This window comes from Aeromonas popoffii, from assembly GCF_037818705.1.
In the GTDB taxonomy this organism is placed as follows: domain Bacteria; phylum Pseudomonadota; class Gammaproteobacteria; order Enterobacterales; family Aeromonadaceae; genus Aeromonas; species Aeromonas popoffii.
In genome coordinates, this window is the sequence record NZ_CP149129.1 from 1,269,583 (window position 1) to 1,384,925 (window position 115,343).

94 protein-coding genes, 2 tRNA genes and 5 pseudogenes are annotated in these 115,343 nt (G+C 58.3%); 39 read left to right on the top strand and 62 right to left on the bottom strand.

Annotated elements, in window-relative coordinates; translation table 11 throughout:
- Window positions 1–120: 120 nt before the first annotated feature.
- Window positions 121–849, bottom strand: coding sequence for an RluA family pseudouridine synthase (locus WJM78_RS06105; RefSeq protein ID WP_339014447.1), 729 nt, complete (start codon window positions 847–849; stop codon window positions 121–123).
- Window positions 850–1,075: 226 nt separating this feature from the next.
- Between WJM78_RS06105 and rihA the strand changes: the two genes are divergently transcribed.
- Together rihA and WJM78_RS06115 are read left to right on the top strand one after the other, a co-directional pair.
- Window positions 1,076–2,011: a pyrimidine-specific ribonucleoside hydrolase RihA gene (gene rihA, locus WJM78_RS06110; RefSeq protein WP_287147517.1), complete on the top strand. Its 936-nt coding sequence runs from the start codon at window positions 1,076–1,078 to the stop codon at window positions 2,009–2,011.
- A gap of 33 nt (window positions 2,012–2,044) precedes the next feature.
- Window positions 2,045–2,515 carry a hypothetical protein gene (locus WJM78_RS06115; RefSeq protein WP_275931189.1) on the top strand — a complete coding sequence of 157 codons (471 nt, stop codon included), beginning with the start codon at window positions 2,045–2,047 and terminating at the stop codon, window positions 2,513–2,515.
- Window positions 2,516–2,692: 177 nt separating this feature from the next.
- Here WJM78_RS06115 and WJM78_RS06120 read toward each other — a convergent pair whose 3' ends face one another.
- Together WJM78_RS06120 and WJM78_RS06125 are read right to left on the bottom strand one after the other, a co-directional pair.
- Entirely contained in the window at window positions 2,693–2,989 is a 297-nt protein-coding gene (locus WJM78_RS06120) for a winged helix-turn-helix domain-containing protein (RefSeq protein WP_042036953.1), read from the bottom strand.
- On the bottom strand, window positions 2,986–3,516 hold the full coding sequence (locus tag WJM78_RS06125) for a DUF1523 family protein (protein ID WP_042036952.1): 531 nt from the start codon (window positions 3,514–3,516) through the stop codon (window positions 2,986–2,988). The genes WJM78_RS06120 and WJM78_RS06125 overlap by 4 nt, the downstream gene beginning before the upstream one ends.
- Before the next feature lie 484 nt (window positions 3,517–4,000).
- On the opposite strand from WJM78_RS06125, the gene WJM78_RS06130 reads away from it, so the two are divergent.
- Together WJM78_RS06130 and WJM78_RS06135 are read left to right on the top strand one after the other, a co-directional pair.
- On the top strand, window positions 4,001–4,633 hold the full coding sequence (locus WJM78_RS06130) for a LysE family translocator (RefSeq protein ID WP_108535530.1): 633 nt from the start codon (window positions 4,001–4,003) through the stop codon (window positions 4,631–4,633).
- Window positions 4,634–4,916: 283 nt separating this feature from the next.
- Window positions 4,917–5,708 (top strand): DUF1460 domain-containing protein, encoded by a 792-nt coding sequence (locus WJM78_RS06135; protein WP_339014451.1) that lies wholly within the window; start codon window positions 4,917–4,919, stop codon window positions 5,706–5,708.
- A 130-nt stretch (window positions 5,709–5,838) separates the two neighbouring features.
- On the opposite strand, the gene WJM78_RS06140 is transcribed toward WJM78_RS06135, so the two are convergent.
- The 10 genes from WJM78_RS06140 to asnS all read right to left on the bottom strand — a co-directional run bounded on the left by WJM78_RS06140 (window position 5,839) and on the right by asnS (window position 16,665).
- A complete protein-coding gene (locus tag WJM78_RS06140) occupies window positions 5,839–6,942 on the bottom strand; it encodes a beta-N-acetylglucosaminidase domain-containing protein (protein WP_339014453.1) in 1,104 nt (367 codons plus the stop codon).
- A 42-nt stretch (window positions 6,943–6,984) separates the two neighbouring features.
- The gene (locus tag WJM78_RS06145) at window positions 6,985–8,712 is read right to left on the bottom strand and encodes a potassium/proton antiporter (RefSeq protein WP_339014455.1); all 1,728 of its coding nucleotides are present in this window, start codon (window positions 8,710–8,712) and stop codon (window positions 6,985–6,987) included.
- Window positions 8,713–8,991: 279 nt separating this feature from the next.
- Window positions 8,992–9,138 (bottom strand): hypothetical protein, encoded by a 147-nt coding sequence (locus tag WJM78_RS06150; RefSeq protein WP_157013375.1) that lies wholly within the window; start codon window positions 9,136–9,138, stop codon window positions 8,992–8,994.
- Window positions 9,135–9,824: a M15 family metallopeptidase gene (locus tag WJM78_RS06155; RefSeq protein ID WP_339014458.1), complete on the bottom strand. Its 690-nt coding sequence runs from the start codon at window positions 9,822–9,824 to the stop codon at window positions 9,135–9,137. Before WJM78_RS06155 ends, WJM78_RS06150 begins: the two co-directional genes overlap by 4 nt.
- Before the next feature lie 61 nt (window positions 9,825–9,885).
- A complete protein-coding gene (gene dapE, locus WJM78_RS06160; protein WP_108535526.1) occupies window positions 9,886–11,013 on the bottom strand; it encodes a succinyl-diaminopimelate desuccinylase in 1,128 nt (375 codons plus the stop codon).
- Window positions 11,014–11,035: 22 nt separating this feature from the next.
- A complete protein-coding gene (locus tag WJM78_RS06165) occupies window positions 11,036–11,386 on the bottom strand; it encodes an ArsC family reductase (RefSeq protein WP_108535525.1) in 351 nt (116 codons plus the stop codon).
- A gap of 200 nt (window positions 11,387–11,586) precedes the next feature.
- Entirely contained in the window at window positions 11,587–12,498 is a 912-nt protein-coding gene (locus WJM78_RS06170; RefSeq protein WP_275930994.1) for a LysR family transcriptional regulator, read from the bottom strand.
- 315 nt (window positions 12,499–12,813) lie between these two features.
- Window positions 12,814–13,128 carry a hypothetical protein gene (locus WJM78_RS06175; RefSeq protein WP_042036944.1) on the bottom strand — a complete coding sequence of 105 codons (315 nt, stop codon included), beginning with the start codon at window positions 13,126–13,128 and terminating at the stop codon, window positions 12,814–12,816.
- A 414-nt stretch (window positions 13,129–13,542) separates the two neighbouring features.
- Window positions 13,543–14,886, bottom strand: coding sequence for an anaerobic C4-dicarboxylate transporter (locus WJM78_RS06180; protein ID WP_042036941.1), 1,344 nt, complete (start codon window positions 14,884–14,886; stop codon window positions 13,543–13,545).
- Between the two features lie 378 nt (window positions 14,887–15,264).
- Complete coding sequence (gene asnS / locus WJM78_RS06185; RefSeq protein WP_339014462.1) at window positions 15,265–16,665, bottom strand: asparagine--tRNA ligase; 1,401 nt, start codon at window positions 16,663–16,665, stop codon at window positions 15,265–15,267.
- A gap of 194 nt (window positions 16,666–16,859) precedes the next feature.
- On the opposite strand from asnS, the gene WJM78_RS06190 reads away from it, so the two are divergent.
- Window positions 16,860–17,210, top strand: a complete 351-nt coding sequence (locus WJM78_RS06190) for a hypothetical protein (RefSeq protein WP_339015770.1) — start codon at window positions 16,860–16,862, stop codon at window positions 17,208–17,210.
- Here the strand turns inward: WJM78_RS06190 and WJM78_RS06195 are convergent.
- Together WJM78_RS06195 and bioA are read right to left on the bottom strand one after the other, a co-directional pair.
- A complete protein-coding gene (locus tag WJM78_RS06195) occupies window positions 17,207–18,019 on the bottom strand; it encodes a HAMP domain-containing protein (protein WP_339014463.1) in 813 nt (270 codons plus the stop codon). The genes WJM78_RS06190 and WJM78_RS06195 overlap by 4 nt on opposite strands.
- A gap of 135 nt (window positions 18,020–18,154) precedes the next feature.
- Entirely contained in the window at window positions 18,155–19,429 is a 1,275-nt protein-coding gene (gene bioA, locus WJM78_RS06200; protein WP_339014466.1) for an adenosylmethionine--8-amino-7-oxononanoate transaminase, read from the bottom strand.
- Window positions 19,430–19,617: 188 nt separating this feature from the next.
- Between bioA and bioB the strand changes: the two genes are divergently transcribed.
- The 5 genes from bioB to htpX all read left to right on the top strand — a co-directional run bounded on the left by bioB (window position 19,618) and on the right by htpX (window position 24,533).
- Window positions 19,618–20,706, top strand: coding sequence for a biotin synthase BioB (bioB, locus tag WJM78_RS06205; protein ID WP_212514688.1), 1,089 nt, complete (start codon window positions 19,618–19,620; stop codon window positions 20,704–20,706).
- Window positions 20,703–21,920 (top strand): 8-amino-7-oxononanoate synthase, encoded by a 1,218-nt coding sequence (gene bioF / locus WJM78_RS06210; protein WP_339014472.1) that lies wholly within the window; start codon window positions 20,703–20,705, stop codon window positions 21,918–21,920. The genes bioB and bioF overlap by 4 nt, the downstream gene beginning before the upstream one ends.
- Window positions 21,913–22,752: a malonyl-ACP O-methyltransferase BioC gene (gene bioC, locus WJM78_RS06215; protein WP_339015772.1), complete on the top strand. Its 840-nt coding sequence runs from the start codon at window positions 21,913–21,915 to the stop codon at window positions 22,750–22,752. Before bioF ends, bioC begins: the two co-directional genes overlap by 8 nt.
- A gap of 113 nt (window positions 22,753–22,865) precedes the next feature.
- Complete coding sequence (gene bioD / locus WJM78_RS06220; protein WP_042036838.1) at window positions 22,866–23,546, top strand: dethiobiotin synthase; 681 nt, start codon at window positions 22,866–22,868, stop codon at window positions 23,544–23,546.
- A 114-nt stretch (window positions 23,547–23,660) separates the two neighbouring features.
- The gene (htpX, locus tag WJM78_RS06225) at window positions 23,661–24,533 is read left to right on the top strand and encodes a protease HtpX (protein WP_042036839.1); all 873 of its coding nucleotides are present in this window, start codon (window positions 23,661–23,663) and stop codon (window positions 24,531–24,533) included.
- Between the two features lie 62 nt (window positions 24,534–24,595).
- Here htpX and WJM78_RS06230 read toward each other — a convergent pair whose 3' ends face one another.
- On the bottom strand, window positions 24,596–26,404 hold the full coding sequence (locus tag WJM78_RS06230; RefSeq protein ID WP_339014475.1) for an MOSC N-terminal beta barrel domain-containing protein: 1,809 nt from the start codon (window positions 26,402–26,404) through the stop codon (window positions 24,596–24,598).
- Between the two features lie 403 nt (window positions 26,405–26,807).
- Here WJM78_RS06230 and WJM78_RS06235 point away from each other — a divergent pair, with 403 nt between their 5' ends.
- Both WJM78_RS06235 and nifJ read left to right on the top strand, forming a co-directional pair.
- Window positions 26,808–28,454, top strand: a complete 1,647-nt coding sequence (locus WJM78_RS06235) for an NAD(P)-binding protein (protein ID WP_339014478.1) — start codon at window positions 26,808–26,810, stop codon at window positions 28,452–28,454.
- Entirely contained in the window at window positions 28,451–32,026 is a 3,576-nt protein-coding gene (gene nifJ, locus WJM78_RS06240) for a pyruvate:ferredoxin (flavodoxin) oxidoreductase (protein ID WP_339014481.1), read from the top strand. Before WJM78_RS06235 ends, nifJ begins: the two co-directional genes overlap by 4 nt.
- A 194-nt stretch (window positions 32,027–32,220) precedes the next feature.
- On the opposite strand, the gene WJM78_RS06245 is transcribed toward nifJ, so the two are convergent.
- The 6 genes from WJM78_RS06245 to WJM78_RS06270 all read right to left on the bottom strand — a co-directional run bounded on the left by WJM78_RS06245 (window position 32,221) and on the right by WJM78_RS06270 (window position 37,567).
- Entirely contained in the window at window positions 32,221–32,436 is a 216-nt protein-coding gene (locus WJM78_RS06245; RefSeq protein WP_108536732.1) for a YdcH family protein, read from the bottom strand.
- A gap of 286 nt (window positions 32,437–32,722) precedes the next feature.
- Complete coding sequence (locus WJM78_RS06250) at window positions 32,723–33,313, bottom strand: hypothetical protein (RefSeq protein ID WP_042036849.1); 591 nt, start codon at window positions 33,311–33,313, stop codon at window positions 32,723–32,725.
- Window positions 33,310–34,671 (bottom strand): MATE family efflux transporter, encoded by a 1,362-nt coding sequence (locus WJM78_RS06255; protein ID WP_042036853.1) that lies wholly within the window; start codon window positions 34,669–34,671, stop codon window positions 33,310–33,312. The genes WJM78_RS06250 and WJM78_RS06255 overlap by 4 nt, the downstream gene beginning before the upstream one ends.
- 134 nt (window positions 34,672–34,805) lie before the next feature.
- Window positions 34,806–36,629 carry a SulP family inorganic anion transporter gene (locus WJM78_RS06260; protein WP_339014488.1) on the bottom strand — a complete coding sequence of 608 codons (1,824 nt, stop codon included), beginning with the start codon at window positions 36,627–36,629 and terminating at the stop codon, window positions 34,806–34,808.
- A gap of 70 nt (window positions 36,630–36,699) precedes the next feature.
- Window positions 36,700–37,320, bottom strand: a complete 621-nt coding sequence (locus WJM78_RS06265) for a nucleotidyltransferase family protein (protein WP_422388435.1) — start codon at window positions 37,318–37,320, stop codon at window positions 36,700–36,702.
- A complete protein-coding gene (locus WJM78_RS06270; RefSeq protein ID WP_042036857.1) occupies window positions 37,310–37,567 on the bottom strand; it encodes a GNAT family N-acetyltransferase in 258 nt (85 codons plus the stop codon). Before WJM78_RS06270 ends, WJM78_RS06265 begins: the two co-directional genes overlap by 11 nt.
- A gap of 134 nt (window positions 37,568–37,701) precedes the next feature.
- On the opposite strand from WJM78_RS06270, the gene cysM reads away from it, so the two are divergent.
- Window positions 37,702–38,616 carry a cysteine synthase CysM gene (gene cysM, locus WJM78_RS06275; protein ID WP_212512461.1) on the top strand — a complete coding sequence of 305 codons (915 nt, stop codon included), beginning with the start codon at window positions 37,702–37,704 and terminating at the stop codon, window positions 38,614–38,616.
- Window positions 38,617–38,714: 98 nt separating this feature from the next.
- Window positions 38,715–38,864 (top strand): hypothetical protein, encoded by a 150-nt coding sequence (locus tag WJM78_RS22800; RefSeq protein ID WP_422388456.1) that lies wholly within the window; start codon window positions 38,715–38,717, stop codon window positions 38,862–38,864.
- A gap of 36 nt (window positions 38,865–38,900) precedes the next feature.
- Here WJM78_RS22800 and WJM78_RS06285 read toward each other — a convergent pair whose 3' ends face one another.
- The 4 genes from WJM78_RS06285 to WJM78_RS06300 are packed head-to-tail and all read right to left on the bottom strand — an operon-like array spanning window position 38,901 to window position 42,657.
- On the bottom strand, window positions 38,901–40,085 hold the full coding sequence (locus WJM78_RS06285; protein ID WP_339014492.1) for an iron-containing alcohol dehydrogenase: 1,185 nt from the start codon (window positions 40,083–40,085) through the stop codon (window positions 38,901–38,903).
- A gap of 18 nt (window positions 40,086–40,103) precedes the next feature.
- Window positions 40,104–40,622, bottom strand: a complete 519-nt coding sequence (locus WJM78_RS06290; protein ID WP_339014495.1) for a hypothetical protein — start codon at window positions 40,620–40,622, stop codon at window positions 40,104–40,106.
- A complete protein-coding gene (locus WJM78_RS06295) occupies window positions 40,603–41,205 on the bottom strand; it encodes a TetR/AcrR family transcriptional regulator (protein WP_042036864.1) in 603 nt (200 codons plus the stop codon). Before WJM78_RS06295 ends, WJM78_RS06290 begins: the two co-directional genes overlap by 20 nt.
- An 18-nt stretch (window positions 41,206–41,223) precedes the next feature.
- Window positions 41,224–42,657 carry a coniferyl aldehyde dehydrogenase gene (locus tag WJM78_RS06300; RefSeq protein WP_339014498.1) on the bottom strand — a complete coding sequence of 478 codons (1,434 nt, stop codon included), beginning with the start codon at window positions 42,655–42,657 and terminating at the stop codon, window positions 41,224–41,226.
- A 213-nt stretch (window positions 42,658–42,870) separates the two neighbouring features.
- On the opposite strand from WJM78_RS06300, the gene WJM78_RS06305 reads away from it, so the two are divergent.
- Entirely contained in the window at window positions 42,871–43,164 is a 294-nt protein-coding gene (locus WJM78_RS06305) for a hypothetical protein (protein WP_108536134.1), read from the top strand.
- A gap of 64 nt (window positions 43,165–43,228) precedes the next feature.
- Here the strand turns inward: WJM78_RS06305 and WJM78_RS06310 are convergent, their stop codons facing one another.
- The gene (locus tag WJM78_RS06310) at window positions 43,229–43,675 is read right to left on the bottom strand and encodes a C40 family peptidase (protein ID WP_264305689.1); all 447 of its coding nucleotides are present in this window, start codon (window positions 43,673–43,675) and stop codon (window positions 43,229–43,231) included.
- An 819-nt stretch (window positions 43,676–44,494) separates the two neighbouring features.
- On the opposite strand from WJM78_RS06310, the gene WJM78_RS06315 reads away from it, so the two are divergent.
- Entirely contained in the window at window positions 44,495–46,351 is a 1,857-nt protein-coding gene (locus tag WJM78_RS06315) for a leukocidin family pore-forming toxin (RefSeq protein WP_339014507.1), read from the top strand.
- On the opposite strand, the gene WJM78_RS06320 is transcribed toward WJM78_RS06315, so the two are convergent.
- Window positions 46,315–46,539, bottom strand: coding sequence for a hypothetical protein (locus WJM78_RS06320; RefSeq protein ID WP_339014510.1), 225 nt, complete (start codon window positions 46,537–46,539; stop codon window positions 46,315–46,317). The two genes, WJM78_RS06315 and WJM78_RS06320, sit on opposite strands and share 37 nt — an antisense overlap.
- Before the next feature lie 837 nt (window positions 46,540–47,376).
- Here WJM78_RS06320 and WJM78_RS06325 point away from each other — a divergent pair.
- Entirely contained in the window at window positions 47,377–49,224 is a 1,848-nt protein-coding gene (locus WJM78_RS06325; protein WP_339014513.1) for a leukocidin family pore-forming toxin, read from the top strand.
- An 83-nt stretch (window positions 49,225–49,307) separates the two neighbouring features.
- On the opposite strand, the gene WJM78_RS06330 is transcribed toward WJM78_RS06325, so the two are convergent.
- Window positions 49,308–50,216: a hydrogen peroxide-inducible genes activator gene (locus WJM78_RS06330; RefSeq protein WP_108535784.1), complete on the bottom strand. Its 909-nt coding sequence runs from the start codon at window positions 50,214–50,216 to the stop codon at window positions 49,308–49,310.
- Between the two features lie 146 nt (window positions 50,217–50,362).
- On the opposite strand from WJM78_RS06330, the gene WJM78_RS06335 reads away from it, so the two are divergent.
- Window positions 50,363–50,965 (top strand): peroxiredoxin C, encoded by a 603-nt coding sequence (locus WJM78_RS06335; protein WP_042036877.1) that lies wholly within the window; start codon window positions 50,363–50,365, stop codon window positions 50,963–50,965.
- Window positions 50,966–51,101: 136 nt separating this feature from the next.
- On the opposite strand, the gene WJM78_RS06340 is transcribed toward WJM78_RS06335, so the two are convergent.
- From WJM78_RS06340 to WJM78_RS06365, 6 genes are all read right to left on the bottom strand, one after another.
- Window positions 51,102–52,067 (bottom strand): alpha-L-glutamate ligase-like protein, encoded by a 966-nt coding sequence (locus WJM78_RS06340; RefSeq protein ID WP_042036878.1) that lies wholly within the window; start codon window positions 52,065–52,067, stop codon window positions 51,102–51,104.
- Window positions 52,068–52,070: 3 nt separating this feature from the next.
- Window positions 52,071–53,609 carry an inactive transglutaminase family protein gene (locus tag WJM78_RS06345; RefSeq protein WP_339014518.1) on the bottom strand — a complete coding sequence of 513 codons (1,539 nt, stop codon included), beginning with the start codon at window positions 53,607–53,609 and terminating at the stop codon, window positions 52,071–52,073.
- A gap of 3 nt (window positions 53,610–53,612) precedes the next feature.
- Window positions 53,613–54,371 (bottom strand): ATP-dependent zinc protease, encoded by a 759-nt coding sequence (locus WJM78_RS06350; RefSeq protein ID WP_181364625.1) that lies wholly within the window; start codon window positions 54,369–54,371, stop codon window positions 53,613–53,615.
- Between the two features lie 82 nt (window positions 54,372–54,453).
- Window positions 54,454–55,431: a tRNA 5-methoxyuridine(34)/uridine 5-oxyacetic acid(34) synthase CmoB gene (cmoB, locus tag WJM78_RS06355; protein ID WP_108535783.1), complete on the bottom strand. Its 978-nt coding sequence runs from the start codon at window positions 55,429–55,431 to the stop codon at window positions 54,454–54,456.
- A 3-nt stretch (window positions 55,432–55,434) separates the two neighbouring features.
- Window positions 55,435–56,178, bottom strand: a complete 744-nt coding sequence (gene cmoA / locus WJM78_RS06360) for a carboxy-S-adenosyl-L-methionine synthase CmoA (RefSeq protein ID WP_042036883.1) — start codon at window positions 56,176–56,178, stop codon at window positions 55,435–55,437.
- Between the two features lie 389 nt (window positions 56,179–56,567).
- Complete coding sequence (locus WJM78_RS06365; protein WP_339014522.1) at window positions 56,568–57,416, bottom strand: DUF72 domain-containing protein; 849 nt, start codon at window positions 57,414–57,416, stop codon at window positions 56,568–56,570.
- A 431-nt stretch (window positions 57,417–57,847) separates the two neighbouring features.
- Here WJM78_RS06365 and aspS point away from each other — a divergent pair, with 431 nt between their 5' ends.
- From aspS to WJM78_RS06380, 3 genes are all read left to right on the top strand, one after another.
- Complete coding sequence (gene aspS, locus WJM78_RS06370) at window positions 57,848–59,614, top strand: aspartate--tRNA ligase (RefSeq protein ID WP_042036886.1); 1,767 nt, start codon at window positions 57,848–57,850, stop codon at window positions 59,612–59,614.
- A gap of 92 nt (window positions 59,615–59,706) precedes the next feature.
- Window positions 59,707–60,447: a YebC/PmpR family DNA-binding transcriptional regulator gene (locus tag WJM78_RS06375; RefSeq protein WP_005313105.1), complete on the top strand. Its 741-nt coding sequence runs from the start codon at window positions 59,707–59,709 to the stop codon at window positions 60,445–60,447.
- A gap of 281 nt (window positions 60,448–60,728) precedes the next feature.
- Window positions 60,729–62,345 (top strand): phosphoethanolamine--lipid A transferase, encoded by a 1,617-nt coding sequence (locus WJM78_RS06380; protein ID WP_339014526.1) that lies wholly within the window; start codon window positions 60,729–60,731, stop codon window positions 62,343–62,345.
- A 96-nt stretch (window positions 62,346–62,441) separates the two neighbouring features.
- On the opposite strand, the pseudogene WJM78_RS06385 reads toward WJM78_RS06380, so the two are convergent.
- The 3 genes and pseudogenes from WJM78_RS06385 to WJM78_RS06395 all read right to left on the bottom strand — a co-directional run bounded on the left by WJM78_RS06385 (window position 62,442) and on the right by WJM78_RS06395 (window position 67,995).
- Window positions 62,442–63,395 (bottom strand): annotated as a pseudogene (locus WJM78_RS06385) (IS630 family transposase).
- A 261-nt stretch (window positions 63,396–63,656) separates the two neighbouring features.
- Complete coding sequence (locus WJM78_RS06390) at window positions 63,657–66,254, bottom strand: family 20 glycosylhydrolase (protein ID WP_339014527.1); 2,598 nt, start codon at window positions 66,252–66,254, stop codon at window positions 63,657–63,659.
- An 823-nt stretch (window positions 66,255–67,077) separates the two neighbouring features.
- Entirely contained in the window at window positions 67,078–67,995 is a 918-nt protein-coding gene (locus tag WJM78_RS06395; RefSeq protein WP_339014528.1) for an IS5 family transposase, read from the bottom strand.
- Between the two features lie 90 nt (window positions 67,996–68,085).
- Here WJM78_RS06395 and WJM78_RS06400 point away from each other — a divergent pair.
- The 6 genes and pseudogenes from WJM78_RS06400 to WJM78_RS06425 all read left to right on the top strand — a co-directional run.
- Window positions 68,086–68,607, top strand: a pseudogene (locus WJM78_RS06400) (acyltransferase domain-containing protein); the annotation flags it as partial.
- A 141-nt stretch (window positions 68,608–68,748) separates the two neighbouring features.
- The gene (locus WJM78_RS06405; protein ID WP_339015775.1) at window positions 68,749–69,366 is read left to right on the top strand and encodes an acyl carrier protein; all 618 of its coding nucleotides are present in this window, start codon (window positions 68,749–68,751) and stop codon (window positions 69,364–69,366) included.
- Window positions 69,363–71,783 carry an AMP-binding protein gene (locus WJM78_RS06410; RefSeq protein WP_339014530.1) on the top strand — a complete coding sequence of 807 codons (2,421 nt, stop codon included), beginning with the start codon at window positions 69,363–69,365 and terminating at the stop codon, window positions 71,781–71,783. The genes WJM78_RS06405 and WJM78_RS06410 overlap by 4 nt, the downstream gene beginning before the upstream one ends.
- Window positions 71,731–75,207 carry a condensation domain-containing protein gene (locus WJM78_RS06415; RefSeq protein ID WP_339014531.1) on the top strand — a complete coding sequence of 1,159 codons (3,477 nt, stop codon included), beginning with the start codon at window positions 71,731–71,733 and terminating at the stop codon, window positions 75,205–75,207. Before WJM78_RS06410 ends, WJM78_RS06415 begins: the two co-directional genes overlap by 53 nt.
- A gap of 5 nt (window positions 75,208–75,212) precedes the next feature.
- Complete coding sequence (locus WJM78_RS06420) at window positions 75,213–76,349, top strand: glycosyltransferase family 4 protein (RefSeq protein ID WP_339014533.1); 1,137 nt, start codon at window positions 75,213–75,215, stop codon at window positions 76,347–76,349.
- 162 nt (window positions 76,350–76,511) lie between these two features.
- A complete protein-coding gene (locus WJM78_RS06425; protein WP_339014535.1) occupies window positions 76,512–77,603 on the top strand; it encodes an SGNH/GDSL hydrolase family protein in 1,092 nt (363 codons plus the stop codon).
- On the opposite strand, the gene WJM78_RS06430 is transcribed toward WJM78_RS06425, so the two are convergent.
- Together WJM78_RS06430 and WJM78_RS06435 are read right to left on the bottom strand one after the other, a co-directional pair.
- Window positions 77,592–78,410: a 4'-phosphopantetheinyl transferase family protein gene (locus tag WJM78_RS06430; protein ID WP_339014537.1), complete on the bottom strand. Its 819-nt coding sequence runs from the start codon at window positions 78,408–78,410 to the stop codon at window positions 77,592–77,594. The two genes, WJM78_RS06425 and WJM78_RS06430, sit on opposite strands and share 12 nt — an antisense overlap.
- Window positions 78,411–78,614: 204 nt before the next feature.
- Window positions 78,615–78,734: pseudogene (locus tag WJM78_RS06435) on the bottom strand (IS5/IS1182 family transposase); the annotation flags it as partial.
- A 183-nt stretch (window positions 78,735–78,917) separates the two neighbouring features.
- Here WJM78_RS06435 and WJM78_RS06440 point away from each other — a divergent pair.
- Window positions 78,918–79,022, top strand: a pseudogene (locus WJM78_RS06440) (IS110 family transposase); the annotation flags it as partial.
- A 39-nt stretch (window positions 79,023–79,061) separates the two neighbouring features.
- On the opposite strand, the pseudogene WJM78_RS06445 reads toward WJM78_RS06440, so the two are convergent.
- The 4 genes and pseudogenes from WJM78_RS06445 to nagB all read right to left on the bottom strand — a co-directional run bounded on the left by WJM78_RS06445 (window position 79,062) and on the right by nagB (window position 84,118).
- Window positions 79,062–80,156, bottom strand: a pseudogene (locus WJM78_RS06445) (IS3 family transposase).
- A 787-nt stretch (window positions 80,157–80,943) separates the two neighbouring features.
- Window positions 80,944–82,158: a DNA-binding transcriptional regulator NagC gene (gene nagC, locus WJM78_RS06450; protein WP_339014540.1), complete on the bottom strand. Its 1,215-nt coding sequence runs from the start codon at window positions 82,156–82,158 to the stop codon at window positions 80,944–80,946.
- A 4-nt stretch (window positions 82,159–82,162) separates the two neighbouring features.
- On the bottom strand, window positions 82,163–83,308 hold the full coding sequence (gene nagA / locus WJM78_RS06455; protein ID WP_339014542.1) for an N-acetylglucosamine-6-phosphate deacetylase: 1,146 nt from the start codon (window positions 83,306–83,308) through the stop codon (window positions 82,163–82,165).
- 9 nt (window positions 83,309–83,317) lie between these two features.
- Complete coding sequence (nagB, locus tag WJM78_RS06460) at window positions 83,318–84,118, bottom strand: glucosamine-6-phosphate deaminase (RefSeq protein WP_042036895.1); 801 nt, start codon at window positions 84,116–84,118, stop codon at window positions 83,318–83,320.
- A gap of 272 nt (window positions 84,119–84,390) precedes the next feature.
- On the opposite strand from nagB, the gene nagE reads away from it, so the two are divergent.
- The 3 genes from nagE (at window position 84,391) to glnS (ending at window position 90,661) form a co-directional block, all read left to right on the top strand.
- The gene (gene nagE, locus WJM78_RS06465) at window positions 84,391–85,866 is read left to right on the top strand and encodes an N-acetylglucosamine-specific PTS transporter subunit IIBC (protein ID WP_339014544.1); all 1,476 of its coding nucleotides are present in this window, start codon (window positions 84,391–84,393) and stop codon (window positions 85,864–85,866) included.
- A 121-nt stretch (window positions 85,867–85,987) separates the two neighbouring features.
- A complete protein-coding gene (locus WJM78_RS06470) occupies window positions 85,988–88,654 on the top strand; it encodes a beta-N-acetylhexosaminidase (protein WP_339014545.1) in 2,667 nt (888 codons plus the stop codon).
- Between the two features lie 345 nt (window positions 88,655–88,999).
- Window positions 89,000–90,661 carry a glutamine--tRNA ligase gene (glnS, locus tag WJM78_RS06475; RefSeq protein WP_339014548.1) on the top strand — a complete coding sequence of 554 codons (1,662 nt, stop codon included), beginning with the start codon at window positions 89,000–89,002 and terminating at the stop codon, window positions 90,659–90,661.
- A 116-nt stretch (window positions 90,662–90,777) separates the two neighbouring features.
- Here the strand turns inward: glnS and fur are convergent, their stop codons facing one another.
- Window positions 90,778–91,206 (bottom strand): ferric iron uptake transcriptional regulator, encoded by a 429-nt coding sequence (gene fur / locus WJM78_RS06480; RefSeq protein WP_042036904.1) that lies wholly within the window; start codon window positions 91,204–91,206, stop codon window positions 90,778–90,780.
- Between the two features lie 244 nt (window positions 91,207–91,450).
- Between fur and WJM78_RS06485 the strand changes: the two genes are divergently transcribed.
- Window positions 91,451–91,924 carry a DUF4442 domain-containing protein gene (locus tag WJM78_RS06485; protein ID WP_042036905.1) on the top strand — a complete coding sequence of 158 codons (474 nt, stop codon included), beginning with the start codon at window positions 91,451–91,453 and terminating at the stop codon, window positions 91,922–91,924.
- Between the two features lie 71 nt (window positions 91,925–91,995).
- Here WJM78_RS06485 and fldA read toward each other — a convergent pair whose 3' ends face one another.
- The 4 genes from fldA to WJM78_RS06505 are packed head-to-tail and all read right to left on the bottom strand — an operon-like array spanning window position 91,996 to window position 93,918.
- Entirely contained in the window at window positions 91,996–92,520 is a 525-nt protein-coding gene (gene fldA / locus WJM78_RS06490) for a flavodoxin FldA (RefSeq protein ID WP_017412672.1), read from the bottom strand.
- 39 nt (window positions 92,521–92,559) lie between these two features.
- Window positions 92,560–92,856 carry a LexA regulated protein gene (gene ybfE, locus WJM78_RS06495; protein ID WP_042036906.1) on the bottom strand — a complete coding sequence of 99 codons (297 nt, stop codon included), beginning with the start codon at window positions 92,854–92,856 and terminating at the stop codon, window positions 92,560–92,562.
- Window positions 92,857–92,876: 20 nt separating this feature from the next.
- Window positions 92,877–93,098, bottom strand: coding sequence for a DUF2788 domain-containing protein (locus WJM78_RS06500; protein ID WP_042036907.1), 222 nt, complete (start codon window positions 93,096–93,098; stop codon window positions 92,877–92,879).
- A gap of 55 nt (window positions 93,099–93,153) precedes the next feature.
- Window positions 93,154–93,918, bottom strand: a complete 765-nt coding sequence (locus tag WJM78_RS06505) for an alpha/beta fold hydrolase (RefSeq protein ID WP_108535775.1) — start codon at window positions 93,916–93,918, stop codon at window positions 93,154–93,156.
- Between the two features lie 288 nt (window positions 93,919–94,206).
- Here WJM78_RS06505 and seqA point away from each other — a divergent pair, with 288 nt between their 5' ends.
- Together seqA and pgm are read left to right on the top strand one after the other, a co-directional pair.
- Window positions 94,207–94,716: a replication initiation negative regulator SeqA gene (gene seqA / locus WJM78_RS06510; protein WP_042036910.1), complete on the top strand. Its 510-nt coding sequence runs from the start codon at window positions 94,207–94,209 to the stop codon at window positions 94,714–94,716.
- 58 nt (window positions 94,717–94,774) lie between these two features.
- Window positions 94,775–96,439 carry a phosphoglucomutase (alpha-D-glucose-1,6-bisphosphate-dependent) gene (gene pgm, locus WJM78_RS06515; protein ID WP_108535774.1) on the top strand — a complete coding sequence of 555 codons (1,665 nt, stop codon included), beginning with the start codon at window positions 94,775–94,777 and terminating at the stop codon, window positions 96,437–96,439.
- A gap of 105 nt (window positions 96,440–96,544) precedes the next feature.
- On the opposite strand, the gene WJM78_RS06520 is transcribed toward pgm, so the two are convergent.
- Entirely contained in the window at window positions 96,545–97,426 is an 882-nt protein-coding gene (locus WJM78_RS06520; RefSeq protein ID WP_108535773.1) for a DMT family transporter, read from the bottom strand.
- A 95-nt stretch (window positions 97,427–97,521) separates the two neighbouring features.
- Between WJM78_RS06520 and WJM78_RS06525 the strand changes: the two genes are divergently transcribed.
- On the top strand, window positions 97,522–98,004 hold the full coding sequence (locus WJM78_RS06525) for a MarR family winged helix-turn-helix transcriptional regulator (protein ID WP_042036914.1): 483 nt from the start codon (window positions 97,522–97,524) through the stop codon (window positions 98,002–98,004).
- A 47-nt stretch (window positions 98,005–98,051) separates the two neighbouring features.
- Here the strand turns inward: WJM78_RS06525 and mltB are convergent, their stop codons facing one another.
- The 8 genes from mltB to WJM78_RS06565 form a co-directional block, all read right to left on the bottom strand.
- Window positions 98,052–99,131: a lytic murein transglycosylase B gene (mltB, locus tag WJM78_RS06530; RefSeq protein WP_275929817.1), complete on the bottom strand. Its 1,080-nt coding sequence runs from the start codon at window positions 99,129–99,131 to the stop codon at window positions 98,052–98,054.
- A gap of 128 nt (window positions 99,132–99,259) precedes the next feature.
- Window positions 99,260–99,862, bottom strand: a complete 603-nt coding sequence (locus WJM78_RS06535) for a CDP-alcohol phosphatidyltransferase family protein (protein ID WP_339014558.1) — start codon at window positions 99,860–99,862, stop codon at window positions 99,260–99,262.
- Window positions 99,855–100,520, bottom strand: a complete 666-nt coding sequence (locus WJM78_RS06540) for an ATP-binding cassette domain-containing protein (RefSeq protein ID WP_339014560.1) — start codon at window positions 100,518–100,520, stop codon at window positions 99,855–99,857. The genes WJM78_RS06535 and WJM78_RS06540 overlap by 8 nt, the downstream gene beginning before the upstream one ends.
- A gap of 16 nt (window positions 100,521–100,536) precedes the next feature.
- Entirely contained in the window at window positions 100,537–102,222 is a 1,686-nt protein-coding gene (locus WJM78_RS06545) for an ABC transporter permease (RefSeq protein ID WP_339014563.1), read from the bottom strand.
- Window positions 102,222–103,394, bottom strand: coding sequence for an ABC transporter substrate-binding protein (locus tag WJM78_RS06550; protein WP_339014566.1), 1,173 nt, complete (start codon window positions 103,392–103,394; stop codon window positions 102,222–102,224). Before WJM78_RS06550 ends, WJM78_RS06545 begins: the two co-directional genes overlap by 1 nt.
- Window positions 103,395–103,416: 22 nt before the next feature.
- Entirely contained in the window at window positions 103,417–105,579 is a 2,163-nt protein-coding gene (locus WJM78_RS06555; RefSeq protein ID WP_339014568.1) for an FAD-dependent oxidoreductase, read from the bottom strand.
- Window positions 105,579–106,160: a carboxymuconolactone decarboxylase family protein gene (locus WJM78_RS06560; RefSeq protein WP_212512437.1), complete on the bottom strand. Its 582-nt coding sequence runs from the start codon at window positions 106,158–106,160 to the stop codon at window positions 105,579–105,581. The genes WJM78_RS06555 and WJM78_RS06560 overlap by 1 nt, the downstream gene beginning before the upstream one ends.
- Window position 106,161: 1 nt before the next feature.
- A complete protein-coding gene (locus WJM78_RS06565; RefSeq protein ID WP_212512436.1) occupies window positions 106,162–106,848 on the bottom strand; it encodes a DUF1499 domain-containing protein in 687 nt (228 codons plus the stop codon).
- A 51-nt stretch (window positions 106,849–106,899) separates the two neighbouring features.
- Between WJM78_RS06565 and WJM78_RS06570 the strand changes: the two genes are divergently transcribed.
- A complete protein-coding gene (locus WJM78_RS06570; protein ID WP_339014571.1) occupies window positions 106,900–107,457 on the top strand; it encodes a peptide-methionine (S)-S-oxide reductase in 558 nt (185 codons plus the stop codon).
- A gap of 4 nt (window positions 107,458–107,461) precedes the next feature.
- On the opposite strand, the gene WJM78_RS06575 is transcribed toward WJM78_RS06570, so the two are convergent.
- Window positions 107,462–107,740 (bottom strand): peptidylprolyl isomerase, encoded by a 279-nt coding sequence (locus WJM78_RS06575; RefSeq protein ID WP_005309750.1) that lies wholly within the window; start codon window positions 107,738–107,740, stop codon window positions 107,462–107,464.
- A 79-nt stretch (window positions 107,741–107,819) separates the two neighbouring features.
- The gene (locus WJM78_RS06580) at window positions 107,820–108,194 is read right to left on the bottom strand and encodes a hypothetical protein (RefSeq protein WP_339014574.1); all 375 of its coding nucleotides are present in this window, start codon (window positions 108,192–108,194) and stop codon (window positions 107,820–107,822) included.
- 592 nt (window positions 108,195–108,786) lie between these two features.
- Between WJM78_RS06580 and WJM78_RS06585 the strand changes: the two genes are divergently transcribed.
- Both WJM78_RS06585 and WJM78_RS06590 read left to right on the top strand, forming a co-directional pair.
- On the top strand, window positions 108,787–110,562 hold the full coding sequence (locus WJM78_RS06585) for an autotransporter assembly complex family protein (RefSeq protein WP_339014576.1): 1,776 nt from the start codon (window positions 108,787–108,789) through the stop codon (window positions 110,560–110,562).
- Window positions 110,563–110,641: 79 nt separating this feature from the next.
- Window positions 110,642–114,364 carry a translocation/assembly module TamB domain-containing protein gene (locus tag WJM78_RS06590; RefSeq protein ID WP_339014579.1) on the top strand — a complete coding sequence of 1,241 codons (3,723 nt, stop codon included), beginning with the start codon at window positions 110,642–110,644 and terminating at the stop codon, window positions 114,362–114,364.
- A 120-nt stretch (window positions 114,365–114,484) separates the two neighbouring features.
- On the opposite strand, the gene WJM78_RS06595 is transcribed toward WJM78_RS06590, so the two are convergent.
- Window positions 114,485–114,569 (bottom strand) — tRNA-Tyr (locus WJM78_RS06595).
- Window positions 114,570–114,618: 49 nt separating this feature from the next.
- Window positions 114,619–114,703 (bottom strand) — tRNA-Tyr (locus WJM78_RS06600).
- Window positions 114,704–114,828: 125 nt separating this feature from the next.
- Between WJM78_RS06600 and WJM78_RS06605 the strand changes: the two genes are divergently transcribed.
- The gene (locus WJM78_RS06605) at window positions 114,829–115,338 is read left to right on the top strand and encodes a VC2046/SO_2500 family protein (protein WP_287146419.1); all 510 of its coding nucleotides are present in this window, start codon (window positions 114,829–114,831) and stop codon (window positions 115,336–115,338) included.
- Window positions 115,339–115,343: the final 5 nt, after the last annotated feature.

The window sequence follows — 115,343 nt, forward strand, 5'->3', positions numbered from 1 at the left end:
GTGGGGGCCGTTGCGAAAGCGCGGCCCCTATCTTTATCTGCCGTTTACCCCTTTTCCTCTCCCGTCACCCCTTTCACTATTCCCGCCACACTCGCGTTTATTGCCATCTACTGATTGCCCCTAAAAAGGCGCAGCGCAGCGGATCTGCATCGGCTCGCCGCTCACCGGATGAGTAAAATCCAGTTCGCTGGCGTGCAGCATCAGCCGCGGTGCCTGTTCGCAGCCAGGCAAGAGCAGGCCGCCATAGAGATCGCAGCCGAGGATGGGATGCCCCAGCAGCTGGCTGTGGATGCGTAGTTGATGGGTACGGCCGGTCTCCGGCACTAACCGCACCCGGGTCAATGGCACGGTTTGACCCTGCATCAGCGGCGCCAGCCGCCCAATCACCTGATAGCGGGAGCGGGCGGGTTTGCCGCTGGCGGCGCAGATCTTCATCAGCGGGAAAATTGCCGGATCCTTGGCGATAGGCGCGTCGATCACCCCTTCATCGTCAGCCAAATGGCCGCACAGCAGGGCGTTGTAGGCCTTGCTCACCGCCCGCAGGCTGAACTGCTGGCAGAGCAGGGCATTGATGGCCTTGTTTTTGGCCACCACCATGATGCCTGAGGTGCCAAAGTCGAGGCGATGCACCAGGGTGCAGCCGGGGTAATCCTGCACCAGTCGATAATGAACCGAGTCGAAGTTCAGCGGGTTCTTGCCCGAGAGGCTCAGCAGGCCGCTTGGCTTGTTGATCAGCAGCAGCTGCTCATCCTCAAACAGCGTCTCAATGGCGGCAGTGCAGGGCGGGGCGATAAAGGTGTCGACGATAACAGACATAGGGCGCACGGGCTGGAAACGGGGGGCGATCATACCCGAACTGGCGCAGCCCGGCGAATTGGCCGTGTGGATTGCCTGATGGGGTGAGCGAGATAGCCCTGTTCAACCATTTGATAATGAACTGGTTAAATAACACCACGGTTGGCAATGCATGGCTGTTTTGAAACGAACAAGGCCCCGTTTTGTGACCCCTTCCCGAGTTCATCCGAAGCTTGCTTGTTAAGGTATGGCTCCCTGTTATGTTGTAAGGACCCTTTCCATGGCTCTGCCCGTTATTCTCGATTGTGATCCCGGCCATGACGACGCTATCGCCCTCATTCTGGCGCTGGCCAGCCCTGAACTTAAGGTGCTGGCGGTCACCACCAGCGCGGGCAACCAGACGCCGGACAAGACCCTCAACAATGCCCTGCGTATCCTGACCCTGCTGGGTCGGGACGATATTCCGGTGGCGGCGGGGGCGCCCAAACCGCTGGCCCGCGCGCTTATCATCGCCGACAACGTCCACGGCGAGTCGGGTCTTGATGGCCCCACACTGCCGGATCCCGCTTTTGCGCCGCAGGCCATGACGGGGCTCGAATTGATGGCCAAGTGCTTGCGCGAGAGCCCGGCGCCCGTGACCCTGGTGCCGACTGGCCCGCTCACCAATATCGCCCTGCTGCTGGCGGCCCACCCGGAGCTCAAACCAAACATTGCCCGCATCGTATTGATGGGGGGCGCCGCGGGGGCAGGTAACTGGACTCCGGCGGCGGAATTCAATATTTATGTCGACCCACAAGCGGCCGATATGGTGTTCAAGTCAGGCATCCCCATCACCATGTGTGGCCTCGATGTGACCCACGAGGCACAGGTGATGGATGAGGATATCGAGCGGGTGCGCGCCATCAGCAATCCGGTGGCCCAGTGCGTGGCGGGTCTGCTCGACTTTTTCATGATCTACCACCGGGATCCCAAGTGGGGATTTACCGGGGCGCCGCTGCACGATCCCTGTACCATAGCCTGGTTACTGGCCCCCGAGCTGTTCCATGGGGTCGAATGCCGGGTCGATATCGAAACCTGTGGCACACACACTACCGGTATGACGGTGGTGGATCGCTATGGCCTGACCGGCAAACCGGCTAATGCCCTGGTGTTGCTGGGACTGGATCGTTCGGGCTTTATCGACCTGCTGGTCGAGCGACTGCGGGCGTTTGGCTGACCGCCATTGCATGATTGAGAGAAGGGACGGGAAATGTACAAAGCGTCGCTGGCATTGCTGGCCGGGTTGCAATTGATGGCCTGTTCCACGCCGTTTGAATCTATGTGGCAGGGGCTGGCGACCTGCGAGCTCGATGATCTCTATCTTGATAGCGAAACCGGCGAGCCGGCCCACCCTCAGCTCAAAAATTTCACTCCCTACAAGGTGACGGACGGGTTTGCCTGGTACAAGACCCGCCAGGAGCTGCATGGCCTGCCCATCAGCGGCTTTCTCATCCCCTCGTCCACCTTCGAGGTGCATGCCCTGTTCGTGGACACCCCCATCGCCAATGCGAGAAGGCTGACTCATAACGCCTATGGCAGCGAGTTTTCCGACGAGCAGAAGCACAGCGAAGGGCTGGCTCCCCTGCTGCTGCGCGACCCCAACAACCCCAAGCGATCCATCATAGACTGCACCCAGGGTGAGGCGTTGGAGCCGCAGCCGGAAGAGCCCTTCCCGGAATAAGCTTTCCGCTATCTCCAGCGCCTTGTCCGTCCTCTCGACATAAAAAAACAGGGGCCAGCCTCATTGGCTGGCCCCTGTTTGTCGTCCCCTCGCCAGGATCAGGAATAACCCGGCGTCTGCGTGATCGCGGTCAGTTGCGCCGTGATCCTAGATCCTCCGGTTGTCGCGCGATAGCGCTTATGGATAACCCAGCGTCTGCTTGATCACGGGCAGTTGCGTTTTGATCCAGGCAGGGTTAATGGGCCCCCAGTCGCCTATGCGATAGTGCCCCTGCAGGTGACGCGCCCCCTCGGTCTGCTCGAAGGCGCAGCTGATGTCCAGCTCCGCCAAGGCACTTAGCGTGTCCTGGGCTGTGCGTCTGGGCATGCCGGTGGCGGCCATGATGGCCGGGATGGTGTCTGTGCCCTGACTGATCAGCCAGGCCACGTAAAGCCGTCGATAGAAGCTGGATCGTGTCTTGCTCGGCTCTGTCATATCTTGTCCTCGAGCCGGTCGAAGTAGCGCCAGGTCGCGAGGATGGCCTTGCCCATCACCAGTGCCCAGATGCCGAACCAGAACCAGCGGAAGAAGCTCCAGGTGGAGGCGTCAGGCTCTGTGCTCTCAATCTTGGTGACGTTGGGGAACATGGAAAACATGTTCACGCGCCAGCCGTAGGAGGTGATGCGCGCCAGACGCTTCTCGAACTCCATGGACTTGGCCTTGGCCTGTACATCGGCGGCATTGAACTTGAAGTAGAAGGGCCAGCCCCACTGGGTATCTTCGTTGCGAAACACGCGGATATTCTCGCCGGGCCGTTCGGTATAGATGTAATAGACGTCAGTCGTGGGGCCGTCAGCCGGGTTTTTCTGGCTGATGGGGCCATCCTTGTCGGTGCGTTTCACCTCGACCCCTGTGATGGTGGCGATGGTGTGCTCCGGCAGATAGAAGTCGAGCCAGATGGCGGAGACGAGGGCGATGAGGCCCAGGCCGATGAAGGCCGGTTTCTTGAATTTCAGCATCATGATGATCTCATGTGAGGGGGAGTGACGTGCCTCTACCATACTCACATTTGATGGGGCGGCCCAGTCCCTAATGAAGCCACGCCATAAAAAATAGCGTTTAAAACAATGACAAGTCGACAGTGCCATTAAAATGGATGCCCCGTGAGCGGAGCCTGAGTCCGGCGTGATCGCGCAACAATGACAACTGGAACTGGGTCCGTTGTTTGTGCTGCGGCTCGGCGAGTTGTGACAGTTCGTGACTGGCGGCGACGCAGGAGAGGCCTCGGCGGCGGTGGCCTCCTTGTTGCGGGTCATGCTGGCTGTGGTTTCGTTCATATCCGAAATGGCACCGCCTATCTCCTGCTTGCTGATCCCGGCCATGAGGATCATCAGCAGGTTGGCCAGCAGAAGCGGTATGAGAACTTGAAAACGGATAGGCAGGTTTTTCTTGTGTTAAAAGAGTGTGATAGGCAAGGTTGCGGGCTTGTTACCATGGAGGTGTAGTGTGTCCGACTGGATTGATCCCGCTATTCTGGCGCTGTTTATTCCCACGTTTTTCTTTGTCTCCGTTACCCCCGGTATGTGCATGACCCTGGCGATGACTCTTGGTATGAGCCAGGGGGTGCGCCGTACCCTGCCCATGATGTGGGGAGAGCTCATCGGGGTGGGGCTGGTCTCGGTACTGTCGGTGATCGGGGTGGCGGCCGTCATGCTTAACTACCCGTCACTCTTCTCGACCTTCAAATACGTGGGCGGCGCCTATCTTATCTGGCTCGGCATCCAGATGTGGCAGGCCAAGGGCAAGATGGCCATACCGGCGGATCTCTCGGCCGGACAGGAGACGCGTCCCCTTGCTCTGGCCATGCAGGGCTTTGTCACCGCCATCGCCAACCCCAAGGGCTGGGCTTTCATGGTTTCCCTGCTGCCCCCTTTCATCAACGCGGCCAAGCCGATGCCCCCCCAGATCAGCGCCCTGGTGGCCCTGATCCTGGTCATAGAGTTCTCGTGCCTGCTGCTCTACGCCAGCGGTGGCCGCACCCTGCGTCACTTCCTCGCCAAGAGCGGCAACGTCACCCTGATGAACCGGATCGCTGGCTCCCTGATGTTTGGCGTAGGGGTCTGGCTGGCATTGGGCTGACAGTGCAGCCAGCCCATGGGATGGGCATGAGGTCGGCGTCGTAGAGGCCGCGTCGCGGCCATGACTTGAGACGGAAATAAAACAGCCCCGGCAGTGCCGGGGCTGCTTTATTTGGTGAGAAATGGCCCAGTCAGGCCGGGCGTGGGCACATTTGCTTACATTTTTTTGTTTTCAATCGGCGACCATTTCATCAGTCTTCCATGGCATTAGATGAATATGTTTTACATGTGATGATGAGCCGAGCAATCCACGCTTTATATTTTTTGGTCAAGGACGGTAATGGATGATGAAGTTAATAGGCGTCGCGTTACTCACTTTTGCTGGTGTGGCAGTGGCCGGCAATGGAAAAAACCTGGATTTTTACAATATAGAGGAACAGCAACTCGCTGACATGTTTGCGCAGCATCAGGGTGGCACGCCAGGCCAGTCAATAAAGGATTTCTCACGTCTGTTTCTGGATAATCCCTATGTTGCCAATCGTCTGGTGGGAGCGAGTGATACCCAGGAAAAACTGGTGGTGGATTTTGGTGAGCTGGATTGCTTCACCTATCTGGATTACGTTGAGTCACTGCGGCATTCAACGAGTGTGCATAATTTCATCGAGAACGTCATGCACACTCGTTACGTAAATGGTGAAGTCAACTATCTGACTCGAAAACATTTTTTCTCTGACTGGGTACATAGTGGCAATAAAGTCAGTGATGTGACCCATCTGGTGGGAAATTATGTCGTGACTGTCCCAAAAATACTGAATCAGAAGGAGGATGGTGGCCACTACATTCCGGGGCTGGGAGTGAAGGACCGCGACATCAGCTATATTCCGGGTGATCGCGTGGATGAAGATACCTTGAGTCTGCTGGAAGATGGCGATTATATCGGCATCTATACCAATATTACCGGTCTGGATGTGACCCATACCGGCATTTTCATTCGTGGCGAGAATGGCCCCGTTCTGCGCAATGCCTCGTCAGTTTCGACGAATATGAAGGTGGTGGATTCGCCCTTTCTTGACTATGTGAAGAACAAGCCGGGGATCCTCGTTTACCGGGCCACGGATGATAATAGCCCGTCATGATCGGGCCGGGTATGAGTGAGGCGTTTAACCTGTTGGCAATGACGGGTGTAAAACGCGTGCTCCGTGAGCCGGATGCCGTTCCCCTGTGACAATGCCAGTCTGGATGGGAATGGGCCCCCGTGGGGGCGCATTAATCAGTCAGGCAATCTGGATCAAACACATATTCACCGGCCAGCCAGCGCACGATTTCGTCGACGCATGCTTGATCCCGAAACGGCAGGTAGCGCGCCTTGAGGGCGGCACTCTGCTCGGGGGTGAGCTGCGCTAGCCCCAGATCCTGAAACAGCGGCAGGTCGGCCTCGATCATCGCCGAGATCTGCGGGCCGCAGGTGGCGTTGAGGGCGGCGTGCAGCGCCTTGTCGGGGTCATACTGCTTGCCGAGCCGGTAGCTCATCGGCAGGGTGGCCAGCGGTAACACGGAGAGTGCCGCCTGCTTCATGGGGTTGACTGCGTGGCCTGCCACCAGTTCTGCCAGCTCGGCGGGGCGGTTCTCGAAGGCGCGCAGGTGCAGGAAGCTGCTGGCCTTGCTGCCATCGTTGACCGGGTAGTTGTCCCACAGGAAAGGCTTGCGGTGCAGCCAGTCGGCCACTTGCTTGAGGTGTGGGGCCGGGTATTCGCTGGAGCAGACTTTGGGGCCGGTCCAGAAGATGTCGATGCGGCGATCCAGCCCCTGGCCCAGATCGGTCAGATAGTGGGGCGGCATGGCGCCGAACACCTTCTCCAGCACGGGATCCGTCGAGTAGTAGCTGGGACAGAACAGCAACCGGCTGGCGCTGGAGTGGGCCGCAATATCGTGGGCCATGGTGAGCTGCCAGTGGGCGAGATCCGGGGTATCCCCCTTCATGTCGTCAAACAGCACCGCCAGTATATCGGGCTTGAGCGCCTCGTCGATGAGCCGCACCTTCTCCAGCAGGGCCGGGCGCTTGCGGGCATAGTCGTGATGGGCGCCCATGGGGCTCAGGCCTATGCCAAAGGCGAGGCCGTTTTCACGGCACTGACGGGCCAGCTGACGCAGGGCCTCGAGCTGGGCAGCAGGCCAGGGCTGGGTCCAGTGCTTGCGCAGATAGCCGTCTTCTTTCGGGGCATAGATGTAGAAGCCATAGCCGTGGCGGGGCAGCCACTGGGCGTAGCGGGCGCGGGCTTCCCAGCTCCAGCCCTTGCCAAAGAATCCCTCTATCAATCCCAGCTGGGGTGAAGGGGGTTGCAGGCCAGACAACAGAGTTTGGTAAGGCATAGATAACTCCCTTCTCGCTGGGAACGGGTCGGACGAGCGGCGTCAGACCGGGTCTTCTTCCTGAAAGCGCACCCCTATCTTGCGGGGCTCACCCTCTTCCATTTCGGCCACGGTCCAGATCAGTCCCTGCCATTCAAAGTGGTCGCCGACAACCAGATTATCGCCCAACTGGTCGGCAATAAAATGGCCCAGTGTCTGATCCGCCACCTCGCTCACATCCAGCCCGTAGAGGGGGGCCAGATCCACCAGATTGGCAGCGGCTTCCAGCAGGAAGTCGCCGAAGAAACGCGGCCCCAGATCCTGCTCGGGCGCCTGGCTGAACAACTGGCCGAGGGCGGGCAGATCCCGTTCGTGGCCGATGACGCAGAGGATGTCATCAGATTGCAGGCAGGTACTGCCCGAGGGGTGGAGCAGCTCCTGATCCCGGAACAGGGAGCAGATGCGGGTCCCCTTGGGCATGCGCAGATCCCGCAGGGGCGAGCCGATGCACCACTTCTCGGCGCTCAGGCGGTAGACGAAGGTCTCCCATTGGCTGTCCAGATCTATCTCGAGCCCTGAGCGGTTGATGGGTGACGGCGGTGCCGGTACTTCCACCCGAGCCAGCCTGGATGCCAGCGGCAGCGAGCTGCCCTGCAATATGAGGGAGACCAGCACCACGAAGAAGGCCACGTTGAAGTAGAGCTGGGCGTTGGGCAGCCCCGCCATCATGGGGAAGACCGCCAGTATGATGGGCACGGCGCCGCGCAATCCGACCCAGGAGATAAACCAGCGCTCGCGGGGGGCGAAGTTCTTGAATGGCAGCAAGCCAATCCAGACCGAGATTGGGCGAGCGAACAGTATCATCCACATGGCCAGCGCCAGCGCCGGCAGGGCGATGGGCAGCAGTTTGTGGGGCGAGGCGAGCAGCCCCAACACCAGAAACATGCCGATCTGGCTGAGCCAGGTCAGGCCATCCAGTACGGACAGCGTGGTGCTGCGGCTGCGCAGTGAGAGGTTGCCGAGCAAGAGGCCGGTGAGATAGATGGCGAGGATGCCGCTGCCCCCCACCGCCGTGGTGAGGGCGAAGATCAGCAGACCGCCGCTGACAGTGAGCAGCGGATAGAGGCCGGGGGCCAGCCTGGCGCTGTTGATGAGGCGCCACAGCAGCCAGCCGCCACCAAGACCTATGCCTGCGCCCAGCCCAAATTGCTTGCCGAGCTGCAACAGCAGGAAGCTCCAGTCCAGTCCTTGCTGCTGGGTGGCGAGGATCTCAATCAGGGTGACGGTGAGAAACACCGCCATGGGGTCGTTGCTGCCCGATTCTATCTCAAGGGTGGCGCTGACCCGCTCGTTCAGGCTGCGTCCACCGAGCAGTGAGAAGACGGCCGCCGCGTCGGTGGAGCCAACGATGGCGCCGATCAGCAGACCTTGCATCAGGCTGAGATCGAACAACCAGGCGGCGATGAAACCGGTCAGGCCCGTGGTGATGGCCACCCCTGCGGTCGCCAGCGAGAGTGCCGGCCAGAGCGCCACCCGAAACGAGGAGACCCGGGTGCGCATGCCGCCATCGAGCAAGATGATGGCGAGCGCCAGGTTGCCGACCAGATAGGCGACCGAGTAGTCAGCGAAATGAATGCCGCCCGGGCCATCTTCCCCAGCCAGCATGCCGACCGCGAGAAATATCACCAGAATGGGGATGCCGAGACGAGAGGAGAGCGTGCTTAACAGGACACTGGCTCCCACCAACAAGGCCGCGATTAAAAAGAAACTGTTGATGGTGACGGCATCCAATGGCGAACTCCTTCTGTCAAAATGCAAATCAGGCACATTATATGCAGTTTGTTGGGCGCCGTGTGGCTTAATTGTGCATTAATTTGCAGTTTTTTACATTTTCGGTGCGCGTGTGACGGGGCAATTTGCACCGAAAAAGGCTGGATGCGAAGGGGGGAAAGGGGGACTTAATGTGAAACGGTTCACAAAATCGACCCGGCTTGGGGGCGGCCTGCCAGCCAGGTTTCCCACAAGTAGCAGGGGCGCCGTAGTGGCGCCCCTGGCGGGCCGAGAGGACGGTCAGTCATCCTCGTCGTCTTTGACTTCCCTGATCTTGTCCTTGTAGTCGGGCAGCTGTTTCTCAAGCCGCTTCATGTCCTTGATGGCATTGAGAAACATGCCGAGCAGGAACAACAGCGGCAGGCCTATCCATAACCACAGATTCATGATCTTTTCCTTTCATCGGGACAGAGGGTGACATAACGGGCCAAAATCTCGTCAAGATGGGCCAGTATGGTCGACTTGCCTTCAATATCCGCCTGTTGCAGACAAAGCACCAGCGCATCCGGATCCAGCCGTTGCTCGGTGGACTCCAGCGCGAAGCTGATATGCCAGGGTTCGTAGGCGACGCCACTGCCGACTCCCGCCGGTTTGGCGTAAGGCAGGAAGAAGCCGAAGTCGTTCATGTGATCGCTCAGCCAGTCGCCCAGATCGGCAAACCAGCCGCCCTCCTCATACTCCCAGGGCTCCAGCGCCAGTCGGGTGTCGGCGGGCAGACAGTCTGGGTCGTAGATGTCCAGATCCGTCCCCCAGTGGTGACGGCTGGTACCGGGCAGGGCACTCCAGCGCAGGATGGCGTGCAGCCGTTCTGTGTCGCTCAGTTGCAGGGTATCCAGCGGCTGGTTGTTGGCATCCAGCAGGGGCCGCTCGCCACGCCACTTGCCATTCCAGATGGCGAGCTGACGGTCGAACCCACGCCAGCTGGAGGCCGCCTGCAGGTTGTGCCCCTCATGGGAGGCGGCCACCTGCATGTCGTTGAAGGCCGCCGCTGTGGCCGCCGTCAGACGATGGGGCCCGCGCCCCACCAGGATAAGGTGGTGCTCGTCTCGCCCCAGCAGTTGATCCTGTGTCATGCCCATCCCCGATCTGGTGTGCTGTTGAGCGGGATACCCGCAAGCCCGCGTTGAAGAGGTGTCATGCCAGCAACCGATCCAGTATGCCCTGGTACATGTCGGCCAGCAGATCCAGATCCCCGGCCTTCACGCACTCGTTCACCTTGTGGATGGTGGCATTGACAGGGCCGAGCTCGATCACTTCGGCGCCAGTGGGGGCGATGAAGCGCCCATCCGAGGTGCCGCCCGTGGTGAGCAGGGCCGGTTGCTGGCCGTTCACCTGTTCGATGGCCGCGACGGCGGCATCGAGCAGATCGCCGGTATCGGTCAGGAAGGGCTGGCCGGAGAGGGTCCAGTCAAGCTGGTAATCCAGCCCGTGCCTGTCCAGCAGTGCCTCGACCCGTTCGCGAATATCCATGTCGGTCAGTTGTGTGCTGAAACGGAAGTTGAACTGGACTTGCAGCTCGCCGGGAATGACGTTGGAAGCGCCTGTGCCCCCCTGAATGTTGGCGATCTGGAAGCTGGTGGGCGGGAAGTAGGCGTTGCCTTCATCCCACACGGTAGCGGCGAGTTCCGCCAGCGCCGGCGCCGCCTTGTGAATGGGGTTGTCCGCCAGATGGGGATAGGCCACGTGGCCTTGCACCCCGCGCACCAGCAGATCGCCGGTGATGGAGCCGCGTCGGCCATTTTTCACCACATCGCCTACCACGGCAGTGGAGGAGGGCTCGCCGACGATGCACCAGCGGATCTTCTCGTGGCGCGCCTCCAGGGTATCTATCACCCGGGTGGTGCCGTTGATGAAGGGCCCCTCTTCATCCGAGGTGATGAGAAACGCGATCGACCCTTTGTGATCCGGATTGGCTGCGACGAAACGCTCTGTGGCCACCACCATGGCGGCGAGCGACCCTTTCATGTCAGCTGCGCCACGCCCGTAGAGCACGCCATCCTGAATGGTCGGCTCGAACGGCGGTGTGTGCCATTTGTCCAGCGGTCCGGCGGGCACCACGTCGGTGTGCCCCGCGAAGCAGAACAGGGGGCCTTCGCTGCCACGGCGAGCCCAGAGGTTGGTGGTGTCTTCAAACACCATGGGCTCAATGACAAAGCCGAGGCGTGCGAGGCGCTCAGCCATCAGGGTCTGGCACCCTTCATCCAGCGGGGTAACTGAGGGGCGGCGGATCAGATCCTTGGCCAGTGCGATGACATCCGACATCGGTGTTCCTTAACAGAAAAGTTTAACGAGAGAGCAGAGATTGGTAGTGGTCAGCCTTGAAACCCAGGGTCAGTTCGCCGTCCCTGTCGAGCAAGGGGCGTTTGATCATGGCCGGGTGTTCCAGCAGCAGGGCGCGGGCCTTGGCGGTGTCTAGCCCCTGTTTGGCCTCATCTGGCAGGGCGCGGAAGGTGGTACCTCGGCTGTTGAGCAGCGCTTCCCAGCCAAGCGTTGCCAGCCAGCTGTCCAGCGCGGCAGGATCCAGCCCATCGGCGCGATGGTCGTGAAAGCGGTAGTCGATGCCAGCCTCATCCAGCCACTTGCGGGCCTTCTTGATGGTGTCGCAGTTTTTGATGCCATAGAGGGTGGTGGCCATGGGGAGTCCTTATCTGCGGGCGCGGGCCCTTGGAGCTGAAACGTGAAGTCGGCAACTTGAGATCTGAATGTGACATCAAGCAAAGGCCTGATTCTGGCATTGTGGCTATCCCATGGCAACGGCGGAGCCGCACCTTGGGTGATTTTCCGCGGGCGAGCGGGCAGTGGAAACAGAGCCCGGCGCCCTGGGCGCCGACGAGATCAATGCTCGCGCTGGGATTGGCACCAGAGGTGCAGCTCGGACTCGAACCAGTTGAGCATGGCGTGGTTGTCGTCGCGGCGATGGCGGATCAGGCTGACTTCAAAGGTCGGCAGGGCGAAGCGGGTCTCGAACTCCACCAAACCCAGCAGCGGCATCAGCGGTCGCAGTACCCTGGCGGGAGAGGTCAACAGCAGGGACGCGTAGGGCAGGATGAAGGGCGCCGCCAGAAAACTCTGCACTATCAAAGGGGTATGACGGGTCATGCCGTGGGCGGCCAGCAAGTCATCGACTATGCCCCCTTCGCTGCCGCGGGGGGCAACCAGCAGGTGCTGGGCCTTGGCGAAGGATTCGATGCAAAGCACCTGGCCCTGGAACGGGTGGCTGTGGTGCGCGGTACAGATCAGCTTGTCTTCAAACAGCGGGATGCGACGAAAACGGCCGGGCACCTCATCCTGTTTGTTAATCACAATGCTGATGACCCCCTCATCGAGCTGACGCTCGTAATCCGCATTGAGGGGCACCATGTGGAGGCGCAGGTTGGGCGCTTGCTGCTGCAGGTGGGCCAACAGGCTTGGCATCATCACGTACTCCACGTAGGTGTGGGCACCGATGCGCAGGACGCCCTCGAACTGGCCCGGATCGAGCTGCTCCGGCTGGCTGAACGTCTGCTCTATGTCGTGCAGTATCTCCCGCAGCGGCAACAGCAGCGCCTGTGCCCTGGCGGTGGGTTCCATGCCCTGGGGGGTGCGGATCAGCAAGGGATCGTCATAGAGCAGCCGCAGGCGAGCCAAGGCACGACTGACGGCTGGCTGACTCATGGCGAGTCGCTCGGCAGCCTTGGTGGTGTTACGTTCCTCCAGCAGCGCCTTGAGCACCACCAGCAGGTTGAGGTCGACGCCTCTTAAATTCATTCTGTGCATAATGGAATGCTAATAAATCATTTCCTTAAGCAGGGCCTTCACTTTAGTCTCATTCCCCGTCGATGGTCAGCATGAAGCATGAATAAATCAGCGATTTATACACACCCATGTTGTCCTGTTACCTCTTTCGCGTGGTGCCGGGGGTGGCAAGATTCGACAGCCTGAACTCTTTACTCTGGTCATCCAGAGCGTTGCTTGCTTAGTACCCGCCTTCGAGGCGGGTTTTTTTTGCCTGCGGTTCAGGTGAGCGGGCCCGAAGAAGTACAAAACGCGCCACCGGGCGCGTTGTTGTGATGATGCTATGACTCAGGACGTAACCGGCCACTGGTAGTCGAACACCTTGGCACGTTCCCAGGGGGCGTCCGGCAGACTGGAGGAGAGGCCGGTATATTTGCCCACATCATCCACCACTATGGTGGAGAGGATCGGCAGCTGGTGCTCGGTGCAGTACATACGGATGCGTTGCAGCAGGGTGCGCAGCTCATCCTGGCTATGCTCCAGCCCGGCCTGCCTGGCCAGTTTGGAGTAACGAATGGTGGTGCGTTCCTTTGCAGACTCGACGAGGATGTCCCATAGCTTGTAGTCGCTGGTGGTCATACCCGCGGTGGCTTGGCTTGTCATAATTCTCTCCGGTGCGAAATGGTCGCTGTGTCGATGCGCATCTTGGCCAGTTCACTGGCCCCTGACGTTGATCCAAAGCAAAAAAGTCCGATGTTATCCATCAGAACGGGTGGCAAAGGGATTCTAAAGGGTTGCCTTTAGTTTGAACGACCATTTTTTTGTTAAGTTGGTAGCATTTTATGTCATAGCAACGTGGCAAAACCACATTTATTGACAGGGATCAAGGGGAAAGCGAGGCCTGACCATTAGGGGGGATCGTCATAAGATTGAGGCTCATAAATGCTACCCAGGCAGGTAAAGGCATAGTGTCTGCAAATGGCGGCAGGAAATTGCTGGGTAATAGAGAGGGGGAGAAAAGAGCAGGCCCCCGCAGTGGGGGCCTGTCTGGCAAGAGCGCGATAAACGCCGTTGCGATTACAGCAAAATGGTGGTCAGCAGATAACCCAGGGCGCAGGAGCTGCTCACCCCGATCAGCCCCGGAATGATGAAGCTGTGGTTGATGATGAACTTGCCGATGCGGGTGGTGCCGGAGCGGTCGAAACCGATACAGGCCAGATCGCTCGGGTAGGTCGGCAGCACGAAGTAGCCGTAGCTGGCCGGCAGGAAGGCGATCAGCAGCTTGGGTTCGACACCCAGCGCCAGCCCCATGGGGGCGATGGCGGTCAGGGCAGCGGCCTGGCTGTTCACCAGCTTGGAGATGAGGAACAGCACCAGGGCGTAGGTCCAGGGCTGGGCCTGTACCACGTGGGCCAGGGTCTCTTTGAGCAGCGGCATGTGCGCCTGGAAGAAGGTCTCACTCATCCATGCCACCCCGAACACGGAGAAGATGGCGACCATACCGGCCTTGAACACAGGGCCGTTAGAGATCTCACCCGGCTTGACCTTGCAGCGCATCAGGATGATGGCACCGGCGATCAGCATCATCATCTGGATCACCAGGTTCATGGAGAGCGGGCCAGTTTTGTCCTTGATGGTGAACACCGGACGCAGACCTTCGTTGGCACCGAGCAAGACCACGGCAGCGATGGCGGCGAAGAAGATCCAGGTAGACCAGTAGGCCTCTTTCGGGAACTTGGTGTTGAGCAGGGTTTCACCACCGCCATAGATGAAGGTGCGCTGCTCCGGATCCTTGATCTTGGCCTGGAACTCTTCGTCCTGATCCAGATCCTTGCCGCGACGCAGACTCCACAGGGCCGCCATGACCACACCGGTCAGGGAGGAGGGGATGGCGATCATCAGGATGTCGAGCAGGCCGTACGCCTGACCGATACCGTGACCGGCCGCCAGAATGGAGACCATGGAGACCACGGCCACTGAGACCGGGGAGGCACAGATCGCCATCTGGGAGGCAACGGATGCCACGGCCATCGGACGCTCGGGACGGATGTTCTTCTGCAGCGCGATGTCAGCGATGATGGGGAACATGGTGTAGACCACGTGGCCGGTACCGCACAGGAAGGTGAGGGTCCAGGTGGTGAGAGGCGCCAGGATAGTGATGTATTGCGGGTGACGGCGCAGCAGACGCTCGGCCACCTGCATCATCAGGTTGAGGCCACCGGCGGTCTGCAAGGTGGCGGCACAGCCGATAACCGCGAGTATGGTCAGCATGACCTGAACTGGCGGTTCGCCCGGCACCAGGCCGAAGACGAAGGTAAGCAGGAAGAGACCGATACCACTGATGAGACCCAGTCCCATGCCCCCAAAGCGGGTACCCAGCAGCAAACAGCCGAGTACCACCAAAAATTCCATCAAGATCATTCCATTACCTCGTGTGTTTTAAGCCATGTCAGTGTTGTGTTGGGCTCATGGACCGGGATTGTCTGTTTTTATTTAGCCCTAAAGGGTTAGAGGGTATTGTGCCTGCCTAACAGAGGTAAAAATTTGAGGTACTTCAATAACTCATCGTTTTTTGATTTAACTGCATAAAAACCACGTATTAACATCATTGTTATTTGTAGTGCCAATAAACGGTACCGTACGGGGCTCTATGTGCCTCAGAGGGGCAAGGGGAATGGCGAGGGACCTATGGGGGGAGCGGGCGGCGTGCTTCATTGTGGCGGTCAGCGGGGCGAAATGCCGCTGCCTGGATAACAAAAAGCCGACCCTGGGGTCGGCTTTGTCGGCAAGTGGCCGTAATCAGAACTCGGCGGTACGCGGGGTACGTGGAAAGGGGATCACGTCGCGGACGTTGCCCATGCCGGTCACGTAGACCACCAGACGCTCGAAGCCCAGACCGAAACCGGCGTGGGGTACGGTACCGAAACGACGCAGGTCACGGTACCACCAGTAATCTTCCTTGTTCAGCCCCATCTCGGCCATGCGGGCATCCAGCACCTCAAGGCGCTCCTCACGCTGGGCACCACCGATGATCTCGCCGATCCCGGGTGCCAGTACGTCCATGGCGGCCACGGTTTTGCCGTCGTCGTTGAGGCGCATGTAGAAGGCCTTGATGTCTTTCGGGTAGTTCTTCACCACCACAGGCGACTTGAAGTGCTCTTCGGCCAGATAGCGCTCGTGCTCGGAGGAGAGATCAATGCCCCAGGAGACGGGGAACTCGAAAGTCTTGCCACAGTTCTTCAGTACTTCGATGGCATCGGTGTAGTCGATTTGGGCGAAGTCGGAGGAGACGAAGCGTTCCAGTCGGCCGATGGCATCCTTGTCGACGTGCTGGGCAAAGAACTCCAGATCGTCGCGGCGCTCACTCAGCACGGCGTTGAAGACGTATTTGAGCATGGCTTCGGCCAGGGCAGCGTTATCGTCCAGGTTGGCGAAGGCAATTTCCGGCTCAACCATCCAGAACTCGGCCAGATGGCGGCTGGTGTTGGAATTTTCGGCGCGGAAGGTGGGCCCGAAGGTGTAGACCTTGGAGAGGGCACAGGCGTAGGTTTCGACGTTCAGCTGACCGGAAACGGTCAGGAAGGTCTCCTTGCCGAAGAAGTCCTTGTCGTAGTCGACCTTGCCGGCGTCGGTGCGCGGCAGGTTTTCCAGATCCAGGGTGGAGACGCGGAACATCTCGCCGGCACCTTCGGTGTCCGAGGCGGTGATGAGCGGGGCCGCAATCCACAGATAACCCTCTTCGTGGAAGAAGCGGTGGATGGCTTGTGCCAGGCAGTTGCGTACCCGGGTCACTGCGCCGACTATGTTGGTGCGCGGACGCAGATGAGCCTGTTCACGCAGGTACTCTATGCTGTGACGCTTGGCGGCCATGGGGTAGGTGTCCGGATCTTCGACCCAGCCCACGACGTTGACCTCGGTGGCTTGCAGTTCGAAAGCCTGGCCATTGCCCTGGGAGGCGGCAATCACACCGGTCACTTCCACGGAGCAAGCAGTGGTCAGACGCAGCACTTCATTCTCATAATTGGCCAGGGTATTGGGGACAACCGCCTGTACCGGATGGAAACAGGAGCCATCGGAGACGGCCAAAAATGAGATCCCCGCCTTGGAATCACGGCGAGTCCGGATCCACCCTTTGACTGTCTGGGTGGTGCCAACCGCATATTTACCGGTCAGCACATCTACTACGGATGCGTGCGTCATCGAAATATTGTCTCCAGCTTGTTCTTGCAGCGCTATTTGCAACACTAGGGGTCTGGCCCGGGCATTGATTGGCCCATCATGGCAGACTAAGCCGTCAATCTTACCCGCGCGGGTTTGATAAACAAGCAAAAATGTCGGACTCTGGAGGGGTTTTGTGCCCGGATCACCTCATGACCGGGCCGCTTGGGTGGGGGATGGGTGTGAAAGAGCGGCGACATGGACCTGACCGGTTGGCCCGGGTGTTGCAGGGATTGGTGATCCTCTGCTGGGGCGGCTTCATCGCCTTGCTCTCCCTCTATCACTTCGCGCGGCCGCAGATCGCCTACGGTTTTCTGATCTATGGCGGGGTCAAGGTGCGCCAGAGCTGGGATCCCGTGCTGACCCCCTGGCTGGAGCACGGGCTCTGGGGTTGCTCTGTGCTGACGCTGGTGGTCTTGCTGTTTGAACGGCAACGTTGCCGCCGCCAGGAGGATGTCGGCCGGGTGCATCTGGCTATCTTGTTGCTGATCCTCATCGCCAGTTTGCTGTTCTACTACGCGGGTTAATCCTGCGGCTTGTCCTGCTTCCCCTGAGCGGTGGGGCTCTTGCCCAGCTGGCGCTCCACGCTGTCGAGCATCTGGTTGTAGGCCAGTGCCACCCGACCTATCTCATCCCCGTCATCCCCCTCCAGCCGGTGGCCGAAGTCGTGCTGATCGGTGGCCTCTTCCATTGAGCGGGTCAGCTGGTTGAGGGGGCGGACTATCCAGGTGCGGATGACCCAGAGGGTCAGCAGCAGCCCCATCCCGAAGATGCTGGTGAGAATGAGTGCCGAGGTGAGAATGTTCTGCTCAACCCGGGTAAAGAGGGAGTCGAGGGAGTAGTCAAAGCGCACCGCACCCAGCACAGTGTTCTCCGGCACCAGATGACAGCTGGTGCAGTCGGTGCCGCGAAAATCTTTTTTTGCCAGCAGCGGTCGGGTCACGACCAGCCGGCTGTGCATGTCATCGTGCACCACCTCCAGGCTGCCCTTGCCCGCCAGCGCCAACTCATCGAACTCATCTTTGCTCTGTTCGGTTGCGCGCCCTGGCCCGAACTGTTTGCTCACCGCCTCGCCACGGACGATGCGGGCATCCTCCACATGGGCGTGCTCGAGGAATTTGTTTCGCAGGGTATCTCGGGCGTCCATCTTGCCGGTCAGCATCAGCATGTTGAGGCCGTCGAAGTAGGCTTCGCTCTGCTCGCGGCTCTGCTCCTTGATCAGGGTCAGGATGAGATCCCGCTCGCGCACGGCCTGATAGGCTGCGGAGAAGACCAGCACCATGGAGAAGATGAACAGCAGGAAGAAGTTGATTTTGGCAGCAATGGAAAGGCGCATGGGAACGGTACATCTGTTGGGTAAAACCCGCGCAGTCTACTCGCACCGGTCGTTCGGGTCTGGTGCCTTGCTCACATTCTAATGAAAAAGAGTCAATAGGCCCTGCATTCTCATGCAGGGCCTATTCATTCAGGCTCAGAATTCGCCGCTGGCGATGGCCTCATTGATGGCGCCGGTCAATACCCTCAGCTCCTCGGGGGTGATGACGAAGGGGGGCATCAGGTAGATGAGTTTGCCAAATGGTCGGATCCAGGCTCCCAGCTCGACGAACTTGCGCTGGATGCGGGCCACGTCCACCCGCTCTTTCATCTCCACCACGCCGATGGCGCCGAGTACCCGCACATCGGCCACGGCCGGGTTGAGGGTCAGCGCGACCAGTTCGGTCTTGAGCTGATGCTCGATGGCCTGCACCCGCTCGGCCCAGGGGGAGGCGAGCAGCAGATCGATGGAGGCGTTGGCCACGGCGCAGGCCAGCGGGTTGCCCATAAAGGTGGGGCCGTGCATAAAGACCCCCGCCGTGCCGTCACAGATAGTGCGGGCAACATGTTCGGTGGTCAGGGTCGCCGAGAGGGTGAGATAGCCGCCGGTGAGCGCCTTGCCCAGACACATGATGTCGGGGCTGATCCCCGCCCAGTCGCAGGCAAACAGCTGGCCGGTGCGACCAAAGCCGGTGGCGATCTCATCGGCAATCAAGAGCACGTCGAACTCGTCGCACAGGGCGCGTACCCACTGCAGGTAGCGGGGATGGTAGAAGCGCATGCCGCCTGCACCCTGCACTATGGGTTCGAGGATGATGGCCGCGATCTCTTCGTGATGATCGGCCATGAGCGTGGCCAGCTCCACCACGCTCTGCTCGTCCCACTCGGCGTGGAAGCGGCAGCTCGGTGCCGGCGCGAAATGGTGCTCCGGCAGGAAGCCTTTATAAAGATCATGCATGCCGCCATCCGGATCACAGACGCTCATGGCGCCAAAGGTGTCGCCGTGATAGCCGCCGCGCAGGGTGAGGAACTTGGCTCTGGGCGTGCCTCTGGCGTGCCAGTACTGCTGGGCCATCTTCAGCGCCACTTCCACCGCCACCGAGCCGGAATCTGCCAGAAATACCCGATCCAGCTTAGCTGGCGTGATCTCCACCAGCTTGCGGCACAGCTCGACCGCCGGGGCATGGGTCAGACCGCCAAACATCACGTGGGACATCTTGCCGAGCTGGGTGGTGGCGGCCGCGTCCAGTTCAGGCACTTGATAACCGTGCACGCAGGCCCACCAGGAACTCATGCCATCCACCAGTTCGCGGCCGTCGCTGAGGGTGATGGTTACCCCTTTGGCGCTGGCAACTTCATAGCAGGGCAGGGGATGGGTCAGGGAGGTATAGGGGTGCCAGATGTGGTGCAGGTCGAATTCTTGGTTGGTCATTATATGTTCTGTTGTCAATTGGTTTGATCTGGTCGGTGTTGACAGTCTACGCGCGCTCTCTACACTAGCCAACAATTTCAGCCACTTGGCTTTGCCCATTCAGAGGGGCAGGCACAGCGGCGGGTTTTGTGTTCGCTCATCCGGGATGGCCGGCGCAGGATCCCACTTATCATAACCGGAAGCCATGTATGAATGCTCTCACCCCGGGCGACCACGCCCTTCGCCACGACTGGACCCTGTCCGAGGTTCAGGCCCTGTTTGCCCTGCCCTTCAACGATCTGCTGTTCCAGGCCCAGACCGTACATCGCGCCCATTTCGACCCGAACGAGGTGCAGGTGAGCACCTTGCTCTCCATCAAGACCGGCGCCTGCCCGGAGGATTGCAAATATTGCCCCCAGAGCGCCCGTTATCATACCGGGCTCGAGACCGAGCGGCTGATGGAGGTGGAGAAGGTGCTGGAGCGGGCCCGCGAGGCCAGGGCCAACGGCTCGTCCCGTTTCTGCATGGGAGCCGCCTGGCGCAACCCCAAAGAGAGGGACATGCCCTATATCCTGCGGATGATTGAGGAGGTGCGCGGGCTGGGGATGGAGACCTGCATGACCTTGGGTATGCTGACCGCCGATCAGGCGGCGCGTCTTGGCGCTGCGGGGCTCGATTACTACAACCACAACCTCGACACCTCGCCGGAGTTCTACGGCGAGATCATCTCCACCCGCACCTATCAGGACAGGCTCGATACTCTGGAGCATGTGCGCGGCGCCGGCATGAAGGTCTGCTCCGGCGGCATCGTCGGCATGGGCGAGCAGGCCAAGGATCGGGCGGGTCTGCTGATGGCGCTGGCTAACCTGCCACGCCACCCGGAGAGCGTGCCCATCAACATGCTGGTCAAGGTGAAGGGGACGCCGCTGGAGAACGAAGAGAACCTCGACCCGTTCGAATTTATCCGCACTATCGCCGTGGCGCGGATCATGATGCCCGCCTCCCACGTGCGCCTCTCCGCCGGGCGAGAAAAGATGAACGAGCAGATGCAGGCCATGTGCTTTATGGCGGGGGCCAACTCCATCTTCTACGGCTGCAAACTGCTGACCACCCCCAACCCCGATGAAAACAGCGACATGCAGCTGTTCAAGCGACTCGGCATTCGCCCCGCTCAGCGGGCCCAGAAGCCGGATCAGGTACAAGAAGAAGAGCTGCTGGCCGAGGTGAGCCGCCAGAACGCGCCGGATGAGATATTTTACGATGCTACCCGTCCCCGTGCAGGTGTCGTGCGTCCATGAAGAGCCCTGTGGTAACGGGCCCCTTTGCGTTGGGCGCGGCGCTGGCCGGGCGCGAGCAGGCTGATTTGCTGCGTCGCCGTATCGCGACGCATGGCAGTGTGGCAGGGCGGTTGCAGGTCGCCGAGCGCGACTACCTCAATTTTTCCGCCAACGACTATCTGGGGCTGGCGGATCACAGCGCCATCAAGGCCGCCTTCAAAGCGGGGATTGACTGCTATGGCACGGGATCTGGCGCCTCGCCGCTGGTCACCGGCTACAGTCGGGCTCACCAGCAGCTGGAAGAGACGCTGGCCGAGTGGCTCGGGGTGGAGGCTGTGCTGCTGTTCAACTGCGGTTTTTCCGCCAATCAGGCGGTGCTCAAAGCGCTGCTCGGCAAGGCGCATCGGCTGTGGCAGGACAAACTCAATCATGCCTCCCTACAAGAGATGGGCAGCCAGCTGCCCTGCAAGATGACGCGCTTCGGCCATAACGATATGACCGCGCTGGCAAGTCAGCTTGAGCCCGGTCGGGGGCTGATCGTCTCGGAAGGGGTGTTCAGCATGGATGGGGATCAGGCTCCCTGGCGCGAGCTCGCAACACTCGCCGCCCAGAGCGGCAACTGGCTGATGATCGACGATGCCCACGGTCTCGGCGTGCTGGGGTCACAAGGGCGCGGCACCCTGGCGGCGCAGAGGGTTCCACCTGCCAGCGTACACATCCAGATGGGCACCTTTGGCAAGGCGCTCGGGGTGGCCGGTGCCTTTGTCGGCGGCAGTCGCGAGTTGGTGGACTATCTGGTCAACTTTGCCCGCCACTACGTCTACAGCACCCATATGCCGGCCGCGCAGGCTTGCGCCGTCAGCAAGAGCATCGAACTGGTGCGCGCAGCCGACGAGTCCCGTGCTCATCTTGCCCAGCTGATCGCCCGCTTTCGGCAGGGCGCTGCTGCCCTTGGCTGGCAGCTTGGCGCGAGCGACACCCCGATCCAGCCGCTGCTGGTGGGAGAGAGCAGTGCCGCGCTTCAACTGGCCGAACGACTGCGCGCATTAGGGCTCTGGGTCACCGCGATTCGCCCACCGACAGTGCCGGTGGGCACGGCGCGGCTGCGCATCACTTTGAGCGCGGCCCACCGCGAACAGGATATAGACCGCCTGCTTGAGGCCCTTGGCCCTTGCACCCTGTCGGCCACGGGTAATGAGGATGCCGCAGACCCGAGAGGTGCTCGCCATGCATGAGCGTTTCCAGTCGGTCGACAAGGCCCAGCTCGCCCGTCGCTTCGGTGCGGCCGCCCGTCACTACGACGCCCACGCCTGCTTTCAGCAGGAGGTGGGGCTGGCGCTGCTCAAGCGGATGACAAACGCCTTGCCTGCGTCGGAGCCGGATCATGGGGGGCAAGGGGATACTTTGGCAGATACCTTGCCGGGATCAGGACTGGATCTGGGGTGTGGCACCGGGTTCTTCCTGCCGCAGCTCGCCCGCCGTTGTCACCGGCTACATGGACTGGATCTCGCTCCCGGCATGTTACAGCAGGCGGCCCTGCGCGGCAGTGGTGCTCATCTCGTGTGCGGCGATGCGGAGCAGTTGCCCTTTGCCGATCAGAGTCTGGATTGGGTCTTCTCCAGTCTGGCCTTGCAGTGGTGCGAGCGTCCGGCGCAGGCCTTTGCCGAGCTGCATCGTGTGCTCAAACCCGGTGGTCAGCTGTGGTTCTCGACCCTGCTCTCTGATTCGCTTTGGCAATTGCGTGAGGCCTGGCGCACGGTTGACGACAGTGCCCATGTCAATCGCTTCCTCAGCCTGCCACAATTGCACGATGCTATCGCCGCAGGGGGCTTCACCGCCCCTCGCCTCGAGAGCCTGACCTGGTCGCTCGCCTATCCCGAGCTGACCGGTCTGCTGCGCGATCTCAAAGGGATAGGGGCCAGCCAGATCAATGACGAGCGCCAGCCTGGTCTCAGCAGCCGGCAGCGTTTGCAGCGCCTTAGCCTGGCTTATGAAGCCTACCGCCAGCCGGACGGCAGGCTGACCGCCAGCTATCAGGTCTGTCTGGGGCAAGTGGGTCGCCGATAAGCCGGTCCGGGTTTGAGCTGGCGGTGGTTCTGCTACGCTGCCTGAAAGAGTTGATACGCAGGTGAGCTTGCTCCCACCAGGGGGAGCCACCTGATTTGTGTTGAGGAGTTATCATGGTTAAATCCTTCTTTATCACGGGCACGGACACTGATGTGGGCAAGACGGTAGTCGCCCGTACCCTGTTGCTGGAATTTGCCGCCCACGGCATCCAGTGCGCCGGTTACAAGCCGGTCTCCGCCGGTTGTGCCCGTACCCCGGATGGACTGCGCAACCTGGACGCAGTGCTGTTGCAGGAGGCCGCGAGCCTGCCTTTGCCCTACGATCTGGTCAATCCGTTCGCCTTTGAACCGCCCATCGCGCCCCATATCGCCGCCAGCGAGGCCTGTGAGGCCATCACGCTGAAAGGCTTGTCCGATGGTTTGCGCCAGATAGAGCAGGCCGGTGCCGAGCTCATCGTCGTGGAGGGGGCCGGGGGGTGGTTTTTACCGCTGGATCGCAGGTACCTGCTGTCGGACTGGGTCAAGCAGGAGAACATGCCGGTGATCATGGTGGTGGGGGCCAAGCTGGGTTGCCTCAACCATGCGCTGCTCACCTTTGCCGCCATTCGCAACGACCACCTGCCGGTGGCTGGCTGGGTCATCAATCGGTTGCACGGCTCCATGAGCCACTACCAGGAGAATCTGGACACGCTCAGGGGCTTGCTGCCTGCCCCATTTTTGGGTGAGATACCCTTTGTGAACAATCCACTCGATGCCGATCTGAGCGGGCGTCTCGACATTTCGCCCCTGCTCTGATGACGACATTCAGCGAACATTCATCGAATCTATATATTATGTTGAGCAGGTGTGGTCCCGGCAGGTAATGAAGCTGTACGGGGCCACGCATCCATATCTCACAAGGAGTCAATAATGAAGCGAATTACGCTGTTCCTGGTGACCAACCTGGCCGTCATGCTGGTGCTGGGGGTGGTACTCAATATCCTGTTCTCGGTTCTGGGGATCAACAAGTCCAGCATTTCCGGTTTGTTGATGTTTTGTGCCGTGTTCGGTTTTGGGGGTTCCTTTATCTCCTTGCTCATGTCCAAGTGGATGGCCAAGCGTAGCTATCGCGTCCAGGTCATCGAGCAACCCCGCAACGAGACCGAGCACTGGCTGGTCAGTACCGTGGCCCGTCAGGCCCGTGAAGCGGGCATCAAGATGCCGGAAGTGGGGATCTATGACTCCCCCGAGATGAATGCGTTCGCCACCGGTGCCCGCCGCGACGACTCGCTGGTCGCTGTCTCCTCCGGCCTGCTCTACAGCATGAGCCGGGACGAGGCGGAAGCTGTGCTGGCTCACGAGGTGAGCCACGTGGCCAACGGCGATATGGTGACCCTGACCCTGATCCAGGGGGTGGTGAACACCTTCGTGATGTTCTTCGCCCGTATTGTGGCCGGTCTCATCAGCAACTTCTTCAGCTCCAACAACAGCGAAGAGAGCAGCAACTCGGGTGGCTTTGCCTACATGATCACAGTGTTCGTGCTGGAGATGCTGTTCGGCGTGCTGGCCTCCATCATCGTCATGTGGTTCAGCCGTCAGCGTGAGTTCCGCGCCGATGCCGGAGCTGCCAAGCTGGCTGGCCGCGACAAGATGATTGCCGCGTTGCAGCGCCTCTCCCGCGGGGCCGAGCCGCAGATGGAAGGTGCCATGATGGCCTTTGGCATCAATGGCAAGCGCTCCGTGAGCGAACTGTTCATGAGCCACCCGCCCATCGAGCAGCGCATCGCCGCCTTGCGCGGTTGATCTCGCCAGTTCCTACCAAACAAAAACGGCTGCCTCGGCAGCCGTTTTTTATTGTCCGCGCTTTAGCGCTGCCCGATCACCAGATCGGTCAGCGGCACGGCGCAGCAGGTGAGGATCTTGCCCTCGGCCCGCTCAGCAGCTGTGATGGCGGGGGCATCCGGGTGGTCAACATCACCGGAAACCAGCGTCTGCTTGCAACTGCCACAGATGCCGGCGCGGCAACTCCAGGGCAGCTCAACACCTTGCTTGTTGGCCTGATCCAGCACGGTACCCTGATTGTTGCCGGTGAAGGCCTGGGTGCCGATACGCAGTTGCACCGCCTGATGAGGGCGTGCCACCGAGAGAATGGCGCCGCCAAAGCTCTCCTGGCGGATCCGTGCGGCCGGTACGCCGAGGGCCGCGATTCTGGCTGCGGCATCGGCCATAAAGCCGTGGGGACCGCAGATAAAGACCTCTCTCCCGGCCAGCCCTTTGACCCGTCGCAGATGCTCATCATTGAGTCGCCCTTGCAGCCCCTGCCAGTGGCTATCTGGCTGGCTCAGGATCAGGGTGAGCGTCATGCCCTGCTGCGCCATGGCGTGCAGTTCGCTGGCGGCGGGAATGTCCGCTTCGCTGCGGCACAGATGCATAAAGTGAACATGTTCCAGCTCCCCGCGCAGGGCCAGGGTGCGGGCAATCGCCAGCATGGGGGTGACGCCGGAGCCTGCCGAGAGCAACAGGAGATTGCGCTCGCCGCCCAAGTGAAACTCGCCTGCGGGATTAGCGGCCAGCAGCCGGTCACCCACCTGCATCTGCTGGTGCAGCCAGTGGGAGATGCGACCCCCCTCTACCTTCTTGACGCTGATGCTGTAACGCTCCGGTTGAGCCGGTGTGGAGCTCAGGGTATAGCGCCGTTGAATTCGCTCGTTTTTGATATCGAGGCTGATGGGCAGATGCTGGCCCGGCAGGTAGTCGGGCAGGGGCTCGCCATCGGCCGCCTCGAACCAGAAGGTCTCTAGATCCCGCGCCAGCGGCTCGCGGGCCACGCAGACCAGCTCCCGCTTCTTCGGTGCGGCGGCGGGGTAGACCACCGGACGGGTGCGCTCCAGCACCTCGATCTCACTGCCCGCTTCGATCCACCCCTCGTTCAGCGCCACCAGATTCTGGCCGAAATAGACATCCCCATCCTCGCCACGGCGGTAGCGGGTGAGGGTCGCCAGCGGCTCTTTCAGGGCATTGAAGCGATCGGTGCCCGCTTCCACCGTGGTCATGATGCAGCGGCTGCAGGGTTTGTCGACCCGAAACTCTACCTCGCCGATGCGAATATGCACCCAGCTGTCCTCTTCGAAGGGCTGGGTTCCGCTCGCCACCAGATTGGTGCGAAACTGGCTCATCTGGTGCAGGGCATCGGAGCGCAGGTTGAGATCCTCAAGGGAGGCTTGGCTTATCAGCAGCAGCGGATAACCATCGGCAAAGCTGACCCGGGTGCCGGTTTTTTCGCGAAAACGGTCAGAGGTTTCACCTAGCCACAGCAGCTGCACCGGTTCCCCTGCCACCTTGCTCAACCACGCATCGGCTTTTGGGTCGGTATGCAGTGCGGTGAAGCGATCGCCCCAGACCCCGGTGGCTTGCGGGGTGCGACTGAAGTCGGCCTCTTGCAGGGTCAGCGGTTTAAAGCCCGGATAGCGCAGTTGCAAGCCGCCTTCGATGGGGGTGGCGACGACTTGTTGTAGCTGGGGATGGGTACGGGCGGTGATAAAGGTGCCGTCCGGCTTGACTACCATGTAGCGGCGATCCCCTGCCAGTCCCTCTTCGGTCACCTGCGCACGGGTCAGTGGCATGCCTGCCGTCGATTTGATGGGGTAGAGATGAATGCTGTCGAGTGTTGGCATGTTCGAGTCCTTGTGCAGTGGCCTGTGCAGATGAAGAGGGGGCAAGATAACGGTTCCCGCCCCGTGCAGCAATCCCTGCATGGTCGCCGCACGGCGCAGCTCTCATATGGCAATCCGGCGCCGACGGCATACTGTCTGCCCTCGGTCGGCGAACCGGTCAGCGCCATCCTGTATTCAATTGGGCAAGATGTTACAGGGGTCACGTTTCGGGCTCCAGACCCCATAAAGTGCAACATTTTTTGATCCTGATTCGCTAGTCAGTACAAAAAAGCCGCCATTATCGACTCAGTTCCCAGTTTCTAACGCTTTCGCTTCTTCCCTCATCCGGCCACCGTCCGCTTCGGCTACACGGTATCAAGTGCCATCGGATAGGGCCTGTCACACAAAAAGAAGAAAGCAATGTATGAGCAAACAACTGGATATGACCCCACAGCCGGATCTCTCCCAGAAAACGGGAACAGGCCCGGTGCGTACCCGATTACCCGTCTGGCGGCCGGCCCTGCCACCTTGCAACCACGCCTGCCCGGCCGGTGAGAACATCCAGGCCTGGCTTGCCCTGGCCGAAGCGGGCCGCTTTGAAGCGGCCTGGCAGACCCTGATCGAAGAAAATCCCCTGCCTGCCGTCCATGGCCGGGTCTGCTATCACCCCTGCGAGAGCGCCTGCAATCGCGCCCAGGTGGATGATGCCGTCTCCATTCACGCCATCGAACGCTTCCTCGGGGACGAGGCGCTGGCCCGTGGCTGGCTGCCCGCGCCGCCTGCCCCTGCCAGCGGCAAGAAGGTGCTGGTGATCGGCGCCGGTCCCTCTGGCCTCTCTTGCGCCTGGCACCTCAACCGGCTCGGTCATCAGGTGGAGATCCGTGAAGCGGGCCCACTTGCGGGTGGCATGCTGCGCTTTGGCATCCCCGCTTACCGTTTGCCCCGCGATGTGCTGGATCGAGAGGTGGCCCGCATCCTGGCCGCTGGCGTCACCCTCACCCTCAATCACAAGGTGGAAGATGTGCTGCGCGAGCGCGACGAGGGGGGCTTTGATGCCGTTTTTATGGCCATCGGCGCCCATCTGGCCAAGCGGGTCGATATTCCGGCCCGGGAGGCGGGCAAGATCCTCGACGCGGTGAGTTTCCTCGAACAGGCGAGTCTGGCCGAAGAGCAGGGCTTGCCGCCCCCCAAACTGGGACGGCGGGTGGCCATCTACGGCGGCGGCAATACCGCCATGGATGCGGCCCGTACCGCCCGTCGTCTTGGCGTTGAAGAGGCGATGATCATCTATCGGCGCGACCGGGACCATATGCCTGCCCACGCCTTCGAGGCCCTTGAAGCCGAGGAGGAGGGGATCAAGATCAACTGGCTGCGCACCATTCGCCAGCTCGACAACACCAGCATCGAAGTGGAGGTGATGGCGCTGGATGAGCATGGCAAGCCGGTGCCCACCGGCCAGTTTGAAACCCTGGAAGCGGACTCCCTCATTCTGGCGTTGGGTCAGGAGGTTGACTTGAGCGTGCTGGAGAGCATTCCCGGCGTGCGGGTCAACAAGGAGGGGGTTGTGCAGGTGGCCGACAATCTCATGACCGATGTCCCCGGCCTCTTTGCCGGCGGCGACATGGTGCCCTCCGAGCGTACCGTCACCATCGCCACCGGCCACGGCAAGAAGGCGGCGCGCCATATGGATGCCTGGCTGCGCGGTCGCCACTATCAGAAGATGGTCTCCTACCCGCTGGTGGGGCCACAGCAGTTACAGCTCTGGTTCCAGACCCACGCGCCTGCCAGCAGTCAGCCGGTCAAACCGGCGTGGGCGCGGGACGACTTTGGCGAGATCATCGGCGGACTGGACGAGACGGCCGCCCGCTACGAGGCGGCGCGCTGCTACTCCTGCGGTAACTGCTTCGAGTGCGATAGCTGCTACGGCAGCTGCCCCGAGCAGGCCATCGAAAAGCGGGGGCCTGGCCACGGCTATCGGGTGGATGTGGATCGCTGCACCGGTTGCGGCGCCTGCCACGATCAATGCCCCTGCCACGCCATCGAGCTGCGCCAACCCGAGGAGTCCCAATGAAACATGAACTGATCATGGTCGACGGTAACGAAGCCGCGGCCCGGGTGGCGTACCAGCTGAGTGAAGTGTGTGCCATCTATCCCATTACCCCGAGCTCGACCATGGCCGAACTGGCCGACGCCTGGGCAGACGAGGGGCAGGCCAACCTGTGGGGCAACATCCCCACCGTGGTGGAGATGCAGAGCGAAGGGGGGGCGGCCGGTACGGTACACGGCGCCCTGCAGGCGGGGGCGCTCGCCACCACCTTCACCGCCAGTCAGGGGCTGATGCTGATGCTGCCCAACATGTACAAGATCGCCGGGGAGTTGACCGCGGCTGTGTTCCATGTAGCGGCCCGCTCACTGGCGGCGCAGGGGCTGTCGATTTTTGGCGACCATCAGGATGTGATGGCGGCGCGCAGTACCGGCTTTGCCATGCTCGCTTCCGGCTCGGTGCAGGAGGCGCAGGATCTGGCTCTGGTTGCCCACAGTGTCACCCTGCAGTGCCGGGTGCCCTTTATCCACTTCTTCGACGGCTTTCGCACCTCCCACGAGGTGAACAAGATCACGGCCCTGCATCGGGATGAAATCCGGGCGCTGATCGACAACGACTGGGTTCGGGCTCACAGGGCCCGGGCGCTCAACCCGGATCATCCGGTGATGCGCGGCACGGCCCAGAACCCGGACACCTATTTCCAGTCCCGCGAGAGCGTCAACCCCTTCTACGAAGCGGTGCCGGTGCGGGTGCAGCAGTGCATGGACAAGCTCGGCGAGCTGACCGGCCGCCACTACCGGCTGGTGGAGTACCACGGCGCAACCGATGCCACCGACGTCATCGTGCTGATGGGCTCGGGGGCGGCCACCGCCCGCACCACTGTGGATTGGCTCAACCGGCAGGATCGCAAGACCGGGGTCTTGGTTGTGCGCCTCTATCGCCCCTTCCCGGTACAGGCGCTGCTCGATGCCCTGCCCGTGAGCGTGCGCCGCATTGCTGTGCTGGATCGCACCAAGGAGCCGGGCGCAGGGGGCGAGCCGCTGCTGCTGGATGTGCAGAGTGCGCTGATCGACGGTTTGCAGCGCGGTCTTATCAAGCGGCTGCCGTGGCTCAGCGGCGGCCGTTATGGTCTCTCTTCCAAAGAGTTCACCCCCGCTATGTGCGCGGCTGTGTTTGAGGAGCTGGCATCCGATGCGCCGCGCCCGCGCTTTACCGTGGGGATTGTCGATGACGTGTCGGGCCTCAGTCTGGCCTGGCACCCCATCGGCGATCTGGAGCCTGCCAGCCGGGTGCGGGCGCTGTTCTTTGGCCTCGGCGCCGACGGCACGGTCGGTGCCAACAAGAACAGCATCAAGATCATCGGCGAGCTGGAGGGCTTCCACGCCCAGGGCTACTTCGTTTACGACTCCAAGAAGTCGGGCTCGCGCACCGTCTCCCACCTGCGCTTTGGCCCCGAGCCCATCGATGCCCCCTGGCTTATCGAGCAGGCGGGCTTTATCGGCTGCCACCAGTGGAGCTTCACCGAGTCGGTGGACTTGCTGGAGCATGCCGCCGAAGGGGCGACCCTGCTGCTCAATGCCCCCTATGAGGCTGACAAGGTGTGGGGCCAGCTGCCCGAGCGGCTGCGCGCTCGCATTCGCGCCCTCAATATCCAGCTCTACTGCATCGATGGCGATCGGGTGGCCGAGCAAAACGGCATGGGCAATCGCATCAACACCATTATGCAGACCTGTTTCTTCGCGCTGTCCGGGGTGTTACCACGGGATGAGGCCATTGCCCTTATCAAGGAGAGCATCGAGAAGAGCTATGCCCGCAAGGGGCCCGAGGTGGTGGCGCGCAACTTCGCCGCGGTGGACGATACCCTGGCTCACCTCTGCAAGGTGGCGATCCCGGCCGGTGAGGAGCAGATCAGCGACTACCCCTTGCCACTGGCACCGGGTGGCAGCGAGTTTGTCCAGCGGGTCACTGGTGAGATGCTGGCGGGGCGCGGCGATCTCATTCCCGTCTCCATGCTGCCGGTGGATGGCACTTACCCCACTGCCACCAGCCGCTTCGAGAAGCGGGATATCGCCCGCGAGATCCCTATCTGGCACTCCGATATCTGCATCCAGTGCGGCAACTGTGTCTTTGTCTGCCCCCATGCGGCGCTGCGGGCCAAGTTCTACCATCAGGACTGGCTGGCGACTGCCCCCGAGGCGGCCCAGTCGGTGCCCGTTACCGCCAAGGGCTTCCCCGACAGCCGCTACACCTTGCAACTCTATCCGGAGGATTGCACCGGCTGCGGTCAGTGCGTGCAGGCCTGCCCGGTGCGGGCCGGGGCTGATGAGGAACATGAAGGCACGCGCGCCATCACCATGCTGGACAAGGCGCCGCATCTGGCCGGTCAGAAACAGGCGCTGCGCTGGTTCGAAAGCCTGCCCTGGCCTGCCCGCGAGCGGGTGGACTTCTCCACCGTGCGCGGTGCCCAGTTCCTCGAACCCCTGTTCGAGTTCTCCGGTGCCTGCGCCGGTTGTGGCGAGACGCCATATCTCAAGCTGCTGACCCAGCTGTTTGGCGATCGCATGCTGGTGGCCAACGCCACCGGTTGCTCCTCCATCTATGGCGGCAACCTGCCGACCACGCCGTGGGCCAAGAACGCGGAAGGGAAGGGGCCTGCCTGGTCGAACTCATTGTTCGAGGACAACGCCGAGTTTGGCTTTGGTTTTCGTCTCACCGCCGATCAGCATCACGGTCAGGCGGTGGCCGCCCTCAAGGCGATGAAGGGGGAGCTGGGGGAGGCGCTGGTCGAGTCGCTTATCAGCGCCCCGCAGCGGCTGGAGTCGGAGATCCGCGCCCAGCGGGGCCGGGTGGCCCAAGTGCGCGAACGGCTGGAGGAGGTGAACTCGGGGCAAGCCCGCGAGCTGCTCTCCTTGATTGATCAGCTGGTACGCCGCTCGGTCTGGATCGTCGGCGGCGACGGCTGGGCCTATGACATCGGCTCGGCGGGGCTCGATCATGTGCTCGCCTCCGGGCGGGATGTGAACGTGCTGGTGATGGATACCGAGGTCTACTCCAACACCGGCGGCCAGATGTCGAAATCGACGCCGCTCGGTGCCGTTGCCAAGTTCGCGGCGGGGGGCAAGACGCAGGCCAAGAAGGATGTGGCGTTGCAGGCCATCTCCTACGGCAACGTCTACGTGGCCCGCATCGCCTTTGGTGCCAACCCGCAGCAGGCGCTGCAAGCGTTGCGTGAGGCTGAGGCCTATCCGGGCCCGTCGCTTATCATCGCCTACAGCCACTGTATCGCTCACGGCATCGATATGGAGTTTGGCCTGACCCAGCAGAAACGGGCGGTGGACTCGGGCCACTGGCCGCTGCTGCGCTACAACCCGGTACTGCGCAGTTTGGGGCAGAACCCCTTCAGCCTCGACAGCCTGCGCCCCTCCATTCCGCTCGCCGAGTACAGGGCAGAGGAGAACCGCTACCGGGTACTTGCCCAGAGCCACCCGGAGGAGGCCGAGCGGCTGATGCAGGTGGCGCAAAAAGTGGCCTGGCAGAAGTGGGCCACCTACGAGGAGATGGCCACCCGCGAGGCCAGCCATTTCCATCCGCCGGTGTGAGGATGGGGTGGGTGAAATATAACCAAGCGGGCCAATGGCCCGCTTTTCTTATCGGGAAAAGAGGCACAAGCGGGATAAGGGGATGGTTACAAAGCAGCAGATGACCAGGGTCCCCTGGTCTGCGGGCGATAAAAAGCCCGGCTTTGAGCCGGGCTGGAGGGATAAATTGCTTATCCGGGTATTCGTCAAGGCGTCTAGTGTGGATGTTGTTTGAGGATGTCGTATATCTCCTCTTTCAGTTTGAGTTTCTGTTTTTTCAGATCCTTCACCTCGGAGCTGTAGTCGCTGGCGTGATGCTTTTCCAACTTTCTAATCTCCGCATCCAGGTCGTTGTGCAAGTCAAACTTCTTCTGGAAATGGACATCACTGCTCTTCAGTTTCGAGATGAGCTCTCTGTACTCTGGGAACATGTAATGAAGCCTCCTTGGTTTCGTTTGATTGTGCCTTCAAAACAAAAGTACCCCTTCCCCCCACAGATAAATGTGATCCGGATCGAATTCGGGACCAATGATTTGCTGCATGGGGAGGGTGTTTTTTAACTCATTGAATCACAAGCTGATAAGCGATTTGTAAGTAAGGTTATGAGCTTAAAACTGGAATCTCGATCACAGTTGTGACGGTTTGATGACGGCGGCGGGCTGGCAAGCGGGCAGTAAGAAGGGGCGCGGGGCCCCTTCTTGCGAACAGGTGTGGCGTTTACTCTTTTTTCTTTTTCTTCTCGGGCAGCGGCTTGCCATCGCGGGCGATCACCTTGCCCACTTCAAAGCCTATCTGCGCCGCCAGCTCTTCCAGATCCGGCGCCTTGGCTTCATCGCCGATGGCGTACTGATAGTTGGCTATGGTGATCTTCTCGGCCACAGGGGTGCCCGGCACTATGGGCTCACGCCAGCCCTGGCCGACATGCGCCACCAGGGTGCCGTTCATGATGAGCTCGCCGACGATTTCCTGGGTAGGGATGCCTTGGCCGTAGGAGAGACCCTGCGGGTGCTTTTTGCCGACCAGCGGCTCTGTGCTGACAGGCATCAACTTGGTGCGGATCAGCCACTTGGGATCCTTGGTCTTGCCGAGCGCTTTGCCGGTCTGGTATTCGTTGATCTTGATGGTCTTGATCATCTGGGCTGTAAAATCTTTGGTCAGCGCCTTCTGGGCTTCGCTCGTCTCGTCGATGGCAATGGGCGCCACATACCAGATTTTGGAGGCCTGCGCCTTGGGGGCTGCGGGCGCGGTTTGTGCCATGGCCAACGGGCTGAGCAGGATGGCCGCCAACAAGAGTCCGATTTTCTTCATTGTGATTCCGCTTTTGTTTCAACAAGAATTTTGTTTTGCCAGCGACGACTGCGCCAGCGCCAGAACATGGCCAGACCGCGCACCCACTCATCGCAGGCGAGCGCCAACCAGATGCCGACCAGTCCATAACCCTGCATGATACCAAGGAAATAGGCGAGCGGAACGGCAATCCCCCACATGGAGACGAGCGCCATGTAGAGCGGGAAACGGGCATCCCCGGTGGCACGCAGGGCGTTGATCACCACCAGATTGAAGGTGCGGCCGGGTTCGAGGATAAGGCTGATGAGAAACAGCTGGGCCACCTGGGTGATGATGTCCGGATCATCGGTGAACAGGCTGATGATGGCGCGGCCATTGAGGGCGGCGGCGATGGCGATCAGGGTCGTGACGATGAGGCCGAGTTTGAGGCTCTTCATCAGCTGGTTATAGGCCTGCTCGAAGCGGCGTGCCCCCGCCAGATGGCCGATGATGATCTCGTTACCCAGGCCGATGGAGAGGCCGAACAGCAGGATGAACAGGCAGATCTGGAAGAAGTAGGACTGGGTCGCTAGTGCCTTGTCGCCGAGCAGGCCGACGAAGGCGGTGACCACCATGAACTGCAACATCCAGGAGAGGTTCTCCCCCGCGGCTGGCAGGCCTATGTGCAGCACCTTGTCCAGCATGACCTTGCTGGGGCGGACAATCTCGGGTAGACGCAAGCGGATGCCGGTCTTGCGCGCCACCAGCCACACCAGCAGCACCACGCCGACGATGCGACCTGCCACCGTGCTGATGGCGACCCCGGCCACTCCCAGCTGGGGCAGGCCAAACCAGCCGTAGAGCAGCAGCAGGTTGCCGACGAAGGTGATGAGGTTGACGATCAGGGTCACGTACATGGCCTGACGGGTATGGCCGTGGGCGCGCAGGGTGGCGGCCAGACAGAGGGCTGCCGCCTCCGGCAGCAGGCACAGGCCGATGATCTGCAGATAAAGAGTGGCATCGCCCATCAGGTGGGCGGGCAGGTTCATCAGGGAGAGCATGGTGCTGGCGCCAGCGAGCACGCCGACCGCAGCCACCAGCCCCACCAGCAGGTTGAAGCCGATGGCGGTGTGGATGACGATGCGCGCTTTTTCCCGATCGCCAGCTCCCAGATACTGGGTGATCACCACGCTGGTGCCTATGCTGACGAAGCTGAACAAGGTGATGGCCAGATCGAACACCTGGTTGCCGACTGCCAGTGCCGCCACGCCCTGATAGGAGACGTGGCCCACCATGAAGGTGTTGAGGGCCCCGGTCAAAAAGTGCAGGGCGAGATCGATAAACAGCGGCCAGGTCAGGGAGAAGAGAGTGCCCGGGCCCGCGTGGGATTGAGTTTGCATGGGGTGTCCAAATACGAGTAATGGCCCTCGTCAGCGCCATCTGGACGGGCATTTAACACCAAGAGTCCGCAGGGTGCAATCCTGCCCTGAGAGGAGCGTGCGCCAGACCCTCCCGGGGAGAGTCTGGCGACCGATCAGGCCGGGGTGGCGCCTGCTTCCTGCTCAGAGGGGAGGGTGAGCCGCGCCGAGTCCGGCAGCGCATCATCCTGGGGCCAGTGGGAGAGAATGGCATCCGTGGTGCTCTCCACCACGGCATCATCCTTGAACACAGGCTCCCGGTAGCAGCGGGTCATGCGCAGCGCCTGATAGATGTCGGGGCAGAGGATGATGCCCTCGTCGCCCACCCGGATCCCGGCCTGTTTGAGCCACTGGCTCATCTGGCCGTGACGACCGGCCATTACCATCTTGATGCCGCGCCGTTTCAGATCCTTGTGCAGCTCCCCGATCATGCTCATCACGCTGATGTCCTGATGGGTGAAAGAGGCCACCGCATCCACCACCAGGCATTTGGGGTTGTGGGGATCCTGCACCAGCAGCACCAGCACCCGCCGCTTGAAGTAGGGGGCGTTGAAGTAGGTGAGCGGCGAGTTGAAGCGATAGACCAGGATGCCGGGAATGGCCTTGACCTGCTCGTTGTCCCTCAGGGTGCGTACCACCCCCTTGTCATCCATGCCGAGCAACTGGTCGGTGGGGCGCATCACGTTGCGCAGGAACTGGAACAGACCCAGCAGCACGGCGAGGGTGATCCCCGGGATCACCCCCATGGCCAGCACGCTGATAAAGGAGATCAGCGCCAGCCAGAAGGCGGCCCTGTCGGAGTAGCGCAGGGCCCACAGGCCGCGAAAATCGGTGAGCGAGAGCGACGCCATCACCAGCACAACGCCGAGGGCGGCCGTGGGTATGTATTGCAGTGGCGCCGTCAGGTAGAAGGTGACCAGCGCGATGGCGGCGGCGGCGATGATGGAGACCAGCTGACTCTTGCCGCCGTTAGCGTCGTTGACTGCGGTGCGCGAACCTGCCCCGCTGATGGCAAAGCCCTGGGAGGCGGCTGCCGCCAGGTTAGCCAGGCCGAGAGCCCGAAATTCCTTGTCCGCATCAATATCGTAGCCGTTCTTGGCGGCAAAACTGCGGGCAGTGAGCATCATGGAGACGAAGCTCACCATGGCAAGGTTGAGCGCCGGCAGCACCAGCTCGCGCATCAGGCCCGGGGGAAAGTCCGGCAACTGGAAGACGGGCATACCCGAGCCGATGGCACCGAGAGTAGCGATGCCAAACTGGTCTAGATTGAGCCCCCACACCAGGGCTGCCGTCACCACCATGGCTACCATGGAGGAGGGCCAGGCCGGTTTGTAGCGCTTGGCCAACAGCAGGGTGAGCAAGGTGGTCAGGCTCATGGCCATGGTCGGCAGATGGGTCTGGGTAATATAGCTGGCACCGCCCGCGATCTGCTCTATGAGGTTGCGATCGCTGAAGGTGAAGCCGAAGATCTTGGAGAACTGACCCACTATGATGGTGATGGCCACGCCGTTGAGCAGCCCCATCAGGATGGGGCGGGAGAGAAAGTCCGCCAGCACCCCCAGCTTGAAGCGGCTGGCGATGAGACACCATAAACCTGTCATGGCGGTCATTGTCATCACCAGTTGCCAGTGGCGGGTGGCATCGCCGGCGGCGAGCGGGGTGACCACAGCGGCGATCACGGCGCAGGTGGCGGCGTCCGGTCCGACGATAAGCTGGCGGGAAGTGCCAAACAGGGCGTAGACCAGCATGGGCAAGATGCAGGAGTAGAGGCCGACCAGGGGGCCCACACCGGCGAGTTCGGCATAGGCGATGGCCACGGGCAGCGCCACGGCTGCGACCGACAGGCCAGCGCGCACATCCGGTATCAGCCAGGCCCGCTGGTATTGCAGCAGGGTGGCGAGGCCCGGTAGCCAGCGTTCGAGTGAGAAGAAGTCGCGCATTATTTAACCCATTGAGTTACAAACTGCTTTTCCCTAGTGTGCCCAAGCTTGTCGAAACATTGCAATCAGGTTATGGCCAGTTCACCACCAAGTCAGGCCAGAGGGTCTGCCACTGTTTTTCCTGGATGCGTTGCACAAACACCTGGCTATCCTGCTTGCACCTCGGGTTGGGGCTCACCTGCAACGACCAGTGGTGGGCAAAGCCATAGGGGGCTAGCCACTCGAACGCGCCGTCTGACCGCAATCGGACCCCGATGCAGGTGGGCACCTCCACCCAGTGGCTGAGGGCCTCCAGGCTACTGGTAAAGGGGGGAACCCGCTGGCGTTGGTGCATACGGGCCTGATTGCGTACTTCCCAGCGTTGGCCCGGCACCCTGGTGGCCAGCCAGGCCTCATGATCTGCTTCGTTCAGCCCTTGCGGATCACCGCGATCCAGATAGATAAGATCGATATCGTTGAGCGGGGTAGGCACCGATTTACAGTGCAGATGATCCCAGATGAGATTGCGGATAAAGCCGGCCCCCAGCGCCCAGTCGGGCAGTGCCAGCTCGGCGGCGGCGTGCAGGCAGGCCATGCGCTGGTCATCGGCTCGCAGCAGGGTTTCGGTCTGCGCTTGCAAGTGGGCCTCTTGCGCGCTTTGGCGATCTTGTGCGTCTTGCGTACCCTGACGCGTCTGGGCGTCAACCTGCATTGCGGCGCAGCCAGACATCTATGTAGCTGCAACTGGGTACTATGGTGAGCCCCTCCGCCTGGGTCCAGCGGTAGAAGGTGCGTGCCAGCTGATCGGCGATGCCCTGTACCCTGAGCTCCGGCGGGACGAAGGTGCTGTAGGCATCAATGGTCTTGGCATCGAGCCGCCGGTAACGCAGCCTGGACTCCTTGCCGTCCACCACGCAGATGAATTGTTGCTGGTTGGCCTGATGAATGATCTCGCTCATGCTTGCTCCTCGATACGGGGAATGGGGTTATCTGACCACGTTGGCAGCCCTTTGCCAACTGCGCGGGCTCGCTTACACTGCGAGCCCGACCGGGTGCATACCCGCTAGCCAAGGTATAGAACAGTTAACAGAGGATGGATCCCGTTATGGCCTTCGCCACACTGGAAGATCTGATTGGCAATACCCCCCTGCTGGCGCTGCGCCGCATCAATCCCTGGCCCGAGGTCACCCTGCTTGTGAAGCTGGAGGGCAACAATCCCGCCGGTTCGGTCAAGGACAGGCCGGCGCTGAACCTCATCAAGAGCGCCGAAGCGAGCGGTCGCTTGCAGCCGGGGGCCCGGCTCATCGAGGCGACTTCCGGCAACACCGGTATCGCCTTGGCCATGGTGGCGGCGGCGCGGGGCTACCGGATGCGGCTCATCATGCCGCGCACCATGAGCCAGGAGCGACGCGATGCCATGCAGGCCTATGGGGCCGAGCTGGTGCTGGTGGAGGACGGCATGGAAGCCGCGCGGGATCTGGCGCTGGCCATGCAGGCACGGGGTGAGGGGCTGGTGCTCGATCAGTTCAACAACCCGGCCAACCCGGATGCCCACTATCAATCGACCGGCCCCGAGATCTGGCGCCAGAGCGAGGGGGCAGTCACTCACTTCGTCTCGGCCATGGGCACCACTGGCACCATAATGGGTGTTTCCCGCTATCTGAAGGAGCAGAACCCGGCGGTACAGGTGATTGGCCTGCAACCGGCACAGGGGAGCCAGATCCCGGGGATCCGCCGCTGGCCCGCCGCCTATCAGCCCGCCATTTTCGAGCCACAAAGGGTCGATCGGGTGCTGGACGTGACGCAAGAGGAGGCGCTGGTCATGATGCGCCGGCTGGCGCGGGAGGAGGGGATCTGCTGCGGGGTCAGCTCGGGCGGCGCCGTGGCCGGTGCCCTGCGGGTGGCGGCAGAGATCAAGCGGGGGGTGGTGGTGGTCATCATCTGTGATCGGGGGGACCGTTACCTCTCCACCGGGGTCTTTACGCCGGATCCGGCAGAGATGCGCTGAGTACGCCAGCCAGTAACATGATATTTATCAGTAGTTTGCTGGATAACTACTCGATCTGCCTTTTGTCACAATCAATACCTTTACAAGGTTGAATCCCTTTGTCTGCTGTTTGCTACCCGGTGCCCTCTTGTCACCGATGCAACCAGGAGCGGGAAGAGGCCATCCGCCGCAACAAGGAGTCCATCTGGCGCGAGAAGACGGCGGAGGGAAAGGACAACCATGGCGCCGGTGCCACCATCAGCGGGTAGCCAGCGGCCCCGCCAGGCGGGGCCAAGCCAGCCGCGTTATTCCCAGGCCAGCTCCAGCAGGCCGAGCAGCTGAGTCCGGTCGGCATCCTTGCGGTTGTAGAGCAGGGCACCGTCGTTGATGGCGAGATCCCGGATCTCGGACAGCAGGGCCTTGTCGGTGACGCCGGCTTCGCGCAGGGTGCGCGGCAGCTTCACCGCTTGCCACAGGGTATCGCGCAAGCTGCACAGGGCCTGGATGCTGGCCTGTGCCCGCTCTGCAACCGGGGTCGCCGCAAAGCGCTCGGCGCCGACCAGGGGCAGCAGCAGGCGAGCCAGTTCCTCATCTATGCCCGGCCGGTTGTAGTCGAGCACGGTAGGCAGGAAGAGATTCATGCACAGACCGTGGGGCAGGTGGCAGCGGGCCCCCAGACTATGACCGAGGGCGTGCACCAGCCCCACCATGGAGTTGGAAAAGGCCATGCCAGCCAGGGTGGATCCTTCCGCCAGTTGCAGCCGCAGGCGCTTGTCCTGCGGATGTTGCAGCACCTGGGGCAGGGCGCTGGCGATTTTCTCCACCGCCATCAGGGCCAGGGCGTCGCTGACCGGGTTCTTGGCGTTGCCGATGAAGGCCTCGATGGCGTGGGTCATGGCATCCATGGCGGTGGCTGCTGTGATGTTGAGGGGCAAGCCCTGGGTGAGGCGCGGATCCAGCACCGCCAGCTGGGGCAGCAGGAAGGGGGAGGTAAAGGGCACCTTGCGCCCGCTCGCCTCATCCTTGATCACCGCCACCAGTGTCACCTCGGATCCTGTGCCCGCCGTGGTCGGCACCACTGCCAGCGGCTGCAGGGGGCGAGTCAGGCAGCCTGCGCCAGCGTAATCCAGCAGCCGATCCCCGCCCATGGAGGCGAGGATATTGACTGCTTTGGCGGTGTCGATGACGGAGCCGCCCCCCAGCGCTACCAGGCTGTCACATTTGAGCTCCCGATAACGGGCTGCGATCCGTTCCACCACGGCGGTGGAGGAGTCGGCCGGGATCTCGTCCCAGATGTCAGCGACCTGCAACTCTCCCTCGGCCAGCACATTGGCCAGCAGGGTGGCGAGTCCGGTGGCGCTGACCCCCTTGTCGGTGAGCAGTAGCGGACGACGCGCGCCCAATCCGGCCAGCTCGCTGGCGAGCTGCTCCAGTGCCTGTTCACCCGCCATCAGTTTGACCGGGCAGAAAAAATCGTAATAGCGGCTCATTTCAAGGCTCCTTGCGCGTTAGCCGGTCACCAGACCCAGATAGATGTTGCAGGCCCGGCCAAGTTTGTTGGTCGGGGCGGGATAGTGGCGCAGCAGGGGCCGCGCGATAAAGGCGGGCAGGATCAGGGACTGCAACTGCTCAAGCCCCCGCACCAGATGCATGGCGACGGTCAGGTCCCCCTCCACCAGCAAGCGGTTTTCGCTGAACGCCTGATTGACCCCGAGCCGAAAGCTGAGGGCGCGAAAGGCGATGCCCTGATGCTTGAAACGCACTCGCAGGGGGTGCAAATCGCCGCTGGCATGGGGCTGTGCGCCGCACTGCCAGTTGCCCGCTGCCTTATGGATGATCAGCGCCTGGGTGAGGCCTGCCACCTCCAGTCGTATGGTGAGGCCGTCGGGCAGAGGGGCGAGCTCTTGTCGCACCGCCTCATCGACCCGGGCGGCGCGGCAGAGGGTACGCCCTATGACCCAGAGCAGAGTGGCTATCCAGAGGCGGCGGCCAAGGGCGGCCGCAGATTCAAACATCCGTGTTTGCATGGGGATTGGCTCCTGAGATGGCTGACCAGAAGAGGGCGAAGGCACTGGCTTGCCAGTAGTCGTCCTGTCCCAGCGCCGGCTGATCGACAAACAGTGATGCGCAGGCGAGAAACTGGCCCTGACACACCTCCAGCAACAGTGGGGCGGGAGCCTGCATCAGCTCGCCGCTTGCCTGCCCTTTTGCCAGCAGGGCGGGCAGAAAGCGCAGGGCATCGTTCAAGATCTGGCTACGGGCCGGTCTGGCCAGCAGGGGGGAGTGAAAGAAGCCCAGTACGAATTTGAGTTCGTTGGGGTGTGCCTGCATCCACCCCATCGCCAGCTGCCAGTAGTGGTGGGTCTGCTCGCGCAGGGGAAGAGCGGGGTCGGCTTCACTGATGGCTGCCCCCATCCGCTGCTTGATGTCCTGATAGAGCTGGAGGATCAGCGCCTCCTTACTCGGAAAATGGTGAAACAAGGTGCCGTTGGCCACCCCTGCCGCCTTGGCGATGCGGGCGGTGGCGGCCCCCTGCAGACCGTCCTCGGCGCACAGGGCGAGGGCGGCATCCAGGATCTGGCGGCGTTTGTCGGTCATGGTTTTTTGCATGCAGGGCTCCGGCGCACGTCAGCGCAAAAACAGCGCCATCATCAGCCGCTGGTGCCAGCGCCGATAAGGGGGATGAACCAGGGAGCCTGTGCTGAACCTGCCACGGCTCAACACGGTTTTCGCCTTGGAGAAGGTGAGAAAGCCTTCGTGGCCGTGGTAGTGCCCCATGCCGGAGGCGCCGATACCGCCAAATGGCACGTCATCGGCTGCCACCTGGAACAGACTCTCGTTGATGGCCATGCCGCCTGAGTGGGTCTCCCGGGTCACCCTGGCCTGCAGTGCCGGATCCAGGCTCATCAGATAGAAGGCGAGGGGGCGCGGGCGGGCGGCTATGTAGGCGAGCGCCTCGTCCAGGCTGTCGTAGGGCACCAAGGGTAACAGGGGGCCGAAGATCTCCTGCTGCATCAGCTGGCAGTGGTTGGGCACCTCGGTCAGCAGGTGGGGCATCAGCCGGTGAGCGACGTCGTCCCGGGCCGGGTTGCCGCAGGGGTGCACTTGCGCACCTGCCTGTTCGGCCTCGGCCAGCCAGCCGGTGAGTCGTTCATACTGGCGTGCATTGATGATGGAGCCGTAATCCGGGCTCCCCAGCCCTTGGGGATAGAGGCGAGCGAAGTGGTTGCGGTAGGCCTCGATAAAGGCATGTTCCTGGCCCCGTGGCAGCAGCACATAGTCGGGGGCCACGCAGATCTGGCCGGCGTTGAGGCTCTTGCCGAAGATCATCCGCTCCACCGCGAGCGCTATGGGCATGTCAGGGGCGATGAGGCAGGGACTCTTGCCACCGAGCTCCAGGGTGATCGGGGTGAGCTGGGGAGCCGCGGCAGCCATTACCAGCTTGCCCACCGCGGTCGAGCCGGTGAACAGTAGGTGATCGAACGGGAGTGCACTGAACGCGGCAGCCATCTGGGCATCACCCTCGACCACGGTGACCTCATTCTCATCAAACACCTGGTCCAGCAAGGTGCGCAGCACGGCGTTGGTGTGAGGGGTGAATTCGGAGAGTTTGAGCATGGCCCGGTTGCCGGCGGCGATGGCGCTGATGAGGGGGCCCAGGCTCAGCATCACGGGGAAGTTCCACGGCACTATGATGCCGACTACCCCGAGTGGTTGATAGAACACCTCGACCCTGGCCGGGGCCAGCAGCAGTCCCGTGTGACGGCGGTGCGGGCGCATCCAGCGCTTGATCCGCCGCTGGGTGTAGTTGATCTGCATGACGCAGGGGAGTATGTCGGCGATCAAGCTGTCGTAGTCGCTACGCTGGCCATAATCCAGGGCCAGGGCGTCACACAGCGGCTGCTTGTAGGCCAGCAGGGCGCGTTTGAGCTGGCTCAAATGGGCTCTGCGCTCGCTCAGACCTGGCATGGGATTGGCCTGACAAGCCTGTCTGAGCCTGTCCAGCTTGCCTGGTAGCGACAGCTTGTCTGTGGTGTTCTCCTGCAACTGAACCGCTTCCATGGCATACCTCGTGCGTTAATTGACCGACTGATTGGTCGGTCTAAATCTAGCGGCTTATTAATCGGCTGTAAAGTTTTGCCATCTGGCTTAGCATAGGGTCGCGGATGACTCACCTGTGAACTGTGCGACCCACCACAGTTTCGAGATTTGGTGGTTGGTGACTTATCCAATTAGGGGTAGTTTTTGGCCATCAACCTACAAGGAATGAGCGACATGACCAAGGAACTGAACAGCTTGTTGGCCCGGCTTGATGATGTGGTTGAGCGGATGCCGGATTGTTTCAACACCTATGAATTTGCCCAGAAGCTGGCACTGCAACACCAGCGCGAGTTCTTTGCCGCAGGCCACTCCCTGGCCGAGCAGGAGGGGCGCCTGCTACAGGTGCTGCATCAGAAGATTGCCGAGGCGCTGGCCAGTAGCGATGTGGTGATCGAGGGGGCCTTGTTGCCGTGCGTCACCCCCTGGGGCGAGAAAGCCACCTCGCCGCGCTGGCATCGCAAGCGCTGAGCACAGAAACAAGCATTGAGAAGGGCCCGTGACGGGCCCTTCTCAATGCTTGTGGCGGCGTGGCTCATTGCGTCAGGCGGCGAGCCTGCCAGTAGCGGCTGTTCCAGTAGACATTATCGAGGCGCGAGCGGATCACCCCCTTGCTGGTGGAGGCGTGGATAAACTCCCCGGCCCCTGTGTAGACGCCGACATGGTATTGCTGCCAGCCGGTCTTGAAAAAGACCAAATCCCCGTGCTGCAACCGGTAGCGATCGACCGGCGTGCCCAGGCTAGCCTGGGATTCAGTGGTTCTGGGCAGGTTGAAGCCGAGCACCTGCTGATAGGCAAGCTGGGTGAAGGCGGAGCAGTCGAGCCCGGCCCTGCTGGATCCGCCCATGCGATAGGGCACGCCGCGCCATTGCTGGTAGAAGCCGTCGAAGGCACTGCTCTGACGGGGTGGTGGTGGTTCGGGCGTGCTGGAACAGGCGGCCAGCAACAGGGCCAGCAGGGGCAGCAGTAACTTGCAATGCATGGGGGCTCCTTCGATCAGGTGACCCGCTCATCATAAACGGGGTTTGGGGCTCGAACATAGCCTTGCTGGCAATCAACAGCACCTGAGCATCCAGCAAGGACATAGACCGAGTGAGGTTATGTTATCGATAGTATTCATATTTAATAATATCTGGCGATTATCTGGAATGAGCATTTCAATATTAAAGTAATTATTCCATTTAAATATAAGTGGTTTTATGGTTAATATTGTTGATGTTACAGTGTGACATGTGTTACGTTTGAGTATCAGGGTGATTTGTTATGATAAAATGGTATTACAGCTGGTAGCGAGATATGTCACGCCCGTCATCCATATGATGGCAGAAAACGAAATATATTTGAGTTTATTTCCGCCGTCGGTTCACTGGGCAATATGTAACCTGTGTCGGGCGAATATAACCAGACAGAGGAGGGGCTCCCTATGATATTGATCTCATAGCCCTGAGTGTTTCCTCGCGGCAGAATGCCCAAGGCATCAGGCTCCCGCTTCATCGTTCAGGCCGATGAACAGGGAAAAACAGGTGTCGCCCGTATCAAAAATGGGCAGCGCTATGATAGCGCGACAACCGTGTAATAGTATCGGCGAGCGCCGAATATTCTATCTTAGAGCGTATCGTAGTCCTTGTTTTGTCATATGAAAGACCCACCATAAACACGTTGTTCATTCACGGTGATAAAAATGGTTGGCACTGATCGGCAAGCAAGCAGAATCACCCCGTAATATAACTATCAACAATAGGGTTGTGCTGTTTCACCTCATGATGGAAATAGTCTGGCGTGATTCGACATGGAGTTCACAATGAAAAATAAAAAACCACGCACATTCATTACCCGGGTTCCCACTCTCAGTTTGCTCGCCCTGACTTTGCTGGCAGGCAGCGTGCAGGCCGAAGACATAGGCGAGCGTACCGATCAGGGCACCACCATGCTGGCCAGCCTGCAATCGGAGCAGGGACTTGTCTACTTCAACGCCAGCATCTGGTTGGATGAGCAGCAAGCCACCAGGGGGCTGACCCCTGAGCAGCTGCGCGAACGCGTGCTGGTGCAGGGGGATCGCGTCTTTATCGATTTCAGTGCCATCACGGATAAGGACGAGCGGCAACAGGCCAGAAAGGCCATGGCTCGGCTGACCGGTATCTCGTTCGATGCGGACTGGGTGCTGGTTTCCGCCTACAAGGGGGCGCTGCTGTTTACCCCGTTGGGGGGCGTCGATGACCCGGCCTTCTATCAGGTGATGGAGCGGGTCGAGAGTCTTGCTAGGCGGGACCAACGCTCCCTGATCCAGCCGGCCGCCGCCGACGCCGGCTTGCCACATGTGGCCTTCTACCTCAACGTCAATCGCAAGATCACCGCTGCAGAGTGTATCTTCCCGCGTTCGCGCACCTGGGGTCGGGGGGATCGATTGTTCTGTGACTCGCCGAACATCTCGCTGGTTTATCGGGTGAATCTGGAGCGTTCCCTGCAATTTGGCAACACGGGCTCTGCCACGCCGGATGCCAAGATAGTGCGGATCTCGCTGGATGAGCAGTCGGCCGGTGCCGGCATCCAGCTCAACGAAGAGCTGACTTGGAGCGAGAACGTTGTCGATTACGCCGTGCTCGACGGCTGGCTGTGGGACTATGCCACCGATGCCATCGCCCAGGACTACCGTTTCACCATCGAAGCCTCCAACGGCAAGGCGGCCGTGCTCAAGAGCTTGCCCACCAACCTCAACAGCAAGTATGAGCATCGCGAGATCTCCGGCTTCGAGGTGGGGGTCAGCGGCGGTGGCGAGGTGAACAAGGATGGGCCCAAGGTCAAGCTGGATGCCTCGGCCAAGTTCAGCCAGCAGCGCCATCTCGCCTACAACACCCAGGACTATCGGGTCGAACGTTCGGCCCCCAGCGCCCAGAAGGTGAGTTTCAGCTGGGTGCGGGAGCAATATGCCAACGCGGAGTCTCTGCTCTCTTCCCAGACGGCCGGCGTCTGGGATATGAAGTACCCTGTGGATCACAGCCGCATCAAGCCGCTCAGCTACAAGGGCTTCGTGCCGAATCTGGACGTCATCTACATGGCGGGACCCAACGAGCAGGGTAGCACCACGTTCACGATTGATTCTTCGGTCAACATCCGCCCCATCTACACCGGCATCTACCAGCATTTCTACGTGGTGGGAGCGCATGCCTCCTTTCACGGCTTCGAAGATGAGGACAAGCGTAGACGGGTGGCTGCCTCCACCCGCTTCACGGTGGATTGGAACCACCCGGTGTTTACCGGCGGTCGCCCGGTCAACCTGCAACTGGGGGGCGTTGACAACAGTTGCCTGAGCACCAATGCCCAGCAAGGCGTGAGCGCCGTAACGTGTAGCGAGACCTCGACCGACCAGTCCTTCATCTATGACCAGTACGGCCGCTATGTCAGTGCGCGGGATACCGACTACTGCCTGGATGCCAACAAACTCGACCAGTTGCAGCGCTGCAGCCTGAGTCTGGGACAACGCTGGGAGTGGAAACCGGGGAGTGATCAGCTGAGCAACCTGCGCGCCCATCAGCTGCTGGGGCACAACACGCAGACGGGGGCGCTGGCGCTCTATGACGAGAATGGCCAGCCTGGTGACGTCAGCCTGCGTACCCTGACCGCCTACACCCGGATCTTCGGGTCGCCAATCGGCAACTGATTGAGTGTTGGTGTCTTGACCAATAAAAATGCCGGCAACTTACCGGCGTTTTCATGGAGGTCAGCCGAGAGGCAGGCCTTGGGTTCGATCAGCGGGGTGAGCAGCGCGGCCAGCTTGTAGAAGGTCTCTACCCGGGTGGTGCCGAGCCCGGCGCCGACCAACAGGGGCAGCAGTAACTTGCTATGCATGGGGGCTCTTTTGACCAGGTGATCCGCTCATCATAAGCGGGGTTTGGGGCTCGAACATAGCCTGGCTGGCAATCAACAGCACCTGAGCATCCAGCAAGGACATAGACCGAGTGAGGTTATATTATCGATAGTATTCATATTTAATAATATCTGGCGATTATCTGGAATGAGCATTTCAATATTAACGTAATTATTCCATTTAAATACAAATGATTTTATGATTAATATTGCTGATGCCACAGTGTGACCTGTGTCACATTTGAGTATCAGGAAGGTTTGTTATGATAAAATGGTATTAAAGCTGGTAGCGAGACATGTCACGCCCGTCATCCATATGATGGAAGAAAACGAAATATATCTGAGTTTATTTCCGTCATCGGTTCACTGAGCAATATTCAGCCTGTGGCGGGCGTTGGCTGACAATATCACCAGACAGAGGAGGGTCGCCCCATGATATTGATCTCATAGCCCTGAGTGTTTCCTCGCGGCAGAATGCGCAAGGCATCAGGCTTCCGCTTCATCGTTCAGGCCGATGAACAGGGGCGCGAGGATCAAAACAGGTGTCGCCCACATCAAAAAGGGGCAGCGCTATGACAGCGCGACAACCGTGTAATAGTATCGGCAAGCGCCGAATATTCCACCCTAGACTGTATCGTAGTCCTTGTTTTGTCATATGAAAGACCTACCATGAACATCTGCTCATTCACGGCGATAAAAATGGTTGGCATTGTTCGGCAAGCAAGCAGAATAACGCCGAAATATAACCATCAACAATAGGGTTGTGCTGTTTCGCCTCATGATGGAAATAGTCTGGCGTGCTTCGACATGGAGTTAACAATGAAAAATAAAAAACCACGCAAATTCATTACTCGGGTTCCCACTCTCAGTTTGCTCACCCTGGCTTTGCTGGCAGGCAGCGTGCAGGCCGAAGACATAGGCGAGCGTACCGATCAGGGCATCACCATGCTGGCCAGCCTGCAATCGGAGCAGGGACTTGTCTACTTCAACGCCAGCATCTGGCTGGATGAGCAGCAAGCCACCAAGGGGCTGACCCCTGAGCAGCTGCACGAACGCGTGCTGGTGCAGGGTGAGCGCGTCTTCATCGATTTCAGCGCCATCACGGATAAGGACGAGCGTCAACAGGCCAAAAAAGCCATGGAGCGGCTGACCGGTATTTCGTTCGATGCCGACTGGGTGCTGGTCTCCGCTTACAAGGGGGCGCTGCTGTTTACCCCGTTGGGGGGCGTCGATGATCCGGCCTTCTATCAGGTGATGGAGCGGGTCGAGAGTCTTGCCAAGCGAGGCAAACGCTCCCTGATCCAGCCAGCCGCCGCTGACGCCAGCTTGCCTCACGTGGCCTTCTATCTCAACGTCAACCGCCCGATCAGCAACGCCGAGTGCACCTTCCCGCGCTCGATCAAGTGGGACAAGGGTAACAAGGTGTTCTGCGATTCGGCGAACATCTCGCTGGTCTACCGGGTCAATCTGATGCGCTCCCTGCAATTTGGCACCACGGGCGCCGCCACGCCGGACGCCAAGTTGGTGCGGATCTCGCTGGATGAGGAGTCGGCCGGTGCTGGCATTCAGCTCAACAACGAGCTCTCCTGGTCAGGTAACTCGGGGTTCCCGCTGTGGGGCTGGGTGATGGACTGGGCCACCGATGCCATCGCCCAGGACTACAGTTTCACCATCGCAGCCTCCAACACCAAGGCGTCTGTGCTCAAGAGCCTGCCCAACAACCTCAACACCAATTATGATAATCGTGAGATCTCCGGCTTCGAGGTGGGGGTGACCGGCGGGGGCGAGGTGAACAAGGATGGGCCCAAGGTCAAGCTGGATGCCTCGGCCAAGTTCAGCCAGCAGCGCCAGCTCGCCTATAACACCCAGGACTACCGGGTCGAGCGCTCGGCGCCAAACGCCCAGAAGGTGAGTTTCAGCTGGGTGCGGGAGCAGTACGCGAGCGCGGACTCCCTGCTCGTCACCAAGCAGAGCCTCCCCACTGACCTCAAGTACTACGTGGATCACCGCCGTATCAAGCCGCTCAGCTACAAGGGGTTCGTGCCTAATCTGGACGTCATCTACAAGGCGAAACCGGACGAGACGGGCACCACCGTGTTTAACATTGACTCCTCGGTCAACATCCGTCCCATCTACACCGGTGCCGTTCAGACCACGGTCATGTGGATCCCGGTTCGTATCGACTACCAAGGCTTTGAGGAAACCGACAAGCGCAGACGGGTGACTGCATCCGAACGTTTCACGGTGGACTGGAACCACCCGGTGTTTACCGGCGGTCGCCCGGTCAATCTGCAGCTGGGGGGCGTTGATAACCGTTGCCTGAGCGCCAATGCCCAGCAAGGCGTGAGCGCCGTGATGTGTAACGAGACCTCGACCGACCAGTCTTTCATCTATGACCAGTACGGTCGTTATGTCAGCGCGCGGGATACCGGCTACTGCCTTGATGCCAACAACCTGGGCCAGTTGCAGCGTTGCAGCCTGAGCCAGGGACAGCGCTGGACGTGGAAGTCGGGGAGCGATCTGCTGAGTAACGAGTACGCCAATAAGCTGCTGGGTCACAACAAGCAGACGGGGGCGCTGGCGCTCTATGACGAGAATGCCCTGCCTGGTGACGTCAGCCTGCGTACCCTGACCAACTACACCCGGGTCTTTTCCTTCGAAAAGTAAACCGGTAAGTGATTGAGTGTTCGTATCTTGACCAATAAAAGCGCCGGCAACTTGCCGGCGTTTTCATGGGGGTCAGCCGAGAGTCAGGCCTTGGGTTCGATCAGCGGGGTGAGCAGCTCGGCCAGCTTGTAGAAGGTCTGCACCCGGGTGGTGCTGGGACGCCACACCAGGCCTATCTCGCGGTACGGCGTCTCGCCCGGCAGGGGAATGGCCACCAAATCCGTGTTGTCGAGGATACCGGCATCGATGGCCATCTGCGGCAGGAAGGTGGTGCCGAGCCCGGCGCCGACCATTTGCACCAGGGTGTGCAGGCTGGTGGCGGCGAACGGGTTGATCTTGCTCTTGTCCTGCAACCGGCAGGCGCTCACCGCATGCTCGGTGAGGCAGTGCTCCCGCTCCAGCAGGAAGATGCTCTGGTTGGGCAGCTCCTTGTAATCGAACGGGGTGTGCAGAGCGGCCGCCATGCTGGCGGGCATCACCATGTGGAAGGGATCCTGGCCGACCATCTTGCAGTGGAAGCCGCCGATCTCTACCGGCAGCGCCAGGATCAGCAAGTCGAGTTGCCCCTGCTCCAGCTGCTTGAGCAGGTTGGTGGTGGTGTCTTCACGCAGCAATAATTCCAGCTCAGGATAGCTCTTGCCACATACCTGCAGCAGCTTGCTGAGCAGGAAGGGGGCGATGGTGGGGATGCAACCGAGTCGCACCGTGCCATGCATGACCCCGCCCTGATGCTGGCCTAGCTCCATCAGATCCCGTGCATCTGAGAGCAAATTGCGAGCGCGCTCGACGATTTCCATGCCGACCGGGGTCATAATGAAGCTCTTGTGGTCCCGCTCCACCAGTTGCAGGTCCATCATATCTTCCAGCGTCTGGATCCCGGTACTGAGGGTGGACTGGCTGACGTGACAGGCCTTGGCGGCGCGGTTGAAGTTCTTGTGCTCGTCGAGAGCGACCAGATATTGCAGCTGTTTCAGGCTGGGCCAACGTTGCATAGGAAAACCCGATTAATGCTATCTATTTAATTTGATTTAACTAATCTACCACCGGGTCTATAGTTTGTCGCTTCAATTAGACGGACTTGGCTCTAGGTAGCCCAATCCTGACAGGATTGTTCACTTCACATAAAGAGGAATTGAATATGGTATTGGTAGGCCGTCCCGCACCTGATTTTACCGCTGCAGCTGTTCTGGGTAATGGTGAGATTGTTGACACTTTCACCCTGTCATCCCACATCAAAGGCAAGGCAGCCGTCCTGTTTTTCTATCCGCTCGATTTCACCTTCGTCTGCCCGTCCGAGCTGATTGCCTTCGATCACCGTTATGAAGAGTTCCAGAAGCGTGGCGTGGAAGTGATCGGTGTTTCTATCGATTCCCAGTTCTCCCACAACGCATGGCGCAACACCAAAGTGGAAGAGGGTGGTATCGGTCAGGTCAAGTACCCGCTGATCGCCGACGTGAAACACGACATCTGCAAAGCCTATGACGTTGAGCATCCGGAAGCCGGCGTTGCTTTCCGTGGTTCCTTCCTGATCGACAAGAACGGTGTTGTTCGTCATCAGGTCGTCAACGATCTGCCGCTGGGCCGCAATATCGACGAGATGCTGCGCATGGTCGATGCCCTGCAATTCCACGAAGAGCACGGCGAAGTCTGCCCGGCTCAGTGGGAAAAAGGCAAAAAAGGCATGACCGCCTCTCCGGATGGCGTTGCCAAGTATCTGTCCGAGAACGCTGCGTCCCTGTAATAACGACTGCGTACTGGATACTGAAAAACCGATGCCAAGGCATCGGTTTTTTTATCTCTTTTTTTCGTTACCTAACCGAATGTCAGCAATAAAAAAGCGCGCCCACAGGCGCGCTGTTGCGAGTCAGGTCGTCAGGCTATTCGTCGAAGATACCGAAGTGATCCTTGGCGAAGTTGACCCTCTGCTCCACGTTCATCTTGACCTGGCCCAGCTTCTCTATGGTCTTGAGATTGGGCACCAGGCCCCGACCGTTGGCGATCTGGATGGCGAGGCCCGGTCGGGCGTTGAGCTCCAGCAGCATGGGGCCACGGAACTTGTCCAGCACCATGTCGGTGCCTATGTAGCCAAGGCCCGACATTTCGTAACAGGAGGCCGCCAGGGTCAGCAGTGTGTCCCAGTGGGGCACCTTGAGTTCATACAGATCGAGGCCGGTATCCGGGTGATGACGCAGCGGATTGCCAAACTGCACCGCCCGCAGTGCCCGGCCAGTGCGCAGACACAGGCCCACGCCCACAGCGCCCTGGTGCAGGTTCGCCTTGCCGTCGGAGGCGGCGGTGGAGAGACGCATCATGGCCATCACGGGGAAGCCCTTGAAGATGATCACCCGCGCATCGGGCACCCCTTCGAATGAGTAGCCATCGAAGACATCATCGAAGTTGATGAGGCCCTCCACCAGCGCCACGTCGGGCTTGCCGCCCAACGAATAGAGGCCGGCCAGTATGTTGGAGACATGACGCTCCAGATCCTGACCGTTGCTGGCGCTACCGTTGGGTTTGTAGAAGAGACCATCTTGCTGACGCAGGATCACCAGGATCCCTTTACCGCCCGAACCGCGAGCCGGCTTGATGCAGAAACCCGGCCAATCCTTGACCAGCGTGGTGATGCGGGTCACGTCGTGCTGGGCGCGGATGGTGCCGATCAGTTCCGGCACCGTCACCCCCGCATCCAGTGCGATGCGCTTGGTCTGCAGCTTGTCATCCACCAGGGGATAGAGGCTGCGCGGGTTGTAGCGGCTGATGTAGGAGTGGTTACGCTTGTTCATACCGAGGATGCCTGCCTGGGACAGGCTCCACGGGGTGGTGTATTTTTCCCAGAACCACATCTGTTACTTGTCCTTACCTGGGGTGGCGCCAGACTCGATCTCGTTCACCAGCGGTTTGAAACGCTTGAGCTCGCTCAGCTTGTAGCCGGTGTAGTTACCCAGCAGCAGCACGGTCGCCATCAGCACCAACTGCAGGCCGAGGAAGTTGAAGGTGAGGTGGCGGATCAGTTCGTTGTCCATCGCCAGGTAGGCGATGATGGCCACCAGCAGGGAGCCGCCACCCTGGCGGAACACCTCTTTCGAGCCCTCTTCTTCCCACAGGATGGACATACGTTCGATGGTCCAGGAGAGGATGATCATCGGGAAGAAGGTGATCTTCATGCCGTCGGTCAGCCCCAGCTTGAAGGCGAACGCGGAGAAGATGCCGATCATCGAAATCACCATGATGATGATGGCCGATATCCGCGCCACCAGCAGCAGGTTGAGCCGCGACAAGTACGAACGGATGATGAGGCCGGTCCCGACGATAAGCAGGAAACCCACCAGACCGGTAATCAGCTGGGTCTGGATAAAGGCGACCGCGATCAGCACAGGCATGAAGGTGCCGGAGGTCTTGATCCCGACGATAACCCGCAGGAATACCACCATCAGCACACCGATGGGGATCAGCAGCAAGCCCTTGAACAGGGTCTGCTCTTCCAGCGGCAGGCCGTGGATGGAGAAGTTGAGAATATCGGACTTCTCGAATTTCTGGGCCAGCGCCACGTTGACCGGTTGCTCCTGCTCGATCATCGAGAAGGTGACACGGGAGTTGTGGCCACCGGTCACGTCCAGCAGGGCGCCGGAGTTGTACTCCCACAGCAGCAGGTTGGCAGGGCGGCCCTGTTCACCGGTCTGCGGATTGAACAGCTTGTAGTCGGTCGGGTTGTTGAACACCTGCAGATAATCCACCAGCTCCTGACGACGGCGACCATCTTCCAGGCTCAGGGCCTGCACCACGCGGGCCGGTACATTGGCATTGTTGAGCAGCTCGGCGATCAGGTTGGCGCGGGTCTTGTGCTTTTTCAGCAGCTCGGCGTTCTGCTCTTGCTTCTCGATCTCCTTGATGATCTCGCGGGTCAGGGTATAGCCATCGGCAGAGCGCTCCTGGGCACGCTCCAGGATCTGCTTCATGGCGGTGGCGTAGGGCTCGCTCTCGATCTGCTTCTCTATGGCCGGCGGCTGCGGGTTGGCGGCCGGTTTGGCATGGGCATCTGCCATCATGTCGACGCGGTAGTAGAGCTCCTGACGGCCGGAGGCGGTACGGATCGACCACTCGGCGCGGGCATCACCGTCTTTCTCGACAAACGACAGGCCATAGCCCGGGCTCGCGGCGTTCTCGTTCATCAGGGTGAAACCGGGCTGAGTGCCCGGAATGGCCAGGGAGGCGATCACAGGTTCGCCGGTGGCTTCAAATTCCAGTTTGGCTTCGATGGACCAGATCTGGCGCTTTTCACCGGGCGTGAGCGGCACATCCAACGCTATGTGGTGATAAAACGTCATCCCCAAGCCGACAATGTACAGCAGGGCGACCAGCAAATAGAACGGCTTACGGGAAACCATGGATTATTTCACATCCTTGAGCTTGGGTTTGGGTTGGATATACTCGCGGGCCACATCAACGACGGCGATGTCTTTCAAAAACTCACGACCCAGCAGCACGGGGAAGGTCATGTCGCTGCGATCTTTGAGGGTAAATTCGGCTTTCTCGGTCATGTCGCCAATGCGCACGGCCAGACGGACCACCGGACGACGGTCGAGGTCGTCGGCGGAAGCCTGACGCACCCGCACGTGACGCACCAGCGGTGCTTCGATCTGGATCTTGTCATCCATCTCCTGGTGGCTCAGGAAGAAGCGCACCCAGTTTTTGCCGTTGCGCTCGAAGATGGTGATGTCCTGGGCGCTGATGGAGGAGGTGGTGGCACCGGTATCGACCCGCGCCTGGAAGGCGTCATTGGCGGCGTCTACCCAGATCCACTCGGCTTCACCGACCAGCAGTTTGCCATCGACCGTGTGGCCCTGGCTTGGCGCCTGGCACTTCTCGGTCGGGATCGCCATGGGCTTGGGTGGCTCGGGCGGCAAGGATTCGAGCTTGCTATCGACTTTTTTCACGGACTCTTTCATGTTGTTGACATCAGTGTTGAGCTGAACCAGCAGGTGCTGTTGCTGCACGTACTGCTTCTGTTGCTGTTCCATGGATGTTTGCAGACGTTGCTCGCTCAGCGTGATCTCGGTGCGAAGCTCGGCCAGCGTCAAGGTAGGTACCGGGGGCGCTTTCTCCATACTGACACACCCGCCGAGACTGAGCAGGGAGAGCAGGGTCATTCCTTTAAATTTGCTTTTCATGTCATTCATTTAACTGTGCTTCCTGGAATTGGGTCAGTGTAACTTCCACAGGCGCCATCGGCTAGTCTTTGGCCTTTCTGGCAATCAGTACGGCACGTTTCGGCGCCGGGTGTCCTTCCACCGTGAGCGCTGGGTCTTGGGGGTCCAGGTAATCGCTCAGTGATTCATTTATCATCCAGTCGGTACGACGCTGTTCGTCGGTGCTGGTCATATTCTCGTCCACGATACGCACATCGGTAAATCCGCAGCGCTCGACCCAGAGCTTGAGCGCGGTGCTTGAGGGGATGAACCAGACGTTACGCATCTTGCCGTAGCGATCAGTGGGCACCAATACATCGTTGACGCCGCCATCGATCACCAGGGTTTCCAGTACCAGCTCGCCATCGTCTTTGAGCTGATTGCGCAACTGCTCTATGTGCTCGATGGGGGATTTGCGGTGATAGAGCACCCCCATGGAGAAGACGGTGTCAAAGGCGCGCAGCGCCGGCAGCTCCTGAATGCCCAGCGGCAGCAGGTGGGCGCGCTGGTCGCCGCCGAGAAAGTGGCGGATGGCCTCGAACTGGCAGAGAAACAGGGGGCTCGGATCTATGCCGACCGCGAGTTTGGCCCCTTCCCCCACCATGCGCCAGAGGTGATAACCGCTGCCGCAGCCCACATCCAGTACATAACGACCGGCCAGCGGACTGATATGGGGCAATACCCGATCCCACTTCCAGTCGGAGCGCCATTCGGTGTCGATGTGGATGCCGTGCACCGTGAACGGGCCCTTGCGCCAGGGCATGAAGTGGCGCAGCAGGCTCTCGACCTTCTTGCGCTCCCCCTCGCCGAGGCTCTCGGCCCCGCCTATCTCGACCCGGCTTTTCAGCTCTATGTGTCCGGGGGATACCACCGGCAGCTTGTTGAGGGCTCGGTTCCAGCGCGGCAGGTCCCCGTGCTGGTTGTCATGTTGCCAGGCGTGCAGCTGGGCGGGCAGGGTATGCAGCCAGTGGCTCAGCCGGTTTTTGGCGATCAGTTGATAAAAATGGGCAAAGTCGATCATGGCTTAGTTGGTGTCGCTGGATTTGATGGCAATCATGGAACCGAAGTTGAAGCACTGGAACCAGAGATCCTGGTGAACGAAACCGGCGTCTCGCAGGCGGGCTCTGTGTATCGCCAGGCTGTCGGTGCGCATCACGTTTTCGAGGGCGTTGCGCTTCTGGCTTATCTCCAGCTCGCTGTAGCCATTGGCCCGCTTGAAATCCAGGTGCAGATCGATGAGCAGCTCATTGACCGGCTCATCGTCGAAGCGGAACTTCTCGCTCAGGATCAGGATGCCGCCCGGGCGCAGCCCATCAAAGATGCGCTGGATCAAGGTCATCCGCTTTTCGGGGTCCACGAACTGCAGGGTGAAGTTGAGCACCACCACAGAGGCGTTCTCGATAGCGACGTCGCAGATGTCCGCTTCGACCAGCTCCACTGGCACCTCGGATTTGAATCCAGAGAGGTGGGCGCGGGCGCGTTCGATCATGGGATGGGAGAGATCGACCGCCGTGATGTGACAACCCGGTTGGGTCACGTGGCGGCGCATGGCCTGGGTGGCGGCGCCAAGCGAACAGCCGAGATCGTATAAATGGCTTCCCGGCTGGGCGTAGCGGGCAGCCATCATGCCGATGGCGGAGATGATGTTGCTGTAGCCCGGCACCGACCGCTGGATCATGTCGGGGAAGACATCGACGACCTGTTCGTCAAAGCAAAAGTCCCCCAATCGGGCGATAGGGGCGGCAAAAATCTGGTCTTTGGTATGCATGCTGGCGCAACCTGACACTCGGTATATGAACCGACTGTTTGTTCAATTGAGTCGTTGGGTGACACCCTTCAGGGTTGTTTTATCACCGGTTTACGAACGGGGTGGCTGGCCGTGAGATCCTTCGGGCCTGTCCTGTTCGCAATGGGCCATTATCCGGGCCCTTGATCCGGAGCCGCGCTGCTTGTTGCAATGAATTGCAGTGGTCAACGGCAGGCCCCTTATATGGAGCCGCGCTGTTTGTTGCAATGAATTGCAATGGTCAACGGCAGGCCCCTTGCTTGGGGCGCTAGTGTAGAGGATTGATGGGCGTTTGTCTTGACGCCGAGCCCCGTCCAGCCACAAAAAAGCGGCTTTTTTTACGCCCGTCCGATGGTCGGTGACATGGCTGACTAAAAGCGCAGCACGCCCTGGCGCGCGCGATCGTTTTCCCCCGGCCAGGGGGCCATCTCCTGACCCAGCAGGCGGGTTATCTGACGGGCCAGCTCGGGTGACTGGGCATTGTCAGCGGTATGTATAAAGAGGTAGAGATCCTTTCCCTCCGCCAGCCACTGACGCCAGTGGGGTAGCCAGCCTGGCAGGAAGGGGCGATTGGCGGCCGGATCCGGCAGACCGATGAGCCGTACCACGGGGGCACTGGCGGTAGCCAACAGATGCACTGGCAGTCTGGGCTTCTTGCCCTGGGCATCTATCATGGCTGCCGTGGTGGCCGGCACAGAGAACAGCGGCCGGCTGTCGAGCATGATGCGGTTGATGCCGTTTTCCATCAGCATCCGATTCAGGCTTCGCTCTGCCTCGCCTTTGGCGAAGAAATCGGGGTGGCGCACCTCGAGGGCATAGCGAAACTGTGTCGGCAGCCGGTTGAAGAATTCAGCGAGACGGGGAAGGCCGCTCGGGCCGAAGCGGGCAGGCAGTTGCAGCTTGAGCAACCCCAGCTTGTCGTGCAGCGGGGTGAGCAGCCGGATAAAGTCGGTCACCTGTTTGTCGGCATTCACCAGATCGCTCTGATGGCTGATTGTCTGCGGAAACTTGAAGCTGAAGCGAAAGTGAGCGGGCACCGCATCGGCCCAGCGTCGCACTGTTTCGGGGGTCGGCGAAGCGTAGAAGGTGGTGTTGCCTTCTACCGTGTTGAACACCCGGGCGTAGTGGGCGAGGTGCTCGGCGGGTTTGGCGCCCACGCCCAATAATTGACCGGGCCAGGCCGGGTGTGACCATTGTGGCAGGCCCAAAAAGAGGCTCATGGCGGATCCTGTCTGCGGGTTTATCTCGTTTTGCGCCCATTTTTTGTCTTGAGATGTAAAAAACAGGGCAAAGGGGGCTGCTGGCCATTTTACCCAAATGGGGGTTTTCCTCTATAATGCCAGCCCTTTTGTTTGCCAATGGTTGTGACTCACGCCGCTGTGCGCATATTGTGGCGACGGTAGCGGCCATGAATTGGCCAAACAACGACGCTTTCCGATGCCCTCTGACCGACTGCCCGGCCGCTTGCCAGCCGCCTCTGGTCGAGCCGATATCGGTGGCAGGTGTCCGATCCCGGGGGTCGGACGGTATGAGACAGATTTCAAACCGGGCAAGAACAAGACTCTGGCCAGCTGTGAGACAGACGGTGCTTGCCAGTCGTGCCCGGCGACCCAGGTTCACCGTCTCTCTACAATTTCGAAGGAAGAAGTCCATGCGCTCTATTTATTGCGGACAGGTCAATGAGGCCCATGCTGGGCAGACCATTACATTGTGCGGTTGGGTCCATCGTCGTCGCGACCTGGGCGGCCTCATCTTTATCGACATGCGTGACCGGGAAGGGATCGTGCAGGTGTTCTTCGATCCGGACAAGCCGGACGCCTTCGCCCTGGCCTCCGAACTGCGCGGTGAGTTCTGCATTCAGGTCTCCGGCGTGGTACGTACCCGTCCCGACTCCCAGCGCAACAGCGACATGGCCACCGGCGCCATCGAAGTGTTCGCCCACGAGCTCACCATCATCAACCGCGCCGAGCCGTTGCCGCTGGACTTCAACCAGGTCAACAGCGAAGAGCAGCGCCTCAAGTTCCGTTATCTGGACTTGCGTCGCCCCGAGATGGCCAAGTACCTGAAGACCCGTGCCAAGGCCAGCGCCTTCGTGCGCCGCTTCATGGACGAGCACGGCTTCCTCGACATCGAAACCCCCATGCTGACCAAGGCCACCCCGGAAGGTGCCCGTGACTATCTGGTGCCGAGCCGGGTGCACAAGGGCAAGTTCTACGCCCTGCCGCAGTCCCCGCAGCTGTTCAAGCAGTTGCTGATGATGTCGGGCTTCGATCGCTACTACCAGATCGTCAAGTGCTTCCGTGACGAAGACCTGCGTGCCGACCGCCAGCCGGAATTCACCCAGATCGACGTGGAGACCTCCTTCATGACAGCGCCCCAAGTGCGCGAGCTGATGGAAGAGATGATCCGCAACCTGTGGCAACACGTGCTGGCCGTGGATCTGGGCGACTTCCCGGTGATGACCTTCGACGAAGCCATGCGTCGTTTTGGCTCCGACAAGCCGGACCTGCGTCTGCCGATGGAGCTGGTCGATGTGGCAGACCTGCTGACTAATGTCGAGTTTGCCGTGTTCGCTGGCCCTGCCAACGACCCGAAAGGCCGTGTGGCAGCCCTGAAAGTGCCGGGCGGCGCCGAGCTGTCCCGCAAGCAGATCGACGAGTACACCAAGTTTGTCGGCATCTACGGTGCCAAGGGCCTGGCCTGGATGAAGGTCAATCATGCTGGAAGCGGCCTCGAAGGCGTACAGTCTCCGGTTGCCAAGTTCCTCTCCGATGAGATAGTGCGTGAGATCCTGACCCGTACCGGCGCGGCCGACGGCGACATCATCTTCTTTGGCGCAGACAGCAAGAAAGTGGTGGCCGATGCCATCGGTGCCCTGCGTCTGAAAGTGGGCCGCGATCTGGGTCTGATGGAAAACAGCTGGAAGCCGCTGTGGGTCATCGACTTCCCCATGTTCGAGGAAGACAGCGAAGGCGGTCTGGCGGCCATGCACCACCCCTTCACCGCCCCGAGCAACCTGGGCCCGAGCGAGCTGAAAGCCAACCCGCTCAGCGCCTATGCCAACGCCTACGACATGGTCATCAATGGCTACGAAGTGGGTGGCGGCTCTGTGCGTATCCACAACAGCGAGATGCAGGCCACTGTATTCGACATCCTGGGTATCACCCCGGCCGAGCAGCGCCTCAAGTTCGGCTTCCTGCTGGATGCGCTGAAGTACGGTACCCCGCCGCACGCCGGTCTGGCCTTCGGCCTGGATCGCCTGAGCATGCTGCTGACCGGTACCGACAACATCCGGGACGTGATTGCCTTCCCGAAAACCACGGCGGCCGCCTGTCTGATGACTGACGCCCCCAGCTTTGCCAACCAGGCGCAGATGAGCGAACTGGCGATTGCGACGACCGTCAAGGGTGATGAATAAGCCGGCATCCGGCATAGTCCCGGCCGCGCCCAGCGCGGCCTACCCGGTCACTTTGTGTTATTGAAATCTAAAAAATATAACGGAGAGTCTCTATGGCAGGTCACAGTAAATGGGCCAACATCAAACACCGCAAGGCAGCTCAGGATGCCAAGCGCGGCAAGATCTTCACCAAGCTGATCCGTGAAATCACCACCTCTGCCCGTATCGGCGATCCGGATCCCGCCAACAACCCGCGTCTGCGTGCGGCAGTGACGGCAGCCCTGACCAGCAACATGACCCGCGAAACCATCAACCGCGCCATCGCGCGTGGGGCCGGTGGTGGCGACGGCGAGCAGCTCGAGACCATCGTCTACGAAGGCTACGGCCCGGCAGGCTCCGCCGTGATGGTGGAGTGTCTGACCGACAACCGTAACCGTACCGTGGCGGAAGTGCGTCATGCCTTCAGCAAGAGCGGCGGCAACCTGGGGACCGATGGCTCGGTCGCCTACCTGTTCAGCAAGAAAGGGCTGCTGACTTTCGTCGGTGTCGATGAAGACGCCCTGATGGATGCGGCACTGGAAGCGGGCGCCGACGACGTGGTGACCGAAGAGGATGGTTCCATCGAGGTGTACACCACCCCGAACGATTTCGGTACCGTGCTGGATGCGCTGGAAGCCGCCGGCTTCAAGGCACAGAACGCCGAAGTGACCATGATCCCTTCCACCGAGGCCGAGCTGGATGCGGAAACCGCGCCCAAGCTGATGCGTCTGATCGACATGCTGGAAGATTTGGACGACGTGCAGGAGGTGTACCACAACGGCTCCATCTCCGACGAAGTCGCCGCGACCCTGTAATCCGGTCCGTGAACACTCAGGTGGCGACGCTCTGTTCGCCCCCGCTAAAACGGCAGCCTCGGCTGCCGTTTTTCTTATGATGAGCTGGCACCTGAAGATCGTGCCGACCATGGCATTGCCCGCCTTAATTTTCCCTTAAGTTTGGCAACTTAAGTTGCCTGCAGTGTCCGGGCGCCCCAGCCCCTTGCCGCGCTTGCCTTCAGGAGGCGCGGCAAGCGAGCACTCACAACCGGTGCCCCATGCAGGGGCTCCCGTCCTGCTTGGTTTGTCGGAGTATCGTTATGCGCATCACCCTGGGAGTGATGAAGGTGAATCTGTTGCTGGTGCTGCTGTTTGCACTGGTGTTCAACTGGCCCATCTTCCTGCACTTTTACCGCACTCTCACCCAGCTGGAGCACGTCAAGGCGGGCTTTGCCCTCTCTATCCCCCTGGTGCTGCTGGCCGCGCTCAATGCGGTGTTTCTGCCCTTTACCTTCCGCTATCTGCTCAAGCCCTTCTTCGTGCTGCTGATCCTGATGGGCTCTGTGGTCAGCTACGCCATGCTCAAGTACGGCGTTATCTTCGACGTGAGCATGGTGCAGAACATAGCCCAGACCAACAGCGGGGAGGCGGCGGCCTATCTCAATGGATCGGTCGCGCTCTGGTTCCTGCTGACCGGTGTGCTGCCAGCGCTGGCCTTGTTGTGGGTGAACATAACCTATCCCAGCCCCTGGTATAAGGGAGTGGGGTTGCGCCTTGGCTCCATCGCCCTGTCGCTGCTGTTTCTGGTGGGAGTGGCCGCCCTCTATTACCAGGATTACGCCTCGGTCGGGCGCAACAACAAGTCCCTCGGCAAGGAGATAGTGCCCGCCAACTATGTGCACGGTCTCTATCGCTATGCCACGGATATCCTGTTTGCCACCCCCATCCCCTATCAGCTGCTGGGGACGGATGCCAAAGTGGTGGGGCAGGGCGGCAAGCCGACCCTGATGTTCCTGGTGGTGGGGGAGACGGCCCGCAGCCAGAACTACTCCCTCAACGGCTACGGGAAGCAGACCAACAGCTTCACCGAGCAGGAGGCGGGCATGGTCTCGTTTCGCAACGTACGCTCCTGCGGCACCGCCACGGCTGTCTCGGTGCCCTGCATGTTCTCCAATCTCACGCGCCGGGAATATGACGACACCCTGGCCCAGTCGCGGGATGGCATGCTGGATGTGCTGCAACACGCAGGTATCTCTGTGCTGTGGAAAGAGAACGACGGCGGCTGCAAGGGGGTGTGCAAGAACGTGCCCACCATAGACATAGAGGCCAAGGCGTTTCCGCAGTATTGCCAGCAAGGCTCCTGCTACGACGAGGTGATGCTGGAAGGGCTGGATCAGCAGATAGCGCAGATGAAGGGCAACAAGCTGGTGGCCTTCCACCTGATGGGCAGCCACGGCCCGACCTATTATCGGCGCTACCCCGCCTCCGAGCGCTTCTTCGTGCCGGATTGCCCGCGCAGCGACATAGAGAACTGCAGTAATGAGGAGCTGGTCAACAGTTATGACAACACCATACGTTACACCGACAAGGTGGTGTCACAGCTAATAGACAAGCTCAAGACGCTGCAGAATGACTACAACGTGGGGCTGGTCTATCTCTCCGATCACGGCGAATCCCTCGGTGCCATGGGGCTCTACCTGCACGGCACTCCCTACAAATTCGCGCCGGATGATCAGACCCGGGTGCCGCTGCTGACCTGGTTCTCGCCCCAGTTGCAGGCCGATCGCCAGCTGGATATGGGCTGTCTGGCGGTGGAGGCGGGCAGCCAGCGTTTCTCCCACGACAACCTGTTTCACTCCATGTTGGGGATCATGGATGTACAAACCAGCGTCTACGATGGTGCGCTGGACCTGTTCAAGCCGTGTAGAGCGGGGTGAAACGTTCACTTCAAAAACATGTCGTATGGCAAGTTAAAGATGTGTTGTTGTCATTTGAGCGACTGAGATAGATCTAAATAGCTGATCCTAATAGTGCTACACCTTCGCTGTGCCATAGCCATTCCCAGGGAAAGAAGACACTGTATCCATGAAGTGTTTCACTCGAGTCAGCAGGTTGGCCATGACTCAGCATTGGTGATTGCGCGTGATGGTTTCATGTAACTTGTGCCACAGCCGTTCTATAAGATTAATCCAAGGGCTGTAGACTGGCTGGAATACCAGACAGAACTTGGGATTATTCTTCAACCATTGCTCGGTCTGTTTGCTTTTGTGAATGATGTAGTTATCGAGGAGCAGCGTAATGCTTTTGGCTCGCCGGTAGTGAAAGCGCAGCTTCTCCAGCATGGCGATAAACAGGGATGAGTTCTTCTTTATCCCGCTGACGTAAAGCACTCTTCCGGTGCCTGCATGGAGAGCACCAGCCAAGTAATGCTTGGTATTTTTCCCCGGTGTGACAACACGTTTTTGCTGTGCTCTGAGCATCCAGTCAGCCCCTAATTTTGGATTGAGATCTATATCGACCTCATCCTCATAAAACACCGGGTTATTGGCATCACAGCGGGCCAGTGCAGCCTCGATATTCGCCATTTTTTCCTGATAGGCAGGGTCTTTTATCCGCAAAGATTGATTTTGATGGCCAATAGTTCGGTACACCAACGGCTGCGCTGATAACCAAAATCTTGCGGAGAAAACTGCATGAGCAGCACCAGTAAGGTGACAATCTTGGCGACAGGCAAGACAGGGGTACGGCCTGCTGGTAAGGTTTCTAACGCATCTACCCCTTCATCTCTATACCACAGAAGCCAACGGCCTATGGTCGAGCGAGCCGCGCCAGTAAGCTGGGGAACATCAGTGATCGTGCGTCCTTCCTTCATGTAACAGCAAGATGGCCATTAAGCGACGAGCATGCCCTTTATCACGAGTGGCATGGATGATTTTGTGAATGCGGCGCGCTGTGGGTGGCCGTGGCAGGGGTGGTAAGATAGGCATCAACTCAGTTCTTTGGGTGTGGCTTGTTTTGTTTGGCGACTAATGAGATCGCACAAACTGGACTGAGTTCTCTACCTCCGGTGGCCTGTTATTCGGAACAGTTATTTAGAGTGTTTTTCTTACACATAAAAAATCCGAAACCAAATAAACAGGTTTCGGATTTTCTCATATCAGTAGATCAGTTTTCTTTTTAACTCAGAGTTATAAATATGCGACAAATGGATTATCTATCTTCGCACAATGAATACTACAAATTCTAATTTAGTTGTTAATTACTACGCCTCGGCCGGCACGCAGGCCGGAGGCAGTGCGGACTGCCACCTTACCCGAGACGCTCGGAGCATTCGCCGCGTCGTAAGTCTGCCAACCACCGCCATCGACGGAGTACTGGATGGTCAGACCCGGGAACGGGCTGTTGGCCTTGAGCACGCCGCCTTCGATGATCGCGCCCGGTACTGGCAGGTAGAAGTCAACACCACGGGCCTCCAGCTTCGGCAGTACACGCTGACCCAGCAGGTTGGCAAAGCGGTTGTAGTCGCTGCTGCGCGCCTGATTGTCTGCCGGCTTGCCGGCGTTGTCGTTGGCCTCCCAGCCAGCCTTATGCCAGGCCCTCTCGGCTAGGGCAAAGACCCGTGGGAAGAGCATCTCTTCGAACTGGTTGTCGGTGCGCACGGTTTCGGCCCAGAGCGAACCCTGTATCCCCAGCACGTTGGCCGGTTGCTCCAGGGTTTTGGCGGTGGCGCCATCGACCACCTCAGCCTTGGTAATCGGCTTGCCGGCACGGGTGTAATCGGTGTTGGCAAACAGATCGTCCGGCATGAAACCGAAGGTCTTGCGGGTATCGGTAAAGCGGGGGGCCCAATAGTAGCCACGCTCGGCCGGATCCGGCTCGTTCGGGTGGTCGAAGTAGAGGTGAGTTGCTTGGTTGTAGATGACCCCATAACCGGCGTTAGCCAGCTTGTAAGCTCGATCGGCTACACCCCATTCCCAGATATTCTGCCAGGCATTGCCGCTTACTAGTGCGTTGGCCAGGTTGCTGCGCGGATAGACCTTGTTGTCATGCATCAAGCCATCTTCCCAGCCGACCATATTGAGGCCGTGGGCGGAGGTAATGCCTGAGACCCGCTCGACAAAATACTGACTGAGCTGGGACGGGTCCTTGATCCCTTGGCTGTTGTTGGCAAAGAACGCCTGACAAGCCGGCGACTGCTTCCAGGCGCCAGCGACTTCATCTCCACCGAAGTGGAAGGTCTTGAGCGGCTGGATACCCTGGTGCAGGGCCACCAACTCACCCACGACGGTGTCGATGAAGCGGTAGGTAGACTCCATACAGACGTTCATGGCGTTGTCCTTGAACATCTGCACCGAGGTGTAGTCGGTGCGGTCATCCGGATCGGAGAGACGATAGTCGGCGGCCTGCTGTGGCTGACCGGCTTCGTTCAAACGGGCACTGCGCGCATCCATCGCCTTGATGGCGGCGTGAGCGTGGCCAGGCATGTCGATCTCGGGAATAACCTCGATATTGAGCGCCTTGGCGTGACTCAGGATCTCGCGGTAATCGTCGGCACTGTAGAAGCCGTCAGACTGTGCGGTGCCGTTCGGACCAGCACCCAGGAAGGGCAGAATACAGGTGCGCTCGGCCGGATCGTGGCAACGACGAGCGCCAACGTCGGTCAGCTCCGGCAAGGCGCCGATGGCGATACGCCAACCCTCGTCATCGGCCAGACGTAGATGCAGCTTGTTAAGCTTGACGCTGGCCATCTGGTCGAGCAGGGCGAGCACTGCCTGTTTGCTGCGGAAGTTACGCGAAGCGTCGAGAGAGAGGCCGCGATAGGCAAAGCGCGGGGCGTCGGCGATGGTCACTGCAGGCACGACGCGCTGTTGCTCCAGTTGCAGCAGCGACTGGGCGGCATAGAAGGCACCAGCTGCATCTGCGGCTGCGATCTGGATGGTTTGGCCCTTGCTGTCTACCTTGAGGCGATAGGCCTCTTCCCACTTGGCCTGCCCGTCTATCTGCACCTGCCCCCAAACCATGCGAATCACCTTGCTGGTGTTGGGTGACCAACTCTGCGCTTGCAGACCAAGACTGGCAGCCAACCAGCGAGCCTGTTCCTCATAGCCGTTATCAAACACGACAACCCAGTCTGCACCTATGGTGACATTGCCGGTGGCCAGCTGCATCTCGGCGGGAGTTGGCACGACGCCGACCGGATGAGCCTGTACGGACAGATCAGCGTTACGGGCATAGCGATCGGCAGCTGTGAACGGATTCCAGCGGTCGATATTGCTCGGGCCGTTATAGCGTTTCCACTGTTTGGGCGTGCTGAAATCACCCACAAACGGCAGCTCGGCCGAGGGCTCCGTCGGGACCACGCCGTTATGGGTATTACTGGTGCTGGCAAGCAGAGCTGTGATGGGGTTGCCCTTGGCATCTTGTGCGGCGAAGTACCAGTTGGGCATCACGTCACTTTTGGCAACCTGCCAGTTTCCTCCATCAAAGGCGATCTCGACCGATTGGCCGGCGTGCAGCCCCCGGAATTGAGCCGTTGGTTCCAGTTTGAAGATGTCGCCGTTGACATGGGTGACCTTGAATTGGTCGGTGTAGAGCTTGCTCACGTCACGAATATGGCTGAACCAGAGGCTCCAACCCGTTGCTGGCAGAGGTTGGGCGGTGTTATTTCGCAAGGTGATACTCGCCCGGAAGCTGTTGCCATCCGTCAGGGTGTTATCGATGACTTGATACTTGAGGTCGACTCCTTGACCCATCCCGTCCAGCTGGGTTTGGGTTATGGCCATGGCGGCCGGAGCTGTCAAGGCTATGGCGAGCGCCATGCTGACCAGAGAGCGTCTTACGCGCATTGTTACCATCCTTTTTGGTTGTTAATTTTCTTGGCGAATCAAGGGTAGCGCTGAAAGGGTGTTTTTTATACAGAAAGTGGGTGCCGAACGAAGCGTTTTGTATGTTTTGTGATGGCGATCCCTTTTGAGTCTCTTTTTTGGTGGGGACAGCAAGGGGGCTGGGTCTAGTGAGTTAGAGTGTAAATTACTGTTTTTAATATATTTTCATGGTGTTTCTCATTCCAATCCAGAAAGAGAAAGACACTGATTAGTGCCGATATGGCCATTATGCCAATATTGAACGCCAGTCACATTAGTAAAAATCATAATTTGCCTTGAAAACAAAGTGCAGGTATATGTGTTGGCTGGATTCAATGAGGGCCTCATGATGATTGGGGAAAAAGCGCTTGATACCGTAAGCGAATATATAAAGGAAAATATATCATTGACTCTAGTGGAGTCAGACATATTCACACATCAGTTTTTGAATAAAGGAACCCCTATTTATAATTTGGGTTTTAGAAGTGTATTGACAGGTGATATTGACTTAGAGTTATTAGTTAAGACTTATATAAATACCGTAAGGTCATATAAAACACTATACTTTGGATTTAACGTGGATGATAGTCATCCATATAAGAATAGAGTTGAATTATTACAACCTATTTTTGATATAAGGCCTAGTTGGCCAGAGAAAGATGAATGGATAGAGTGGTTGCGAAAACCATTCGATTTGACAACACCGCCACTATTACGATGTATCTTCTCCCCGGTGAACGACTCCGAATGGGCGTTGTTGACTAAATCCGAACAGGGGAAGCCTTTCCCAAACGGCTTATTCCGCTTAGTTCACCTGCTGCCTGACAGGCATTCCAAGCGCCGTCATTTTGTTCACCGCCTTCACCCCTGCCAGCGCTTCACCAACCTGCGCATTGTAATTCCTCAAGCTCAACTTCGAGCTGATGAGTTGTTTGAAACGATACATCGCTGTCTCGGCTTTTGAACGCTGATGGTAGCCAGACGCCCGCTTCCACTCCTTCAGCTCGCCAGCCTTGAGTGCCTTCACCGCTTCGTTGCGGGGATGACCCTCCTCCCACAACGCGGCATTTTTCCGCGGCGGGATCGTTGCCCTGGCGCCTTTCTTCTTCAAGAGCGCATGGCACTCTTTGGTGTCATAGGCGCCATCGGCACTGACCTGCTCTATCTTGCGCCGTAGTCGATTGAGCAAGGTCGGCAAGACTTCATTATCCCCCACCGTTTCAAGGCTGACTTCGGCGGCAACGATGGCGTGGGTCTGCGCATCGACCGTCAAGTGAAGTTTGCGCCAGACTCGCCGCTTCTCCTTGCCGTGCTTGCGCACCTTCCATTCGCCCTCGCCGTAGACCTTCAGCCCCGTGGCATCTATCACCAGATGAGCCACGGGTCCTTTGCTGGGTAAACGGTACTGAATGTTGACCTGCTTGGCGCGTTTGCTGATGCAGCTGTAGTCCGGTGACTGCAAGGGAACATCCATCAACTGGAACAGCGAATTGATGAACCCCTCCAGTGCACGCAGGGGCAACTTGAACACGCTTTTGAGCATCAGCGCGGTCTCAATAGCTCTGTCGCTGTAGTGAAACCCCCGTCCTCGACTACCATGGTGGGTCTGGCAATGCCATTGTTTGATGGCTTGTTCATCCATCCAAAGGGTGAGGGAACCACGTTGTACCAAGGCCTGATTGTACAGTTTCCAGTTGCAGATCTTCTGTTTGGACTTGCCCATCTGACACTCTAGGTTGGTTGACTCAGATGATCAGATCTCCGGATACGCTGAAAGTTCCGGATTTAGTCAACAACGCCGCATTCACTTGGTGAGTGGGTCGCGCTATGCATCGCAGGAGTGCTGACCTTGGATGAAGCTATCGCACTGGTTTTTCATCGGGGAAGACTGATGGCAGAATCACCCGATGGAGCCATGTTAGCATTCAATGCCATGCCACCATTATTCCATTCGAATGAGCAGACCGAGGTCTGGACAGCCGTATATAACAGTGACCGTCACCATGTCCAAGCCGGTACTGTCTCGGCGATCGCGGTGTTATCAGAGTGGTGTAAAAAGGGTGGCATCTCTTTTCACAAGTTGAACAACCGACATCCTTTCCACACACCATTATTGCGGCCAGTGGCTGATGAGTTCAAAAATAAAATTCTTCATCAATCATGTGCTTTTCGTCATCCGGCGATTCCCGTAGTCAGTAGTGTTGATGGACACTGGCTTAGTGATGCTACGGTGACTCCTGATTATTTAAGCAATCAGATATGTCAGCCCGTCAACTTCGCCAAGGGACTGCAAAAACTACTTGCATTACCAGGGCCCATAATATTTGTCGAAGTCGGACCTGGTGCTGGCCTGCTTGGATTTTGTCATGCCATGAGTGGTTGGAATCCTCAACGACACGCGACCTGTCGAACCATAAAGGGCAGACAGGAATCGATCTCAGATGATGGTGTCCTTCAACTGGCGATGGCAGAGATGATGTGTCTCGGTGTCAGTCTTCCACAGCCGACCATCTCTGTTACTTATCCAACGCCCCGTAGGGCCTTTAACCAGGCAACTCATCTACCATCAAGTCCTGTGCCCTCGGTGAAAAAGGAAAATGTACGACATGATCCAGTGGCGCGGCTCGCTAATTGTTGGTCCAGCATATTGGGATCCTTGCCCACATCAGAAAGCGATTTTTGGCAAGCGGGTGGCACATCGCTTACGGCATTAACCTTAATAGCAGAGATGTCAGCTATTAAAGGAGAAGAAATATCATCAGATTATCTGTATGAATTTTCAAAGTTTGATGATCTTGCCAATAACCTAAAAGAGAATAATCAAAAAATTATTGAACCTCTTGATGTTTTATCAATACTGCAAGACTGTTGGTTTAGAACAATTGGTCAAAGACCAGAGTCGAATAGCAACTTCTGGATGTCAGGTGGGTCATCGTTGAGTGCTCTCTCTTTTTCGGCATTGCTGGCAGAAAAGCTTAACCTAAATGTCGGGCTGGAGCATATATATGACTACCCAGTTTTCAGCACACTGTATGATTATTTAAAATCCGGTGTGGTCAATGCATCAAATTATGAGAAAAGTGAAACGTTATGAATTTTAATGTATTAAAAAAAACTTATAGTGACTCTTTTATCAACGTTGATGTTCTACCTACAACGAGCCAAGCAAGAATCTTAGAGCAACAAGCCCAGCAATTGAGCAACCGTAGCTATCATGAGTTATTGCTTCTAAAGGGAAATGGAATTCCTGATGTAGTTCGTCTTCAATCATCACTTAGTGAAGTGGTCGCTCGTCATCAGAGTTTGTCAACAAACTTTATAGTTGTTGATGAGAAACTTGTTCCCTGGGATGCGAGCGGTGCTGAACTAGAGTGGTTACAAATACGGCTGGAACAAACAGAAGACATATCATCAGTCTTGAATGACTGGATATCCAAAGATCTGGTTTTTTTGGAGAGACTACCGTTGCGAGTAGGGCTTATATTGAAACCTGATCATTACTATATTGCGATTGTTGTTCATCATGTCGCGATCGATGGTTGGTCATTCATGGTCTTGCTGCGTGAATGGTCAGAGCTAATGTCATCGGGTAAATTGATTGAGCCTGCACCGATATTTAGTCGCTATTACTCTGATGAATTAGTAAGACAGCAGCATGGTAATGCCGCCAGAGAAGCTTTCTGGCGAAAATATCTCGAGCATGCTCCGGCATTTTCTTTACCTACACCCGATCTACATTGTTCTGAGCGAATGAATAGAGAGGGTGGGGTAATGGTTAGCCGCTTGGGGGAAGAGGAATGGTCTTTATTATCTTATTTGGCAAGAAAAAATAATTGTAGTGAGTTCGTCGCGCTCCAGGTTTTATTTGGTTCATGTCTATGTAGATTGTATAGACGGACCAGTGTTGTAATTAGTTCACCGTGCGCAAATAGAATCGCTACGGATAGCCACGGAGTGATTGGTTTTCTTGCAAATACACTACCATTTCATATTGAATATTCGCCAGAAGAGACGTTTTTAGCAGCAATAAAAAAGCAACGTTCAATATCGATGACGGCGCTCTCACATCAGCAGCTTGGTTACGACACAATATTAGAATTGTCTGGCGCAGAAACAAAAGCTGGAATATCCCCTCTGAGTCAAGTGTTTTTGGTGTTGCAAAATATTAGTACAAATATGCCAAAACTAAATGGAGATGATATTAGTATTTGTGCTGACATTTCACCAAGAGATATTAAAGCGGAACTGACTCTTGAATGTCAACCTGCAGTGGAAGGTGCCAAATTAATTTGGAGATATGCTACTGGGGTCTATAAAGAAGAGACCATAGCTGGCATAGACAAAGCATTAACTAATATAACTCGAGCGGCACTATTATCTCCCGATATACCCTTGTGTGAACTGCCACTTATTGACGATGAAGACCTCAAAATCATTGCTGTATATAATAACAGAAAAATGGACGTTCCAGATGGAACTGTTGTTGATTGGATTAGGCATAATGCACGTGTGATAGGTACAAGCCCTGCTATTTTTGAATCGGATGGGAACTATGTTAGTTATCAAGAGTTGGAGCAACACACAAACAGTGTAGCAAACAGTTTGAATGCGCTAGGAATAAGAGATGGCGACATTGTTGCGTTGTATATGTCACGCTCTATAAATATGTTTATCAGTATGTTGGGGGTTTTAAAATCCGGCGCGGCATATTTGTCGTTAGACCCAGACTATCCTTCATCGCGCACAGAGTTCATGATTGATGATAGTCATGTTTCATACATTATAACTGACAAGATAAGGCCTCAGTCAAACCGAAATTATCAATTCTTGGAAATGGAAACATTATTAAATGGGGTGACTGATGGTGGTTCACTGCCGGTACTTAATAATGATTATGTGGCTTATATAAACTACAGCTCAGGTTCAACAGGTAAACCCAAGGCCAGCATACTGTCACATCGAGGATTGAGAAATACGGCATTTAATTTTAACAAGTCACTTTCTATCTCTCATGGTGATAAATTGCTTCAGTTTTCATCTCCCGCATTTGACGCATGCACAGCTGAATGGTTGATGGCATTTGTAAACCAAGCCACGCTAGTCTTGCTCGGTCCTGAGCATTCTCGAGATATTAATCATGTAACAGAGATCATACAGCGACAACAGGTTACGCATCTTCATCTGCCCCCTAGTGTTTTCTCTCTACTCTCACCGAATAGTTTATCCAGTGTGAGGGTGGTGATCAGTATTGGTGAGGCAATGACACCGGCGGTGAAAAAAACATGGCAGAATGCCACCAAGTTATATAATGGGTATGGGCCGAGTGAGTTCACTATCGCTACACATATGCATTTATGTAGTGAGTTAAACACGCCAAAAAATATTGGCCAAGCATTTTATAACACTTCTTGCTATGTCGTCGATCAGCATATGTCACTACTTCCAATAGGTTTCGAAGGTGAGCTCGTATTGGGGGGGGGATGGGATTGCCAATGGATATTTAAATCGTGAAGAGTTAACGAGGAAGTTTTTTTTAAAAAAACTTGGAAATGCTACTGTCGATAATATAGTCTACCGTACTGGAGATCTTGTTAAATGGAATGAGGTGGGAGAGCTTATATATATAGGTAGAACTGATAGTCAAATAAATGTTAACGGTGTGAGAGTTGAGACGGATGAAATAGTTAACGTATTGTGTCAGTGCAGAGGGGTGCTGGATGCGGTATGTTGGATGCCGTCTAGTGGTAATGAATCCCATCTTCTATCTGCAATTGTTATAGAGAATAAAAATGAGGTGACACATGATGAAGTTTATAATCATATGTTATCTTACTTGCCCAGGAGCATGCTCCCAAACTCAATCATTATTTTGACTTCTTTACCACGAACACCCAATAATAAGATTGATTATAAGGCATTGACTGAAATTGCAAATCATGAATTAGAGTCAACAAATTCTAACAGCATAGAGCTTAACGAGTTACAGACGAAATTGCTCGGTTTCTTCAATGAAGTTTTAGCGAAAACGGTAGGGCCTAATAGTAATTTTTTTGCATATGGTGGCCACTCATTATCCGCATCAAGATTAGTGGCTAGAATAAGAAGTGATTTGGGAAAAAGGATTCCGCTTTCTACTGTTTATGAATATCCGACGGTTATTCAACTGGCAACGCAGATTACAGACGGAGATAGTGGTGATAGGCGCTCGACAGAAAAGGCCATCGACCAACACTCCATGATATTAGCCACGCCATCACAGCGAGAATTTTGGCGATTTGATAAACATGTAAAGTCACCTGCGTTTCATATTCAAGAGCAACTGTTACTTGATGGTGATCTGAACAAAGAGGCTCTGCTATGTGCAATAGAAAACATAGTAAAGCGTCACCAATCACTTCACAGTACGTTTTGTTCGGATGGGCATAAAATATGGATGAGGTTAGAAAGTACTGACAGAGTATTTATAAGTCAAGCATCTTCCTTAGACATGGAATGGTCTGATTTTCTAGAGGGTGCCGTTAGAGCTGGTTTCGATATCAATAATGGGCCATTAATAAAATTTTATCTCTTTCAACATTCAGCTTTAAAGCATACGCTTCTCATCATGGCTCATCATATTATTATAGATGGTTGGAGCCTACAAAACCTGACTCGTGAGCTGGCATTGTTTTACTGTGGTTACTCTACTGAAGGTGTTAGTTTTAAGGCGCCCGTACTGAATACGAGCTTCTTCGATTATGCAAAGAACCAGTTTTGTAATGAAGACAGAAACCTTCTTTATTGGAATCGTCGAGTTGGACAGAGACATCAATGGCTATCTTTACCGGGTGAGAAGGTGAAAAATGATACATGTCGAGAAGTTAATAGTATAGAGTTAGTCATACCCCCATCACTTGGTATACAACTCGGGGCCATCAGTTTTGAGCATAAGGTCACACCCTTTGTTACATTGTATAGCGCAATGAGTATATTTCTGGCTCAACAATGTAAGCTTGAAAAAGTAATATTAGGGACAGTCGTTGCTCATCGACCTATGCCTGATGAGGAGAACATTATTGGTCTATGCCTAAGTTCAGCACTTTTAGTCTGTGACTATGATCCAGATAAAACATTTTCAGATTATCTCCATAAACATCAGCGAGAGTTTATCGAGTGTCTCGACCATCTCCCTTTGGATGTCACCGCATTAAATAATTATAATGTGGAGGATTTCGAGCATGGTCGATACCCAGTGTATCAGATGATGATGGTGATGCAGAACTTCGAAGGACAGCCACTAATATTACCTGACATTGATGTTAGTCGCATTCCTATTCCATCGAAGGAGCAAGAGGTCGATCACTATCTCTCGATAGAAACCATAGGTGATGGCGGTATGACGATCACATGGAACTATCGAAAATCCATGTTTGATAAGCTTGACATGGAAAGGAATGGGAATCTATTTATTTCTTATTTGAAGGCAATGCTGTACAGTACCGAAACTGTTAGTAAGGATTTAATTGAATATGAATCGGTATTGCCGGATGGCCAATTAAAGAACCTTGGAGCTGCTCCCTGCTGTATTAATCCCGTGCAGCTGATAGCGAGAAAAGGTCATGAGTATCATCATCGTTTAGCACCTCGGATCCATCTTCAATTAAAAAGCCAGTGTATGGATAGAAATGTCTCATTACTAGAATGGTTATATACATGCTATATATTCACCGTTTCGCAAGTTAAATCGGTCGATACTATTTATCTGAAGATAGAACTGCTGGATGATGAGCTTGTTACGATCAAATCCAAGCATGCTATGCATCCGGGTGTGGAGTTCAATGCTGTCATTGATGATGTCGTAACGATTATTAGATGTGAAAATAATCTAATATGTATAGGATCAATCGACCATCGTTCTCAGGTTGTGTTTTCTGAGTCGAGCGATAACGATAACGCTAGAGATAGAAATGAGAGTTCCTCGAAGTCATTCACAATGAAATTAAAATATATTGATAAGGACCCGTACATCTCCTGGTATTTAGAGGGGGCAGTGCATGATGATTCAGTCATTGAGAATATAGCCGCACGTTACACCGCAATTTTACAACAATCACTGTATGATTTTAATTTTAAACCTATGGAAAGCGTGTTTGAGAAACATAATTTGTTTGGTATAAAACATCGAACCTTAGAAAAGGTATTGCTTAAAAACGGTGATTCGAATTTCAATATAATTTGTATTCCAGGTGTTCTGGGGCAGAGCGAGTGCTTCAGTCATTTAATAGGGCATCTTTCTTGTGATGCCATGGTGATAGGATTCAATGCCCTACTAGATAGTGATGCCTTCCCTATAGAGGTATATATATCTGCGTTAGATGAGTTCGATCTCTCTAAATCAGTATTGTTATGCCACTCCATGGGGGGGGGAATTGCAGCCAGAGTTTCTGAAGCATTAAAAAGCAAAGGTAAAATTCGACCTCCTGTTATCTTACTCGATAGTTGGCCTACTGAGAGAGTCATCCCATCTTTTATGAGTATAAAGGATCATTTTATGATGACAGTCGCAAACAGCCTTGGCAATAACATCTCACTCGACATTTCGAAAGATAATAATGCGCTCATTGATTTTGATTCTGCGATTAATCTGCTATGTAATCAGAATCAAAAGCCGATGTTTAGTGCAGAGCAACTAAAAGCTATGTTTGCTAGATATTGCAATCAACGAAGTTATGAGATACCCATTTCGAGTGGAATGATGGATAAAGTTGCCTTGATCGAACCGCGCTTAGGGCCATCGTCAAAGATGTACTGGCAGCCCGTATGTGAGTCTCCCTTGCTTACATGTTCGATTGATGCTGGTCACGACACTATGTTACTCACGCCATATGTGAGCGAAACGGCAAAGGTCATAGATTATCTACTTCCGTTTATGTTTTCGAATTATGACAAGAGGTAGATAGCATGAAATATCTGATTTTCAGTTTCTTTTTTTATCCCGAGGTTAATGGTATTAGTCAGTCAGTTTTTTATCGTTGTAAAGAATTGGCCTACCGTGGTAATACAGTCAGTCTGTTAGTGCCTGGATATCCGACATTAAGCGATCAGGTGGCAGTTATAAGCCTAAGAAGTTTAGGTGTAAGAATTATTGAGATGCCCTTGGCCGTCCATTGTAACCCAATGACATCACCATTCCCCGATCATCGTTGTACGCGGATTCTTGCTGACGAGATCGCGTCATTCCAGCCAGATGTTCTGTTAGTCGATGACCCCATGCCATTATATATGGATGCGGGATTCTGTTTGAGCGATATTATCGAGACTGTTCCTGAACAGTGTTTAGCGATTGCTCTCTGTCATGTCGATCTCGCTGTGCTCTGCACAAACTATGGTATGAGCGAGGATGCAGCAGCAATAAACAATAAGGTCGACACTATTTATGGTCAATATGATGCGGTATTCGTGCCGTCCTTTTTTCTAAAGGATAATTACCTTCGTAATATAAATTCCACAGTCGTCTCATTCCTTGGTGTTGATACTGAGATATTTAAACCATCGCTATGTCATGAGATGACAGATGTGATGAAGGTTATTTATGTGGGGCGATTATCACGGGAGAAAAACCTGCATCTGTTTATTGAGGCCGAAGAATGTTTACGTGAGCAGGGCTTGAATATTGAATGGACCTTCGTTGGAAGTGGTCCAATGCTGGAAACCTTAGAGACTCTATTGACATCTGAAAACATTAGGTTCTTGGGTGAGAGACCCAGCGAGAAAGTCGCAATGGAGCTGCAGAGAAATGATCTTTTCATCACAGGATGTGACTTTGAAGCTTTTGGGATCACAGTGTCAGAGGCAATGGCATGTGGGCTTCCTGTGATGACGTCACATCGGGGGGGAAATGCCGAGCAGTATGATCACCTCTCGAGTGGGATCAATTTCGATGTAGCAGATATGGACTCTCTATTGAGTGGGGTGAAATATTTTTATTATCACAAAGAAGAGCGTATCAAGATGGGGGACGCTGCCCGTCGGTCGGTAACTAGCTGGTCCATGGCTGTTGATAATATGGAAATAGCTATTTCGTCGCTAAGAAACTAATGTGGGTGATAGTGTCATGGATGATTACCCCGCGGATGCATCAATATTATGAAAAAGGCTGTGGATATTAAGAGAGTTATTGACGATGAAAGGAGTAATTTATCGTTTGTGATCTTACGTCATGCGGAGTTGGGTATGTCTTTTTATATAATGGGGATATAAATGTTGGGACAAATAATAAAATTGATGTCAATAACGTTAGTCATCTTGTGGGCTCCGTTTAGTGCTGCTAAAGATGTGAACGTAGAGGCAACGGACTATCGTTTATCTTTCAGTGGACGAGTAGTTAAGGATTGGACAAACAGTGATGTGTATTTCAACTGGCCAGGCGTAACCCTATCCTTTAGATTTAAAGGCATGGATGCTTCCATTATCATGAATGGTAGAGGGGGGCGATTTGATGTGCTCGTGAATGGACGTGTTGTCAGCATCATAAATACTGACTCTACACTCAAACAATACTCATTGGTCAAATTTGATAGCCAGCAAGATGTGGTTGTTGAACTGGTTAAAAGAAATGAGACGTATGAAGAGATGGTGTTGTTTGATGGGCTAGAGGTTAATGGGGAGGTGTTGGAACATCGCAGACCCCCAAAACACATTATATTTTTCGGTGATTCGCTCAGTGCCGGACTGGGCAGTGAATCACATCATCAGCAGTGCAGTAGCGATGAAACATTTAAAACATCAAATGCCAGAGTCGCGTTTCCCACTATGACCGCTAAGCTGTTAAACGTTAGTCATAGTCAGGTATCCTACTCCGGATTAGGTGTGATAAGAAACTATGCAGGAGAGCAACGCTATCACAATTTACCTTATTACTTTAATAAGGCTGGGGCAGTGTTGAATGACTCATCCGCTTACGAGGACCGTCATCCTGACCTGTTGGTTATTGAATTGGGGCTCAATGATTTCAATACCGATTTAAAACCCGATGAGCCTTGGGCCAACGTTGAGGATTTCCGACACAGTTGGACTGATGCCTATGTACAGTTTATCATCCAGCTCCGACAGCGATATGGTGATGTTCCAATCGTTCTGGTCGGTTTGGAACTAGATAAAGATGATCCTTTTGAACGCGCCATCAATGCAGTAAATGAAGAGTTATTGCGAATGGGGGAGCGCAGCATTTATATCAAAAAAATCGACATTAAATTTTATGGCTGCTTGTGGCATCCCACTGAAGTGGAGCATAAAAGGATTTCGACTATCCTGGCTTCATTTATTTCCGACATGTCATTGCTAAGTGAATGACCAGAAGTTATTCATCTTAAATGACGTACATCGGGCAAAAATGGAAGACACCGAGATAATCGGTGTCTTATACGATTTCTTGGTGTTTATAAGATATGTAATTACACCCTCATGATGCATTATATATTCTAAATCAAAGATTGTTCCGGCCCTTAACTTGTTGCTCCATGACTCTGTCAGTCGTAATCGCAGCATTGACTTATGATGATCGATAGTCACAAACTCGGCCGCATGAAAATCTTTGTATTCACCACATTCATCATAGAGAGCTTTAAACAGGCTCTCTTTTGCTGAAAAAATGATGGTAATATCTTTTCTTGGTGTCCATGAATCGACTTCTATTTTTGTTTTTTCTCTTTCACACATGATGATATCAATCACGCTTTTTATGGTGCGGGCATCAATCCATGGCTCATAATCTATACCAATCCTGTGAACGTATTGAGTGCGGGCCATGGCGACTATGGCATAGCTATTTGCATGTGTAATTGAGCCGAGGGTATTCGTTGGCCACATCGGATTCCGGTGCTGGCCTGTACCAACAGGTTCTGGTGATAATCCCAGTAAGCACTGGGCTAGGCGAGAGGCTATGCGGCCGGCCAAATATTCTCCCTTGCGTTGCACGACAGAGTTAATGATGTCTTTTTTTAAAGGGATGTTGTTATCAAAGAACAATGACTCATGAAATTGTTTGGCGTCGAACTCACAAAAAACCCACTGGACATGTTCTGTTGGCGCAAGCCTGTTTATATAGACACTTTTGATGAAGGCCTTTTCTTGTATAAAGAACTTGTGCCATTGAATCACTCTATGCCTCAGTTGTGATATTTCTATTTTTTCCTAGCTTACTATATTATATTGGGATAAGATAGGCTCGTGATTATTTTTTCGTCGAGCAACAGCGGTATTAACATACCAGTGTATGAGAAAGAGATTAAATACAGACTAGCCTCATAGGAGGGCAGGCTGGTGTTCTCTTTCTAATTGATTTATGTTATCTAGGTTGTGTTCTCAAATGCTTGGTTTTCTGTCCGCTAATCGTTCCCGCAAGTAACGAAGGCAGAAAGCCAGCTTGATAAAAGCGACAAAGCTTCCTGCCAGTTTTTCATACCTCGTTGAGAATCGGCGAAATGTACAGCTCTAGTTATCACCTGACCCCGGCCTCAAACTGGTGTCTCGTTTACGCTACTTTAGAGCGCACTTCCTTCGGTATCAATTTCAGCGGCGTTAATGGGATGGTTGCCCCTCCCCAAAACGGCATCTGAGTGCCAAAGTGGCGAATGTAAGTTCCTGCTGATGAGAGAGGCGACCACCATGAAGGCTACGACTATCGGCATCGATCTGGCAAAACATCTCTTCCAATTACATGACGTTGATCAACATGGAAAGACGGTCCTCAAGCGACAGTTGAAGCGGGATGGTAATCCCCCCATTTTTAGGGGCATTCAAAAGTAGAGGTCATGCAGCCTTTGCCAGATGCTGCTTTGGGGTATAACCATCCAGCGCCATATTGGGCCGCTCATGGTGATAAACCCACAGCCATTGTGTTGCAAACTCTTGGAGCTCCTCCAGTGTGCCAAACAGATGATGCGTCAACCAATCGTAACGTACCGTTCTGTTAAACCGCTCTATGTACGCGTTCTGCTGAGGATTGCCTGGTTGGATATACCCCAGGGTGATCTCCTGTTTCGCCGCCCACGCCTTGAGCGCTTCGCTGATATATTCTGGTCCATTATCGCACCGGATCATCGCCGGTTTGCCAGGCCACTCAATCACCTGCTCCAGTGCGCGCTTGACCCGTGAAGCGGGCAATGAAAAATCGACCTCAATGCACAGCGCCTCGCGATTAAAATCATCGATCACATTAAACCGTCGCACTGACCGGCCATTGCTCAGTTGAGCGTGCATAACATCCATCGACAAGCAGAGTGGTTAGGCTGCGCAGGTACGGCCAGAGCCTGCGGCTTTTCACGTACCAGTCGCTTCTTGGGCTTGATGCGCAAGTTCAGTTCAAGCTCCCGATAGATCCGGTAGAGCCGCTTGTGGTTCCAAGCAAACCCTTTGACGTTACGCAGGTAGCAGGTAGAGGAAGCAGAGGCCAAAGCCCCAGTTCCGCTGGCTGTTGGTGATACGCAGCAACCAATCCGCAATAAGCTGGTTTTCATCGGCGAGCATGGGTTGATAGCGATAACAACCTTCGCTGACCTTGAAGATGCAGCAAGCCAGCCGGACCGAGATGGCAAAGTGTGATACGGCTTTGGTAGCCATCTCCCTGCGGGCAGATGGCGTCACCACTTTTTGCTATGGCCTCGGCGATGATCTCGGCTTTGAGGGGCTCCTCGGCATACATCTTCTTGAGGCGGCGGTTTTCCTCCTCCAGCTCTTTGAGGCGAGGCATGAGAGAGGCATCCATGCCACCGAATTTGGCGCGCCACTTGTAAAGGTGGCGGTGCTGATGCCATGCTCGCGGCAGAGTTCAGGGACGGGTGAGCCAGACTCGGCCTGTTTGAGGATGGCGATGATTTGGGCATCGCTAAAGCGTGATGTTGTCATGTAGAACCTCCTGCGTTCAAGATACGAGAAAATTCTACTTATGAGCACCCCAGATTTTCTGGGGGATTACCTCTGTACTGTTCTAAGCAATGTCATGAACATGACCTTTTTAAGGGCGAATTGGAATGAATATATTCCTAATTTTTTAGGATGGTGCTATTAATTTCAATATATGCAGTTATGCACCTACCAAGAATTAAATAATTGCTTTGGAGATATAATTTCCCTATTCAACAGCCAAAGGCTCGATTTCCTGTTTGAGTTCGGTTGTGAATGAGTAGAATGCTCTTGCCATTGAATACTTTTGGTCATGGTGGCGATCATTCCTACCTAAAAATGTATCTAGCGACTGTTACCAGAATACTTAGGTAAGAGGAGTTAATGGATTTTAAAGCATTAGTTGTGGCTATAGCATAAAAATTGGCGTGAGAAAGGGGGGCTGGGCGAGAGCATGAGTTGATTTTTTGTTGTTTTTCATGACGAGATAGGTGGCTCGGCCAATGCTGAACAAATTTGACATCGCATTTTCAGCACACCTCTGTACTAAAATACGTGCAGACAATGCAATTACACCCCGGGATGACAGTGGTTAAATTTTTTTGGTTAACATTTCAGTAACTCATGCTCTCGCCCTGGAAAGGGGGGCGGTGAGTGAAGCTGTAACATTTAACGCAAGTAACGGATACATCTAACGTTTAGATATTGAACCCCGATGGGATATATCGGGGCTCTAAGTTGTGAGTGTCTAGTTCTAGATATATGAGTCAATGTCGAGATTATACATCAATTATTTCTGCTCCATGATGATCTGCAACAAATCACCCTCCAGCAGGGCCCGCTTCACCAGCGCGAAGCCGCCTATGGTAGGTTGGTTCTGGAAACGCGCCTTCACGATGGGCAGGCCACGGTGGAAGCTCGGCAGGGATTGGTGCTCGACACAGCGGCGGATGGCCGGGAACAGGATCTCTTCGGCGGCGGTGATTTCGCCGGCGATCAATACCTTCTGCGGGTTGAACAGGTTGACCGTGATGGCGACCGCTCGTCCCAGATGCTCGCCCACGTTCTCGATCACGCTGCGGGCCAGTTCATCACCGGCCATGGCGGCCTTGCATACCTCCTGGATGGTGATGTGCTTCTCCTGCAGCGAGCTGCGGTGACCGCGGCTGATGAGCTCCTTCACCTTGTCGACGATGGCCTCGTTGGAGGCGATGGTCTCCAGGCAGCCAAAGTTGCCGCAGTGGCAGCGCTTGCCGAGCGGCTCGACCTGGATGTGGCCAATCTCGCCGACGTTGCGGTTCTGACCGAGGAACACCTTGCCCTTGGTGATGATGCCGGAGCCGGCCCCTTGGTGCACGCTCACCAGGATGGAGTCCATGCAGTCGCGCGATTCACCGAAGAAGTGCTCGGCCAGTGCCAGGGAGCGGGTGTCGTTGCCCACGTAGCAGGGCAGGTTGAAGTGGTTTTCCAGCAGCTTGGCCAGCGCCAGATTGCGGATCTGGTACTTGGGGGTATAGATGACCATGCCCGATTCAGGATTGACCAGACCCGGCATGGTCAGCGCTATGCTGATGAGGTTGCGGCTGCGCTCCTGCTGGGCGTCGATGAAGGCACCAATTTCGCGCAGCAGCATGCCGACCACGGGTTGCTGGTCAATCTCGGTCACCTGGGTGATGTGCTGATCGAGCTCCTTGCCGTCGAGATCGTACAGGCTCAGCTGCAGATAGCCGCGGCCGAGCTTGGCGGACACAAACTGAAAGCGATGCTTGATGGTGGTCAAGGAGATGGCGCGCCGTCCGCCGGTAGAGGCTTGCGGTGAGGTCTCCTTGATCAGGCCATGCTCGATCAGTTGCCGGGTTATTTTGGTCACGCTGGCCGGGGCCAGCTGACTCAACTCGGCAATTTTGACCCGCGAGATAGGGCCTTGCAGGTCGATGAGCCGATATACGGCCGCACTGTTGACCTGCTTGATAAGATCTACGTTTGCTATTTGTCCGCCAGTCATAGTGTCACTGTGTTGTGTAGTGTCCGTTAACCACGGTCCCGCAGACCGTGAAGGTCTGATCAAAGACAGTCAGGTTGGCTATTTTTCCGACCTGGATACTACCGAGACATGAGTCCCATCCAATGGCGCGAGCGGGATAAAGGGTGGCCATTCTCAGTGCTTCATCGAGCGGTAATCCGACCTGTTTGACCAGATTCTCCACCCCCTCAATCATGGTGAGGGCAGAACCGCCGAGTGTACCATTCTCGTCGACGCACTGACCATCGCGGAAATAGACGGTTGCGCCACAAAAATCAAACTTCTCAAAGCCTTCCGGCGCCCCGGCAGCGGCGGTGGCGTCGGTGACCAGCACCAGCCGCTCCCCCAACATAGTGTGGGCCAGGCGCACGTTGGCCCAGTGTACGTGATACCCATCGACGATGACGCCGGCATAGACATCCTTGCGATCGTAGATGGCGCCCACCATGCCCGGCTCGCGGCCATTCACGGTCGGGCTCATGGCGTTGTAGAGGTGGGTGGCAAAGCGGATGCCGTTGTCAAACCCGGCCATGGCCTGATCGTAACTGGCGGCAGTATGGCCGGCAGAGACCAGGATGCCCGCTTCCACCAGCTGGCGGATGTGTTCCGGTTTGTTGCGCTCCGGCGCCAGGGTGATTTTGGCGATGGTATCTGCATTGGCGCAGAAGAAGTCGATCATCTCGTCGGTGGGCTGACGGATCTGGGCGGCCGGGTGTATGCCTTTGCGCTTGAGGTTGGTGTAAGGCCCTTCCAGATGCACGCCCAGCACCTCAAAGGGGTGGGCGGCCATGTAGTCGCGGGTCACGGCGACGGCCTGCTTCATGTCCGCATCCGGGCTGGTGATCAGGGTCGGCAGGAAGCTGGTGGTACCGGACCTGAGGTTGGCGGCCTGCATGGTCGCCAGGGTCTCGATGGTGATGTGGCCGTTGAACATGACGCCCCCGCAGCCGTTGAGCTGCACGTCGATGAAACCGGCGCTCAGGTTGGCGCCGTGCAGATCATGTTGTGCTATGCCGGCGGGCAAATCGGCCCGACGCTGAATGGCGACAATCTTGTCGCCCTCGATCACCACCCCGTAACCGGTCAGCACACAGCTGCCGGTGTAGAGGGTGCAGTTGGTCAATGCGAACATGGTGGCTCCTTACAGACGGCCGATGTTGGCGGCTTCCAGCTGCTGGAAGTAACGCACCGTCTTGACCTTGAGCTCCATGGTGGAGGGCTCGTCGCACACCATCATCCCCTTCGGATGCAGTTGCAGGGTGGAGATGGTCCACATGTGGTTGACGCTGCCTTCCACCGCGGCTTGCAGGGCCTGGGCTTTGGCGTGGCCGGTGACCAGGATCATGATCTCTTCGGCGTCCATCAGGGTGCCGACACCCACGGTCAGTGCCAGCTTGGGCACTTGCTCCATGTCGCCACCGAAGAAGCGGGAGTTGGCGATGCGGGTGTCTTCGGTCAGGGTCTTGACCCGAGTACGGGAAGAGAGGGAAGAGGCCGGTTCGTTGAACGCGATGTGACCGTCATTGCCGATGCCCCCCATGAACAGGTGGATCTTGCCGTAGGACTTGATCTTGTCCTCATAGCGCTTGCACTCGGCCACCAGATCCTCGGCATTGCCGTTGAGGATGTTGATGTTTTCCGGGCGAATATCGATGTGACAGAAAAAGTTGTTGTGCATGAAGCTGTGGTAGCTCTCGGGGTGATCTTCCGGCAGGCCGACATATTCGTCCATGTTGAAGCTGACCACGTGCTCGAAGCTCACTTCACCGGCTTTATGCAGTTCGATCAGACGCTGGTAAGTGTTGAGCGGGGTGCCACCGGTGGGCAGGCCCAGTACGAAGGGGCGATCGGCAGTGGGTTTGAACGCATTGATACGGTCAACGATGTAACGGGCAGACCACAGGCCCACTTGGCTGGCAGATTTCAACGGGATCAGGCGCATTGTAGATACCTCTGTACGGGTTGCTGCCGGGGTGTCGGCGGCAAATAGGCTGAGACGGATTTAAGTTGTTTTATAGCGTAAATAAAGATTGCAAAATAAGCCACATGTATCCGCTAGATTTCCTCGTTTGGGTGATAATGATCACGATTATAGGTTTATTAATTTGCGCAGCGAAATAAAAGACATAGACTGCCGATCAAGCCTTGATGGCTTATGCGTCAAACGTGATAAGCACTTAATTTCTAGAAAAACCTTAACTAAGGAGAGGAACCGTGAACATTCTCGGTTATATGCAAAAGATCGGCCGGGCCTTGATGGTGCCGGTAGCGGTATTGCCTGCCGCTGCGATCCTGATGGGGGTTGGCTACTGGATTGACCCGAACGGTTGGGGTGGCGACAGTGCGCTGGCTGCCTTCCTGATCAAGGCCGGTTCTGCACTTATTGATAACATGTCCACCTTGTTTGCTGTCGGTGTTGCCTACGGCATGTCCAAGGATAAAGACGGTTCTGCTGCGTTGGCTGGTTTGGTCGGTTTTTTGGTGATGACCACGCTACTGAGTCCGGCTGTTGTCTCGATGATAAAAGGCATACCGTTAGATACAGTGCCTGCTGCGTTCGGTAAAATTAACAACCAGTTTGTTGGTATTCTGTGCGGCGTGATTGCCGGCGAGCTCTACAACCGCTTCAGCAGTGTCGAACTGCACAAGGCGCTGGCCTTCTTCTCTGGCCGTCGTTTGGTGCCGATCGTGACCTCAGTGGTGATGATAGGCGTATCATTTGTGATGATGATCATTTGGCCTATCGTTTATGGTGGTCTAGTCCAGTTTGGTGAATCCATCGTCAACCTGGGCGCTACCGGCGCCGGTATCTACGCCTTCTTCAACCGTCTGCTGATCCCAATTGGTCTGCACCACGCTCTGAACTCCGTATTCTGGTTCAACGTGGCTGGCATAAATGACATCCCGAACTTCTTAGCTGGCCAGGCTACCATCGATGCCGCTTTGGCTGCTGGCAAGAGCCTGGATCAGGTGAAAGGCGTGGTCGGTATGTACCAGGCGGGCTTCTTCCCCATCATGATGTTCGGTCTGCCGGGCGCAGCGCTGGCCATTTACCACACCGCCAAGAAAGAGAACAAGGACAAGGTTGCATCCATCATGATCGCAGCCGCCTTTGCCTCCTTCTTCACCGGTGTAACCGAGCCGCTCGAATTCTCTTTTATGTTCGTGGCGCCGCTACTTTATGTTATCCACTCCGTACTGACCGGTATTTCCGTGTTCATCGCTGCATCCATGCACTGGATGGCTGGTTTCGGTTTCAGTGCTGGCATGGTCGATTTGGTTCTCTCCAGCCGTAATCCGCTGGCGACCAATTGGTACATGCTCATACCTCAGGGGGTGCTCTTCTTCGGTCTTTACTACGCCATCTTCCGTGCCGTCATCGTCAGGTTAAACCTGAAAACCCCGGGTCGTGAAGATGATGAAGCCGTACCGGCTGCTGTTCAATCTACCAACCGTACCGAGTTGGCCAAGCAATACCTGGAAGTGCTGGGCGGTCAAGCGAACCTGGTCACCATCGATGCCTGTATCACCCGTCTGCGTCTGACCCTGAAAGACCGTAGCATCGTCGATGAGCGCAAGCTGAAAGCCCTGGGCGCGGCCGGTGTGGTCAAGCTCGGTGAACAGAACCTGCAGGTGATTCTGGGCCCCTTGGCCGAGATCATGGCCGGTGAGATAAAGGCCCTGCGTTAATCGGGCGCCAAGCTCGCCTCAAGTCTAAGTCCATTGTTGACATAACTAGGGCCCCACCATGGGGCCCAATATAAAAAAAGCCAAGAAAATCCAACCTTTACTTCAAATGAGAGCAGCAGTTATGAACTTGAAACATTCTCTGTTAGCCATTGCCATGTCTACCGTTTTCATCAGCCAGGTCCAGGCCGCCGATGCTGCCAAGCAAGCCGTGGTGGACTCTCTCGCCAATAATTTGGTGGTCAGGTACGAAGTGGTCACCAACGACGGTGCCGGCGCAGGCCTCGATTGCCAGGCGCTGGGTTCCGAGTGGGCGAGCTGTGGCGTTGCCAAGCTGCACCTGACCAACACAGGTGCTGACGTGACCTCCAAAGATTGGAACATCTATATCTCCTCCATCCGTCGTATCCAGCGTGTGGATAACGACCAGTTCACCATCACTCACATGACCGGCGACCTTTATCGTTTGACGCCAACCGGGCAGTTTAAGGGCTTTGCCAAGGATGCCACGGTCGAAGTGCCGCTGGTGGTGGAATATTGGGTATTGTTCGAATCCGACATCATGCCGAACTGGTATGTCGCCAGCGAAGGTGCCGAGCCGAAAGTACTGGCCAGCATGAGCAACATCGATGATGCCAGCACCTATCAGACGCCGATGCCGGCCGATGGCTGGAAGCGCACCAAGGATGACAACAACATCCTGATGAACAGCGAAACCCGTTTCGCTGCCAACCAGACCAGCAGCCTGCTGCCAGCCAGCAAGATCGATGACCAGATAGTGCCGACCCCGCTCAAGCAAGTGATCAAGGCGGGCCCGCAGGTTGACTTCTCCAGCATCAAGCTCAATGCGCTGGACCTGCCAAGCGATCGCGCCGAGGCCCTGAAGGCTCAACTGACCAAGCTGGGTGTTACCCTCTCCGACACCGGCTACCCAGTGACCATCAAACTCGGCAGCAAGCTCAAGCAGGCGGAAGGTTATGACATGACCATAGGCCCGCAGGGCACTGTGATCCAGGGCCATGATATCGAGGGGGCTTTCTGGGGGGCGCAATCTCTGATCTCCCTGCTGGGTGTTGACGACAAGCGGGTCAGCCTGATGAGCGTCGAGGATGCGCCGCGTTTTGAATACCGCGGTATGCAGACCGATGTGGCCCGCCACTTCAGAAGCCTCGATACCATGAAGAAACTGGTTGACCAGATGTCTGCCATGAAGCTCAACACGCTGCACCTGGGGCTGACCAACGATGAGGGCTGGCGTCTGGAGATCCCGGGTCTGCCGGAGCTGACTGACGTCGGTAGCCAGCGTTGCCACGACGAGTCCGAAACCAAGTGCCTGATGCCGCAGCTGGGCTCCGGCCCGACCAGCGACAATCAGGGCTCCGGTTTCTACAGCAAGTCCGACTACATCGACCTGGTGCGTTATGCCAAGGCGCGCGGCGTGACAGTGATCCCCGAGATCAACATGCCAGCCCACGCCCGTGCGGCTGTGGTCTCCATGGAGGCGCGCAACCAGCGTCTGCTGGCGGAAGGCAAAGAGGCGGAAGCCAATCAGTTCCGTCTGACTGATCCGGTGGATACCTCCAACGTCACCTCGGTCCAGTTTTACGACAAGATGTCCTTCATCAACCCTTGCCAGCCGGGGGCGGCGACCTTCGTCGCCAAGGTGATGGATGAAGTGGCCCAGATGCACCAGGCCGCCGGTCAGCCGTTGACCGCCTGGCACTACGGTGGTGACGAGGCGAAGAACATCATGCAGGGCGGTGGTTATCAGGATCCTGCCGTCACCCAGAAAGCCGATCTGGTCGCCTGGAAGGGCAATGTCGATTCCAGCAAGCAGGACAAGCCGTTTGGCAAGTCGCCGGTCTGCCAGAAGATGATCGCCGATGGCAAGATCAAGGACGTGGCCGAGCTGCCGGTCTATTTTGCCAAGGAAGTGAGCGCGCTGGCTAAAGAGCGTGGCTTCTCCACTCTGCAGGCGTGGGAAGATGGGCTGAAGTACGCGAGCAGCGCCAAGGATTTCGCCACCGACAAGACAGTGGTCAACTTCTGGGAAACCCTCTACTGGGGTGGCTTCAACGAAGCGATGAAGTGGGCGCACAAAGGGTATGACGTCGTGCTCTCCAACCCGGATTACCTCTACTTCGACTTCCCGAACGAGGTGCACCCGGCCGAGCGTGGCTACTACTGGGCAACCCGTTTCAACGACACCCGCAAGGTGTTCGCCTTCGCCCCGGAAAACCTGCCGCAGAACGCCGAGACCTCGGTTGACCGCGACGGTAACGCCTTCGTGGCCAAGGGTGACCAGGATCCGGTCAAGTTCAAGGGGATCTCCGGTCAACAGTGGAGTGAAACCGTGCGGACCGATGCTCAGTACGAGTACATGGTTTACCCGCGTATCTTCTCTGTGGCCGAGCGTGCCTGGCACAAAGGTGGCTTCGAGCTGAACTATGTGAAGGGTCGCGAGTTCTCCGGCGAGACCAAGCATGTCAACAAGGCCGCCCTCGACCAAGAGTGGAACCAGTTTGCCAACGTATTGGGTCAGCGCGTGCTGCCGAAACTGGATCAGGCCGGTGTTGAATACCGCCTCTCCGTACCGGGTGCCAAAGTGGTGAACGGTGTGCTGGAAGCGAACGTGGATCTGCCGGGTCTGCCCATCCAGTACAGCCTGGACGGCACCACCTGGAGTGCCTATGACGCCGCGGCCAAGCCAAGCGTGAGTGGCAAGGTCTACCTGCGTACCACCAGCTTCGATGGCAAGCGCACCAGCCGCGTTACCGAACTGAACGGATAGCCGTCAACCGTTAACATGAGGTGGGTCGCAAGACCCGCCTTTCCCAAGGACGATGGTGTATCGGCCTTGGGAAAGGTTGACTGTGCGTGTGAGCCTTTGTTGTGTGTGTGTATTGTCTATTTGTGTTTTTTCATCACCTTGAACCCCGCCCTGTGCGGGGTCTTTTTTATCCGCCATGACATTCAGCGAGTGGGCGCGTGTCGTTTTGACCTGCCCGCGCCCCGAATCGGGTAAATTCAGGTTGAGACAGGGCGCGTAATGAGGGATCATAACCGGCTTGATGGCGGGGGGTTGAGGGTGCCAGCCGGCACAACTTCCGCCAGTGACGCATTTTTGAGGTGAGCCATGAGTCAGGCGAACAGCCCAACTAACTTTATTCGTCAGATCATTGATGAAGATCTGGCCAGCGGTAAGCACAACAGCGTGCATACCCGTTTTCCGCCCGAGCCGAACGGTTATCTCCATATCGGCCACGCCAAGTCCATCTGCCTGAACTTCGGCATTGCCCGTGACTATCAGGGCCAGTGCAACCTGCGTTTCGATGACACCAACCCGGTGAAAGAAGACATCGAATACGTTGAGTCCATCAAGCAGGACGTGCAGTGGCTCGGCTTCCAGTGGAATGGCGAGATCTGCTACTCCTCCGACTATTTCGACAAGCTGCACGGCTACGCCATCGAGCTGATTGAAAAGGGTCTCGCCTATGTGGACGAGTTGTCTGCCGAGCAGATGCGCGAATACCGTGGCACCCTGACCGAAGCTGGCAAGAACAGCCCGTTCCGCGAGCGCAGCGTGGAAGAGAACCTGGCGCTGTTTGCCAAGATGAAGAACGGCGAGTTCGCCGAAGGCAGTGCCTGCCTGCGCGCCAAGATCGACATGGCGTCCCCCTTCATGGTGATGCGCGATCCGGTTATCTATCGCATCAAGTTTGCCCACCACCACCAGACCGGTGACAAGTGGTGCATCTACCCCATGTATGACTTCACCCACTGCATTTCGGACGCGCTGGAAGGGATCACCCACTCCATCTGTACCCTGGAGTTCCAGGACAACCGCCGTCTGTATGACTGGGTGCTGGACAACATCACCATCGACTGCCACCCCCGTCAGTACGAGTTCTCTCGCCTGAACCTCGAATACACCGTCATGTCCAAGCGCAAGCTGAACCTGCTGGTGACCGAGAAGCACGTGGATGGCTGGGACGATCCGCGCATGTTGACCGTCTCCGGTCTGCGCCGCCGTGGCTACACCTCTGCCTCCATCCGCGAGTTCTGCAAGCGCATCGGCGTCACCAAGCAGGACAACATCGTCGAGATGAGCATGCTGGAAGCCTGCATCCGTGACGATCTCAACGAGAACGCACCGCGCGCCATGGCCGTGCTGCATCCGGTGAAGGTGGTCATCGAGAACCTGGCGGCCGACGAGGTGCTGACCGCACCGGCGCACCCGAACAACGCCGAGATGGGCACCCGCACGCTTCCCTTTACCCGCGAAATCTTCATCGACGAAGCGGACTTCAAAGAAGAGGCGAACAAGCAGTTCAAACGGCTGGTGCTGGGCAAGGAAGTGCGCCTGCGCAACGCCTATGTGATCAAGGCCGAGCGGGTCGAGAAGGATGCGGATGGCAAGGTGACTTGCATCTACTGCTCCTACGATCCCGAGACCCTGGGCAAGGATCCGGCCGATGGCCGCAAGGTGAAAGGGGTGATCCACTGGGTCAGCGCCACTCACTCCCTGCCGGCCGAGATCCGTCTCTACGATCGTCTGTTCAAGATGCCGAACCCGGGTGCCGAGGCTGACTTCGAGGCGGCGCTCAACCCGGATTCTCTGGTGATCATCGAAGGCGCCCGTGTGGAAGCCTCCCTGCAGAACGCCAAGCCGGAGTTTGCCTACCAGTTCGAGCGTGAAGGCTACTTCTGCGCCGACAACAAGCTCTCCAGCGCCGAGCACCTGGTGTTCAACCGCACCGTGGCCCTGCGCGACGTATGGGGCAAGGCCGAGGCCTGATGGCCACAGCCTGACAAGCAGAGGGCAGGGGAGACCCTGCCACTTCTTGTCCGGATTACAGACACAAAAAAAGCCAGCGCTATGCTGGCTTTTTTATTGGCCGGTGCAAGCCGCTATCAATCGTCGTGCTTGCAATCGCCGTTGGCGCAGTGGCCATACAGATAGAGGCTGTGATTGGTCAGGCGAATGTTATGCAGCTTGGCGATGTCGCGCTGGCGCTGCTCGATCACCTCGTCGGAGAACTCGATCACCTTGCCACAATCGAGGCAGACCAGGTGATCGTGGTGTTCCTGGGTGGCCAGCTCGAACACCGACTTGCCCCCTTCAAAGTGGTGACGGGTAACAATACCGGCATCATCGAACTGGTTGAGAACGCGATATACGGTAGCGAGACCAATCTCTTCACCCTGGTCGATCAGTCGTTTGTACAGATCTTCCGCACTGGTGTGCTGGCAATCCGGCTGTTGCAGGATTTCCAGAATTTTGACGCGGGGCAAGGTGATCTTGAGTCCGGCCTTTTTTAACGCTTGATTGTTGTCTGCCATATTCTACTTATTCGCATTCTCGAAGGTGTGGTCATTCTGATTGACTGCCGTTGGAATGGCAACCACGAACTCGCTTGGCCTGTCATTATAGGTCGTAGCTCACCTAAAAATAAACCCAGTAATTCAAGGGCTTTAGCGCAAAGTCCGCCATTTTGCCGAACTGGTTCAATCGCGGCCCCAGCTTGCTCGCCCGTCGAATGTTGATAAGATGTAACCTTCTTCATTGTCTGGTCGGATGAGAACCATGGATTGGCTTTTTGACAATGCGGCCTGGGTGCGCCGCGCCCTCAACGCCTGGCCCCCCTTCTGGGGCGCCGGTATCAAGATAGAGACCCTGAGCGATGATTTTCGCTACTGCCGGGTGACGCTCAAGTCTCGTTGGTGGAACAAGAACGCCAACCGCACCCAGTTTGGCGGCAGCATGTTTGCCATGACGGATCCCATCTATCCGCTGATGCTGATGGGCTATTTCAAGAATCGCTATTACGTCTGGGACAAGGCGGGCTGCATCAACTACATCAAGCCGGGCAAAGGCAAGCTGGTGGCCGAATTCAACCTGACCGACGGCAAGCTGGCCGAGATAGCGGCGGCCACCGAGGGGGGCAACAAGCACTTCCCCGAGTTTGAGGTGACGGTACAGGACAAGGGCGGCGAGCTGGTGGCCCAGGTCAAGCGTACCCTCTATGTGCGCGCCAAACCTGAGCACAGGGGCGGCTAGCAAGGGCATATCGCAGAAACAACAAGGGCCCCGGCGGGGCCCTTGTTGTCAGAGGTGACTGGCTTGCCGGATCACTCCAGCTCGGCCAGGCACATCTCTTCATGCAGCTGCTTGCACCAGCCCTTGACGCGCTCGGCGGTCAGCTCTGGCTGGCGATCTTCGTCGATACCCAGACCGACGAAGTGCTTGTCATCCACCACAGCCTTGGAGGCTTCAAATTCGTAACCGGCGGTTGGCCAGTTGCCGATGATGATGGCGCCTTTGGCTTCGACTATGTCACGCAGGGTGCCCATGGCGTCGAGGAAGTACTCGGCATAGTCTTCCTGATCGCCACATCCGAAGATGGCGACCAGCTTGTTGGTGAAGTCGATCTCTTCCAGCTCGGGGAAGAAGTCATCCCAATCGGCTTGGGCTTCGCCGTAGTACCAAGTCGGGATACCGAACATCAGCAGATCGAAGCTGTCGATGTCGGCTTTGCTGCTCTTGGCAATGTCACGGACTTCAATCAGTTGTTTGCCCAGTTCTTTCTGGATCATCTTGGCGACAGCTTCGGTATTACCGGTATCGCTGCCGAAAAACAGACCTACACTAGCCATAGTGTTTAGTTACCCGTATCTGGTGTTAATACTTAACGGTCAGATTGCAATGCCTGCTGGATTCGCAGACTCAATCTGTTGCTTCAGGATAGATTGGATCAGCTCGGCTCGGCTGACGTTCTGTTGTAACGCAAGTTGGTTCAGGCGCTCCAGCAACTCGGCCTCCACCTTTAACTCAACCCGTTTCAGGCCATTCTCTCGATCGCGCTTAAGCTGGTTGCGCTTGTTGATCTTGAGCTGGGTCTCACGGGGGAGTGGATTGGTCTTTGGCCTGCCGGGGCGCTTCTCATTTGCGAACAGATCCAGTGTTGTTCGATCAGTTTGCTGTTTGGCCATACATCACAGATGAAAATAAGTTAGCCGATCCCTGAGCCTTCCCAGCCCAATTCGATCAGCCCCTTGGCGACAAAACCCGCGCAACCGAGAAAGAGAACCAACCAGACGATGAGTCGGCCGAAACGGGGCACATTACCGCGTTTGAGCACGTCGTGAATGGCCAAGCCAATCAATATGAAAATGGCCAGAAAGAACAACTTCAGGCCCAGACTCTCGATAAGATCGATATGTTCACTTAGCATGGATTGCGCACACTCCTTATGACGGGCGCACTATATCACAAAGGATTTGAAACTGTTAACCGCCTGTCGACAGGAAATCCACAACCAATTTGTTGAACAAAACCGGCTTTTCTGCGTGCAGCCAGTGGCCGGCTCCTGCGATAACGCGCGCCTTTGCCGCCGGGAATTGCGCCATCACTGTCTCGGTGTGCGGAGGCTGCATGTAGTCAGAATCCCCCCCCTTGATGAATAGCGCTGGTCCCTCGAAGCGGGTCTGGTCGTCGGGCCAACCCATGATGTTGGCGTAGTTGCGCTCCAGCGCCGGCACGTTGAAACGCCAGCCCCAACCCGACTCCCCTTTGGCGAAAGACTTGAGCAGGAACTGGCGCACGCCGGGTATCTCGACATATTGGGCCAGCAGGGCTTCCGCCTCGCTGCGGCTCTGCACCGGCTGGCGCAGGGTGGCGTTGAGACCGGCAAACACATTCTGATGGCGGGCATGGGGATAGGTGACCGGCGCTATGTCGGCCACGACGAGTTTGCCGACTCGGGTGGGCGCTTGCTTGGCCAGCTGCATGGCGACCTTGCCGCCCATGGAGTGACCGACCAGGGATACCGGATCCAGCGCCAGGGCGTCGAGCAGGGCGAGCACATCGGCAGCCTGCTGGGGATAGCTCATCTCATCGCTGTGGAACGAGGTGCCATGGTTGCGCAGATCCACGCTGATGACCCGGCACTGTTCGCCGAGGGCGCGCGCCAGCAGCCCCAGGTTGTCCAGACTGCCGAACAGACCGTGGATCAGCACGACGGCCGGGCCCTGGCCCTGCTCCTTGAAGTTCAATAATGGGTTTTGTTGCAAAATGACACCTTGTCGGTCGTGGGCTTTTTCGCCTGTTTTTTAACACACTGAAAGAAAAGGATTTCATTCCTTGTGAGGCATTTTTTTGTGGTTTTTTTTCAAAAAAATGGCCCCGTACGCGCTATCAGTGCGGAGGATCACACACTTGGCCCGCCATTATGCCGTATTCTCGATGAGATTCATGCACATCTGCCAGCCCTTGGCTTGGGCTGCCGGGTTTGCCTATGTATAATCGCCGCATCCGAATTTCGACGAGTCCAGCGCATCCCTATGAAAACCATCGAGCTTGATGACGATCTCTACTTCTATATCGCCAGCCAGACCCGGCACATTGGTGAGAGTGCCTCCGATATCCTGCGCCGTCTGCTGGAACACCCCACGCACATCGAAGTGCCGCTGGCCGAGCCAGCCGCCGTTGCCCAGCCGCGTGTCGTCGCCGATGCCATGGGGTTGCAGGCCCTGCTCGATTCCGGCGAGCTGCAAAAAGAAGAGAGGTCCATCAACCGCTTTATGCTGGTGCTCAGTACCCTCTACCGGGACGATCCGGTCGGGTTTACCCAGGGCACCGAAATCAAGGGGCGCAAGCGCGTCTATTTCTCGCGGGATCCCGAGGCTCTGCGCGCCAGTGGCAGCACCACCAAGCCCAAGCCGGTACCGGAAACCCCGTTCTGGGTGATCACCAACACCAATACCAGCCGCAAGCAGAATATGGTGGCCCAACTGATGGCCAGCATGGGCTATGGCGAAGAGGTGATCGCGCAGGTGTGCAGCGCAATTTAACGATTTATCAAGACTCAGGCCTTGCCCGCCAAGGCCGCCATCAAGCAAGGACAACGCCATGGCACAGCATTCCCACGCCGGTCAGCCGGCCCGTTTAAGTGACCTGACCAACATCCCCCGTCTGGTCAGCGCCTACTACCTCAACAAGCCGGACATGAGCCGCCCCGAGCAGCGGGTGGCCTTCGGCACTTCCGGCCACCGTGGCAGCGCCCTGCACAACGCCTTTACCGAATCCCACATCCTGGCGGTGACCCAGGCACTGGTGGAGTATCGCCAGCAGGCAGGTATCACTGGCCCGCTGTTTGTCGGCATGGATACCCATGCCCTGTCCGAATCCGCCTTTGCCAGCGCAGTCGAAGTGCTGGCGGCCAACGGCGTCGAAACCCGCATTCAGGCTGGCCTCGGCTTTACCCCGACCCCTGTCATCTCTCACGCCATCTTGCGCTACAACTCTGGCAAAGAAGGGGCCAGCAAGCCTGCTGCCCGCGCTGACGGTGTGGTGATCACCCCGTCTCACAACCCGCCGGAAGATGGTGGCTTCAAGTACAACCCGCCCCACGGTGGCCCCGCGGAAGGGGAGATCACCAAGTGGGTGGAAGACCGTGCCAACGCCATTCTGGAAGCGGGTCTGGCCGGCGTGAAAAGGATGCCATTCGCCGAAGCCCTCAAGAGCCCGTTCGTGGTGGAGCACGACTATGTCACCCCTTATGTGGATGATCTGAAGAACGTGCTGGACATGGATGCCATCAAACAGGCGGGCATCAAGATCGGTGTCGATCCGCTGGGTGGCTCTGGCGTCGCCTACTGGGACGTCATCGCCAAGACCTATGGTCTGAATATCGAGGTGGTGAACTACAAGGTAGACCCCACCTTCTCCTTCATGACCCTGGATAAAGACGGCAAGATCCGGATGGACTGCTCCAGCCCGTTCGCCATGGCGAGCCTGATTGCGCTTAAAGACAAGTTCGACATCGCCCTTGGCAACGACCCGGACTACGACCGTCACGGCATCGTCACCAAATCCGGCCTGATGAACCCGAACCACTATCTGGCAGTGGCGATCCAGTATCTGTTTACCCATCGCACCGGCTGGTCTGCCGATGCTGCCGTCGGCAAGACGCTGGTCTCTTCTTCGATGATTGACCGGGTTGCCGGCGAGATTGGCCGCACCCTGAAAGAGGTGCCTGTCGGCTTCAAGTGGTTCGTGGATGGCCTCTACAGCGGCGAGTTCGGCTTTGGTGGCGAAGAGAGCGCGGGCGCCTCCTTCCTGCGCAAAGATGGTACCGTCTGGACCACCGACAAGGATGGCTTCATTCTGGCGCTGCTGGCGGCTGAAATTCTGGCGGTGACCGGCAAGGATCCCCAAGCCCATTACGACGCGCTGGAAGCCAAGTTTGGCCGCTCCTGCTACCGCCGCATCGACGCCCCGGCCAACAGTGCCCAGAAAGCGGTGCTCTCCAAGCTGGATCCGGCACTGGTGGAAGCCTCAACGCTCGCCGGTGAGCCCATCATTGCCAAGCTGACCCGAGCACCGGGCAACGATGCCGCCATCGGCGGCCTCAAGGTAGTGACCGAGAACGGGTGGTTCGCGGCGCGCCCCTCCGGCACCGAGTCCATCTACAAGATCTACATGGAGAGCTTCAAAGGCGAAGCACATCTGGATCTGATCCAGCAAGAGGCTCAGCAGATCGTCTCTGCGGCCTTGGCCAAGGCTGGCGTCTAAGCCTGCGTCAAGCCACTGAAAGCTAAATAAAAACTGATTTAAAACCAAAAGAGGAGCCGCAATGGCTCCTCTTTTTTTATTCCTCTTGGCCGAGGTTGTCTGCGCTCATGCCTTGTCGCACTGGACTGTGCTCGCCCTGCGGGCCTGCCAGCGTTTGAAGAAGGGCCGCGCCGGCAGCTTCATCAGGAAGAGGGAGAGCAGGATCACCCCTATGCCGAGCCACTGGCGACCATCCAGGATCTCTCCCACCATCAGCACCCCAAGTGACACCGCCATCATGGGATTGGTGAGGGCCAGCATGCCCATTACCTCGGGGCCGTGGTGCTTTAACCCCCACAGCCAGGCCCAGTAGCCCAGTGCGGTGTTAAGCAGGATAAGCCAGAGCAACCCCGGCGCACTCGCCGGACGGGGTAGCGGCATTGGGCCAGCCAGCCACCAGGCAAGCGGGATCAGCATTAAGCCCCCGAGCAGCAGTTGCCAGGCAGTCAGCGCCAGTAGATCGTTTACCGGCCAGCGTCGCATCCAGCGGCTGGATTGGCCGATGAGCAGGGTGGCCAACAGGGCGCACGTCACGCCGATAGGATCCAGATTGGCGGAGGGGTTGAGCAGCAGCAAGACCCCTACAAGTCCCATTAACCCCAGCAACAGCCACTTCAGGCTGGGTCGTGTGCCATCCTGCAGCCAGGCCAGCAGCATGAGCACCAGCGGCAGTGTGGCGCCGAGCGTGCCCGCTACGGCCCCCGGCAGCCGGAAGGCGGCCACGAACAACAAAGCGAAGAAGGCGGTGATGTTGCAAAACGCCAGCAGAAACTGCTTGCCCCAGGGCAGGGGGGGTAGGCGCGGGTGCAGCAACAGCAGTAGCAGCCCGGCGGGCAAGGCGCGCCACACCGCCACCCAGTAGGGGGAGTAGTCGGTCAGATAGAGGCTGACGACGGCATAGGTGCTGCCCCACAGCAGGGGAGCCAGCAGGGCGATCAGCAGAGGCATAATTTATCTCTTTGTGAAGTATCTTTAAGTAAAGATAATTTAGTCCCAAATTGGTTTAGTATCAAGTATCTCGATAAAAAGATAAGTGACCTGAGATGGACAGTGATCATGTAGACCTGCTGCTGGCCCAGTGGGCCCGGCAGAGACCGGATCTCGACTGCTCGCCCATGGGGGTGCTGGGTCGGGTGGCGCGTATGGCGGCGATCGCCGGCCGCGAGGTGAGCGAAGAGCTCAAGGAGTGCGGCCTGCTCGGCAGTGACTTCGATATTCTGGCAACCCTGCGCCGGGCCGGCGAGCCGCTGACGCCGACCGTGCTCTATCAATCCGCCATGTTGAGCTCGGGGGCCATGACGGCCCGGCTCGACAAGTTGGCCGAGCGGGGGCTGATAGAGCGGCAGGCGGCACCCAGCGACAGGCGCAGCCTGCTGGTCTGCCTGACTGAGGCGGGCAGGGTGCTTATCGACCGGGCGGTCGAGTTGCACGTGGCCAATGAGCGCCGTCTGCTGGCGCCACTGACCGAGGCCGAGCAGGTGCAGCTGGCGGCCCTGCTCAAGCGCTGGCTGTTGGAAAACGAATAATGAAACGGGCCCGCGGGCCCGTTTTTGTTGGCAATCTGGTGCCCGATTCAGTCACCGCCTCTGGCATCCTTCACCGCCAGCCCCAGCTGCCACACCGCCATGGCGTAGTGGGTGCTGTGGTTGTAGCGGGTGATGGTGTAGAAGTTGGGCAGGCCGTACCAGTATTGATAACCACTGCCTACGTCGAGGCGCAGCAGGCTCGATTCGCTGTGGTTGCCCAGGCTGCTGGTGGGGGTGAGCCCGGCGCGGCGCAGGGTGGGGACCGGGTAGCGGGTCTGGAAGCCGTGCTCATAGCCGGGCAGTTGGCCCTGACCACGTACCGCCACCGGCTGTCCCTTCTCCCAGCCATGGGCCTTGAAGTAGTTGGCCACGCTGCCGATGGCATCCACTGGATCCCACAGGTTGGTGTGGCCGTTGCCGTTGAAGTCCACCGCATAGCGTTGGAAGCTCGACGGCATGAACTGGCCATAGCCCATGGCACCGGCGTAGGAACCCTTGGGTTCGGTGGGATCCATCCCCTCATCCCGGGTCATCACCAGGAAGGACTCCAGCTCGCTGGTGAAGAACTCGGCCCGGCGCGGGTAGTCAAATGCCAGGGTCACCAGCGCATCCAGAATGCGAGTCTTGCCCATCACCCGGCCCCAGCGGGTCTCTACCCCGATAATGCCGACGATGATCTCGGGTGGTACGCCATAGAGCTGGTAGGCTCGGTTTAGTTCGCTTTCGTATTCGCGCCAGAAATTGACGCCGTTTTGCACGTTGTCGGGGGTGATGAACTTGGCGCGGTAGCGATTCCAGGCTCCAGTCGGACCCGTCGGCTTGGCGGTCGTCGGGGCCTGGGCATCCATCAGCCGGATGATCCAGTCAGAACGCTCCGCCTGTGCCAGTACCCTGTGCAGCTCGGCACTGTCGAAACCGTGCTTTTGCACCATGTGTTGCACGAACTTATCTACGCTGCTGCGATTGGCAACATCCCCCTGTCCGTAGACGGGGCGGCTCGGCGGCGTTTGATTGATGAAAGCGCTCTTGGGCTGGGGTGTGACCACGGGCTTGGCAGCCGGTGTGCTGCTGCAGCCGTAGAGCAGGGGAAACAGGGAAAGTGTGAGTACGGAGACAAGGCGACGCATAAGGTTCTCATGAGCCTGACAAAGAGTGCCGACATGGTAAAACATTGTCATCCGCGCGCAAGTGTTCCGTGCGCCTGACACGTCGCCAATGCATCGTGCGATGGATTAGCCCTGGGGGCCTGGGCGACTCAGCGCAGGGTGTGATAACCGCTCCAGAGCCGTGTCAGGGTGGTGATGAGGCAGAGCAGGGCAAAGCCATAGGCGAGGGTTGCAAAAGCCGCGGGCCAGAGGCACATCAGCACGAACAGCGCGATGGTCTCGCTCCCCTCGGTGAGCCCACCGAGATAGTAGAGGGACTTGTGGTGGTAGACGGGGTTTTCTATCCCCCGCCTGCCCGCCATGATGGCGAAGGCCAGAAAGCTTGAGCCCGTCCCCATGAAGGCGAACAGCAGGGTGGCGGCGGGCAGGGCGTTGGCGGGGGCGCTCAGGGCAAAACCCAGCACCACGGCGGCGTAGAAGATGAAATCGAGGGTGATGTCGAGAAAGCCGCCGCAGTCGGTGATGCCGGTTTCCCGTGCCACAGCGCCGTCGAGCCCGTCCAGCAGCCGGTTGCACAGGATGGCCGCGAGCGCCCACTGATAGCAACCAAAGGCCAGCAGCGGCAGCGCCAGCATGCCGACGGCAAAGCCGGTGAGGCTTATCTGGTTGGCGCTTATGCCTGCCCGGCACAGCGGTTTGGCCAGCTGGGTGAGGGGGCGGCGGATCATGGGAATAAGGTGGCGATCAAACAAGGTCGGGGTCCTCGGTTAGCAAACAAAGAGACGGTGTGAGATCGAGTATGGTGCCGGGGGCATCCTCCTCGTCATGGGTCACCAGGATGGCTGGGATGCCTTTGGCCTTGAGCCGCTCGAACACCAGGGTTCTGAACGCGGCGCGCAGCGGTTTGTCGAGGCGGGAGAAGGGCTCGTCCAGCAGCAGGGCTTGCGGTTCGGCCAGCAGCGCCCGCAGCAAGCTGACCCGTGCCCGCTGACCGCCGGAGAGCTGCTGCGGCAGCTTGTCAGCCTGATCCGCCAGCGCGACCTGTGCCAATGCGGTTAGCGCCTTTTCCCGCCGCGCGTTTTTTCCTTTGATAGCCGCAGGCATGCCGAACATCAGGTTCTCCGCCACCGTCAGGTGGTCAAACAGCAGGCCATCCTGAAACAGCATGCCAATGTGCCGCGCCTGGGGGGGCAAGGGGGTAAGCAGTCGCTCGTCGAGCCATATTTCCCCCTCCAGCCGGATGGGTCCCCTGGGGGGCAAGACCCCCGCCAGCGCCGCCAGCAGCGAGCTTTTGCCGCAACCGCTTGGCCCCATCAGGGTCAGCACCTCGCCCGGCGCCACCTGCAGTGCAGGCAGCGACAGCAGCAGGTTTTCATCGAGATAGAGGCGAAGGGGCGTGGTGTTTAGCATCGGCAAGTTCTCGTGTTCAGCGGGCGCCCTTGAGCGCCGGATTGAGCCGGGCCGGCAGCCAGAGCGCCAGCAGATAGATAACGAGCGGCAGCAGCAGTTGCAGCAGGCCGTAGAGGCCCGCCAGCCGCCGATTGAGGCCGCTGCCGATGGCCACCGCCTCAGTCGTGATGGTGACCACCCGGCCCGCGCCAAACAGCAGGGTCGGCAGATACTGGGCCAGACTCACCGCCGCCCCCACCGCCAGGGCAAACAGCAGCGGGCGGGCCAGCAGGGGCCCCTTCACTTGCCACCAGACACGCCAGGGGCGGGCACCCAGCGTCAGCGCGGCTTGCACAAGGCGCGGGTCGAACTGGCGGTAGGGACCGTGCAGGCAAAGGTAGACGTAGGGGAAGACAAACAGCAGCTGGCTCCAGAGCACCCAGCCCCAGCCGATGCTATGGGCGGTCCAGCGAAGGCTAAGCCAGTCGAGCCCCAGGCGGACGCCAAACAACAGGCTGGCCTGGGGCAGCAAGAGTGGCAGACAGATGAGCCAGAGCGGCCAGGGGCGGCGACCCTGTTGCGCCTCCAGGCTCAGCACAGCCATCACCAGTGCCAGCAGCCCGCTTGCCAGTGCCAGCAGGGCACTGTGGGTGAGCAGCGGTATCAGGCCCGGCAGCAGATCTTGCCAATGCTGGCCGCTCCACTGGCTTGGCAACAGGTCGGGGAAGGACCAACGCCGCGCCAGCGACCAGAGCAGCAGCGCCCCCAGCACCGCCAGATTGACCGCGATCAGGACAAATACGCTGCCGCTGGCCAGGTTGGCGGCCAGCAGGCCAGGCTCGGTCCGGCGGCCATCGAGCCAGATGTGCTTGCCGATAGTCGTGTGGCACCACTCCAGCAGCCGCACACCGGCGAGCAGCAGCAGGCTGAGGGCGAGCAGCAAGAGGGCTCCGCTGGCGGTGGCGCCACGCCAGACGAGATCCGGATCCTGATACCAGAGCCACAATCTGACCGCCAGCGGGGCGGGGGCATCGGGCCCCAGCAGCTGGGCCAGATCCACCACGGCCACCCCGTAGGCGGCCACCGCATAGAGGGGCAGGCGCAGGGCGGGCCAGAGCGCTGGCAGCCGCAGGCGCCACCAGATCTGCGGTGCGCTGAATCCCATGCTGGCACCGAGCCACTGCTGGCGAGCCAGCTTGGCGGGATCCAGTGCGGCCAGCGCCATCAGCAGCAGAAAGGGTGTTTCTTTCAGGATCAGGGCGAGGATCAGCCCAAGGCCCAGCGGATCTTTGATTGTCTGCCAGTCTGGGGGAAACTCAACGCCAGTGAGTGCTGGCGAGATGAGGCGCAACAGCCAGCCGGAGGGGGCGAGCAGAAAGGCCAAACCGATGGCAAAGGCGACGTGGGGCAGTGCCAGCAGGGGAGAGAGCAAGCGCTGCAGCAGCGCAAAGGCCCGGCTCTGTGCTCCCTGCTGGCCGCTGTGTGCCAGCAGCAGTGCCGTCAGCAGCAGGCTGCCCAGGGTCGAGGCGGCGCCAATCCAGAGGCTCAGGGCAGCCGAGTGCCAGAGGCCGGGCTGGGCCAGCAGCAGCTGAAGGTGCGGGGGGGCCATCCCTTCGGCCAGCAACAACCCGATTCCCCCCAGCACAGGGACGGCCAGCAGGGCGGCGCAGCCAGCGCCAAAAAACGGGCGCCAGTTGGATAGGATGGGACCGGCCAGGATCATCAGTGAGCGTAGCGCTCGGCCCAGGCCGCTTCGAGTCGCAGCTGCCAGCTGGGATGGGGTTCGCCCACTGCCTTGAAGCGCAGCGCAGACGCCTGTTTGGCCGAGACCGGCAGGGCGCTGGCTTGCAGCACGCTGGGATCGCCCCAGAAAGCGGGCTCGGCCTTGCGTACCTGGGCCACCGGGCTCAGCAGGAAGTTGGCCACCACCTTGGCGCCGGCCCGGGCGCTGGCGTTGAAGGGGATGGCGAGGAAGTGGCTGTTGGTCAGCGCCCCCTTCTCCATGGCGACGGCCACCACATTGGGGGGCAGGGTGCCGTTTTGTACCGCGCTCTGGGCCTCTTGGGGGTTGAAGCTGATGGCCATGGCGAGCTCACCATCATCGAGCAACTGGCGGGTCTCGGCGGCGCTGGCGGGGAACAACTTGCCCTTGCGCCAGAGTGCCGGGTGCAACTCATCGAGCCAAGACCAGAGCGGGGCGGTCACTTGGGCAAACTCTGCATCGGTCGCCTCCCGATAGAGGGGGGCAGGGGCGGGCGTCAACTCCAGCAGGATCTGCTTGAGAAAGCTTGCGCCATGAAACTGGGGTGGCTTGGGATAGGTGAAGCGACCGGGATGTTCCTTGACCCAGGTGAGCAGGGCGGTTGCCGAGGTGGGCGGGGTGTCCACCTCGTCCCGATTGACCATGAGGTTGAGCTGGCCTATGCCCCAGGGCGCCTCCAGCCCGTCGACCGGCACAGTGAAGTCCTCACTCACCGGCAGCGTCGTGTCCACCAGCGCCATATTGGGCAGATCCTGGGTAAAGGGGGCACCCAAGAGGCTCTGCTCCTTGAGCGCCTTGAAGTTCTCGCCGTTGACCCAGAGCAGATCGATGGGGCCGCCTGTGTGCTTACCTGCCTGTTTGTTGGCCAGCAACTGGCTGACGCTCTGGGCTATGTCATCCACCTTCACCTGCACCAGCTTGACCTGATACTGACGCTCAAGCTCCTGGCCGGCCCATATCAGATAGGCGTTGATCTCCGGGCTGCCGCCCCAGGCGTTGAAGTAGACGGTCTGCCCTTTCGCCTCCTCAAGGGTCCGTTGCCAGTTGTCATCGGGATTTGCTAACAGCGGGCCGCTGGCCAGCAGGGGCAGGGCGCACAACAGGGATTTGAGCAAGGGCAGAGTCTTGAGCATGTGAGTTACCTTGGGCAAAGGGTCAGGCGCCACGGCGCCAGCTATGATATCGGGCCAGCAGGGCCAGCACCCGGGTGGGCTGGTGAGCCCGCTTCCACTCACCGGCCACGTACTTGTTCCCCTCCATCAGGGTAGGATAAGCGTGTATGGTGGCGAGGATCTTGCCAAGCCCCAGCTGGTGGCGCATGGCGAGCACGAATTCGGCGATCCGCTCGCCGGCGTGAGTGCCCACTATGGTGGCGCCCAGGATCTTCTCCTTGCCGGGCACGGTGAGCACCTCGATAAAGCCATGGCGCTCACCGTCGGCAATGGCGCGATCCAGCTCGGCCAGCTCGAAGCGGGTCGTCTCGAAGGGGATACTCTCTGCTTCTGCTTCCTTGCGGTTGAGGCCGACCCGGGCGATTTCCGGCGTGGTGTAGGTGGCCGCCGGAATGACTCGATAGTCGGCCCGAAAGCGCTTGAACTGGCCGAACAGGGCATTAACAGCGGCATACCAGGCCTGATGGGCGGCAACGTGGGTGAACTGGTAGGGACCTGCCACGTCCCCCACCGCCAAAATGCTGGGGTAGTTGGTGGCGAGAAAACCATCGACGGCAACCGTGCCACGGGGTGCCAGTTCCACCCCTAGCGCCTCCAGCCCGAAGCCACTCACATTGGCAACCCGTCCCAGTGCCAGCAGCAGTTGATCTCCCTCAATCACTTGCACGTCATCGCCTCGGCGCAGTTGCAGTCGAATGGGCAGCGGCGTGTCTTGCGCCTCTGCGGATGGCAGATAGTCGACCCGCTCGGTGCGCCAGCCGGTGAGCACAGTGACACCGTCACGGGCCAGCTGTGATTGCAGCGCGTCGGCCACCTCCCGCTCTTCACGTGGCAGCAGTTGATTGGCCAGCTCCACTTGCGTGACCGGGATGCCGAGCAGGGCAAAGCTCTGGGCCAGCTCACAGCCGATGGGGCCGCCACCAAGCACCAGCAAACGGCGCGGCGGGGTGCGCAGCTGCCAGAGGCTATCCGAGGTGAGATAAGGCACGTCGGCCAATCCGGGGAGATCCGGCACAAACGGTCTGGCGCCGGTGGCGATGACGATATGGCGGCTGGTAAGGCGCTGGCCGTTCACTTCCACCTCCCAGGGGGAGATCAGTCGCGCCTCCCCTTCGATACACTCCACCCCAAGCCCTTCATAGCGTTCTACCGAGTCGTGGGGCTCGACCTCCTTGATGACCGTCGCCACCCGCTCCATCACAGCGGCAAAATCGGCGCAGGATTGGCTTGGGCTAAAGCCCAGCGCTTCGGCCTTGCGCTGCTCGGCGGCAAAGCGGGCGCTGCGGGTCAGCGCCTTGGAGGGGACGCAGCCGCTGTTGAGGCAATCGCCCCCCATCTTGTGTTTCTCGACAAGCGCCACCTTGGCCTTCACTGCTGCGGCGATATAGCTGGTGACCAGCCCACCGGCACCGGCGCCGACTACCAGCAGGTTGTAGTCATAACGGGCGGGCTTTCGATAGGGGGCGTGCAGGCGGCGCAGGGCAAGCTGTTGTATGGCGCGCTTGATCAAGAAGGGCATCAGCCCCAGCAGGGTCAGCGCCACTATCAGGCCGGGGGAGAGAATGTTGCCCGTGCTGGTTAATTGGCCAAGCTCGCTCCCCGCCAGCACATAGACGAAGGTGCCGGGCAGCATGCCAAGCTGGCTCACCCAGTAGTAGGTACTGACTCTGATGGGGGTGAGCCCCATCAGCAGGTTGACCAGAAAGAAGGGGAAGAGGGGGATAAGGCGCAGGCTCAGCAGGTAGAAGGCGCCGTCCTTCTCCATCCCGGCCTGGAAGGTGGCCAGCTTGTCGCCAAAGCGGGCCGTGACCCAGTCGCGCAGCAGGAAGCGGGCGCTGAGAAAGGCCAGGGTGGCGCCAATGGTGCTGGCAAAGGAGACCAGCAGCAGCCCCCAGCCGATCCCGAACACTGCGCTGCCGCCCAGGGTGAGCAGGCTGGCGCCGGGTAGGGAGAGGGCGGTGCTCAGCACATAGATGCTCACAAACAGCAGGCAGGCGGCGACAAAATGGCTGTCGACCCATTGCGCCAGTGCGGCCTGCTGGGCTTGCAAGGCGCCCAGACTGAGATAGCGGCCAAGATCGAGGGCAAAGAAGGCGCCGATGAGGCACCCCATCACCAACAGAAGCAGCAGGCGGGCCCGGTTCATCAGGCGTCCTTGCTGTCAGTCTGGGCGGGACGCTCGGGTTGCACCGGCAACTGGCAGAAGCCCTGCGGTGCGATATCGAGGGCGGCGTTGAACTTGGCCGACATGTTCTGGAAGGCGATAAGGCCGGTCAGCTCCACCATGGCGTCGTCATCGAACCAGGGCTTGAGGCGGGCCGCCTGTTCATCGCTGACCCCATCCAGCCCTGTCATGGCTTCGGTGTAGTCGAGCACCGCCTTTTCCCGCTCGTCGAACAGGGGGTTGTTGCGCCAGTGGGCCAGCGCCTCCACCTTCTCGCTGGAACCGGCCCGCTTGATGAGGGTCATGGCGTTGATGTCGACGCAGAAGCGGCACCAGTTGAGCTGGGAGACCCGCACCGTCACCAGGGAGCGCAGCACGGGGTCGATGGGGGAGCGCCTGCGGTTGATGACGCCGTAGAGGGTGGCCACGGCGGCAAACAGCCGTGGCGAGCGGCCCCAACATTTGCCCGGGATCAGCACCTGGCCGTAGTTGCGTTTTTGCAGCCAGAAAAAGGGGCGGATAAACCAGGCATATTCCCGATCGGGTTTGACCTCAACGCGCATGTTATTCCTCTTTTTTGTTCTGCATCTTGGGTTTGTAGGCCCCCCCCAGCCGCTCATTGAGCCGGATCAGAAACACCTCGATCCGTGCCCGGTTGGTACCCAGATCGCTGCGTCCCTGGCGGGAGGCCGAACGCATGTCGATGCGGGTCTCCTTGGGGCCGGCAAAGACCCGCAGCGCCACATCGTCCTGAAAGCCGAACCAGCCGGTGGTGGCCACTGCATCGAGGCCGTCCGGGCTCGGTCGCACCTGCCAGCCCAGTTGTATCATCAGCGCGTGGGCCTCCGTGATCGCCTCGACCGGGGAGGCGCTGGTATAGAGAGGACCGGGTTTGCCCTCAAACGCGTTCAAGGGTGCCGAATTGATGGGCAGATCCTGCGCCGTTCTCAGCTCGGCGGCCCAGCGCAGGGGGGGGGGATTATAGGGATCCGTGCTGACATCGTTGAGCAGCGGCATACGCAGTGCCTGCACCAGGAACAGCAGGGGCAGCAGCAGCGGGGTGATCCCCCAGAGGCTCGGCACCTTATGCCGGCTCCAGGGCAGGCGTACCAGTAACAGGAGCGATATCAGTGCACCGAGCAGACAGATGGCGAACCCCAGCCACCAGGGCCAGAGGTGAGAGCGGCTGCCGAGGGCGCCAGCGAGGGGCAGCAACCAGGCCAGCAGGGGCCACCACAAATAACTGGGCATAACGGGGAACCACTGGTTATGATGGACAAGTACCCTGAAGGATAAACTTAATTGACTGATAACGTTAGTAAATTTATCTCAGTCCTGCTGCTTTTCCCAAGCGCTTCGCTGTGGGCTGACACAGCCGTGCTGGCGGCGGGGGACATGTGGCGCGCCGAGATCGTCTATGAGGCCATGCCTGGGGTGTCGCGGGTCGAACCCGGCTATGCCACACCCTTGCCGCAGGGAACCACGCCGGCACAGGAGCTGGCGCGGCGCCAGGCAGTGCGCATCGATTACGATCCGGTCCTGGTGGGTTATGGGGATCTGCTTAATGTCTTCTGGCAACTGGTGGATGGGCACGATGGTGGCGGGCAATATTGCAATCGCGGCCAGGAATTTGTCCCGACCCTGTTGCCCAGAGATGACTATCAGTGGCGTCTGGCGCAGGTGAGCCTGACGCGTTGGCAAGCGCTGCATGGTCGCGCGAGCCGGGTATCGCTCTGGCCGGATAGCCAATTCACGCCCGCACCCGAGATGGAGGACTGGGCGCAGCGCCATCCCTGGCGCTTTGGTGTTTATGCCCGCCGTTGCGGCGGCTGGCCCGTGGCATTGACACCCCAACCCTGAGCCATCAGTTGCGGTAAAGCACCTTGATGAGGTGGAAGCCAAACTTGGTGCGTACCGGGCCGAGTACGGTCAGCAGTTCGCCCTTGAACACGGCATCGTCAAACGGCTTGACCATGTCGCCCTTCGAAAACTCCCCCAGATCCCCCGAGCGTTTGGACGAGGCACAGGTGGAAAAACGCTTGGCCATCTGACCAAAGTCGGCTCCCTTGGCAAGTTTTTCCTTGATCTCCAGACACTGCTTCTCTGTCTTGACCAGGATGTGCTGGGCACAGGCTTTCTTCATATTGGCGCTCCTCGGCGGCGGGCAAATCGGGGCGCAAGATTACTCCAATTCCCGCCGCGCGTCAGCCGTCATGCAGGGATTAACTGCGGGTGTGGGCGCCGATGCTGGCTCTTGGACGCGATTGCCACAGGATCTCCAACCCCAGCAGGGCATGCAGGCTCCAGATGGCCAAGGGGTTGAGCCAGTCGCCCCCCAGTTGCAAGGTGGCCAGGGCGCAGCTTGCCAGCAAGAGGGTGATGCCCGGCAGACGCCAGTGCACCGGCAGTGGCGCCAGTATGGCGATGCCCAGCAGGATGGCGAGCCCGAACGGCAGGTTGAGGGCGGTGAAGGCCAGTGCCTGCTGGCCGTTCATGCCGGTCAGCAGGGCCACCAGGGCGCTGCAGCAGGCGAGAAAGGTGATGAATTCGAGTCGGTCCGCAATATAGTCAGCCATCTGTTCACTACGTGCAGGCATGATGTGTTTCCTTCGGTTAAGAGCGCCGGGGCGACGGGACCCTGGACTCATGACGCCGGTGCGGGCGATGTGTTGTCTTCGGTAGATGAACCCAGTGTGGGCGAGACAAGGAGCCGGGGGGAGCGGGATAAATCGATTGAGGTGAACGAGGCTTTGATTGTTCAGATTCAACCAGTTGATTTTTATTATCTAAAGTAAGCCTTGGTTCAAGGAGGAAGGCAGGGCTCAGGGGGGAGGTAGCGGGCTGGCCGTCGTCATCTTGACCACTTGCCGACAGTTGATGTCGCGTCGGCGAGGGGGTGTTGCTGCAAGGGAGATGCGAGACAAACCGCCGCTTGTGATGCATCTTATGGCTTGATAGCTGAGGAATGGCCTTTTTTTGCCCACAATGGCATCAGTCTGTGGCTCTGGCGGGAAGAAAGTGGGCAAGCCGAGTGACAAAGGCTTCAATACTATGGTGAATTTCGATGCCGCTTCGCTCTGATGTTGCGCTGGGGATATGCTAGGATGAGGCGCGCTTGCCATCGAATGAGCCTCATATGCATTCTGACTCTTGCATTATTTTAATCATGTTTTTCGGGGAAATTGACGTTTGACAGGATGCAATCCGCCCCTGCCAGCAGGGATCTCATCGCCCGGACGGGTTTTCCGTCGCAGGCTCCGCGCACTGGGCCTGAGTCTCTGTTTGCTGCTGTTCGTCACCCCGGCCATGGCGGCCAAACTCACCTATCAGGTCAAGGGGCTGAGAGGGGAGACCAAGGATAACGTCGAAGCCTTCCTCAATGCGCTGCCCGTCTTTCAAGAGCGCCAATTCCGTACGGCCCGCCCCAAGATCACCGAGAGTGTGCAACAAGCCCTGCAGGTCTTTGGCTACTATCAGCCCAAGATCACCTTGAGCCGTTACAAAAATGCCCCCGCCAGGGTGGTGATCGAGGTGGATGCAGGCAAGCCTGTCATCATCTCCCGCCTCGACATACTGCTGGAAGGGGATGCGGGCAGCGACGACATCTTCAGTGCGCTGCTGGACAAGCTGCCCCTGCAGGAGGGAGATCCCCTCCACCACGGCAAATACGAATCCATCAAGGCCGATCTCGGCAGCCTGGGTCTGGCCCGCGGCTACTTCGACGCCAAGATCAGCAAGAGTCAGGTCAAGGTGTTCCCGGATCAGGGCACGGCCGAGATCTACATACTGTTTCGCTCCGGCCAGCGCTATCACTTTGGCGAGATCCACTACGACGCCACGCCCGAGGCGCTGCGCCTCATTCGGCCGCTCGTCAACATCAAGAGCGGCGACCCCTATCTGGCGATCCTGCTGGCCGAGATGTCGCAGGATATCTCCTCCACCAGGATGTTCAAGGAGGTAGATATCAGGCCCATGGTCAGCCAGGCGGAGGGCAACCGGGTGCCGGTGCAGGTGACGCTCTCCAACCGGGTCGACCACGAAATAGAAACGGGTATCGGCTTTGCCACCGACGTGGGGCCGCGTATTAGCGCCACGTGGGAGAAGCCCTGGGTCAACAGCTACGGTCACCGTCTCAACGCCACCGCCAAGGTCTCGCAACCCGAGGCCGAGCTTAGCTTCGATTACCAGATCCCGGTGGGCAACCCACTGCGGAACTACTACTCGCTGCAGGCGGGTTATCAATACAAGGACAACAACGATACCCGCTCCGACCTGACCACCCTCAGCGTGCGCCGCTGGACGCGGCAGCCGGAGAGCTGGGACCGAAACGTCTTCATCCGGCTCGAAAACGAGGTCTTTACCCAGGGTGCTGACGAGGGGAACAGCTTGCTGCTGATCCCCGGTGTCTCCTGGTCGCGGTTGCGGATGCGCGGTGGTCTGGTGCCTGACTGGGGCGATCGCCAGCAGCTGACTCTGGAGTTTTCCGATCCCTACTGGGGCTCCGATATCAGCTTCGTGCGGGTGTGGGGGCGCAGCAGGTGGCTGCGCTCCCTGGGAGAGGATCACCGCTTCCTGCTACGGGCTGAGCAGGGCGCCATCATAGGGGACAGCTTCTCGCTGGTGCCGCCGTCACTGCGCTTCTTCACCGGTGGTGACCAGACGGTGCGTGGCTATGGCTACGAGACCATCTCGCCGCGCGGCAGCGACGGCAAGTTGCTGGGGGGCCGTTACGTGAGCGTTGCCAGTGCCGAATACAGCTACCGCTTCAGTGACAGATGGCTCGGCGCCCTGTTCGTGGATGGCGGGACGGCCACGGTCGATTACAGCGAGGCTTGGAAGATAGGCCCGGGTGTCGGCGTGCGTTGGGTCACCCCCATAGGTCAGGTCAGGCTCGATCTGGCGGTGGCCATTACCGAGGATGACAAGCCGCTGCGGCTCCATTTCGCGTTGGGGCCTGAACTATGATCCGGTTTAAACGCACCCATCTTCCTCTTTGTTCTCTTTCTTGGCCGCTGCGGCTGCATGTTTCGCGGGGGCCTGTGCTGTGATCTGGGTAAAAAGCATTCTTCTCTGGCTGATGGGGCTCGTCTTCCTGCTGCTGATTGGCGTCAGCCTGCTGGGCTTCACCCATCAGGGCAACAAGTGGCTATGGCAACAGGCCAGGGCGGCGCTGCCCTCCCTCAAGGGAGAGCTGGTGGCGGGCCAACTCGGTTATGGCTGGACCCTGGAAGGGGTCGGCTGGCAGGACGAGCTGGTGGATGTCATGGTGGAGCGGGCCGTGCTGAACTGGGATCTCGGCAAGTTGTTGCAGGGCAAGCTCTGGATCAAATCCCTGACGGTCACCCACCCCGTGGTCAAGGTCGCTGAATCGGAGCCGGTGCAGGAAGAGCCATCAGAACCCTTCGTCTGGCGTCCGCTGCCCCTGCGGATCCAGGTCGATAGCCTCCAGGTAACGGACTTGGATCTGGCGGTGCCCGGCGTCGGTGTGACCCTCACGTCCCTCGACATCGGCGCCACCCTCAGTCGCCAGGGGCTCATCGTGCGCGGGCCTGTGCTGGATGGCCTGACCGTGACCCTGGCCGAGACGCCGCCTGCCGATGCAGCCAAACCGGCTGCGGCCAAGGCGCAGAAGGCAACCAACGCGGCGCCCATTGCGCTGCCCGCCATCACTCTGCCTTTCCCCATCCAGCTGGAAGGCCTGACGGCGACCCGCTTTCGCTATCAACAAGGGGAGCTGAACGAAGGGCTCGACACCCTGCGGCTGTCGGCCAGTGGGAAAGAGGAGCGCATCGAGGTGCGCGAGCTCTCCCTGCGCCATGCCATGGCGGATGTGGCGCTTAAGGGCCATATCCGGCTGACCGAGGATTATCCGCTTGAGTTGACCCTGGACGCCAAGGCCCGCAAGGGGCTGCTGGATGGCAAACTCAAAGGGGGGCAGGCGACCCTGATCCTGGGTGGCTCGGTAGGCAAGCTGGCGCTGGATCTGCAAGCCAAGGGGCCTGTGGCCGCCAACCTCAAGGGGTCATTGGCCGCCCTCAACCCTGACTTGCCGTTTGATCTGGGGCTGGAGTGGCAGCGCCTCGACTGGCCCCTGCACAAGCCAGCCAAGGACGAGCCCAGCTATCAGTTGGACAAAGGCAGCCTGACTGCCAAGGGTAAACTCTCCGGCTATCAGTTTGCCTTGAATACGGCTGGCAAAGGCACGGACGTCCCCCCCTTCAAGCTGGCGCTGACGGGCAAGGGGGATCTGGAACAACTGAACCAGATAAAGCTGCAGCTCAACGCCCTGAAAGGGGAGCTCAAGCTCGATGGCAAGTTGGCCTGGAATCAGGGGGTGCGCTGGCAGGGCACCACCGAATTCAAGGAGATCAATCCCGCCGAACTGGTTCCCGAGCTCAAGGGCAAGCTGGCGGGCAAGATTACTAGCCAGTTCGAACTGAACGAGACAGGCCACTGGCAGCTGCAGCTGCCAGAACTGAAGGTCGAGGGCAAGCTCAACCAGCATCCGCTGGCCATCAAGGGCCGCCTCAGCGGCAACGACAAGATGGAGTGGCAGATCCCCGCGCTGGCACTGCAAAGCGGCCCTAACCAGCTGCAGGTCAAGGGCAGCCTCAGCCAGCAGGCATGGAGGCTGGATGCGGATATCGATGCCCCCAATCTGGCCGGGCTCTACCCCGGTTTGAAGGGGGACATCAAGGGACAGGTGCGCCTCACCGGCAACCAGCAGACACCAAGGGTCACGACGGAACTGGCCGCCAGCCGGCTCTACTATGCGGGCACGGATCTGAAGGGGATTGCCATCAAGGGTAATGCCCTGGTCGGCGACAAGCCGGCCGGTGAGCTGGCGCTGACGGTGGCGAGCCTGGTACAAGGGGTCAACGCGCTCAGCCAGCTGGCCCTAAACCTGAGCGGTGATCTCAATCAGCATGTTTTATCGCTGACCATGAAGGGCGAGCCGGTGGCGGCCAATCTCAACCTGAGCGGTAGCCTGCGCGGGGACCGCTGGCGTGGCACCCTATCGGAGCTCAAGCTGAACACGCCGCTGCAGCGTTGGGAGCTGACAGCCCCCTGGGCGCTTGACCTCGATCTGCCGCACCAGCGGTTGACCATGGGGGATCTCTGCCTGGGATCCAAAGGGGCCAGCCTCTGTGTCAAGGGCAGCCAGATTTCGGCCCAGCAGGGTAGTCTCGAATTTGCCCTGAGCGGGTTAGATCTCCAGCGTCTGCACCCCTGGCTACCGGACAATTTCTGCTGGCTGGCGGTGCTCTCCGCCGATGGCAAAGCCAGTTGGCGAGGCAGCCAGCCGACCCTGCGCGCCACCGTGCGTACCACGCCGGGCACCCTGGTTGCTAATGGGCTCAAGACCGATTATCAGCAGCTCGAGTTTGGGATCGATTTCGAACGTCAACAGGCGGCGCTCCGGCTCGATTTCGTCTCCAAACAGATAGGCACTATCGATACCAATCTGCTGGTCACGGATCCATCCGGCCGTGGCAGGCTGTCGGGGCAGCTCAAATTTGACGACCTCAAGCTGACGACCTTCGCCCCGCTCATCCCGGAGGTACGCTCCCTGCAGGGGGTTATCTCCGCCGATGCCCGTTTCGATGGCACCCTGGCCGCCCCCTTGCTGTTTGGTCAACTCAACCTGCTGGATGGGGAGGTGCAGACCCATTCCGACATGGTGACCCTCTCCAAGCTGGTGACCCGCCTCAAGATTGAAGGCAACCGGGCTGAACTCGACGGCACCATGCTGGTGGGCAAGGGGCCGCTGGTGTTGGGGGGCTGGTTGAGCTGGGCTCAGATGCCGGTCAGTGGCAGCCTCACCATTCAGGGCAAGGAGCTGGATGCCCAATATCCGGGCATGGGACGGGTGCGACTCTCACCCGATATCGCCATCTCGCTGGGAGAGCAGACCCAGATCACCGGTCAGGTCGACATTCCCTGGGCGCGGATCCTGGTCAAGAGCTTGCCCGAGAGCGCGGTCTCCGTCTCCGATGACGTGATTGTGATCCATGACGATCTGCCGCCGGTGCCCAGGGCGACGCCGCTGCCAATAGCGATCAAACTTGCCATTCGGCTCGGAAACGACATACGGTTCGATGCCATGGGGCTCACCACCAGGGTGGGCGGGAGCATCAACATCAGCCAGGAGCCTTCCCGGCCACTTGCCGGCAATGGTCAGCTGGTGCTCAACGATGGTCGCTTCAGGGCTTATGGCCAGAACCTCATCATCAAGGATGGTCGCATCCTCTTCTCCGGCCCGCTGGATCGGCCCTTCCTCAACATAGAAGCCATTCGGGATCCCGCGACCATAGCGGCCAATGTGACTGTCGGGGTCAGGGTGACAGGGCCGGCTAGCAAGCCCAATATCACCGTTTTTTCTCAACCTCAGATGGCGCAATCCGAACAGCTTTCCTATCTGCTGCGCGGCAGGGGCTTGCAGACCAGTGGCGCAGATGGCGGTTTCAATGGCTTGCTGGTGGCCGGTGCCGTCAGTCAGGCCAGCGGCGTTGTCTCCAGCCTGGGGAAATCCCTCGGCATGAGCGATGTGGCGCTTGATACTGCTGGCAGTGGCAACAACACTCAGGTTACCTTGTCTGCCTATCTGTTGCCTGGCTTGCAGTTCCAGTATGGGGTCGGTGTGTTCAGCCCCATTGCCGAGCTCAGGCTGCGTTATGAGCTGATGCCCAGACTCTACCTGCAGGCTATGAGCGGGGTGGCCCAGGCAGTGGATATCTTCTATCGCTTCACCCTGCCGGGCAGGTGAATATAAAACGGGAGGCTTAGGCCTCCCGTTTTCATAGGGCCAGTGTGATGGTTTAAGGCCCACTGTTTTTGCATGGTCAGAAATGCGAAAACCCGGCGCCAGGCCGGGTTTTCTGAAGATTGGTGGAGGGAGAAGGATTCGAACCTTCGAAGGCAGAGCCGTCAGATTTACAGTCTGATCCCTTTGGCCACTCGGGAACCCCTCCACGGGGCATTGCATCTGTTGCTTGGCCTTGCTGACTACTGCACTTGAAATGGTGGAGGGAGAAGGATTCGAACCTTCGAAGGCAGAGCCGTCAGATTTACAGTCTGATCCCTTTGGCCGCTCGGGAACCCCTCCACAAGTGCGAGGCGCATACTAACAGATCTTCCGCTGTTGTGAACCCCTTGACGGGATTTTTCCTGCTCACAGGATCCGATTTGCGGCCGATAAGCGATGAAACCACCATTTCCAAGAGTTATCTCATGCTACCCAGCGCGATACGTGATCAGCTGTTGGTTGACGAGGCCCAGCTGGGGCAACGTCTAAACCGGGATCTCCAGCACGGCGACAGGGCTGATTTTCGTCTGCACTTGGCCTTGCTGACCGATGCTGTGGAGGCGCAGCCCTGGTTCGATCCGGTGGCCGCGTCCAAGCCGGATCCCCGGGACTGGCGCAGCCGCTTTGCGCTGCCAGCGCTGGCCCCCCTGCAAGGGGGTGAGGATGATGGGGATGGTGTGCGACTCAACGAGCGGCTGCAGCAGGGGGGCTCGATGGTGGATGTCAGGCTCTGGCTGGCGCTGCGCTCGCCGCCCTTGCTGGGCACGCAGCCGACGCTGGATCCCGCCGTGTATGACAACCTCTCGCTTCTGGGGCGTGAGCGCTGGCAACGCAAGATAGCGGATCAGCCAAGGGGTGACGATCCGCTGCTCATGCTGCCAATACTGGATGCGTTGCAACAGGGGGTGGATGCTTGTCTGCACTGGTTAAGCTGAGACAG

Bases quoted from the DNA above. Each gene is read 5' to 3' on its own strand.
- nagC (WP_339014540.1), bottom strand. From the start codon at position 82,158: ATGACTGGCGGACAAATAGCAAACGTAGATCTTATCAAGCAGGTCAAC.
- bioB (WP_212514688.1), top strand. From the start codon at position 19,618: ATGAATGCTCTCACCCCGGGCGACCACGCCCTTCGCCACGACTGGACC.
- seqA (WP_042036910.1), top strand. From the start codon at position 94,207: ATGAAAACCATCGAGCTTGATGACGATCTCTACTTCTATATCGCCAGC.
- WJM78_RS06230 (WP_339014475.1), bottom strand. From the start codon at position 26,404: ATGCCAACACTCGACAGCATTCATCTCTACCCCATCAAATCGACGGCA.
- mltB (WP_275929817.1), bottom strand. From the start codon at position 99,131: ATGCGTCGCCTTGTCTCCGTACTCACACTTTCCCTGTTTCCCCTGCTC.
- WJM78_RS06175 (WP_042036944.1), bottom strand. From the start codon at position 13,128: ATGACAAGCCAAGCCACCGCGGGTATGACCACCAGCGACTACAAGCTA.
- WJM78_RS06255 (WP_042036853.1), bottom strand. From the start codon at position 34,671: ATGCAAACTCAATCCCACGCGGGCCCGGGCACTCTCTTCTCCCTGACC.
- WJM78_RS06565 (WP_212512436.1), bottom strand. From the start codon at position 106,848: ATGCCCAGTTATTTGTGGTGGCCCCTGCTGGCCTGGTTGCTGCCCCTC.
- WJM78_RS06375 (WP_005313105.1), top strand. From the start codon at position 59,707: ATGGCAGGTCACAGTAAATGGGCCAACATCAAACACCGCAAGGCAGCT.
- glnS (WP_339014548.1), top strand. From the start codon at position 89,000: ATGAGTCAGGCGAACAGCCCAACTAACTTTATTCGTCAGATCATTGAT.
- WJM78_RS06135 (WP_339014451.1), top strand. From the start codon at position 4,917: ATGATGAAGTTAATAGGCGTCGCGTTACTCACTTTTGCTGGTGTGGCA.
- WJM78_RS06295 (WP_042036864.1), bottom strand. From the start codon at position 41,205: ATGCAAAAAACCATGACCGACAAACGCCGCCAGATCCTGGATGCCGCC.
- WJM78_RS06150 (WP_157013375.1), bottom strand. From the start codon at position 9,138: ATGAATCTGTGGTTATGGATAGGCCTGCCGCTGTTGTTCCTGCTCGGC.
- WJM78_RS06410 (WP_339014530.1), top strand. From the start codon at position 69,363: ATGAATTTTAATGTATTAAAAAAAACTTATAGTGACTCTTTTATCAAC.
- WJM78_RS06120 (WP_042036953.1), bottom strand. From the start codon at position 2,989: ATGACAGAGCCGAGCAAGACACGATCCAGCTTCTATCGACGGCTTTAC.
- WJM78_RS06580 (WP_339014574.1), bottom strand. From the start codon at position 108,194: ATGCCTGCACGTAGTGAACAGATGGCTGACTATATTGCGGACCGACTC.
- WJM78_RS06335 (WP_042036877.1), top strand. From the start codon at position 50,363: ATGGTATTGGTAGGCCGTCCCGCACCTGATTTTACCGCTGCAGCTGTT.
- WJM78_RS06500 (WP_042036907.1), bottom strand. From the start codon at position 93,098: ATGCTAAGTGAACATATCGATCTTATCGAGAGTCTGGGCCTGAAGTTG.
- WJM78_RS06190 (WP_339015770.1), top strand. From the start codon at position 16,860: ATGGGTGTGAAAGAGCGGCGACATGGACCTGACCGGTTGGCCCGGGTG.
- WJM78_RS06290 (WP_339014495.1), bottom strand. From the start codon at position 40,622: ATGCAAACACGGATGTTTGAATCTGCGGCCGCCCTTGGCCGCCGCCTC.
- WJM78_RS06155 (WP_339014458.1), bottom strand. From the start codon at position 9,824: ATGACACAGGATCAACTGCTGGGGCGAGACGAGCACCACCTTATCCTG.
- htpX (WP_042036839.1), top strand. From the start codon at position 23,661: ATGAAGCGAATTACGCTGTTCCTGGTGACCAACCTGGCCGTCATGCTG.
- WJM78_RS06540 (WP_339014560.1), bottom strand. From the start codon at position 100,520: ATGCTAAACACCACGCCCCTTCGCCTCTATCTCGATGAAAACCTGCTG.
- rihA (WP_287147517.1), top strand. From the start codon at position 1,076: ATGGCTCTGCCCGTTATTCTCGATTGTGATCCCGGCCATGACGACGCT.
- fur (WP_042036904.1), bottom strand. From the start codon at position 91,206: ATGGCAGACAACAATCAAGCGTTAAAAAAGGCCGGACTCAAGATCACC.
- WJM78_RS06180 (WP_042036941.1), bottom strand. From the start codon at position 14,886: ATGATCTTGATGGAATTTTTGGTGGTACTCGGCTGTTTGCTGCTGGGT.
- WJM78_RS06195 (WP_339014463.1), bottom strand. From the start codon at position 18,019: ATGCGCCTTTCCATTGCTGCCAAAATCAACTTCTTCCTGCTGTTCATC.
- pgm (WP_108535774.1), top strand. From the start codon at position 94,775: ATGGCACAGCATTCCCACGCCGGTCAGCCGGCCCGTTTAAGTGACCTG.
- WJM78_RS06555 (WP_339014568.1), bottom strand. From the start codon at position 105,579: ATGAACCGGGCCCGCCTGCTGCTTCTGTTGGTGATGGGGTGCCTCATC.
- WJM78_RS06125 (WP_042036952.1), bottom strand. From the start codon at position 3,516: ATGATGCTGAAATTCAAGAAACCGGCCTTCATCGGCCTGGGCCTCATC.
- WJM78_RS06305 (WP_108536134.1), top strand. From the start codon at position 42,871: ATGACCAAGGAACTGAACAGCTTGTTGGCCCGGCTTGATGATGTGGTT.
- WJM78_RS06170 (WP_275930994.1), bottom strand. From the start codon at position 12,498: ATGAATTTAAGAGGCGTCGACCTCAACCTGCTGGTGGTGCTCAAGGCG.
- bioC (WP_339015772.1), top strand. From the start codon at position 21,913: ATGCATGAGCGTTTCCAGTCGGTCGACAAGGCCCAGCTCGCCCGTCGC.
- WJM78_RS06310 (WP_264305689.1), bottom strand. From the start codon at position 43,675: ATGCATTGCAAGTTACTGCTGCCCCTGCTGGCCCTGTTGCTGGCCGCC.
- WJM78_RS06300 (WP_339014498.1), bottom strand. From the start codon at position 42,657: ATGGAAGCGGTTCAGTTGCAGGAGAACACCACAGACAAGCTGTCGCTA.
- WJM78_RS06485 (WP_042036905.1), top strand. From the start codon at position 91,451: ATGGATTGGCTTTTTGACAATGCGGCCTGGGTGCGCCGCGCCCTCAAC.
- WJM78_RS06350 (WP_181364625.1), bottom strand. From the start codon at position 54,371: ATGACCCTGCTCTCCCTGCTCAGTCTCGGCGGGTGTGTCAGTATGGAG.
- WJM78_RS06315 (WP_339014507.1), top strand. From the start codon at position 44,495: ATGAAAAATAAAAAACCACGCACATTCATTACCCGGGTTCCCACTCTC.
- WJM78_RS06550 (WP_339014566.1), bottom strand. From the start codon at position 103,394: ATGCTCAAGACTCTGCCCTTGCTCAAATCCCTGTTGTGCGCCCTGCCC.
- WJM78_RS06560 (WP_212512437.1), bottom strand. From the start codon at position 106,160: ATGCGCGTTGAGGTCAAACCCGATCGGGAATATGCCTGGTTTATCCGC.
- ybfE (WP_042036906.1), bottom strand. From the start codon at position 92,856: ATGGCCAAACAGCAAACTGATCGAACAACACTGGATCTGTTCGCAAAT.
- WJM78_RS06380 (WP_339014526.1), top strand. From the start codon at position 60,729: ATGCGCATCACCCTGGGAGTGATGAAGGTGAATCTGTTGCTGGTGCTG.
- asnS (WP_339014462.1), bottom strand. From the start codon at position 16,665: ATGACGCACGCATCCGTAGTAGATGTGCTGACCGGTAAATATGCGGTT.
- WJM78_RS06545 (WP_339014563.1), bottom strand. From the start codon at position 102,222: ATGATCCTGGCCGGTCCCATCCTATCCAACTGGCGCCCGTTTTTTGGC.
- WJM78_RS06115 (WP_275931189.1), top strand. From the start codon at position 2,045: ATGTACAAAGCGTCGCTGGCATTGCTGGCCGGGTTGCAATTGATGGCC.
- WJM78_RS06250 (WP_042036849.1), bottom strand. From the start codon at position 33,313: ATGAAGAAAATCGGACTCTTGTTGGCGGCCATCCTGCTCAGCCCGTTG.
- WJM78_RS06265 (WP_422388435.1), bottom strand. From the start codon at position 37,320: ATGCAGGTTGACGCCCAGACGCGTCAGGGTACGCAAGACGCACAAGAT.
- bioA (WP_339014466.1), bottom strand. From the start codon at position 19,429: ATGACCAACCAAGAATTCGACCTGCACCACATCTGGCACCCCTATACC.
- aspS (WP_042036886.1), top strand. From the start codon at position 57,848: ATGCGCTCTATTTATTGCGGACAGGTCAATGAGGCCCATGCTGGGCAG.
- WJM78_RS06520 (WP_108535773.1), bottom strand. From the start codon at position 97,426: ATGCCTCTGCTGATCGCCCTGCTGGCTCCCCTGCTGTGGGGCAGCACC.
- bioF (WP_339014472.1), top strand. From the start codon at position 20,703: ATGAAGAGCCCTGTGGTAACGGGCCCCTTTGCGTTGGGCGCGGCGCTG.
- WJM78_RS06105 (WP_339014447.1), bottom strand. From the start codon at position 849: ATGATCGCCCCCCGTTTCCAGCCCGTGCGCCCTATGTCTGTTATCGTC.
- WJM78_RS06390 (WP_339014527.1), bottom strand. From the start codon at position 66,254: ATGCGCGTAAGACGCTCTCTGGTCAGCATGGCGCTCGCCATAGCCTTG.
- WJM78_RS06270 (WP_042036857.1), bottom strand. From the start codon at position 37,567: ATGAGCGAGATCATTCATCAGGCCAACCAGCAACAATTCATCTGCGTG.
- WJM78_RS06235 (WP_339014478.1), top strand. From the start codon at position 26,808: ATGAGCAAACAACTGGATATGACCCCACAGCCGGATCTCTCCCAGAAA.
- nagA (WP_339014542.1), bottom strand. From the start codon at position 83,308: ATGTTCGCATTGACCAACTGCACCCTCTACACCGGCAGCTGTGTGCTG.
- WJM78_RS06605 (WP_287146419.1), top strand. From the start codon at position 114,829: ATGCTACCCAGCGCGATACGTGATCAGCTGTTGGTTGACGAGGCCCAG.
- WJM78_RS06395 (WP_339014528.1), bottom strand. From the start codon at position 67,995: ATGGGCAAGTCCAAACAGAAGATCTGCAACTGGAAACTGTACAATCAG.
- WJM78_RS06470 (WP_339014545.1), top strand. From the start codon at position 85,988: ATGAACTTGAAACATTCTCTGTTAGCCATTGCCATGTCTACCGTTTTC.
- WJM78_RS06260 (WP_339014488.1), bottom strand. From the start codon at position 36,629: ATGCGCGACTTCTTCTCACTCGAACGCTGGCTACCGGGCCTCGCCACC.
- WJM78_RS06285 (WP_339014492.1), bottom strand. From the start codon at position 40,085: ATGAGCCGCTATTACGATTTTTTCTGCCCGGTCAAACTGATGGCGGGT.
- WJM78_RS06575 (WP_005309750.1), bottom strand. From the start codon at position 107,740: ATGAAGAAAGCCTGTGCCCAGCACATCCTGGTCAAGACAGAGAAGCAG.
- WJM78_RS06140 (WP_339014453.1), bottom strand. From the start codon at position 6,942: ATGCCTTACCAAACTCTGTTGTCTGGCCTGCAACCCCCTTCACCCCAG.
- WJM78_RS06405 (WP_339015775.1), top strand. From the start codon at position 68,749: ATGTGTCTCGGTGTCAGTCTTCCACAGCCGACCATCTCTGTTACTTAT.
- nagB (WP_042036895.1), bottom strand. From the start codon at position 84,118: ATGCGCCTGATCCCGTTGAAATCTGCCAGCCAAGTGGGCCTGTGGTCT.
- nifJ (WP_339014481.1), top strand. From the start codon at position 28,451: ATGAAACATGAACTGATCATGGTCGACGGTAACGAAGCCGCGGCCCGG.
- cysM (WP_212512461.1), top strand. From the start codon at position 37,702: ATGGATCCCGTTATGGCCTTCGCCACACTGGAAGATCTGATTGGCAAT.
- WJM78_RS06245 (WP_108536732.1), bottom strand. From the start codon at position 32,436: ATGTTCCCAGAGTACAGAGAGCTCATCTCGAAACTGAAGAGCAGTGAT.
- WJM78_RS06320 (WP_339014510.1), bottom strand. From the start codon at position 46,539: ATGCATAGCAAGTTACTGCTGCCCCTGTTGGTCGGCGCCGGGCTCGGC.
- WJM78_RS06340 (WP_042036878.1), bottom strand. From the start codon at position 52,067: ATGTGGTTCTGGGAAAAATACACCACCCCGTGGAGCCTGTCCCAGGCA.
- WJM78_RS06425 (WP_339014535.1), top strand. From the start codon at position 76,512: ATGTTGGGACAAATAATAAAATTGATGTCAATAACGTTAGTCATCTTG.
- cmoA (WP_042036883.1), bottom strand. From the start codon at position 56,178: ATGCATACCAAAGACCAGATTTTTGCCGCCCCTATCGCCCGATTGGGG.
- WJM78_RS06325 (WP_339014513.1), top strand. From the start codon at position 47,377: ATGAAAAATAAAAAACCACGCAAATTCATTACTCGGGTTCCCACTCTC.
- WJM78_RS06365 (WP_339014522.1), bottom strand. From the start codon at position 57,416: ATGAGCCTCTTTTTGGGCCTGCCACAATGGTCACACCCGGCCTGGCCC.
- WJM78_RS06165 (WP_108535525.1), bottom strand. From the start codon at position 11,386: ATGGCCACCACCCTCTATGGCATCAAAAACTGCGACACCATCAAGAAG.
- bioD (WP_042036838.1), top strand. From the start codon at position 22,866: ATGGTTAAATCCTTCTTTATCACGGGCACGGACACTGATGTGGGCAAG.
- WJM78_RS06345 (WP_339014518.1), bottom strand. From the start codon at position 53,609: ATGGTTTCCCGTAAGCCGTTCTATTTGCTGGTCGCCCTGCTGTACATT.
- WJM78_RS06525 (WP_042036914.1), top strand. From the start codon at position 97,522: ATGGACAGTGATCATGTAGACCTGCTGCTGGCCCAGTGGGCCCGGCAG.
- cmoB (WP_108535783.1), bottom strand. From the start codon at position 55,431: ATGATCGACTTTGCCCATTTTTATCAACTGATCGCCAAAAACCGGCTG.
- dapE (WP_108535526.1), bottom strand. From the start codon at position 11,013: ATGTCGGATGTCATCGCACTGGCCAAGGATCTGATCCGCCGCCCCTCA.
- fldA (WP_017412672.1), bottom strand. From the start codon at position 92,520: ATGGCTAGTGTAGGTCTGTTTTTCGGCAGCGATACCGGTAATACCGAA.
- WJM78_RS06330 (WP_108535784.1), bottom strand. From the start codon at position 50,216: ATGCAACGTTGGCCCAGCCTGAAACAGCTGCAATATCTGGTCGCTCTC.
- WJM78_RS06420 (WP_339014533.1), top strand. From the start codon at position 75,213: ATGAAATATCTGATTTTCAGTTTCTTTTTTTATCCCGAGGTTAATGGT.